Origin of the sequence: Pseudomonas lactucae, from assembly GCF_036688725.1 — a bacterium.
Classification (GTDB): Bacteria; Pseudomonadota; Gammaproteobacteria; order Pseudomonadales; family Pseudomonadaceae; genus Aquipseudomonas; species Aquipseudomonas lactucae.
On record NZ_JAQQPT010000015.1, the window covers coordinates 1 to 113,696 of the forward strand.

108 protein-coding genes and 1 pseudogene (1 of these 109 running past the window's edge) are annotated in these 113,696 nt (G+C 60.1%); 61 read left to right on the forward strand and 48 right to left on the reverse strand.

From position 1 onward, the window contains the following. Positions 1-60 precede the first annotated feature (60 nt). The 4 genes from V6M90_RS17920 to V6M90_RS17935 all read right to left on the reverse strand — a co-directional run bounded on the left by V6M90_RS17920 (position 61) and on the right by V6M90_RS17935 (position 4,814). Positions 61-1,143 (reverse strand): hypothetical protein, encoded by a 1,083-nt coding sequence (locus V6M90_RS17920; protein WP_332846886.1) that lies wholly within the window; start codon positions 1,141-1,143, stop codon positions 61-63. Further along, a complete protein-coding gene (locus tag V6M90_RS17925; protein WP_332846887.1) occupies positions 1,140-2,651 on the reverse strand; it encodes a site-specific integrase in 1,512 nt (503 codons plus the stop codon). The genes V6M90_RS17920 and V6M90_RS17925 overlap by 4 nt, the downstream gene beginning before the upstream one ends. Further along, a complete protein-coding gene (locus tag V6M90_RS17930) occupies positions 2,651-3,790 on the reverse strand; it encodes a tyrosine-type recombinase/integrase (protein ID WP_332846888.1) in 1,140 nt (379 codons plus the stop codon). Before V6M90_RS17930 ends, V6M90_RS17925 begins: the two co-directional genes overlap by 1 nt. Positions 3,791-4,064: 274 nt before the next feature. After that, a complete protein-coding gene (locus tag V6M90_RS17935) occupies positions 4,065-4,814 on the reverse strand; it encodes an SDR family NAD(P)-dependent oxidoreductase (RefSeq protein WP_332846889.1) in 750 nt (249 codons plus the stop codon). A 98-nt stretch (positions 4,815-4,912) separates the two neighbouring features. On the opposite strand from V6M90_RS17935, the gene V6M90_RS17940 reads away from it, so the two are divergent. Beyond that, entirely contained in the window at positions 4,913-5,272 is a 360-nt protein-coding gene (locus V6M90_RS17940) for a winged helix-turn-helix transcriptional regulator (protein WP_003173896.1), read from the forward strand. Between the two features lie 83 nt (positions 5,273-5,355). Here the strand turns inward: V6M90_RS17940 and deoC are convergent, their stop codons facing one another. Continuing rightward, positions 5,356-6,039, reverse strand: coding sequence for a deoxyribose-phosphate aldolase (gene deoC / locus V6M90_RS17945; RefSeq protein WP_332846890.1), 684 nt, complete (start codon positions 6,037-6,039; stop codon positions 5,356-5,358). 128 nt (positions 6,040-6,167) lie between these two features. Here deoC and deoR point away from each other — a divergent pair, with 128 nt between their 5' ends. Continuing rightward, complete coding sequence (gene deoR, locus V6M90_RS17950; RefSeq protein ID WP_003173894.1) at positions 6,168-6,926, forward strand: DNA-binding transcriptional repressor DeoR; 759 nt, start codon at positions 6,168-6,170, stop codon at positions 6,924-6,926. Here deoR and V6M90_RS17955 read toward each other — a convergent pair. The 5 genes and pseudogenes from V6M90_RS17955 to V6M90_RS30215 all read right to left on the reverse strand — a co-directional run. Continuing rightward, a complete protein-coding gene (locus V6M90_RS17955; protein ID WP_003173893.1) occupies positions 6,923-7,969 on the reverse strand; it encodes an aldose 1-epimerase family protein in 1,047 nt (348 codons plus the stop codon). The genes deoR and V6M90_RS17955 overlap by 4 nt on opposite strands. Next, on the reverse strand, positions 7,966-9,297 hold the full coding sequence (gene fucP / locus V6M90_RS17960) for an L-fucose:H+ symporter permease (RefSeq protein WP_003173892.1): 1,332 nt from the start codon (positions 9,295-9,297) through the stop codon (positions 7,966-7,968). The genes V6M90_RS17955 and fucP overlap by 4 nt, the downstream gene beginning before the upstream one ends. A gap of 27 nt (positions 9,298-9,324) precedes the next feature. Then, on the reverse strand, positions 9,325-10,245 hold the full coding sequence (rbsK, locus tag V6M90_RS17965) for a ribokinase (RefSeq protein WP_332846891.1): 921 nt from the start codon (positions 10,243-10,245) through the stop codon (positions 9,325-9,327). A 148-nt stretch (positions 10,246-10,393) separates the two neighbouring features. Further along, positions 10,394-11,257, reverse strand: a complete 864-nt coding sequence (locus V6M90_RS30210; RefSeq protein WP_408637323.1) for a methyl-accepting chemotaxis protein — start codon at positions 11,255-11,257, stop codon at positions 10,394-10,396. Next, positions 11,252-12,007 (reverse strand): annotated as a pseudogene (locus V6M90_RS30215) (HAMP domain-containing protein); the annotation flags it as partial. The gene V6M90_RS30210 and the pseudogene V6M90_RS30215, both read right to left, overlap by 6 nt. Before the next feature lie 157 nt (positions 12,008-12,164). Between V6M90_RS30215 and V6M90_RS17975 the strand changes: the two are divergent. After that, positions 12,165-13,373: a multidrug effflux MFS transporter gene (locus tag V6M90_RS17975; RefSeq protein WP_003173889.1), complete on the forward strand. Its 1,209-nt coding sequence runs from the start codon at positions 12,165-12,167 to the stop codon at positions 13,371-13,373. 103 nt (positions 13,374-13,476) lie between these two features. Beyond that, the gene (locus V6M90_RS17980; protein WP_305427112.1) at positions 13,477-14,334 is read left to right on the forward strand and encodes an SDR family oxidoreductase; all 858 of its coding nucleotides are present in this window, start codon (positions 13,477-13,479) and stop codon (positions 14,332-14,334) included. Between the two features lie 183 nt (positions 14,335-14,517). Here the strand turns inward: V6M90_RS17980 and V6M90_RS17985 are convergent, their stop codons facing one another. Further along, positions 14,518-15,432, reverse strand: a complete 915-nt coding sequence (locus V6M90_RS17985; protein ID WP_332846893.1) for a site-specific integrase — start codon at positions 15,430-15,432, stop codon at positions 14,518-14,520. Positions 15,433-15,540: 108 nt separating this feature from the next. Beyond that, a complete protein-coding gene (locus tag V6M90_RS17990) occupies positions 15,541-16,353 on the reverse strand; it encodes a M949_RS01915 family surface polysaccharide biosynthesis protein (RefSeq protein WP_003173886.1) in 813 nt (270 codons plus the stop codon). A 399-nt stretch (positions 16,354-16,752) separates the two neighbouring features. On the opposite strand from V6M90_RS17990, the gene arnC reads away from it, so the two are divergent. From arnC to V6M90_RS18050, 12 genes are all read left to right on the forward strand, one after another. Beyond that, on the forward strand, positions 16,753-17,784 hold the full coding sequence (gene arnC / locus V6M90_RS17995; RefSeq protein WP_332846894.1) for an undecaprenyl-phosphate 4-deoxy-4-formamido-L-arabinose transferase: 1,032 nt from the start codon (positions 16,753-16,755) through the stop codon (positions 17,782-17,784). Next, positions 17,781-19,772: a bifunctional UDP-4-amino-4-deoxy-L-arabinose formyltransferase/UDP-glucuronic acid oxidase ArnA gene (arnA, locus tag V6M90_RS18000; protein WP_332846895.1), complete on the forward strand. Its 1,992-nt coding sequence runs from the start codon at positions 17,781-17,783 to the stop codon at positions 19,770-19,772. The genes arnC and arnA overlap by 4 nt, the downstream gene beginning before the upstream one ends. Next, on the forward strand, positions 19,772-20,656 hold the full coding sequence (arnD, locus tag V6M90_RS18005; RefSeq protein ID WP_332846896.1) for a 4-deoxy-4-formamido-L-arabinose-phosphoundecaprenol deformylase: 885 nt from the start codon (positions 19,772-19,774) through the stop codon (positions 20,654-20,656). The genes arnA and arnD overlap by 1 nt, the downstream gene beginning before the upstream one ends. Further along, the gene (arnT, locus tag V6M90_RS18010; protein ID WP_332846897.1) at positions 20,653-22,308 is read left to right on the forward strand and encodes a lipid IV(A) 4-amino-4-deoxy-L-arabinosyltransferase; all 1,656 of its coding nucleotides are present in this window, start codon (positions 20,653-20,655) and stop codon (positions 22,306-22,308) included. Before arnD ends, arnT begins: the two co-directional genes overlap by 4 nt. Beyond that, positions 22,305-22,652 (forward strand): 4-amino-4-deoxy-L-arabinose-phosphoundecaprenol flippase subunit ArnE, encoded by a 348-nt coding sequence (gene arnE / locus V6M90_RS18015; RefSeq protein WP_332846898.1) that lies wholly within the window; start codon positions 22,305-22,307, stop codon positions 22,650-22,652. The genes arnT and arnE overlap by 4 nt, the downstream gene beginning before the upstream one ends. Continuing rightward, positions 22,649-23,050: a 4-amino-4-deoxy-L-arabinose-phosphoundecaprenol flippase subunit ArnF gene (gene arnF, locus V6M90_RS18020; protein WP_078733218.1), complete on the forward strand. Its 402-nt coding sequence runs from the start codon at positions 22,649-22,651 to the stop codon at positions 23,048-23,050. The genes arnE and arnF overlap by 4 nt, the downstream gene beginning before the upstream one ends. Further along, a complete protein-coding gene (locus V6M90_RS18025) occupies positions 23,047-24,426 on the forward strand; it encodes a UDP-glucose dehydrogenase family protein (RefSeq protein ID WP_003173879.1) in 1,380 nt (459 codons plus the stop codon). Before arnF ends, V6M90_RS18025 begins: the two co-directional genes overlap by 4 nt. Positions 24,427-24,429: 3 nt before the next feature. Further along, complete coding sequence (locus tag V6M90_RS18030; RefSeq protein ID WP_332846899.1) at positions 24,430-26,052, forward strand: ArnT family glycosyltransferase; 1,623 nt, start codon at positions 24,430-24,432, stop codon at positions 26,050-26,052. Positions 26,053-26,328: 276 nt separating this feature from the next. Further along, on the forward strand, positions 26,329-26,484 hold the full coding sequence (locus tag V6M90_RS18035; RefSeq protein WP_181408603.1) for a hypothetical protein: 156 nt from the start codon (positions 26,329-26,331) through the stop codon (positions 26,482-26,484). Between the two features lie 164 nt (positions 26,485-26,648). Then, entirely contained in the window at positions 26,649-27,359 is a 711-nt protein-coding gene (locus tag V6M90_RS18040; protein WP_042944665.1) for an HPP family protein, read from the forward strand. Positions 27,360-27,499: 140 nt separating this feature from the next. After that, positions 27,500-28,603: an enoyl-CoA hydratase/isomerase family protein gene (locus tag V6M90_RS18045; RefSeq protein WP_003173875.1), complete on the forward strand. Its 1,104-nt coding sequence runs from the start codon at positions 27,500-27,502 to the stop codon at positions 28,601-28,603. Positions 28,604-28,606: 3 nt separating this feature from the next. Next, on the forward strand, positions 28,607-29,758 hold the full coding sequence (locus tag V6M90_RS18050) for an acyl-CoA dehydrogenase family protein (RefSeq protein WP_003173874.1): 1,152 nt from the start codon (positions 28,607-28,609) through the stop codon (positions 29,756-29,758). An 82-nt stretch (positions 29,759-29,840) separates the two neighbouring features. On the opposite strand, the gene V6M90_RS18055 is transcribed toward V6M90_RS18050, so the two are convergent. The 4 genes from V6M90_RS18055 to V6M90_RS18070 are packed head-to-tail and all read right to left on the reverse strand — an operon-like array spanning position 29,841 to position 33,730. Continuing rightward, complete coding sequence (locus tag V6M90_RS18055) at positions 29,841-30,614, reverse strand: enoyl-CoA hydratase (RefSeq protein ID WP_003173873.1); 774 nt, start codon at positions 30,612-30,614, stop codon at positions 29,841-29,843. Between the two features lie 11 nt (positions 30,615-30,625). Beyond that, positions 30,626-31,753: an acyl-CoA dehydrogenase gene (locus V6M90_RS18060; RefSeq protein WP_003173872.1), complete on the reverse strand. Its 1,128-nt coding sequence runs from the start codon at positions 31,751-31,753 to the stop codon at positions 30,626-30,628. 12 nt (positions 31,754-31,765) lie between these two features. Then, positions 31,766-32,950, reverse strand: coding sequence for an acetyl-CoA C-acyltransferase (locus V6M90_RS18065; RefSeq protein WP_332846900.1), 1,185 nt, complete (start codon positions 32,948-32,950; stop codon positions 31,766-31,768). Positions 32,951-32,962: 12 nt separating this feature from the next. Next, positions 32,963-33,730 carry an SDR family NAD(P)-dependent oxidoreductase gene (locus V6M90_RS18070; protein WP_305427104.1) on the reverse strand — a complete coding sequence of 256 codons (768 nt, stop codon included), beginning with the start codon at positions 33,728-33,730 and terminating at the stop codon, positions 32,963-32,965. Between the two features lie 245 nt (positions 33,731-33,975). On the opposite strand from V6M90_RS18070, the gene V6M90_RS18075 reads away from it, so the two are divergent. The 4 genes from V6M90_RS18075 to V6M90_RS18090 all read left to right on the forward strand — a co-directional run bounded on the left by V6M90_RS18075 (position 33,976) and on the right by V6M90_RS18090 (position 43,145). After that, on the forward strand, positions 33,976-35,034 hold the full coding sequence (locus V6M90_RS18075) for a tetratricopeptide repeat protein (RefSeq protein WP_332846901.1): 1,059 nt from the start codon (positions 33,976-33,978) through the stop codon (positions 35,032-35,034). Between the two features lie 145 nt (positions 35,035-35,179). Next, positions 35,180-36,679: an ATPase domain-containing protein gene (locus tag V6M90_RS18080; RefSeq protein ID WP_042944663.1), complete on the forward strand. Its 1,500-nt coding sequence runs from the start codon at positions 35,180-35,182 to the stop codon at positions 36,677-36,679. A 74-nt stretch (positions 36,680-36,753) separates the two neighbouring features. Then, on the forward strand, positions 36,754-38,349 hold the full coding sequence (locus tag V6M90_RS18085) for an ATP-binding protein (RefSeq protein WP_370694853.1): 1,596 nt from the start codon (positions 36,754-36,756) through the stop codon (positions 38,347-38,349). Between the two features lie 413 nt (positions 38,350-38,762). Next, the gene (locus tag V6M90_RS18090; protein WP_332846902.1) at positions 38,763-43,145 is read left to right on the forward strand and encodes a hypothetical protein; all 4,383 of its coding nucleotides are present in this window, start codon (positions 38,763-38,765) and stop codon (positions 43,143-43,145) included. Between the two features lie 40 nt (positions 43,146-43,185). Here the strand turns inward: V6M90_RS18090 and V6M90_RS18095 are convergent, their stop codons facing one another. From V6M90_RS18095 to V6M90_RS18115, 5 genes are all read right to left on the reverse strand, one after another. Next, on the reverse strand, positions 43,186-43,563 hold the full coding sequence (locus tag V6M90_RS18095) for a response regulator (RefSeq protein WP_078824620.1): 378 nt from the start codon (positions 43,561-43,563) through the stop codon (positions 43,186-43,188). Between the two features lie 81 nt (positions 43,564-43,644). Beyond that, positions 43,645-44,838, reverse strand: a complete 1,194-nt coding sequence (locus V6M90_RS18100; RefSeq protein ID WP_332846903.1) for a hybrid sensor histidine kinase/response regulator — start codon at positions 44,836-44,838, stop codon at positions 43,645-43,647. After that, a complete protein-coding gene (locus tag V6M90_RS18105; protein WP_003173863.1) occupies positions 44,832-45,431 on the reverse strand; it encodes a chemotaxis protein CheB in 600 nt (199 codons plus the stop codon). The genes V6M90_RS18100 and V6M90_RS18105 overlap by 7 nt, the downstream gene beginning before the upstream one ends. Then, on the reverse strand, positions 45,428-46,258 hold the full coding sequence (locus tag V6M90_RS18110) for a CheR family methyltransferase (RefSeq protein ID WP_408637320.1): 831 nt from the start codon (positions 46,256-46,258) through the stop codon (positions 45,428-45,430). Before V6M90_RS18110 ends, V6M90_RS18105 begins: the two co-directional genes overlap by 4 nt. Continuing rightward, positions 46,259-49,756, reverse strand: coding sequence for a response regulator (locus V6M90_RS18115; protein ID WP_141063795.1), 3,498 nt, complete (start codon positions 49,754-49,756; stop codon positions 46,259-46,261). Positions 49,757-50,033: 277 nt separating this feature from the next. On the opposite strand from V6M90_RS18115, the gene V6M90_RS18120 reads away from it, so the two are divergent. The 5 genes from V6M90_RS18120 (at position 50,034) to V6M90_RS18140 (ending at position 58,616) form a co-directional block, all read left to right on the forward strand. After that, positions 50,034-53,891 (forward strand): hypothetical protein, encoded by a 3,858-nt coding sequence (locus V6M90_RS18120; RefSeq protein WP_332846905.1) that lies wholly within the window; start codon positions 50,034-50,036, stop codon positions 53,889-53,891. A gap of 234 nt (positions 53,892-54,125) precedes the next feature. Next, positions 54,126-54,488 (forward strand): response regulator, encoded by a 363-nt coding sequence (locus V6M90_RS18125; protein WP_141063797.1) that lies wholly within the window; start codon positions 54,126-54,128, stop codon positions 54,486-54,488. A gap of 154 nt (positions 54,489-54,642) precedes the next feature. After that, complete coding sequence (locus tag V6M90_RS18130; protein WP_003173858.1) at positions 54,643-56,043, forward strand: DUF1254 domain-containing protein; 1,401 nt, start codon at positions 54,643-54,645, stop codon at positions 56,041-56,043. Positions 56,044-56,082: 39 nt separating this feature from the next. Beyond that, the gene (locus tag V6M90_RS18135; protein WP_003173857.1) at positions 56,083-57,633 is read left to right on the forward strand and encodes a J domain-containing protein; all 1,551 of its coding nucleotides are present in this window, start codon (positions 56,083-56,085) and stop codon (positions 57,631-57,633) included. After that, on the forward strand, positions 57,630-58,616 hold the full coding sequence (locus V6M90_RS18140) for a DUF3829 domain-containing protein (RefSeq protein WP_305429559.1): 987 nt from the start codon (positions 57,630-57,632) through the stop codon (positions 58,614-58,616). Before V6M90_RS18135 ends, V6M90_RS18140 begins: the two co-directional genes overlap by 4 nt. Here V6M90_RS18140 and V6M90_RS18145 read toward each other — a convergent pair. Then, positions 58,613-59,284, reverse strand: a complete 672-nt coding sequence (locus V6M90_RS18145) for a DUF3313 domain-containing protein (RefSeq protein WP_003173855.1) — start codon at positions 59,282-59,284, stop codon at positions 58,613-58,615. The two genes, V6M90_RS18140 and V6M90_RS18145, sit on opposite strands and share 4 nt — an antisense overlap. Before the next feature lie 115 nt (positions 59,285-59,399). After that, the gene (locus tag V6M90_RS18150) at positions 59,400-59,894 is read right to left on the reverse strand and encodes a hypothetical protein (RefSeq protein ID WP_003173854.1); all 495 of its coding nucleotides are present in this window, start codon (positions 59,892-59,894) and stop codon (positions 59,400-59,402) included. 163 nt (positions 59,895-60,057) lie between these two features. Between V6M90_RS18150 and V6M90_RS18155 the strand changes: the two genes are divergently transcribed. Then, positions 60,058-60,750, forward strand: a complete 693-nt coding sequence (locus V6M90_RS18155) for an aspartate/glutamate racemase family protein (protein ID WP_003173853.1) — start codon at positions 60,058-60,060, stop codon at positions 60,748-60,750. On the opposite strand, the gene V6M90_RS18160 is transcribed toward V6M90_RS18155, so the two are convergent. From V6M90_RS18160 to V6M90_RS18175, 4 genes are all read right to left on the reverse strand, one after another. After that, positions 60,747-61,259, reverse strand: coding sequence for a GNAT family N-acetyltransferase (locus V6M90_RS18160; protein WP_003173852.1), 513 nt, complete (start codon positions 61,257-61,259; stop codon positions 60,747-60,749). The genes V6M90_RS18155 and V6M90_RS18160 overlap by 4 nt on opposite strands. A gap of 61 nt (positions 61,260-61,320) precedes the next feature. Then, on the reverse strand, positions 61,321-62,391 hold the full coding sequence (locus V6M90_RS18165; RefSeq protein ID WP_003173851.1) for a DUF1176 domain-containing protein: 1,071 nt from the start codon (positions 62,389-62,391) through the stop codon (positions 61,321-61,323). A 53-nt stretch (positions 62,392-62,444) separates the two neighbouring features. Next, a complete protein-coding gene (locus V6M90_RS18170; RefSeq protein WP_332846906.1) occupies positions 62,445-63,584 on the reverse strand; it encodes a glycerate kinase in 1,140 nt (379 codons plus the stop codon). Between the two features lie 91 nt (positions 63,585-63,675). Continuing rightward, positions 63,676-64,782, reverse strand: coding sequence for a sugar diacid recognition domain-containing protein (locus tag V6M90_RS18175; RefSeq protein ID WP_141063802.1), 1,107 nt, complete (start codon positions 64,780-64,782; stop codon positions 63,676-63,678). Between the two features lie 169 nt (positions 64,783-64,951). Here V6M90_RS18175 and V6M90_RS18180 point away from each other — a divergent pair, with 169 nt between their 5' ends. Beyond that, a complete protein-coding gene (locus tag V6M90_RS18180) occupies positions 64,952-66,262 on the forward strand; it encodes an MFS transporter (protein WP_332846907.1) in 1,311 nt (436 codons plus the stop codon). Between the two features lie 50 nt (positions 66,263-66,312). Here the strand turns inward: V6M90_RS18180 and V6M90_RS18185 are convergent, their stop codons facing one another. Continuing rightward, positions 66,313-67,017 carry an SDR family oxidoreductase gene (locus tag V6M90_RS18185; RefSeq protein ID WP_141063804.1) on the reverse strand — a complete coding sequence of 235 codons (705 nt, stop codon included), beginning with the start codon at positions 67,015-67,017 and terminating at the stop codon, positions 66,313-66,315. A gap of 101 nt (positions 67,018-67,118) precedes the next feature. On the opposite strand from V6M90_RS18185, the gene V6M90_RS18190 reads away from it, so the two are divergent. The 3 genes from V6M90_RS18190 (at position 67,119) to rarD (ending at position 70,183) form a co-directional block, all read left to right on the forward strand. After that, positions 67,119-68,021 (forward strand): LysR family transcriptional regulator, encoded by a 903-nt coding sequence (locus tag V6M90_RS18190; RefSeq protein ID WP_141063805.1) that lies wholly within the window; start codon positions 67,119-67,121, stop codon positions 68,019-68,021. Positions 68,022-68,103: 82 nt separating this feature from the next. After that, a complete protein-coding gene (locus V6M90_RS18195; RefSeq protein ID WP_003173845.1) occupies positions 68,104-69,114 on the forward strand; it encodes an aldo/keto reductase in 1,011 nt (336 codons plus the stop codon). 187 nt (positions 69,115-69,301) lie between these two features. Continuing rightward, positions 69,302-70,183 carry an EamA family transporter RarD gene (gene rarD / locus V6M90_RS18200; protein ID WP_042945735.1) on the forward strand — a complete coding sequence of 294 codons (882 nt, stop codon included), beginning with the start codon at positions 69,302-69,304 and terminating at the stop codon, positions 70,181-70,183. Positions 70,184-70,240: 57 nt separating this feature from the next. Here the strand turns inward: rarD and hppD are convergent, their stop codons facing one another. Both hppD and V6M90_RS18210 read right to left on the reverse strand, forming a co-directional pair. Continuing rightward, the gene (hppD, locus tag V6M90_RS18205; protein WP_003173843.1) at positions 70,241-71,317 is read right to left on the reverse strand and encodes a 4-hydroxyphenylpyruvate dioxygenase; all 1,077 of its coding nucleotides are present in this window, start codon (positions 71,315-71,317) and stop codon (positions 70,241-70,243) included. Positions 71,318-71,563: 246 nt separating this feature from the next. Beyond that, complete coding sequence (locus tag V6M90_RS18210; protein ID WP_141063806.1) at positions 71,564-72,484, reverse strand: DMT family transporter; 921 nt, start codon at positions 72,482-72,484, stop codon at positions 71,564-71,566. Between the two features lie 76 nt (positions 72,485-72,560). Here V6M90_RS18210 and V6M90_RS18215 point away from each other — a divergent pair, with 76 nt between their 5' ends. The 3 genes from V6M90_RS18215 to V6M90_RS18225 all read left to right on the forward strand — a co-directional run bounded on the left by V6M90_RS18215 (position 72,561) and on the right by V6M90_RS18225 (position 75,620). After that, the gene (locus tag V6M90_RS18215; protein WP_305429545.1) at positions 72,561-73,472 is read left to right on the forward strand and encodes a LysR family transcriptional regulator; all 912 of its coding nucleotides are present in this window, start codon (positions 72,561-72,563) and stop codon (positions 73,470-73,472) included. 44 nt (positions 73,473-73,516) lie between these two features. Continuing rightward, complete coding sequence (locus V6M90_RS18220) at positions 73,517-75,061, forward strand: EAL domain-containing protein (protein ID WP_305429544.1); 1,545 nt, start codon at positions 73,517-73,519, stop codon at positions 75,059-75,061. Between the two features lie 193 nt (positions 75,062-75,254). Continuing rightward, positions 75,255-75,620 (forward strand): histone-like nucleoid-structuring protein, MvaT/MvaU family, encoded by a 366-nt coding sequence (locus V6M90_RS18225; RefSeq protein WP_003173839.1) that lies wholly within the window; start codon positions 75,255-75,257, stop codon positions 75,618-75,620. Between the two features lie 110 nt (positions 75,621-75,730). On the opposite strand, the gene V6M90_RS18230 is transcribed toward V6M90_RS18225, so the two are convergent. After that, positions 75,731-76,264, reverse strand: coding sequence for a DUF4946 domain-containing protein (locus V6M90_RS18230; protein ID WP_042945731.1), 534 nt, complete (start codon positions 76,262-76,264; stop codon positions 75,731-75,733). Between the two features lie 198 nt (positions 76,265-76,462). Here V6M90_RS18230 and gloA point away from each other — a divergent pair, with 198 nt between their 5' ends. Next, positions 76,463-76,984, forward strand: coding sequence for a lactoylglutathione lyase (gene gloA / locus V6M90_RS18235; protein WP_078824595.1), 522 nt, complete (start codon positions 76,463-76,465; stop codon positions 76,982-76,984). 50 nt (positions 76,985-77,034) lie between these two features. Here the strand turns inward: gloA and ahpF are convergent, their stop codons facing one another. From ahpF to V6M90_RS18250, 3 genes are all read right to left on the reverse strand, one after another. Then, positions 77,035-78,600, reverse strand: a complete 1,566-nt coding sequence (ahpF, locus tag V6M90_RS18240; RefSeq protein WP_003173836.1) for an alkyl hydroperoxide reductase subunit F — start codon at positions 78,598-78,600, stop codon at positions 77,035-77,037. A 127-nt stretch (positions 78,601-78,727) separates the two neighbouring features. Continuing rightward, positions 78,728-79,291, reverse strand: coding sequence for an alkyl hydroperoxide reductase subunit C (gene ahpC, locus V6M90_RS18245; RefSeq protein ID WP_003173835.1), 564 nt, complete (start codon positions 79,289-79,291; stop codon positions 78,728-78,730). 133 nt (positions 79,292-79,424) lie between these two features. Beyond that, positions 79,425-80,357 (reverse strand): site-specific integrase, encoded by a 933-nt coding sequence (locus tag V6M90_RS18250; protein ID WP_042944658.1) that lies wholly within the window; start codon positions 80,355-80,357, stop codon positions 79,425-79,427. Between the two features lie 170 nt (positions 80,358-80,527). On the opposite strand from V6M90_RS18250, the gene V6M90_RS18255 reads away from it, so the two are divergent. Continuing rightward, entirely contained in the window at positions 80,528-81,535 is a 1,008-nt protein-coding gene (locus V6M90_RS18255; RefSeq protein WP_003173833.1) for a DNA-binding protein, read from the forward strand. Here V6M90_RS18255 and gorA read toward each other — a convergent pair whose 3' ends face one another. Both gorA and galU read right to left on the reverse strand, forming a co-directional pair. Beyond that, positions 81,536-82,894, reverse strand: coding sequence for a glutathione-disulfide reductase (gene gorA, locus V6M90_RS18260; RefSeq protein ID WP_141063809.1), 1,359 nt, complete (start codon positions 82,892-82,894; stop codon positions 81,536-81,538). A 106-nt stretch (positions 82,895-83,000) separates the two neighbouring features. Next, positions 83,001-83,840, reverse strand: a complete 840-nt coding sequence (gene galU, locus V6M90_RS18265) for a UTP--glucose-1-phosphate uridylyltransferase GalU (protein WP_003173830.1) — start codon at positions 83,838-83,840, stop codon at positions 83,001-83,003. A 312-nt stretch (positions 83,841-84,152) separates the two neighbouring features. Here galU and V6M90_RS18270 point away from each other — a divergent pair, with 312 nt between their 5' ends. Together V6M90_RS18270 and V6M90_RS18275 are read left to right on the forward strand one after the other, a co-directional pair. Further along, positions 84,153-84,338, forward strand: coding sequence for a hypothetical protein (locus V6M90_RS18270; RefSeq protein ID WP_003173828.1), 186 nt, complete (start codon positions 84,153-84,155; stop codon positions 84,336-84,338). 144 nt (positions 84,339-84,482) lie between these two features. Further along, on the forward strand, positions 84,483-84,764 hold the full coding sequence (locus V6M90_RS18275; RefSeq protein WP_003173827.1) for a hypothetical protein: 282 nt from the start codon (positions 84,483-84,485) through the stop codon (positions 84,762-84,764). A 7-nt stretch (positions 84,765-84,771) separates the two neighbouring features. Here V6M90_RS18275 and V6M90_RS18280 read toward each other — a convergent pair whose 3' ends face one another. Together V6M90_RS18280 and V6M90_RS18285 are read right to left on the reverse strand one after the other, a co-directional pair. Further along, positions 84,772-85,002 carry a hypothetical protein gene (locus V6M90_RS18280; protein WP_042944655.1) on the reverse strand — a complete coding sequence of 77 codons (231 nt, stop codon included), beginning with the start codon at positions 85,000-85,002 and terminating at the stop codon, positions 84,772-84,774. Between the two features lie 22 nt (positions 85,003-85,024). Then, the gene (locus V6M90_RS18285) at positions 85,025-85,375 is read right to left on the reverse strand and encodes a hypothetical protein (RefSeq protein WP_003173825.1); all 351 of its coding nucleotides are present in this window, start codon (positions 85,373-85,375) and stop codon (positions 85,025-85,027) included. 213 nt (positions 85,376-85,588) lie between these two features. Here V6M90_RS18285 and V6M90_RS18290 point away from each other — a divergent pair, with 213 nt between their 5' ends. From V6M90_RS18290 to V6M90_RS18335, 10 genes are all read left to right on the forward strand, one after another. After that, complete coding sequence (locus V6M90_RS18290; protein ID WP_003173824.1) at positions 85,589-85,891, forward strand: DUF1883 domain-containing protein; 303 nt, start codon at positions 85,589-85,591, stop codon at positions 85,889-85,891. Positions 85,892-85,916: 25 nt separating this feature from the next. Further along, complete coding sequence (locus V6M90_RS18295) at positions 85,917-86,084, forward strand: hypothetical protein (RefSeq protein ID WP_003173823.1); 168 nt, start codon at positions 85,917-85,919, stop codon at positions 86,082-86,084. Positions 86,085-86,087: 3 nt separating this feature from the next. Continuing rightward, positions 86,088-86,753: a DNA oxidative demethylase AlkB gene (alkB, locus tag V6M90_RS18300; RefSeq protein ID WP_332846908.1), complete on the forward strand. Its 666-nt coding sequence runs from the start codon at positions 86,088-86,090 to the stop codon at positions 86,751-86,753. Positions 86,754-86,828: 75 nt separating this feature from the next. Continuing rightward, positions 86,829-87,875, forward strand: a complete 1,047-nt coding sequence (ada, locus tag V6M90_RS18305) for a bifunctional DNA-binding transcriptional regulator/O6-methylguanine-DNA methyltransferase Ada (RefSeq protein ID WP_003173821.1) — start codon at positions 86,829-86,831, stop codon at positions 87,873-87,875. 105 nt (positions 87,876-87,980) lie between these two features. Then, on the forward strand, positions 87,981-89,039 hold the full coding sequence (locus V6M90_RS18310; protein ID WP_332846909.1) for an NAD(P)H-dependent flavin oxidoreductase: 1,059 nt from the start codon (positions 87,981-87,983) through the stop codon (positions 89,037-89,039). 114 nt (positions 89,040-89,153) lie between these two features. Beyond that, positions 89,154-89,906 carry a molybdate ABC transporter substrate-binding protein gene (modA, locus tag V6M90_RS18315; protein WP_003173819.1) on the forward strand — a complete coding sequence of 251 codons (753 nt, stop codon included), beginning with the start codon at positions 89,154-89,156 and terminating at the stop codon, positions 89,904-89,906. Then, entirely contained in the window at positions 89,907-90,587 is a 681-nt protein-coding gene (gene modB, locus V6M90_RS18320; RefSeq protein ID WP_003173818.1) for a molybdate ABC transporter permease subunit, read from the forward strand. It abuts the gene before it with no gap. Beyond that, positions 90,587-91,672, forward strand: a complete 1,086-nt coding sequence (gene modC / locus V6M90_RS18325; protein WP_408637321.1) for a molybdenum ABC transporter ATP-binding protein — start codon at positions 90,587-90,589, stop codon at positions 91,670-91,672. The genes modB and modC overlap by 1 nt, the downstream gene beginning before the upstream one ends. A gap of 73 nt (positions 91,673-91,745) precedes the next feature. Further along, complete coding sequence (locus V6M90_RS18330) at positions 91,746-92,774, forward strand: DNA topoisomerase IB (protein ID WP_141063814.1); 1,029 nt, start codon at positions 91,746-91,748, stop codon at positions 92,772-92,774. Between the two features lie 93 nt (positions 92,775-92,867). Then, positions 92,868-93,572, forward strand: coding sequence for a YoaK family protein (locus V6M90_RS18335; RefSeq protein ID WP_141063815.1), 705 nt, complete (start codon positions 92,868-92,870; stop codon positions 93,570-93,572). 143 nt (positions 93,573-93,715) lie between these two features. Here the strand turns inward: V6M90_RS18335 and V6M90_RS18340 are convergent, their stop codons facing one another. Further along, the gene (locus V6M90_RS18340) at positions 93,716-94,069 is read right to left on the reverse strand and encodes a hypothetical protein (RefSeq protein ID WP_042944652.1); all 354 of its coding nucleotides are present in this window, start codon (positions 94,067-94,069) and stop codon (positions 93,716-93,718) included. Between the two features lie 163 nt (positions 94,070-94,232). Between V6M90_RS18340 and V6M90_RS18345 the strand changes: the two genes are divergently transcribed. Further along, on the forward strand, positions 94,233-94,448 hold the full coding sequence (locus tag V6M90_RS18345; RefSeq protein WP_042944651.1) for a hypothetical protein: 216 nt from the start codon (positions 94,233-94,235) through the stop codon (positions 94,446-94,448). 153 nt (positions 94,449-94,601) lie between these two features. Here V6M90_RS18345 and V6M90_RS18350 read toward each other — a convergent pair whose 3' ends face one another. The 3 genes from V6M90_RS18350 to V6M90_RS18360 all read right to left on the reverse strand — a co-directional run bounded on the left by V6M90_RS18350 (position 94,602) and on the right by V6M90_RS18360 (position 95,891). After that, on the reverse strand, positions 94,602-94,913 hold the full coding sequence (locus V6M90_RS18350; RefSeq protein ID WP_003173813.1) for an AzlD domain-containing protein: 312 nt from the start codon (positions 94,911-94,913) through the stop codon (positions 94,602-94,604). Beyond that, entirely contained in the window at positions 94,910-95,605 is a 696-nt protein-coding gene (locus V6M90_RS18355) for an AzlC family ABC transporter permease (RefSeq protein ID WP_003173812.1), read from the reverse strand. The genes V6M90_RS18350 and V6M90_RS18355 overlap by 4 nt, the downstream gene beginning before the upstream one ends. 70 nt (positions 95,606-95,675) lie before the next feature. Further along, on the reverse strand, positions 95,676-95,891 hold the full coding sequence (locus tag V6M90_RS18360; protein WP_003173811.1) for a hypothetical protein: 216 nt from the start codon (positions 95,889-95,891) through the stop codon (positions 95,676-95,678). 176 nt (positions 95,892-96,067) lie between these two features. Here V6M90_RS18360 and V6M90_RS18365 point away from each other — a divergent pair, with 176 nt between their 5' ends. The 9 genes from V6M90_RS18365 to V6M90_RS18405 all read left to right on the forward strand — a co-directional run bounded on the left by V6M90_RS18365 (position 96,068) and on the right by V6M90_RS18405 (position 104,431). Continuing rightward, positions 96,068-96,424, forward strand: coding sequence for a metalloregulator ArsR/SmtB family transcription factor (locus V6M90_RS18365; RefSeq protein WP_003173810.1), 357 nt, complete (start codon positions 96,068-96,070; stop codon positions 96,422-96,424). A gap of 19 nt (positions 96,425-96,443) precedes the next feature. Further along, positions 96,444-97,727, forward strand: a complete 1,284-nt coding sequence (locus V6M90_RS18370) for an arsenic transporter (RefSeq protein ID WP_332846911.1) — start codon at positions 96,444-96,446, stop codon at positions 97,725-97,727. Position 97,728: 1 nt separating this feature from the next. Next, the gene (locus V6M90_RS18375) at positions 97,729-98,199 is read left to right on the forward strand and encodes an arsenate reductase ArsC (RefSeq protein WP_332846912.1); all 471 of its coding nucleotides are present in this window, start codon (positions 97,729-97,731) and stop codon (positions 98,197-98,199) included. 92 nt (positions 98,200-98,291) lie between these two features. Then, entirely contained in the window at positions 98,292-98,903 is a 612-nt protein-coding gene (locus V6M90_RS18380; RefSeq protein ID WP_003173807.1) for a LysE family transporter, read from the forward strand. Between the two features lie 305 nt (positions 98,904-99,208). Further along, the gene (locus tag V6M90_RS18385; protein ID WP_003173806.1) at positions 99,209-99,502 is read left to right on the forward strand and encodes a hypothetical protein; all 294 of its coding nucleotides are present in this window, start codon (positions 99,209-99,211) and stop codon (positions 99,500-99,502) included. A 221-nt stretch (positions 99,503-99,723) separates the two neighbouring features. Further along, on the forward strand, positions 99,724-102,429 hold the full coding sequence (gene mgtA / locus V6M90_RS18390) for a magnesium-translocating P-type ATPase (protein ID WP_003173804.1): 2,706 nt from the start codon (positions 99,724-99,726) through the stop codon (positions 102,427-102,429). A gap of 65 nt (positions 102,430-102,494) precedes the next feature. Then, positions 102,495-102,842 (forward strand): DUF2493 domain-containing protein, encoded by a 348-nt coding sequence (locus V6M90_RS18395; RefSeq protein ID WP_042944648.1) that lies wholly within the window; start codon positions 102,495-102,497, stop codon positions 102,840-102,842. A gap of 18 nt (positions 102,843-102,860) precedes the next feature. After that, on the forward strand, positions 102,861-103,670 hold the full coding sequence (locus tag V6M90_RS18400) for a hypothetical protein (RefSeq protein WP_332846913.1): 810 nt from the start codon (positions 102,861-102,863) through the stop codon (positions 103,668-103,670). Between the two features lie 233 nt (positions 103,671-103,903). Continuing rightward, positions 103,904-104,431, forward strand: a complete 528-nt coding sequence (locus V6M90_RS18405; protein ID WP_003173801.1) for a DinB family protein — start codon at positions 103,904-103,906, stop codon at positions 104,429-104,431. Between the two features lie 2 nt (positions 104,432-104,433). Here V6M90_RS18405 and V6M90_RS18410 read toward each other — a convergent pair whose 3' ends face one another. The 3 genes from V6M90_RS18410 to V6M90_RS18420 all read right to left on the reverse strand — a co-directional run bounded on the left by V6M90_RS18410 (position 104,434) and on the right by V6M90_RS18420 (position 106,968). Then, on the reverse strand, positions 104,434-104,892 hold the full coding sequence (locus V6M90_RS18410) for a GFA family protein (protein ID WP_003173800.1): 459 nt from the start codon (positions 104,890-104,892) through the stop codon (positions 104,434-104,436). An 89-nt stretch (positions 104,893-104,981) separates the two neighbouring features. Next, on the reverse strand, positions 104,982-105,173 hold the full coding sequence (locus V6M90_RS18415) for a hypothetical protein (RefSeq protein ID WP_042944646.1): 192 nt from the start codon (positions 105,171-105,173) through the stop codon (positions 104,982-104,984). 178 nt (positions 105,174-105,351) lie between these two features. Beyond that, a complete protein-coding gene (locus V6M90_RS18420; protein WP_003173798.1) occupies positions 105,352-106,968 on the reverse strand; it encodes an ATP-binding response regulator in 1,617 nt (538 codons plus the stop codon). A 96-nt stretch (positions 106,969-107,064) separates the two neighbouring features. On the opposite strand from V6M90_RS18420, the gene V6M90_RS18425 reads away from it, so the two are divergent. Both V6M90_RS18425 and V6M90_RS18430 read left to right on the forward strand, forming a co-directional pair. Then, a complete protein-coding gene (locus V6M90_RS18425; RefSeq protein ID WP_141063886.1) occupies positions 107,065-107,703 on the forward strand; it encodes a LuxR C-terminal-related transcriptional regulator in 639 nt (212 codons plus the stop codon). 381 nt (positions 107,704-108,084) lie between these two features. After that, positions 108,085-108,480 (forward strand): hypothetical protein, encoded by a 396-nt coding sequence (locus V6M90_RS18430; protein ID WP_042944641.1) that lies wholly within the window; start codon positions 108,085-108,087, stop codon positions 108,478-108,480. A gap of 158 nt (positions 108,481-108,638) precedes the next feature. Here the strand turns inward: V6M90_RS18430 and V6M90_RS18435 are convergent, their stop codons facing one another. The 3 genes from V6M90_RS18435 to V6M90_RS18445 form a co-directional block, all read right to left on the reverse strand. Further along, on the reverse strand, positions 108,639-109,259 hold the full coding sequence (locus V6M90_RS18435) for a response regulator transcription factor (RefSeq protein WP_332846936.1): 621 nt from the start codon (positions 109,257-109,259) through the stop codon (positions 108,639-108,641). A 116-nt stretch (positions 109,260-109,375) separates the two neighbouring features. Next, positions 109,376-110,086, reverse strand: coding sequence for a DUF3108 domain-containing protein (locus tag V6M90_RS18440; RefSeq protein WP_003173792.1), 711 nt, complete (start codon positions 110,084-110,086; stop codon positions 109,376-109,378). Positions 110,087-110,333: 247 nt separating this feature from the next. Then, a complete protein-coding gene (locus V6M90_RS18445) occupies positions 110,334-111,815 on the reverse strand; it encodes an APC family permease (RefSeq protein ID WP_141063821.1) in 1,482 nt (493 codons plus the stop codon). A gap of 328 nt (positions 111,816-112,143) precedes the next feature. On the opposite strand from V6M90_RS18445, the gene V6M90_RS18450 reads away from it, so the two are divergent. Together V6M90_RS18450 and V6M90_RS18455 are read left to right on the forward strand one after the other, a co-directional pair. Then, the gene (locus tag V6M90_RS18450; protein WP_003173790.1) at positions 112,144-112,584 is read left to right on the forward strand and encodes a hypothetical protein; all 441 of its coding nucleotides are present in this window, start codon (positions 112,144-112,146) and stop codon (positions 112,582-112,584) included. Between the two features lie 30 nt (positions 112,585-112,614). Then, on the forward strand, positions 112,615-113,696 hold the start of the coding sequence (locus V6M90_RS18455; RefSeq protein ID WP_332846914.1) for a DUF4132 domain-containing protein. The gene runs 1,807 nt beyond the window's last position; only the first 1,082 of its 2,889 coding nucleotides appear in the window; its start codon is at positions 112,615-112,617; its stop codon lies off the right edge, out of view.

Consider the following 113,696-nt stretch of genomic DNA (forward strand, 5'->3'; position numbering starts at 1 on the left):
TGATGCAAAAGTCAGCGATCCGCCCTGGGTCAATTTTCAATCGGCAGGGTGGGTCAGTTTTCAATCAGCGCCAACAGTGATCTGAAGCCGCAGACGTTCGCGGAGAGGCATTGTAAGCCTTTCTACTTCGCCAAGGGCTTCTGAAATCAGATCTTCGAAGATAGAAGGAGCGTGTTGAGTATTTTCGACAAGTACGATGCCCTCTGTGCCCACATCCTCATCCTGTTTTTCGGCAAAATTCCGAACTGACAGAGAACGAGAAATCCCCCCCTTAGCTCCCGCCGGGGAACCATCAGTAGCCAAATACTCATGCCAGCGTGCCCAATCTAGTGGAAGTAATGTGTTCTCACCAACGCGAAAACCGCACGCTATGGCGACTTTGATTTGGTTGAAACGAATAGCGTCGACGAAGGTCTTGGGTTGTTCGGTAAAGACAATACGAACAAGCTCCCAAAAAGCTTTGTCACTTGGTAGTTTCGCTGCTCCTTTTCGATCGGAAAGCTGCGCCCTCAGCTTGCTCGTTTGACGGTACGTATTATTGCCACGCTTGAGTTTTGCCACCTTATCCTCTGAGGAGGATCGATCGGGATAGGCGAAGCAGTGTTTGGAGAGTGGCGAGCGATCAGCGATGTGCAGACCATCGATTAAGGTTCGAACGACCATGGAGATATTAGCGGCTATTTTTCCTGAGGAGCCGATATGTAGGGCGACGTTATATGCGCGCTGTATCGTAGCCGGTGTTAAGTCCCATGGTGTTTCTGAAGCAGCGCATGTGGCGATGATCCGAAGAGGCCGCCCGACATTCAGCAGCGCATGTCCTGGCTTGTTACGCTTTACAAGCAGCTCATTCAACAAGGTAGCTTGATAAAAGTCGCGCCAGTGTTCCGGTAGGGCCTGAACAGGAAGGCCCGGCAGATTCTGTTGTTCGCGCAAGACATTGAGAGCGTCCAGCGCATTGACGTCGTAACCAAGCGCAGAGTGCCAGAAGTAGGGTGGTGTGACGAGGCCACAAAGCGTAGCTAGATCCCAGCGCGCTGCCTTTGACACTTTACCCACATCATCGACTGGCAGGTACCAAAGCAGCCCCCGCGATTCTGCCAATGATTTACCGTTCTCGATGAATTTGAAATAAAAATCATTCATGCTGGTTTGGTCCCATCATTGAGCTGTATTAGGCGAACTTCCTCGGCTACTTTTAATGCAGCTTGAAACATTCGGCGTAGCTGAGTGTAAGCAGGGCTCTCGTCGTTATAGCGGGAGGCAGTGGCAAAGGCAGTTACAACCGGTCGCAAGCTCTCAACTACGGACTCATGGATTTTGGGATCAGATAGCGGCAAAAATTTTCGGCAAGTGTAGCAACTCAAAATAGGATTCTTAGTACACAGAGATTGTCCTGTCGAACAGCCGCCAATGCCGGCAATGGGTATACCGTGAGGAACTCCTCCGATCTGCTGATCTGGATGAAGGCCGAGGAGGGCGGTCTTGTCTATCGTCCGAGTCTTCGCAACTTCCGCTACGTTGGAATAGATGTTGGAAAGGGCAAGCGCCTGGTTGACCCGCTGCGCTTGAGTAGGGGACGCATCAAAATAGACGTTGGCGGTCAACGTTGTTGCATGCCCCATAAACTCGGACAAGGAAATGTGGGATACACCCGAATCGACAAGTCGTTGGGCAGCACTGTGTCGCAAATCTGTTGCACTCCAACGTTGCCCAGTTATCTTTTCTGTCAGCCCTGCGATAGCTAAGGAGACATCCTTGGGAGGCATACGGAAAAATAAATGAGTAGGGTAGTCATTATTTACAAATAAATATGAGCTTGCATCAATGTAAGAGTTAAAAATTTGCACCCAGTCGGTTTTTATTCTGCGAGTGATAAGACGTTTTCTTTCTTTACCTCTTTGCTTTCCAAGAGGCACAGCGATATGGAGCGTCTTTGGATTATATGATCGCACGTCAGCAGTTTGAATACGGGCAATTTGACCAGGCCGAAGGCCAAACTGATGACTTAAAATTAGCAAGGATGCGTCCCTGAGAACTAGAGCGGTCTCTAACTTCAAGCTTTTACTCGCCAAAACTGCTACTTCATCTAGATACTCAATAATCAGAGATTGGTGATCCAGCGGAAGAAAACATTCTTGCATTCGAACGGCTTTATATGTATCCAACTTGGGGGCGGGAAGCAAACTCACGTAATTACTAAAATCTGTCGTCCAGGATCCTAGACCCAACCTGCACATTGAGTGAATAGCGGTTCTTGTTGCAAAGGCATTCATATACGCCCAATTGGACACATTCAGAATCCAGTAATCGCGAAATTTCTGCGGCGATTCGGAGATGGCTAGTATCGTGGAATCAGGTGAGCGAAGAATATTATCGAGAAACATGATTGCTGATTTAACATCTAGGCGCCCCAGCATATCGATTGCGATATGCTTGAATGCTCGTCTCACACCCTGAGGGACCTTGATGAATTTTACAGTGTATTTTTTTCCATCGAACTGAGTCTTCCACTCATCATCGTCCAGCTTTTTGATAATGTTATATTTATCCTCAAAGTCATCGTAATAGCGGACACTGCTTGGTAGTACAGGAAGCGAGTCATCCAATAACAGCTGATACTGGTGAGGGTGACCCTCGCTGTGGTTATCCATTAGCGACCTCCATCAATTTCGCGGAGGGCACTAACAAACGTATCGTAGCTATCTGTCCAAACATCCGCAGATTCCGATTCAAAATAGGCCCGGGCGTAGTGTCTTGGCATGGCTGATGTTGCAGACCAACCAAAAAACACGCGCAATTTATTTGTCGCTGTGTCGAGATCAATCCCCGACTCCATAAACTTTGTTAGCCGATAAACAGCGCATGTATGACGAAGATCATGCGCTGTAATACATTGGCCTCCTCGATTCAATAGAGCCTTTTTCGCTGTCGCGGATAGATGCTCCGAGGCAACCTCAAAAACACGTTGGATGGACCGCAAAGAAATGGGTTTTCCCTTTTGAGATCCAAATAGGTAACTGTGAGTCCGTGTACGTCTATGACCCATGCTCAAGTTATCATTGGCGATCAAGACATCCTGTGAAACAGGTAACTGTCGTCTGGATTGGGAGTTTTTAAGGCTGGGTGCATCAAATCGAGAGTCCTCTTGCTCATATGGGCTCTCGTCGACATTAAGCCAGTAGCGCTCCTTGCCTGTAGCCGCGTCGAAGTCCGACTTAATAGCATCCAACGGCAAAATTGCTATTTCAGATCTTCGTAGACCCATTGTTGCTGCTAGCAAGAAAATCAGGTAATTACGCCACCGTAATTGTTCTGTGCGAAAAGGGCTTTCATTGGATAGAGGGTTAAATACGCGATAAAGATCATCAATCACAATAGACGGTAGAGCCCTTACTGGAGCGGGCGGCCGTGGTTTGCACGGTGCTAATTGTGCATAGAGTCGCTCCAGCCTGAGAACTCTTACTTCTAAAGTTTTACGTAGCTCATCGGTCCATGCTCCGACATGCCGGATTACGTCCAGCATGAAATTAAAAGCAGACGCCCACGTTGAGGAATTGTCCACGCTATCAAAGGTTGCTTGGTTCCTGAGGGACGAAAAAAAACCCGTAAGACCCGACTCGATTTCGTCAAATTGACAATCAGTCAGTAGGACATCAAGCAGATCAGATCCGTACTGACGCTCGAAATGCAGGTACAAACGATCTATCGCGTAAAGATGGCGGCAACGCGTGCTGTCCTCAAGTCCTGCGCGAAGAACGTCAGCCCAAACGGTGGGCCAATATCTCGGCATTCCTAAGGCATCCACTAGAACCCAGCCGCCAAGGGCTTGGGGCGTATGAGGTGATCGTAGTCTGAGACAAGGCATCGTCTGATCGTAGTCAGTGATCTAAAAAATGCCAAGCAAGGAGCAATTATCAAAAACGTTGCTAGGGTTAGCCGGTGGGTGGAAATGCAACGCTTACGGAACGTCCTGTCTTTAACATAATATACATTATGCGTAATATCGCATTGCGTAATGAGAGGCAGTGCCCATCAGATTTCAACGGGCAAAACCCCTTTCAACATCAAACCTGAGCGAAGCCTCCATCCACGAACATTTCGCTGCCTGTCATGAAGCTGCTTTCATCCGATGCCAGGAACAACGCCGCAGCGGCAACTTCTTCCGGCTGACCGATTCGACTCAATGGCAACTGCGCCGTCATGCCTTCAATGATCGCGTCCTTTTGACCTGTACCGGACAGCGCCATGTCCAGCCCCGGTGTCGAAATCGGTCCAGGTGAAAGTACGTTGACGCGAATACCGGTGCCTTTCAGATCCAGCGCCCAGCTCCTGGCGAAGTTACGCAGCGCGGCCTTGGTTGCGCTGTACACACTGAATGCGGGTGTGCCCATGCTGCCGGTGGTCGAGCCAGTCAGGATCACCGAACTACCGGCGCGCATCAGTGGCAACGCTTTTTGCACGGTGAATAGCGTGCCTTTGACGTTGATGCCGAATGTACGATCAAACGACTCTTCGCTGATTGATCCGATGGGCTGGAAATCGCCAAGACCCGCATTGGCAAACAGCACATCTATCCGGCCTTTGGCAGCTTTGACTTGAGTAAAGACACGGTCCAGATCGTCAAGGTTTGAAATATCACCTTGGATGGCCATGGCCTCGTGGCCGATCTGGTGCAGCGCCTTGTCCAGTTCTTCCTGCCGACGTCCGACAATAACCACGTGCGCGCCTTCCGCTGCAAAACGGATGGCACTGGCCAGGCCGATGCCGCTGTTGCCGCCGGTAATCACTGCAATTTTTCCGTTGAGCCTGCTCATGGTGAACTCCCAAAAATGTTGAGGCCCAACTCTAGATCCAAGCTATTCTTTTGAATAGTATGCACCTTTTAGTAAGTACCCCCTTGGAGTTCCAAACCATGGCCAACAACAGCTTTAATTGCGGACTCGAAGCCGCCCTGGCGGTGATTGGCGGCAAATGGAAACCCTTGGTTTTGTATAACCTGGCGAAGAACGTGCACCGGTACGGCGAACTGAGACGTGCGATCGGCGGCGTGACCGACAAGGTGCTGATCCAACAGCTCAAGGAACTGGAACGCGATGAAATCATTACACGCATCGACTTCCAGGAAATCCCCCCCAAGGTCGAGTACTCCCTTACGCCATTCGGGCAATCCCTGGCGATTGCGCTGGGCGGGCTGTGCGCATGGGGCACGGAACATATGCAGACGGTCGAGCGCATCAGTGCACGGCGCACGTCTGCCCTCGCCCATTGCTGAGCCCTGCCCCTGAACCCAACTCAACTAAATGACTATTTAGTTGAGTTAAATGAATAACGGATTTACCGCAGCGACAAAACGCCTCAATAACCACTCGCCGCCGTCATCGCTCCGCCCACAATTGCAATCCCGGAACTGCTGCCCAGACGTGTCGCCCCGGCTTCAATCATCTTCACCGCCGTCGGATAATCACGCACGCCGCCGGACGCTTTCACCCCCACGCTACTACCCACTGTTCTGCGCATCAGCGCCACGTCTTCGACCGTCGCACCACCACGGCTGAACCCGGTGGACGTCTTGACGAACGCCACCGCCAATTCCCTGCAGATTTCACAGGCCTGGACCTTCTGTTCGTCATCAAGCAGGCAGGTTTCCAGGATGACCTTCAACGGTACGTCCCCACAGGCCTGGAGAACCCGGGCAATGTCTTCGCGCACGGCGTCCAGCAAGCCGTCATTGAGCCATCCGATATTGAGCACCATATCGATCTCCCCTGCCCCGGCGGCAATCGCCTGTTGCGCTTCGAAGGCCTTGGTGTCACTCAGGCCGGCGCCCAATGGAAAGCCGACCACGGCGCAAATCACCACCTTGTCGTCGGTCAGGCACGAAGCCGCGTAAGGCACCTGCCCGGAATTGACGCACACCGAATAAAAGCCATGCTCGCGGGCTTCTTCGCACAAGGTGCGGATCTGTTCACGGGAGGCGTCGGGCGCCAGCAAGGTGTGATCGATGTATTTGGCCAATGCGGTGGCTGGAAGACTGTTCATTTAACGGGCCCTTGCCTGTATGTTGCCAATGAATGTGAGGCGTTTGTCACAGTGCTCACGCCAATACGTTACAATACTAACAATTAATGTTACTTATTTAACACCAACAATCAAGCCCTGGAAGACTCGTGGACAGTAGAAAAGCCGAGCGATTGAAGCTTATCCAACAAGCCCTGCAGGACCAGAACGCGATTCACCTGAAGGAAATGGCCGCACTGCTGGACGTTTCCGAAATGACCCTGCGCCGCGATCTCAACCACTTCAGCGATCACCTGCGGCTGTTGGGCGGCTATATCACCCGGGTCGGCAATGACGTCGGCGATTACCGGGTGGCCGAACAGGACACGCGCCATGTGGAAGAAAAACGCCGCATCGGCAAACTCGCCGCGCAGTTGATCCAGGCCGGTGACACGGTATTTTTCGACTGCGGCACCACCTCGCCCTTTGTGGTTGATTTCATCCCTGATGCCTTGGAGTTCACTGCGGTGTGCAGCTCGTTGAACGTGCTGCTCAAGCTGCAGAACAAGCCCAATTGCCACATTGTGTTGTGTGGCGGCACCTTTCATCGCAAGAACCAGGTGTTTGAAAGCAGCGCCGAAAGCAGCATTCTCGACAGCGTGCGCCTGACCTGGGCCTTCGTGACCGCCGCCGGCGTCAGCCAGCAATTTGGTGTGACGTGCTTTAACTTCAATGAAGTCGAGGTCAAGCAAAAGGTCCTGCGCCAGGCTCAGCAACGCGTGTTGCTCGCCGACTTCAGCAAGTTCGACACGGTGCGCACCGCTCACTTCGCTACCCTGGAAGATTTTCAATACGTGGTCAGCGACAAGAAAATCCCCCGTGCTTATAAAGACATCATTCAGGCCAATGGCGCGCAATTGCTGGTTTAACCCAGCAATCGTTGGCGCTCCTGTGCGCTCAAATAGCCAGTGGTGACACTGAACGAAGCGCAGGCTCCGGCCGGCAGCAGACGCACATGACCTTTGGCTTTTTCCGCGTTATAGCCCTCGGGTTCGCAGGTGGACGGCAGCACGAACGCCGCCACTTGCTGGTCCGGCGTGTGCAGGATCCAGCGTGCGGCATGCTCGAATTGCTCGGGACGGTAGCGGGTGTAGAACGCCGCACCGCTGGGATGGTCCAGCAGAAAGTGCGCGTGGCCCGCGGCATCTGTGCCAACGCCGTCGAAGAAAAACACGATCTCGGGATCGTACAGTGACGGCTGTTCGAGGCAGTCCAGTTGATTGGGATGCTCGGCCAGTTGCGCCATATAGGTAGTCCAGGCCGGCGTCGGCTTGACGTGGTCCGGCACGCTGGTGCGCAGGCGCTGGCGCTGCATGCCCAAGGGCTCGATGAACCGCGCGTCCGCCACATACGCGTAGTTCATATGGGCCATGTACATCAGGTCCATGGGCTTGCCGGCCAGGTTCGTCACCTGCATATCGATATCGAACAGCGCCGAATCGGCGCGCAGTGTCACGCTGGGGCACGCCCGGTAGCGATCACCGAAGCCCTTGGCATATTCATACTCACCGCCCAGGCGCACGACGCCCTCGCCCACCTCCAACCAGGCCGTGTCCATGGGTGCGCAGGGCATTTCGCCGTGCAAGGCATGGCTGTCTTCCGGCGCCGGGCAGCCGTTGCGCAGCAGGCCACTGTGAAACATGAAGCAGCCGTAGGTGTCGATAATCGTCGGGCTGGGCCGGGGTTGCTCGAACAGGTTGTTCATGGTCAGGTCGCAACCGTCGAACACGGCCGACCAGATCATCTGCCCCTGATAAGGCAATATCACCAGCCGTCCACGGCTGTTCTCCAGGCCCACGGCCAACACGCCGGACGGATAGGTCCAGGCGCTGACCTTGAAGGCCGGCGATTGCAGGAGGATTTTCTCCCGCTCGCCAAACACCGCCGGGTACAACGGGATACGCGTATTCATGAGGCCACCGCTCCGGTCGCACCCACCGGCAAGGTGCCGGGTTGGCGCATGCACTTGAGCGCATACATCACGATCACAATGAAGCACAGCAACGGCACGCTGTAGGCCAGTTGCATGTTGCCGCCGCTGGCGTCGGACAACAGGCCCTGGAAGATCGGGATCACCCCGCCGCCGACGATGCTCATCACCAGCAATGAACCGCCGACGCCGGTGTCTTCACCCAGGCCATCGATGGTCAGGCCGTAAATGGTCGGCCAGCAAGGACCGAGGAAAATACTCACGCCGACCGCTGCATATACCGCTGAGATGTTCGGCACCAGAATGGTGTAGGCCAGCAGCACGATGCACAGCACGCCGTAGATCGCCAGGACCTTGGCGGGGTGCAGGCGGCGCATCAACAGGTTGGCGATCAGCTTGCCGACAAAGTAGGCGGCAAAGGTGGTGAGCAAAAACCACGACGCGCTGCGCTCGTTCATATTCCCCATTTGCATGGCCAGGCGAATGGTGAAACTCCACACACCCACCTGCGCGCCCACATACAGAAACTGCGCCAGGACGCCAAAGGTAAAACGCGGGTTACGCCACAGCCGTCCCAGGCTTTGACGCACGCTGACCGGTTTGCTGCCGGCGGTTTTGTTACCCTTGCAGGCGGGAAAACGGGTGATGGCGATGAGGATAAACATCAGCACCAGCACGGCAATCATCCACTTGTAGGGCAACAGCGTGGATTGGATCATTTGCAACTGCTGCACGGCCGCCTCGGTGGCGCTCATTTGCGTCAGTTGTTCGGTGGTCGCGTCGGTTTCCTTGAACATCACGAAGCTGCCCACGTAGACCCCGGTCATGGCGCCGAATGGGTGGAAGGTCTGCGAGATGTTCAAGCGCCGGGTCCCGGTTTCCCGTGGTCCCATCAGCGTCGAGTAGGTGTTGCAGGCGGTTTCCAGGAACGACAGGCCGGCGGCGATCACAAACAGCGCCAGCAGGAACATGCCGTACTTGGCCGTGGATGCGGCGGGAAAGAACAGCAGGCAACCCAGCATGTACAGCAACAGCCCGATCAGAATCGTGCTTTTGTAGCTGAAACGACGAACCACCATCGCGGCCGGAATCGCCACGAAAAAGTAGCCCAGGTAAAACGCCGACTGCACAAAGGCCGTCTGGAAATCACTCAGCAAAAACGCTTTCTTGAAGTGGGCGATCAGCACGTCGTTCATGCTCGCCGCCGCGGCCCACAGCGCAAAGATGCTGCACAGCAGGATAAAGGCGAACCAGGGCGTGCGGTTCAGGTAGAAACCATCGGGTGTCTGTTGCAGCGCAGGTTTGTTCATTATTGTTCTCCGGGCTGGGTTGAGGTGCTAGCGCTGTTGCTGGAAGCGATTGAACGTTTCGTTGTCGGGGTAGGAACTCTGCGTACCTAGCCCCATGACCGAGCAGGCGGAATACGCCACCGCCTGTTCCATGGCCTGACGAATATGGCGGTCGCGGTTCCAGTGGTGAATGAAACAACCGATAAAGGCATCACCGGCACCGGTGGTGTCACGGGCCTCGACCCGTATCCCCGGCACCTGGAACTCGCCCTCCTCCCCCACGTACAGCGCACCCTGTTCGCCGAGGGTGACGATCACATGGCGAATGCCGCTGGCCACCAGGCTGCGGGCGGCGGTTCGGGCCGATTCCGGCGAGTCGACGACATGGCCGCTGATCAACGCCAGTTCCGATTCGTTGGGGATCAGGAAGTCCAGTTGCGCCAGATGCTCACGGCTCAAACCGGCCAGGGCCGGCGCCGGGTTGAGCAGCACCGCGATAGCGTGACGGTGTGCGAATTCGATGGCGTGGTAGACGGTTTCCAGATTGATCTCCAACTGCAGCACGATCAGCGAGCACTCACGCAGGTCGGCGGCCGCCGCTTCAATGTCCGCCGGCGACAAATGCGCATTGGCGCCCTTGACGATCAAAATGCTGTTGTGGGAGTCGGCCCGGACAAAAATCGGCGCCACGCCGCTGGAAACCCCCGGCACGCGGTGCACGTAACGGGTGTCGATACCAAAGCGCTGGAAGTTGGCGACGGTGTTGTCGGCGAACATGTCGTCGCCGACCTTGCTCACCATCAGCACATCCGCCCCGAGCTTGGCGGCGGCCACCGCCTGGTTGGCCCCTTTGCCGCCGCAGCCCATGGCAAAACCCGGCGCTTCAAGGGTTTCGCCCTGGGCCGGCATGCGATCGATGTAGGTAATCAAATCCACCATGTTGCTGCCGATGACTGCGATCTTGCTCATTGCTATTCCACCTTGTTGCGGCACGGCCAGGCAGGTCGTGTCGCTCTTGTTTTGTTATTTAAATAACATTAGGTGTGAATATTCAATCTTTTTTTTGCGCACGCAAAAAAAACCGGCCCACTGGGGGCCGGCCGAAAAGGTGTCTGCGTTACAGACTGAACCGGTCCACCGACTGCGACAACTTGCTGGCCAGGCCGGCCAACTCATCGGTGGTCGAAGCGGTTTGACCAATAACGCGGCTGTTGTTTTCCGACATGCCGGCGATCATTTCCACCTGATGGGAGATTTCGTTGCTGGCCAGGCTCTGTTCACCGATGGTGCGCGAAATATCGTTGACCAACTCGGTGGTATTCAGGGTGGCCTGCAGAATGTCGCGGATCGCCTTCTCCACCTCAGCGGTCACGGCCATGCCTTTGTCCACCTGGGAGACGCCCTCCTCCATGCTGGTCACCGCCTCGCGGGTGTTTTGCTGGATACGCCCGACCATGCTGGCAATTTCCTGGGTCGAGGCGCTGGTGCGTCCCGCCAGGCTGCGCACCTCGTCGGCCACCACGGCAAACCCGCGTCCTTGCTCACCGGCGCGGGCGGCTTCAATCGCAGCGTTCAGGGCGAGCAGGTTGGTCTGGTCAGCGATACCCTTGATCACCTGGATAATGCTGTAGATCGCCTCGGACTCCTTATCCAGCGTGCGGATGACCTGGGCCGACTGCTGCGCTGAACGGGCAATGCCGTCCATGTCCTTGACCACCTGGTGGATCACACGGCCGCCATCCTTGGCCAGGGCTTCCGCCTGGTTGGCCATGTCCAGGGCGCGCCCGGCGTGGCGGGTGATTTCTTCAATACTGGCGGTCATTTCACTCGCGGCCGCCGCCATGGTGCTGGCGGCGCCGCTTTGTTGCTGGCTGCTGCCGGCCACTTCATGGCAGCCCTGGCTCAAGCGCTCGCTCATGCTATTGACGCCCTGGGCGTTGCTGCGCACCACCTCGATCATGCCGCGCAGGTCGCGCTGCATGGTAGAGAGGCTGCGGATCAACAGCCCGGCTTCATCGTTGCGACGCGGCTCGACAATCGGCTCGCTCAAGTTGCCCCGTGCGATACTGGCGGCAATGCGGCTGGCGGTTTGCAGCGGGCCCATGATGCTCAGGATGACCCAACGGCCCTGGGCCAGCAGCAGCAACAGGCTGGCAATCAATACCACGCCAAGGGTGAGGTTGGCGTTGTTCAGGGAGTGGTGCGTGCTGGCGCTGGTTTTCAGAGTATGGCTTTCGATCATTTCGCTCAGGGCAGCCATCTGGTCTTCCAGTTGGCTGAAGGCGGTATTGAAGGTATCCAATTCCCCGCGAGCGGCCTCGGGGTTGTCCAGGGCCAATGCGACGATGCGTTCGCCGGCGCCGATGTAGGTGTCCAGGCTGGGTTTGATTTTTTCCAGGCTGACCTTGATCGTTTCTTTCACGGGCAGCTTGAGATTATCCCCCAGCACCTGGCGAAAATGCTCGGCATGCTCCTTCAACGAGCTGTTGACCTCGTCCTTGGTGCTGGTGCTCTTACCCAGGCCCACCAACATGGCCGACAGCACATCGGCGCGCAGGGCATCGTGCATCATGTCGGCTTCCATGTGGTTACGCAGCACGGTCATGCCAACCTCGTTGTCCTGCACCGCATCGCCCATGTGCGTGTTCCCCAAGTAGGCGGCCAGGCTCATGATCAAGGCCGTGAGCAACCCGGTCGCAATCAACAACATCAAGCGTAATTTGATCGTCATGCTGGTTTCCCCATACTTGGACTGCCGGCTGGAAGCCCAACCGCTTGCACACCGCTTCTACTGTTATCGGCAACGGTTGTCTGTTATTGAAGCCTAAGTTTGCGCAATTGCGCGAATACCTTAAGCTGACCGACCTCTGCCCTGCCCGGAACCGCTCATGTCGCGCCGTATTGCCCACCTCGCCCTGCTCCTGGGCTTGATCACTGCCGTCGGCCCGTTCGCCATCGACATCTACTTGCCCGCCCTGCCCACCCTGGGCGCCAGCCTGCACGCCTCGCCGGCGGCGGTGCAGATGAGCCTCACGGTGTTCTTCGTGATCATTGGCGTGTGCCAGCTGTTCTACGGGCCGATCAGCGATGTATTCGGACGCAAGCCGCCGATCTATGCGGGCCTGGTGATCTTTGCCGTGGGCAGCATCGGCTGCGCGCTGGCACCGACCATCGACGTGCTCATCGGTTTTCGCGCCCTGCAGGCATTCGGCGCGTGCGCCGGGATGGTGATTCCCCGCGCGATTGTGCGCGACCTGTACACCGGCCATGAAGCCGCGCGGTTGATGGCGCTGCTGATGCTGGTAATGAGTGTTTCGCCGATCCTCGCGCCCCTGGCCGGCAGCCTGGTGATTTCGCTGTGGAGCTGGCGCGAAGTGTTTGCCGTGCTCGCCGTGGTCGCCGTGCTGTGCCTGGTGATGACCATCGTGCAACTGCCGGAAACCCACCCGGCCGAGCGCCGCCTGGGCAAGACCCTCGGCAGTGCGTTCAGCAGCTACGGGGCACTGCTGCGCGATCCGGTGTTTATCGGTTTGTCGGTGGTGTGTGGTTTTGGCCTGGCGACCTTCTTTGTGTATCTGGGCAGCGCGCCTTTTGTGTACATCGAACACTTCGGCCTGACACCCACGCAATTCAGCCTGTGCTTTGCACTGAATGCCGCCTCGTTTTTTGCCATGAGCCAACTGACCGCCCGCCTGAGCGCGCGCTTTGGCCTGGCACCGCTGATTCGCTGGTCGGTGACGGCCGTGGCCGCGGTCATGGCACTGCTGGCGATCACCACGCTGTGGGGCAGCCACCTGGCCCTGATGATGACCTTGCTGTTTATCGGTTTCGGTTTTCTCGGCTTGCTGCTGCCTGCGGCCGGCGTGCTGTCGCTGGAGGATCACGGCGCGGTGGCGGGTTCGGCCTCAGCCCTGCTCGGCGCGATCCAGATGATCATCGGCGCGGTGTCCATGACCCTGGTGGGGATTTTTGCCGACCACACGCCGGCGCCCATGTTGATCGGTATTGCGCTGTGTGCCGTGGCGGCGCTGCTCACGGTGCTGTGGACGCTGCGCCGCTTGCCCGCGCATCTGGCGAGCGCGCCGCCCTCCGCCTGAGGCGAAGCAACCACTCGTCGGGCCCGGCCGGGATTCATTACAACTATCACCGGCCGGGAAATCACTAACTCCATAGCCCCTCTGGAAACCTATGGAGACTGAAATGACTGATTATCCACGCCCGCCATTCGCCCCCCAGGCCCAGCCGGTACCGGGTACCCAGAAGAAAATGGACCCATACCCGGACTGTGGTGAACAGAGCTACACAGGCTCCGGTCGGTTGGCCAACAAGATCGCCCTGATCACCGGCGCCGACAGCGGTATCGGCCGCGCGGTGGCCATCGCCTTCGCCCGTGAAGGCGCCGATGTGGCCATCGCCTACCTGGATGAGCACGACGACGCCAAGGAAACCGCCCGCTGGGTGGAAGAAGCCGGCCGCCAGTGCCTGCTGCTGCCCGGCGACATCGCCGAGAAAGCCACCTGCCAGGCGTTGGTGGACAAGACGGTCGAACAGTTCGGCCGTATCGATGTGCTGGTCAATAACGCAGCGTTCCAGATGACCCATGAAACCCTCGAGGAAATCGAGGACGAGGAATGGGTCAGGACCTTCGATATCAACATCACCGCGATGTTTCGCATCTGCAAGGCCGCCCTGCCGCACATGCAGCCCGGCAGTTCGATCATCAACACCAGCTCGGTGAATTCGGACATGCCCAAGCCGACGCTGTTGCCCTACGCCACCACCAAGGGGGCGATCGCCAACTTCACCGGCGGCCTGGCGCAGATGCTCGGCAGCAAAGGCATTCGCGTCAACAGCGTGGCACCGGGCCCGATCTGGACACCATTGATCGTTGCGACCATGACCGACGAAGAGGTGCAGAACTTCGGCGGCCAAACCCCGCTGGGCCGTCCCGGCCAGCCTGTGGAGGTAGCGCCGATCTATGTGCTGCTGGCCTCGGATGAAGGCAGCTATATCTCCGGTTCGCGTTATGCGGTGACGGGTGGTAAACCCATCCTCTAAGCAATACAGGGCGAACGCTGTACCTGTGGCGAGGGAGCTTGCTCCCGTTGGACTGCGCAGCAGCCCCATTCTTTTAAAACAAAGAGCGGGGCCGCTTCGCGGCTCAACGGGAGCAAGCCTTCTCGCCACACGTCACTTCAACTTATTGACTGACTGGCATTGCGGCTTGCCCGCCAATCAGCGCTACAAATCAAACCGATCCACCGCCCTGCGTCGTTCATTGTCGTCACGCACGTCATAGCTGGCGGTGGTCTGGATATTGGTGTGGTGCGCCAGTTTCTGCGCAATCGACAGGTCATGCTCTTCGATTACCCGTGTGATGAACGAGCGCCGGAAGTCGTGGGGCATGATCTTTACACCGACCTGCTCACCGCGTTGGCGCGCAATGTAGTAAATCGCATGCTTGGTGATGCGCTCGCGGGTGATATGACTGCCCCGGCGGATACGGTTGAACAGAAAACTATCGTCCTGCTCGCCTTCCTTGAGCTGCTCCCGCCGAAACGCCAACCACGCCTGCAACTTGGCGAACGCCCAGTCGGGTGCGTACTTGACCAATTCCTTGTTGCCCTTGCCGATCACCCGCAGGCTGCGTTCCTCGAAATCGATCTGTGCCAGGTCCAGGTTCACCGACTCTGACTTGCGCATGCCCGAACCATACAGGATGCCGATTACCGCGGCATCGCGCAGGCCCTGGGGGCGCGGGTCGGCGGCGCAGGCTTCCATCATTTCGCGAATCAGCGTACGCCGCAGGTTGCGCCCCTGGCCCAGGCGCGTGCCGGAGGCTGCCTTGACCGTGCGCATTTTGAGCAGTTGCTCCTGGCTGATCAAGCTCATGCGCCAGGCTTCGTTCATCACCCCGCGTACGGCATTCACATACAGCGACGAGGTGTTCGGCGCATAGCCGTCCTCGCGCAAGGCGGCCACCAGCGCGATGACGTGCTCAGGCTGCAGCAGGTGCCAGTCGATGTCTTCCAGGTTGATGTCTTCGAAGCCCAGGCGGTCGGCGGCGTCCTGCAGCACATAGCGCATGGTCAGTTGGCTGGAGGGAGCCAGGCGGGTCAGATAAAGGGTCAGCGGGCTACGGATAGACTCAGTCACGGTAGATCAGCCTTTGGATTAAATACCTCGAACAAGCCATTGTTTAATCGAGGTATTTAGTGAATTGGCGAGGGCCGAGTCTAGCGCAGGACCGGCCCTGTTACCAAATCACGGGGCGGATTCTTCGTCCTCGGTGGGCTCCTGCGGCTGGGTCTGGGCCTGGCTCCAATCGGTGTCCTGCTTCTGCATCAGCGCGAACCAGTGTTGGCGCATGAAGGTGAGATAGGCCTCGGGGGCCTTGGCAAAATCCTTCTCATCGCCATAACAGCCGGGCAACGGCAACTCGGTGCCCTGCTCCTTGTACTGGCTGACCAGCGCCTGTTGGGCGGCGACGCTGCAATCCTTGGGCAACGGCATGCCGCGCAAGGCGCCGGCCTCTTCGTCCCACCAGGCAGCCCCGTAACGGTCGACGCCGCGCAGGCGGTACTTCTGCGACTTGCCCACATGCATGATCAGCTTGAATTCGTTGGGGCTCACATCGCTGGTGCAGGTACGCGAATAACCCACCGTGGCCTGGGTAATGCCGTCGCCAGTAAGGTCGGTGACCTTGGTTGCGCCCCGATCGAAGCGCAGCGACGCGTCGAATTCGCAATGCTGTACGTCGTCATAGAGCATCCAGACACGCTTGGGGTGGGCGCCGTCGATCAAGTACTGCGCCGCATACACAAACGCCGACTGGGTGCCGTCGTCGTCGCGCTCGCTGACTTGCTCGGCGAGCACCAGCAGGTTCTTGCCCTGGCGGTCATCCCAGGTGTAGGCCGCGATTTGCTTGCCACGCACTTCCACGCCTTCGGGCACCTGATCGAGGCTGGTGAGCGCCACGCCGTCGTCGGCGCGCACCGTGGTGACGCACGCTACGCTCATCAACAACCCCATCAACACTGGCCGCAACTGGCCACGCAAAAGTTGCACGCTGTTCATCCCCATACCCTGGCAAGAGAGCGCTTACTTTACCGGCACTTGGGGAGCATTGCAGAGAAGATTGTTGAATAAATTCGCCGGCCGCCCGTTCCCGCCGGAGTTGCAAGAGACGCCCCGCAGACCGTTCCCGGATCGCCCTGAGCCGGCCCTGGTTGATTAGCTGAACCCTAGCTGTCTGCCTGTCAAATAAACGAGTTTTTCATCTGCCTTTCATATCGGTACAACATTTTTGCGCTTAATCTTTAACCCAGCACTTCATGGCAATCCGCGTTTTACCGACTAACCTATTGAAAGCGCTGCAACTTTGGCCGGGACTTTAATCGGCCACCTAGCGTTTCGCCCCAATGTTTGCTGCTGTTTTCACGCTTCAAGTTGTCTCAGCCCCGAGGTTATGAATCTTTGAAACCCTACCCTATTCATTGCGTGTCGATCGTCATCCCGGTCTACAACGAACAAGAAAGCCTGCCTGAACTGCTGCGTCGTACCACCGCCGCCTGCAAGCAACTGGCTTACGAATACGAAATCATCCTGGTGGATGACGGTAGCCGCGACAACTCTGCGCAATTGCTCGAAGACGCCGCCGCCGAAGCAGGCAGCCACGTGGTCGCGGTGATCCTCAACCGCAACTACGGCCAGCACGCGGCGATCATGGCCGGTTTCGAGCAATGCCGTGGCGAAGTGGTGATTACCCTGGACGCCGACCTGCAGAACCCGCCGGAAGAAATCCCACGGCTGGTGGAACAGGCCGCCCTGGGTTACGACGTGGTTGCCACCGTGCGCAACAACCGCCAGGACTCAGCCTTTCGCCGCTGGCCGTCGCGCCTGATCAACCTGGCCGTGCAGCGCTCCACTGGCGTGGCCATGAGCGACTATGGCTGCATGCTGCGCGCTTACCGGCGCACCATCGTCGACGCCATGCTCGCCTGCCGCGAGCGCAGCACCTTCATCCCGATCCTGGCCAACGGCTTTGCCCGCCACACCACCGAGATCCTGGTGCACCACGCCGAGCGTGAGCACGGCGAGTCCAAATACAGCGCCATGCGCCTGATCAGCCTGATGTTCGACCTGCTCACCTGCATGACCACCACGCCGCTGCGCCTGCTGTCCATCGTCGGCTTCAGCCTGGCGGCTTTGGGCGTGGTGTTTGCATTTGCGCTGATCGTGATGCGCCTGGCCTTTGGCGCCCAATGGGCCGGGGACGGCGTGTTCGTGCTGTTCGCGGTGCTGTTCGTGTTCACCGGTGGCCAGTTCATCGGCATGGGCCTGCTGGGTGAATACCTGGGGCGCATGTACAGTGATGTGCGCGCCCGCCCACGGTTCTTTATTGAAAAAGTGCTGCGCAACACCCCCGCAGCACCGGCTCCAGTGGTCGTCGTCGACGGCCTGGCCTCTTCCCATTCCTCCACTTCTTCCGATCAGGTTCAGTCATGAGTTCAAAAGCTGTTGTATTCGCGTACCACGATATTGGTTGTGCAGGCATTGAAGCGCTGCTCGGTTCGGGTTACGAAATTGCTGCCGTATTCACCCATGCCGATGACCCCAAAGAAAACAACTTCTACGGCTCCGTCGCCCAGCTGTGCGCGCGCAATGGCATCCCGGTGCACGCCCCGGAAGACGCCAACCACCCGCTGTGGGTCGAGCGCGTCGCCAAGCTCAACCCGGACTTCATTTTCTCGTTCTACTACCGCAATCTGCTGAGCGAGCCACTGTTGGCCACCGCAGGCAAAGGTGCGTTCAACCTGCACGGCTCGTTGCTGCCTAAATACCGTGGTCGTGCCCCGGCCAACTGGGTGCTGGTCAACGGCGAAACCGAAACCGGCGTGACCCTGCACCGCATGGTCAAGCGTGCCGATGCCGGCGCGATCCTGGCCCAACAGAAAGTCGCCATCGAACTCAGCGACACCGGCCTGACGCTGCACGCCAAGCTGCGTGAAGCCGCCGCAAACCTGTTGCGTGATGCGTTGCCGCAGCTGAGCCAGGGCAAGCTGACCGAAACCGCCCAGGACGAAACCCAGGCGACCTACTTCGGCCGCCGCACCGCGGCTGACGGCAAGCTGGACTGGAAACAACCGGCTCACACGTTGTTCAACCTGGTCCGTGCCGTGACTCAACCCTACCCGGGCGCCTTCTGCGCCGTGGGCGAGCACAAGCTGATCGTATGGCAAGCCGAGGTCGTACAGGGCAACGAAGGCCTGGCGCCGGGCCGTGTGGTCAGCGTCAACCCGCTGCGCATCGCCTGCGGTGAAGACTCCCTGGTGATCAAGTTCGGCCAGCGCAACGACAACGGCCTGTACCTGGCCGGTCCGTCGCTGGCTGACGAACTGGGCCTGGTGGACGGCTCCGTGCTGCGCGGTGCCGAGTCCGGGCGCAAGCCCCGCCGTACCCGCGTGCTGATCCTGGGCGTGAACGGTTTTATCGGCAACCACCTGTCCGAGCGCCTGCTGCGTGACGACCGTTACGAAGTCTACGGCCTGGACATCGGCTCCGACGCCATCGAGCGCCTGCGCAGCCACCCCAACTTCCATTACGTGGAAGGCGACATCAGCATCCACACCGAGTGGATCGAATACCACATCAAGAAGTGCGACGTGGTGCTGCCGCTGGTGGCCATCGCCACGCCGATCGAATACACCCGCAACCCGCTGCGTGTGTTCGAACTGGACTTCGAAGAAAACCTCAAGCTGGTGCGCTACTGCGTCAAGTACAACAAGCGCGTGATCTTCCCGTCGACTTCCGAAGTCTATGGCATGTGCCAGGACCAGTACTTCGACGAAGACACCTCCAACCTGGTGGTCGGCCCGGTCAACAAACAACGCTGGATCTATTCGGTCTCCAAGCAACTGCTGGACCGCGTGATCTGGGCCTACGGTGCCAAGGGCTTGAACTTCACCCTGTTCCGTCCCTTCAACTGGATGGGCCCGCGCCTGGACCGCCTGGACTCCGCGCGTATCGGCAGCTCCCGCGCGATCACCCAGTTGATCCTCAACCTGGTGGAAGGCACACCGATCCGCCTGTTCGACGGTGGCGAGCAAAAACGCTGCTTCACCGACATCGCCGACGGCATCGAAGCCCTGGCGCGCATCATCGATAACGACAACGATGCCTGCAACGGCCAGATCATCAACATCGGCAACCCGGAAAACGAAGCCAGCATCCGCCAGTTGGGCGAAGAGCTGCTGCGTCAGTTCGAAGCCCACCCGCTGCGCGGCAACTTCCCGCCGTTCGCCGGTTTCCGCGACGTGGAGAGCAAGGCGTTCTACGGCACCGGTTACCAGGACGTGGCGCACCGCAAGCCCAGCATCGAAAACGCCAAGCGCCTGCTGAACTGGGCGCCGACCGTGGAGATGAGCGAAACCATCGGCAACACGCTGGACTTCTTCTTGCGCGAAGCGATGTTAGAAATCGCGGATAAACGCTGATGAAGGCAGGCTTGCGCATCGACGTCGACACCTACCGAGGCACCCGTGAAGGGGTGCCCCGGCTGCTCGACACCCTGGATGAAGCGGGCGTGAAGGCGACGTTTTTCTTCAGCGTCGGGCCGGACAACATGGGGCGCCACTTGTGGCGCCTGATTCGCCCGCAGTTCCTGTGGAAGATGCTGCGCTCCAACGCCGCCGGTCTGTACGGTTGGGACATCCTGCTGGCCGGCACTGCCTGGCCAGGCAAGCCGATCGGCCGCGACCTGGGGCATTTGATGCGCCAGGCCAAGGCGGCCGGGCACGAAGTCGGCCTGCATGCCTGGGATCACCACGGCTGGCAGGCCAACACCGGGCGCTGGAGCGAGGCGCAACTGGTCGAGCAGATCCGCCGTGGCGTCGACACCCTGAGCGACATCCTCGGTGAACGCGTCGACTGTTCAGCCGCCGCCGGTTGGCGTGCCGATGAGCGCGTGGTGCAAGCCAAGCAAGGGTTCAATTTTCGCTACAACAGCGATTGCCGGGGCACCAACCTGTTTCGACCGACCCTGGCCGATGGCAGCGCGGGCACCCCACAAATTCCGGTGGACCTGCCGACCTTCGACGAAGTCGTCGGGCCGGTGGTGGCCGCCAAAGACTTCAATGGCTTCATCCTCGACCGCTTTGCCGAGTCGAAGCTCAACGTCTATACGATCCACGCAGAAGTAGAAGGGATTCTGATGGCCCATGATTTTCGCCAGTTGCTCGCCCAGGCAGGGCAGCGCGGCATCGACTTCCAACCGCTGGGCGACTTGTTGCCGGCGGACCTCGCCACCCTGCCTCGGCAACAGCTGGTACGCGGCGCCTTGAGCGGCCGCGAAGGCTGGCTCGGCGTACAACAGGCATGATCCGGCGTTGGGCATTGCCCCTGCTCCTGTTGGCATTCGGCGTGTTTTATCTGCTGCCGCTGGCCACCCACGGCTTGTGGATTCCGGATGAAACCCGTTACGCGCAAATCAGCCAGGAAATGCTGCTGAGCGGCAAGTGGGCCTCGCCGCACTTCATGGGTATCCGCTATTTCGAAAAACCGGCGGCCGGTTACTGGATGATCGCGCTGGGCCAGGCGATCTTCGGGCAGAACCTGTTTGGCGTGCGTTTCGCCTCGGCCTTGAGCACCGGCTTGAGCATCCTGCTGGTGGCCCTGGTGTCGCGCCGGTTGTGGAACGACCCGCAGAAAACCCTGATCAGCAGCCTGCTGTACATGAGTTTCGTCAGCGTCGCGGCGTTGGGCGGCTATGCCAACCTCGACCCGCAGTTCACCTTCTGGGTCAACCTGACGGGCGTGGCCTTGTGGTTCTGCTTCGACAGCACCACGCGCAATGGCCGCCTGGGCGCCTGGGCGTTGCTCGGTTTTGCCTGTGGCATGGGCTTTATGACCAAGGGTTTCCTGGCGTGGTTACTGCCGGTGCTGATCGCCCTGCCCTATGCGATCTGGCAGAAGCGCTTTCGTGAGCTTGTGCTGTATGGCGTGGTGGCCGTGGTGGTAGCAATCGTCGTCAGCCTGCCATGGGCACTGGCGGTGCACCTGCAAGAACCGGATTATTGGCACTTCTTCTTCTGGCACGAGCATATCCAACGCTTTGCCGGTGACGACGCCCAGCATGCCGAGCCGTTCTGGTACTACCTGCCGTTGCTGGTCGCGTTTTGCCTGCCGTGGGTGGCGCTGCTGCCGTCCACGCTCAAGCAGGCATGGCTGGACAAGCGCAGCGCGAACATTGGCTTTGTACTGCTGTGGCTGTTGATGCCGCTGGCGTTCTTCAGCCTGGCCAAAGGCAAATTGCCGTCCTACATCATGCCGTGCCTGCTGCCCCTGGCCTTGCTCATGGGCAACACGCTGGCGGGCAAATTGGCGGCCGGGCGTGGCCGCGTATTGCGCATCAATGGCTGGCTCAATCTGGTGATCGGCGTCGTGCTGTTGCTGGCGCTGAGCTGGTTTCAACTGAAAAAACCGGTGTATGAGCCCGGCCAGGAAACCCTCAGCCTGGTGCTGGTGTTCGTCTTTCTGTTTGGCTGGATCATCGTCAACCTGCTGCAGGCCGCTCGACCTTTGCATCTGTGGGCCGCGCCGGTGCTGGGCAGTTGGCTGATGGTTGCGCTGCTGCCGGCCGCATTGCCGCACTCGGTGGTCTACAACAAGACCCCGGATCAATTCATCATCGATCACTTGCAGGAACTGCAACCGGCCACTGCATTGCTCAGCAATGACCTCGGCGCGGCGTCGGCGCTGTCATGGCGCCTGCAACGCCCGGATGTGACGCTGTACAACACGATTGGCGAAGTGAAATACGGCCTCGCCTACCCGGATGCCGGCCATCACCAGGTGGACCTTACCCAGGTCCAGCAATGGATGAGCGACGCACGCAAAAAAGGCCCGGTCGGCGTGGTGATGCGGGTCAAGGGTGACGATGAAATCGCCGAAGTGAACCTGCTGCCGCCGGACGGCAAGCGTTATGAGCAGGGCAACATCGTGATCCTGATCTTCCCGCAGGTCGCGCCATGATCACCCTGCTGCTGTTACTCGCCGCGTGCCTGCTGACGTGCATGGGCCAGGTGTCGCAGAAGTTCGCCGTGGAAAGCTGGCGCGACCGGCCCGAGGGCTGGGCGCTGAAACTGCGTTCGCCGTGGCTGTGGATCGCGCTGATCTGCCTGGGCCTGGGCCTGCTGGTGTGGCTGCTGGTGTTACAGCGCCTGGAGGTGGGCATTGCCTACCCGATGCTCAGCCTGAATTTCGTATTGGTCACCTTGGTGGCGAGGTTTGTCTTTCATGAGCCCGTCGACGCTCGGCACTGGCTGGGCGTGGCGCTGGTGATCGGCGGTGTCGTGCTGCTGGGGCGTCAGTTATGAGCCGGGTGCAAGGCTTTGCCCTGGCCCTGGGCAGTGTCGCCCTGGTGAGCGCAGCCCAACTGGGCATGCGCTGGAGCATGACGCGCCTGCCGCTGCCCAACGAATGGCTGACCGCCCGGATCGACCTCGGCGCCCTGGGCGTGGTGGCCCTGGCGATCTTCGCCTATGCGCTGTCGATGCTCTGCTGGCTCGGCGCGCTCAAGCACTTGCCCCTGGGCCGTGCGTATTCACTGCTGAGCATCAGCTATGCGCTGGTGTACCTGCTGGCCGCCAGCCTGCCGGTGTTCAACGAACATTTTTCGCTGTCGAAAACCCTCGGGGTGGCGCTTGTCATCCTGGGTGTGCTGATCATCAACTCTCGTCGTGCTAGCGCTGCAAGCCCCAGGAATGCCCCATGAAAATCAGTGTATTTGGTAGTGGTTACGTCGGTCTGGTCCAGGCCACCGTCTTAGCCGAAGTCGGTCACGATGTCATCTGCATGGACGTGGATCAGAACAAGGTCAGGCTGCTGCAGCAGGGCCAGGTCAGTATCTTCGAGCCCGGACTGGCCGCCATGGTCAAGGAGAACCTGGAAAGCGGACGGCTGCATTTCACCTTTGATGAGAAACTTGCGGTCGAGCACGGCGAAGTGTTGTTCATTGCCGTGGGTACGCCTTCGGATGAAGACGGCTCGGCAGACCTCAAGTACGTGCTGTCGGTGGGCGATGCGGTGGCCCGGCATCGGATCGACCCGGTGATCCTGGTGGAAAAATCCACCGTGCCCGTCGGCACCGGCGACACCCTGCGTGCGCATATCGAAAAAGCCCTGCGCGTGGCTGGCCGGCATCTGGATTTCGATATCGTCTCCAACCCGGAATTCCTCAAGGAAGGCTCGGCGGTGGCCGACTGCCGCCGCCCGGACCGCATCATCATCGGTTGCGAGCGCGAAGAAGTGCGCGAGGTCATGCGCGACCTGTACGCGCCGTTCAACCGCAACCATGACCGCATCATCTTCATGGACCTGCGCAGCGCCGAGCTGACCAAGTACGCCGCCAACTGCATGCTGGCCACCAAGATCAGCTTCATCAACCAGATCGCCGAACTGGCCGAGCACCTGGGCGCCGACATCGAAGCCGTGCGCCTGGGGATCGGCGCCGACTCGCGCATCGGCTACCACTTCATTTACCCCGGTTGCGGTTATGGCGGCTCATGCTTCCCCAAGGACATGCGCGCCCTGATCCACAGCGCCAAGCAGGCCAACTGCTCCAGCGACCTGCTCGAAGCCGTGGAAGCCATCAACCAGCGTCAGAAGAGCAAGCTGTTCGATCGCATCAATGCCTTCTTCAAGGGCAACCTGCGCGGCAAGACCTTCGCCCTGTGGGGCCTGGCGTTCAAGCCCAACACCGATGACATGCGCGATGCGCCCAGCCGTGTGCTGATGGAAGCACTGTGGGCCGCCGGGGCCAATGTGCGTGCCTTCGACCCCGAAGCCATGCAGGAAACCCAGCGCATCTATGGCGACGAAGAACGCCTGATGCTGATGGGCACGCCGGAGTCCACCTTGACCGGCGCCGACGCGCTGATCGTCTGCACCGAGTGGCAGCAGTTCAAGGCTCCCGACTTCGACCTGATCCACCAGCGCCTCAAAACCCCGGTGATCTTCGATGGTCGCAACCTGTACGACGGTGAACGCCTGTCACGCAAAGGCTTCCAGTATTACCCGATTGGGCGTGGCGATTCCTGCCAGTTGCCGATTCCCCAGCAGCAGTGGCTGCCACAGGTCGTGGAAGCCTGATACGTGAACAAAACGCAACCGTCACCGCTCACGGCCACCCTGCGCCGCCAGTCCCTTGGGTTGGGGGTGCTGGCGCTGTTGCTGTTTATCGCGGGCAGCTGGCACCAGGCAATCATTGGCTTCGACGCTCGCTTCGTGTTGTTTGCCCAAGAGATGCTGCGCCACGGGCCGGGATTTTTCCCGACCACCTATGGCCAGCCGTACGCTGATTACCTGGCGACCTCGACGCTGATGACCTGGCTGCTGTCGGTGCCGCTGGGCGAGGTCACCAGCCTCACGGCCTGGCTGCCTACCGCCGTGGCATCGGCGACAATCGTGGTGCTGGTGTATCGCCTCACGGCGCCCTACTCCCAGCGCTGGGGCCTGTTGAGCATCGCGATATTGCTGCTCAGCAGCACCTTTATCAGCGAAACCCGTGCCGTGTCCCTGGACCAGATGCTCGCCGCCATCAGCCTGGCGGTGTTTTACCTGGGGTATGCCCATGATCACTTCGGCAAGGGCAAGCGCCTGCATTGGCTGTGCCTGCTGGTGCTCTTCGGGTTTGCGATCCGTGGGCCGATTGGCCTGGTCATTCCCACGGGCATGTTGTGCAGCTATTACCTGATCAACCGGCAGTGGCGCCAACTGTTCAGTTTCGGGCTATTGGCCCTGGCGCTGCTGGCGGCCTGTGTAGGCCTGCTGTTGCTGATGGCCAAGCTCAGCGGCGGTGAAAGCTTCATGCAGGACGTGATCCGCATGCAGTTCCTGGGGCGCATGGATGGCAGCGAAGGCTCCAGCGGCGTGCTGTATTACTTCACCAGCTCCGTGGGCAATTACGCCCTGGCGTACCCCTTGGCGGTGCTGGTGCTGGTGGCCATGGTGGTGAGTGGGCGGCGCGTGCCGGGCCCGGCGCTGCAACTGGTGTGGTACTGCGCGGCCGCGGGGCTGCTGGTGATGGTCGGTCTGTCGATTCCACAGGCCAAGAAAGCGCGTTATGTGCTGCCCATGTTGCCCATGGCGGCCATGATTGCAGCGTATCCGTTCCAGGCCACCCACGGGCGGCTGTTTGCCTGGCTGCGCGGGTTGATGCTGGCGATCTGGACCTTGTTGCCGGCGCTGCTGGTCGTCGGTTTGCTGTTGGCACGCAAGCGCTATCCAGAGCCATTGAGCGACCTTGGCTGGGTGTTCGGCGTGCTCGGTGTCCTGCAGGCATTGACGCTGCTGGCGCTGTTCCTGCCGCGCGCGCGCCCCATGGTACCGGCGTTTGTCGCCGTGCTGGCGGTGTGGGGGACCTATATCGCGGTGGTCGAGCCGTTGGAGCGCGAGGTCTACGACACCCGCACATTCACCCTGCGCGTGCATGAACAGGTGATGCAGCAGCACGCGCCGCTGGTGCTGCATGGCCTGGGTAAAGACGCCAAGGCGATCAAATACATGGTTAACCTGGACTGCGACCGGGTGCCGTTATTCACCCAGCAAGCCACCGACCTCAAACAGCTTCCGGGCCCCGCCTGGCTGGTGATGAGCCAAGCGGACTACGAAGGCTTGCAAGATCCGCGCTTTCGTTCCATTACCCCGACCCTGAGCGGTGAATTCGACAAAAACCCTTATGTGCTGTTGCACTTGCCCGCAACCGTGCAGCCATGATCCACACACGCAGAAAACTCCTACGCATTCAAGCGTAAAGGCTGCTGTCTATTCCCTTTCATACGCGCGAAACGCAGTTGTAAACTCGACGTCCACATGCGGTAAGCATTTACCGCCACTGGCCATGCATGACAGCAAGGACGCCAGGGGCCGTGTCGGTCGTCGCGGTTTACTTCATGAGAGGACAATGCAGTGCCGGATCATGTTTCAGGCAGCCTCCCTGCCCCGTTGGCCCACGATGACCTGCATCAGTGCGCGCCTAAGCTGGACCGACTGATGGCGCTACGTGACGCCCTGGTGGCTTTGAACGGGCCGCTGGCCAGCGACCCCCAACGGCGGGAGAACCTGCGCAAGCGCTTGTTAAGTGCAGAGGTCGATGACCGCGTGCTGGGCAAGCGCTGGACTCGCCCCGACATCCTTCAACCCGTTTGAATCCACTTTTTTTGTATTTAACCTTCACTAATATGCATTGGCGCTGATCAGCGTCCGCACGGCACACTGCGCAGGTTCCTCCCCCAAATGCAGGAACTTTCAAGGACTTTTCCGGGCAACCAGATGAGTCTTTTTTTTGCCCGTCGTTTATGGACTCTTCCTCAATGCTTGCTCGCTGGTTTCCCGCTGCTATCAATACCCGCCCCTCTGAATGGAGCCGCGCCGCCATCGGCATGGCCCTGGGGACGCTGTTCAGTGTCTGGCTGTGTGGTCAGGTGTTTGGCATGGAGGTGGCGCTGCACCTGCTCGGCCCGCTCGGCGCCTCGGCGGTGCTGTTGTTCGCGGTGTCATCCGGTGCACTGGCCCAACCCTGGTCGATCATCGGCAGCTACCTGTGCGCAGGCGTGGTGGCGTTGCTGGTCGCCCGCGTGCTTGGCCGTACGTTGGGCGGTGCCTGCCTGGCGGCGGGCATGGCCGTGGTGCTGATGTGCTGGCTACGCTGCCTGCACCCACCGGCGGGTGGCCTGGCCATGACCCTGGTCCTGGCCGACCCGGCCTCCGCCGCCCTGGGCTGGCATGAGTTGGGCGCCGTATTGCTCGGTGCCGGGGCTTTGTTGACGTGCGCCCTGGCCTATAACAACGCCACGCGCACGCGCTACCCCAAGGGCGCAGCGCCGTCACCGGCAGTCATTCTGAATACCCCGAATGCCGCGCGCGATCCGGAGGTGACCGCCGCGGACCTGAAACTGGCCCTGGCCGAGATGGAACAGTTCTACGACGTGGCGCCCAATGAGCTGGAACAGTTGATCAACACCGCACAAATCCATGCGCGTCGACGCAGCATCGGTGAAGTCCTGGCCAGCCGAGTGCCTTGAGACAGCGCCGGCGCGCTGCATAAATGCAAAAACGACCTGCATGATTCCGGGTTGTACTGGGCAAATTTGCACTGGTACGATCATGAGAGAGTTCGCCCGCGAACATCTTGATAAAGAACAATAAAAGCAGGGAGTTAGAGATGACTGCTCAGGTTCCATCCGAAGCAAGCCGCGCCGATGCCCCTCAGGATGAGGTACTGGCCGACGTGCGAAACCATATCGGCCACCTCACCCTCAACCGCCCCGCTGGCCTGAACGCCATTACCCTTGAAATGGTCCGCCGCCTGACCGCGCAACTGCAGGCCTGGGCGGACGATCCACAGGTGTATGCAGTGGTGTTGCGCGGTGCCGGCGACAGAGCCTTCTGTGCCGGTGGCGACATTCGCTCGCTTTACGACAGTTTCAAAAACGGCGACACCCTGCACGAAGACTTCTTCGTCGAGGAGTACGCCCTGGACCTGGCCATCCACCATTACCGCAAGCCGGTCCTGGCGTTGATGGACGGGTTCGTCCTGGGCGGCGGCATGGGCCTGGCCCAGGGCGCGGATCTGCGCATCGTCACCGAACGCAGCCGCCTGGCGATGCCGGAGGTTGCCATCGGCTATTTTCCGGACGTGGGCGGCAGTTACTTCCTGCCGCGCATACCCGGCGAACTGGGGATTTACCTGGGCGTCACCGGGGTCCAGATACACGCCGCCGATGCCCTCTACTGCGGGCTGGCCGACTGGTTCCTGGACAGCGCCAGGCTTGCGGACCTGGACCAGAAACTCGATCGCCTGCAGTGGCACGACTCCCCGCTCAAAGACTTGCAAGGCGTACTGGCCAAACTGGCCGTGCAACAACTGCCCGACGCGCCTCTGGTGGCATTGCGTCCGGCCATCGATCATTTCTTTGCGCTGCCGGACATCCCGAGCATTGTCGAGCAATTGCAGGAAGTCACCGTTGCCGACAGCCATGAATGGGCCCTGACCACCGCCCACCTGATGCAAACCCGCTCGCCCCTGGCCATGGCCGTGACCCTGCAAATGCTGCGTCGCGGTCGCCGCCTGCCACTGGAGCAGTGCTTCGCGCTGGAATTGCACCTGGACCGCCAATGGTTCGAGCGCGGCGACCTGATCGAGGGTGTCCGAGCGCTGATCATCGATAAAGACAAGCGTCCGCGCTGGAACCCGCCAACGCTTCATGAACTGGCGGCTGCCCGTGTCGAAAGCTTCTTCCAACACTTCGAGCAGGTTGCGAGATAAGTCATGCAAGACATTGAATATACAGAAGAACAAGTAATGATCCGCGACATGGCCCGCGATTTTGCACGGGGTGAAATCGCCCCTCACGCTCAAGCCTGGGAAAAAGCCGGCTGGATCGACGACGCACTGGTGGCGAAGATGGGCGAACTGGGCCTGCTGGGCATGGTTGTGCCGGAAGAATGGGGCGGCACCTACGTCGACTACGTGGCCTATGCCCTGGCCGTGGAAGAAATCTCCGCCGGGGACGGTGCCACCGGTGCACTGATGAGTATCCATAATTCAGTCGGTTGCGGCCCGATCCTCAACTACGGCACACCCGAGCAGAAGCAAACCTGGCTGGCCGACCTTGCCAGCGGTCAGGCGATTGGCTGCTTTTGCCTGACCGAGCCTCAGGCCGGGTCCGAAGCGCATAACTTGCGCACCCGCGCCGAACTGCGTGATGGCCAATGGGTGATCAATGGCGCCAAGCAGTTTGTCAGCAATGGCAAGCGCGCCAAGTTGGCCATTGTCTTCGCGGTGACCGACCCGGCGTTGGGCAAGAAGGGGATTTCCGCGTTTTTGGTGCCCACTGACACCGCCGGGTTTGTCGTCGACCGCACCGAACACAAGATGGGCATTCGCGCCTCGGACACCTGCGCCGTCACCCTCAACCAATGCACGGTGCCCGAAGCCAACCTGCTCGGCGAACGCGGCAAGGGCCTGGCGATAGCGCTGTCCAACCTCGAAGGCGGTCGCATCGGCATCGCGGCCCAAGCCCTGGGTATCGCCCGCGCCGCGTTTGAAGCCGCGCTGGCCTACGCCCGTGACCGGGTGCAGTTCGACAAGGCGATCATCGAGCACCAAAGCGTGGCCAATCTGCTGGCCGACATGCAAACCCGCCTTAATGCCGCACGCCTGCTGATCCTGCACGCGGCGCGCCTGCGCAGTGCCGGCAAGCCTTGCCTTTCGGAAGCCTCCCAGGCCAAGCTGTTTGCCTCGGAAATGGCTGAAAAAGTCTGCTCGTCAGCGATGCAGATTCACGGCGGTTATGGGTACCTGGAGGACTACCCGGTGGAACGTTACTACCGGGATGCGCGGATCACGCAGATATACGAAGGCACCAGCGAGATTCAGCGGATGGTGATTGCCAGAGAGCTCAAGCACTACCAACTCTGACTGACACACCACAAAGCCAATGTGGGAGGGGCGGTGCAACGACGCCCCTCCCACATATGTATCTCAGTGCTTGAAAGGTCGCTTACTCGTCCTTGAACTCCGGCGCCCGCTTGGCCACGAACGCGGCCATGCCTTCCTTCTGATCCTGTGTCGCAAACGCCGCATGGAACACCCGGCGTTCAAAACGCACGCCTTCGGACAGGCTCACTTCAAACGCGCGGTTCACGCTTTCCTTGACCATCATGCTGATCGGCACCGATTTACCGGCAATCAACGTGGCGACCTTCAGCGCCTCGTCCAGCAACTCGTCGGCCGGCACGATGCGCGCCACAATTCCGCAGCGCTCCGCTTCCACCGCATCGATAAAGCGCCCGGTCAGGCACATTTCCATGGCCTTGGCCTTGCCCACCGCGCGGGTCAGGCGCTGAGTGCCGCCCATGCCCGGCAGAACGCCGAGGTTGATTTCCGGCTGGCCGAATTTGGCGCCGTCGCCGGCCAGAATAAAATCGCACATCAGCGCCAGCTCACAGCCGCCGCCCAGGGCAAAACCGTTGACGGCGGCAATGATCGGCTTGCGGCGGTTGGCCACGCGGTCGCTGTCGCTGAACAGGTCGTCGAGGTAGATCTGCGGGTAGGTCAGCTCGGCCATTTCCTTGATGTCGGCACCGGCGGCAAACGCTTTTTTCGAGCCGGTCAGCACGATGCAGCCGATTTGCGGATCAGCTTCCAGGCCGTCCAGCGCCTGGTTCAACTCGCTCACCAACTGCGCGTTCAGCGCGTTGAGGGCTTGCGGACGATTAAGGGTAATCAGCCCGACACGGCCCTGGACTTCGAGCAAGATCGTTTCGTAACTCATCTATCGGCTCCTTAAAGATTGCGTGAAATGACCATGCGTTGGATATCGCTGGTGCCTTCGTAAATCTGGCAGACCCGCACATCGCGGTAGATCCGCTCCAGCGGGAAGTCGCTCAGGTAACCGTAACCACCGAGGGTTTGCAAGGCGGCCGAGCAGACTTTCTCGGCCATTTCCGAGGCAAACAGCTTGGCCATGGAAGCCTCCACCAGCGCCGGCTTGCCGCTGTCGCGCAGGGCCGCGGCGTAATGCACCATCTGCCGGGCCACGGCAATTTGCGTGGCCATGTCGGCCAGGCGAAACGCCACGGCCTGATGTTCGATCAGCGCCTTGCCGAAACTTTCGCGCTCACGGGCATAATCCCGCGCCGCCTCGAAGGCTGCGCGCGCCATGCCCACCGCCTGCGAGGCGATGCCGACGCGCCCCCCTTCAAGGTTGGCCAGGGCAATCCTGTAACCCTCGCCCTCCTCGCCCAACCGGTTGGCCACCGGCACCTTCACGTCTTCAAACAGGATCTGGCAGGTATCCGACGCATGCTGGCCGAGTTTGTCCTCGACCCGCGCCACGCTGTAGCCCGGTGAATCGGTGGGCACGATAAACGCGCTGATCCCGCGCTTGCCGGCGGTCGGGTCGGTGACCGCGAACACAATCACCACGCCGGCGTTTTGCCCCGAGGTGATGAACTGTTTGCAACCGTTGAGCACATAGTGGTCGCCATCAAGGCGCGCACGGGTTTTCAGGCTGCTGGCGTCGGAGCCGGCCTGGGGTTCGGTCAGCGCGAAGGCGCCGAGCATGGCGCCGCTGGCCAGGGGCGTGAGGAATTGTGCTTTCTGTTGGGCGTTACCGAAGGTGAGGATCGGCACACACCCGACCGAGTTGTGCACGCTCATGATGGTCGAGCAGGCGCCGTCACCGGCGGCGATTTCTTCCAGGGCCATGGCGTAGGCCAAGTAACCGGTGTCGCAACCGCCCCACTGTTCCGGCACCAACATGCCGAAAAAGCCCAGCTCGGCCATCTCGCCGATGGCTTCTCTGGGAAAGCGGTGCTCGCGGTCCCACTCGGCGGCGAAGGGTTTCAGACGCTCCTGGGCAAATTGCCGGGCCGCGTCACTGATTTGCAGCTGTTCGTCATTGGGCAGCATGGGGGACAGTCCTTAATACAGGCATTCGACGGCCATGGCCGTGGCTTCACCACCGCCGATGCAGATAGCGGCAACACCGCGCTTGAGGCCTTGCTGGCGCAGGGCCGAGAGCAGGGTCACCAGGATCCGCGCGCCGGAGGCACCGATCGGATGGCCCAACGCACAGGCACCGCCGTGCACATTGACCTTGGCATGGGGGATGTCCAACTTGCTCATGGTCACCAGGCTGACCACGGCGAAGGCTTCGTTGATCTCGAACAGGTCGACGTCAGCCAGGTCCCAGCCGGTCTTGCTCATCAGCTTGCGAATCGCGCCCACCGGCGCCACCGGGAACAGCCCCGGCTCATCGGCAAACGCCGCATGACCGTGGATGACGGCCAACGGTTTGAGCCCACGCTTGCGCGCCTCGGATTCGCGCATCAGCAGCAAGGCCGCCGCACCGTCTGAAATCGAACTGGAGTTGGCCGCCGTCACCGTGCCGCCTTCGCGGAACGCCGGTTTCAGGCTGGCGATCTTGTCCAGCTTGGCCTTGGGCGGCTGCTCGTCATGCAGGATGGTCTTCTGCTCCTTGCCCACGGTGACCTGTACCGGAACGATCTCGGCGGCAAAACTGCCGTGGGTGATCGCTTCCTGGGCGCGGGTCAGGGAGGCGATGGCGAAGGCATCCTGGGCCTCACGCGTAAAACCGTTATGCAGGGCGCAGTCTTCGGCGAAGGTGCCCATCAGGCGGCCCTTGTCGTAGGCGTCTTCCAGGCCATCGAGGAACATGTGGTCGAGCACACGGCCGTGGCCCATGCGGTAGCCGCTGCGTGCGCGGTCCAGCAGGTAGGGCGCGTTGGACATGCTTTCCATGCCGCCGGCGACCACCACCTCGACGCTGCCGGCCAATAGCGAATCATGGGCCAGGATGGCCGCCTCCATGCCGGAACCGCACATTTTGTTGAGCGTGGTGCAGCGCGTGGACTTGTCCAACCCGGCGCCCAATGCCGCTTGGCGGGCCGGCGCCTGGCCGAGACCGGCGGGCAGCACGCAGCCGAACAGCACTTCATCCACCGCATCCGGGGCGATACCGGCACGCTCCACCGCCGCACGAATCGCGGCCGAACCCAACTGCGCGGCAGTCAGGCCCTTGAGGTCGCCCTGGAAGCCGCCCATGGGCGTGCGCACGGCACTGACGATAACGATAGGATCGTTCATGACTACTCCTCCTTACTTGGCTGCCATGCGCAAGGCACCGTCGAGACGGATCACCTCACCGTTGAGCATGCTGTTTTCAATAATGTGCCGCACCAGCGCGGCGTATTCGGCCGGTTTGCCCAGGCGTGGTGGGAATGGCACGCCGGCGGCCAGGGAGTCGCGCACTTCTGGCGTCATGCCGGCCATCATCGGGGTTTCGAAGATGCCGGGAGCGATGGTCATCACGCGTATGCCAAAGCGCGCCAACTCGCGGGCGGCTGGCAGTGTAAGGCTGGCGATCGCGCCTTTGGAGGCCGCATACGCCGCCTGGCCGATCTGGCCGTCGAACGCCGCCACCGAGGCGGTGTTGATGATCACACCGCGCTCGCCATCGGCATTGGCGTCGGTTTCAGCGATGGCCGCCGCCGCCAGGCGCAACAGGTTGAAACTGCCGATCAGGTTGACGTTGATCACCTGGGCAAAGCTCTCCAGCCCGTGGGGACCGTTCTTGCCGAGGATTTTCTCGCCGCGCACCACACCCGCGCAGTTGACCAGCCCGTGCAAGCCACCAAAGGCTTGCACGGTGGCTTGCACGGCGGCTTCGGCAGCGGCCTGCTGGCTGATATCGGCCACGGCGCTGCGGGCGTTATCCCCCAGTTGCTTGGCCTGGGCCGCCACCGCGTCGGCGTTCAGATCCACCAACATCACCTTGGCGCCCGCCGCGATGAGCATCTGGGCCGTGGCCGCCCCGAGGCCCGAAGCGCCGCCGCTGACCAGAAAAACCTTGTTTTCAATCTGCATCATTGTTTCCTTGTTCGATGGACCCGGTAACGAGCGTATGGGCCGAATAGTCGCTTCAGCGTTGCGCAGCGACAATGGTCAAAGCCTTCAACATGGCTGACCGTTTTGGCCAATCCCCATTGATCTTAGCCCGTACCGATCCTGCGGCCGGTTCAAGCAACTGAGCGGATGCGTGTTTGACACCTGCCTTGGTCTGACCGAAGCTGACGACTTTGCCTACGCTGCCCGAGCTTTTGGACACCCGCATGTCAAAGTCACGCCGTTCTGCCCTTGTCGGCCTCTGCGCCTTGTTGTCGATTGTGCTGATCACCTGGTACGTCACCCGCTCCACCCCGGTGGCTGTAACACCCGCCATTGCCCATGGTTACGCCAAAGCCCTGAAGCAGGCGCGTAACGGCGAGCCTGGCGCCGCACGTGTGCTGTATCAGCAACTGGGCCGGCCGGACTTGTCCGATGAACGCCGGGTCGCCTTGCATGCCGAACTGCCTAACTACCCCAGCCCGCAAGCCTTGAAACTGGCCGATAAGGACCTGTCCAACGCCTCCCCCCTGGTCCGAGAAGCGGCGATCCACAGCATTGTCGGCCTGGTGCCCACCGGCCAGCGCACACTGTTGCTCGGCCCGGTGCTGGATGATCCCGAACAACCTGTGCGGTTTGCGGCGGCCAACGCCTTGCTCGGCCTGTCGCCGGACACCCTGGGCCTTTATTTCGGACCGTTGCAGCAGGTGCTGGATGAATTTGTGAAAACACTCAAGGCCGAGCCCGAAACCGCCGAAAGCTGGATTCAACTGGCACGCCTCTACATCCACAGCGCCCTGCTGCCCGAGGCGCAACACGCGCTGGAACAAGCCATGCGCCTGCAACCGGAAAACCTGCGCGCGGTGGTCGCACAGATCGAGCTGCTGGATAAACAAGGCAAGAGCGACGAGTCGCGGCAACTGCTGGCCCGGCAACTGGCGGCGCACCCGGAATCGGCTTATCTGCAACACGCCCTGGGCCTGTGGTTGCTGCACCACGGCGAGCGGCCTTATGCCCTGCTGGGCCTGTCCAAGGCGGTGGAGCTGGAACCGGATAATCAGGATTACCGTTACGACCTGGCCACCACCCTGCATGACCAGCAGGAACTGGAAGCTGCCCAGCGTCAGCTGGAAGAAATCGTGCAGCGCCACCCGGCCAATCGCAAGGCGCGCGTGCTGCTGATCAACTACTGGAAAGAAGGCGGCCAGTTACAGAATGTGCAGGTGCTGCTGGCGCAGCTGGAACAACAGAACCCGGACGACCCGGCTCTGCAACAGGGGCTGTGAGGCGCGCTGCAACTTATTGAAAAAACTCCTGACGGTCCACAAATTGAAGCTTTTGGTTGAACGGCTGCAAAGTGCCATGGTCAAGTGAACATGGCATGTCGTCAGCGGCATGCACCTCTATTTGTCTGTGACTCGAGGGCACTACTTGTCTACATCCACAGAGCAACTCAGCGAAAAAGCGGCCATCGGTATCGAAGGCCTGGATGACATCCTCCGCGGAGGCCTGTCGCGCAGCCACCTGTTTCTGTTGGAAGGTGAGCCCGGCACAGGTAAGACCACCGTGGCACTGCACTTCCTGCAGGCCGGCGCAAAAGACGGCGAACGTAGCCTGTACATCACCCTGTCCGAGACCGAGCGGGAATTGCGCCAAGGTGCCGAGTCCCATGGCTGGAACCTGGACGACAACATCCACATCTTCGAACTGACACCGCCGGAAAGCCTGCTCAATGCCGAGCACCAGCAGAGCCTGTTGTACTCCTCCGACCTGGAACTGGGTGAAGCGACGCGGCAGATCTTCGAAGTGGTCGAGCGGGTCAAACCCACCCGCGTCGTCATCGACAGCCTTTCGGAAATCCGCCTGCTGGCGCAAAGCTCCCTGCGCTACCGAAGGCAGATCCTGGCGATCAAGCACTATTTTGTACGTTATGACGCCACGGTCTTGCTGTTGGACGACCTGACCACCGAGTCCCTCGACAAAACCGTGCACAGCGTGGCCCACGGGGTGATTCGCCTGGAAGAGTTGACCCCCAACTACGGCGCTGAACGCCGCCGGGTACGTATCGTGAAATACCGTGGCCAGAAATACCGTGGCGGCTTTCACGACTTCACCATCATGCAGGACGGTATCCATGTGTTCCCACGCCTGGTCGCGGCCGAACATCGCGGTGGCTATATACGCCAGACCCTGAGCAGCGGCATCGCCGAGATGGATGCCTTGATGGGCGGTGGCGTCGAGACCGGCTCCAGCAGCCTGATCCTCGGCCCCGCCGGTACCGGCAAATCGCTGATCTCGATGATCTTTGCCGCCGCCGCCGTGGCACGCGGCGAGAAGGCCGCACTGTTCATCTTCGACGAAGAGTTGGGCCTGCTGTTCGAACGCATGCGCAACATGGGCATCGACCTCGCGGCCCTGCAGGCCACCGGCAACCTGCTGATCGAACAGGTGGACGCCGCCGAGCTGTCCCCTGGCGAGTTTTCCCACCGCGTAAGGCGTTGCGTCGACGAGGGCGGGATCAAGACCGTGATCATCGACAGCATCAACGGTTACCAGGCGGCCATGCCGGAGGAAAACGCGCTGATCCTGCACATGCACGAGTTGCTGCTGTACCTCAACCGTCGTGGCGCGGCGACGTTCATGACCGTCGCCCAGCACGGGCTGGTCGGCGACATGCAGACCCCGGTCGACATTACCTACCTGGCCGACACGGTGATCCTGCTGCGCTACTTCGAGGCGCTGGGCAAAGTCCGTCGGGCCATTTCGATTATCAAGAAACGCACCGGCTCCCACGAATCGACGATTCGCGAATATCGCATCAGCGGCAATGGCTTGACCGTGGGCGAGCCGCTGGACAACTTCCAGGGCGTATTGCGCGGCATTCCTATCTACATGGGCGCCGGTTCGCCCCTGCTCAAGGATGAGGGATAGTGCCGCACCTGACTGCCTTCTCCGAGCGCGCGATCATCCTGGCCCCGCTGGGACGTGACGGCGCACTGGCGCTGATGATGCTCAAAGAGGCCGGCTACAGCGGCATGGTCGCCACCAGCCTGCCGATGCTGTGCGAGGCGCTCGAACAGGGCGCGGGCCTGTTGATCATCGCGGCCGAAGCCTTGCGCGGGGTCGACCTGGAACCGCTGCTGGAGTACTTGCACCAGCAACCGGCCTGGTCGGACATGCCGATCGTGCTGATGACCCATCACGGCGGCAACGAACAGAACGGCGCGTCGCACCTGAGTGGTTTGTTGGGCAACGTCACCTTCCTGGAGCGCCCCTTCCATCCCGTCACCCTGATCAGCCTGGTCAGCGCGGCCTTGCGCGGCCGGCGTCGCCAGTACGAAGCCCGTGACCGCCTGATCGACTTGAGCGAAAGCGAACTGCGTCTGCAACGCACCCTGGAAACCCTGGAGCAGCAGGTCGAGGAGCGCACGGCGCAACTGCGCAGCAATGAAGAAGCGCTGCGCCAGTCGCAGAAAATGGAAGCCGTGGGCCAATTGACCGGCGGTATTGCCCACGACTTCAACAACATGCTCACCGGCATCATCGGCAGCCTCGAGTTGCTGCGCAGGCGTGTGGCACGCGGCAAGCTGGACGACCTGGACAGCCTGATCGACCTGGGGGTCACCTCCGCCAACCGCGCGGCCGGGCTCACCCACCGCCTGCTCGCCTTTTCGCGTCGGCAATCGCTGGACTCCAAACCGGTCAATATCAATGAACTGGTGGTGTCCATGGGCGCCTTGCTGCAACGCAGCATTAACGAGAGCATCACCCTGCAGATGCGCTTCGACGATGACCTGTGGACCGCCGAAGCCGACCCCAACCAACTGGAAAGCGCTCTGCTCAACCTGGTACTCAATGCCCGGGACGCAATGCCCAACGGCGGCAAACTGGTGGTGGAAACCACCAACCGCCACTTGGACTCTGTGTTTACCGCCGCCTATGGCACCCTCGCGCCGGGCGATTACGTGGAGCTGAGCATCAGCGACAACGGCTGCGGCATCCCCGAGAGCGTGATCAATCGCGTGTTCGATCCGTTTTTCACCACCAAGCCGATCGGCCAGGGCACGGGCCTTGGGTTATCGATGATCTACGGGTTCGCCCGCCAGTCACACGGCCACGTCACCCTGCACAGTGAAGTCGGCAAAGGCACCACCGTCAGCCTGTTCCTGCCGCGGTATATCGGCGAAATGGCCAAGGTCGAGCCCACCAACGCGGCGTTGCTGCCATTTGCCAATGCCGGCGAAACCGTGTTGATCGTCGAAGACGACCCCGCCGTGCGCGTGCTGGTCTGCGCGGTGCTCAAGGAACTGGGCTACGCCTATGTCGAAGCCGGCGACGCCAACGCCGCCGTGCCGATCATCGAATCCGAACAACGCATCGACCTGCTGATCAGCGATGTCGGCCTGCCGGGCATGAACGGCCGGCAACTGGCGGAAATCGGCCGGCAAATTCGTCCCGAGCTGAGAGTGTTGTTCATTACCGGTTATGCCGAACATGCCGCCGTGCGTGGCGGGTTCCTGGAGCCTGGGATGCAGTTGATCACCAAGCCGTTTACGTTTGATCTGTTGACGGCGAAGGTGCGGGAGATGATCAAGCAGTAACGTGCTTAAAGAGCCGGAGAACTGATTTGAAACGATTGGAGATAGCCTGATCCGTAAGAGATAGGAACCGGGTGTTGTAATCCAGGCACATAGGGGCAAACCCTGCTGGATTCATATCGGTGGGACTGTCGCCCTCTCGCCTGGTTATTCCGATGCCGCCAATCTCCGACGTCAGTCATTTGCCTCAAACGCCTCGTTCGATCCCTCCCCTGTATCAAGCGCCCGCGTCGCGGCTGTCATCGGCGGCCGGCACGTCACCGCAGACACCGCGCGAAAAAGGTGACAGCGAACTCGCTCAACTGTATGAAAATCGCCTCCGGGAAAACGACAACAGCACACACACCTCACACATCGGTGGCTTACGCCTCGAGCGTATTCCAGCGTCGTCAACATTCGGGCAATGGCGCCAACACTTGCAGAAACTGCTGCAGATGCCTGATTTCGTCAATTGGGCAAACGAACACCACGTAGACCTTTCCAAGCCCCTGACGATTTTTCCGCCGCGTGGTGTGACGCCGGCCCGGATTGCCTGCGTATTGAAAAGCGATGGCAAGGCAGGGTCCAGTATGCCCTCGATTCGGCAATTCCCTGCCTTCCCACGTTCATGGCCCCTGATTACGCAGGCGGCCACGGTGCTGGCTAACGGGCAGTTAATGGTACAGCTGGAAAAGGATGGCTCGGCCAGGATGAGCGACGTGGCACGGTTTTATGGCGAACGCCTGCCACAGACCCAGAAGCAATTGCATAAGCGGGTCGAGGAATTGCAGATGAGTGGGGTACTGGGTACCGGGGTCCTTGATAACGAACAGATACGCATGCGCTCGGACGATGCCCTCGATTACGAACAACAGAAACTGGGCGATATCCAGAATCGCCACCGATTCAATGACGTGCTGAAAAACCAGTTTCTGACGCGCTATGTCCCGCAGCTCCTGGAGGTTGAGGAACTCGCTAAGCTGCCTTCCACCGACAAACGTTATCTGAGCCCGGACCGGCTAGAAGTTCGTCACAAAGAAATCATCGAGCAGTGTCTGGAGGCAACCTCCATGCCTGTTGCCGAGCAATCCGGATATGCGCGGACTCAGGGCCTGGCAACGGATGAGCGGGTCAGCCTGAAGCGCTATATCGAAGATAATGGTTGGTTGATGCCCACTAACAAGAACGAGCTTGGGTGTTTGTTTGACAGCAACATGGGGTCGGTTCCTGTGAGACCCGCCCACGGCGACTTCGGTGGTGCACTGTCCTGGCCAATGCCTGCGAGCGATCAAGACCTGCGCGGGGCTTATTACCACCCGATTCAGTCGATTGGCGCTGTTGCGGAGCATGGCCTGTTCAAGCTGCTCACACAACGATTCGACTGGAATGAAGCCACGCTGGCTCATCCTCGTGCGTTTATCGAGCAATTGCTTGAATCGCCCATCGCCAAGGAAGTGGGGACAGAGCTGAATGCCAAATACGGCGGCGCCTCCAGCGCATCCAGTGTTTCAGACTGGGCGCTCACGGCGCTTCAGGTTTCTCTGGATAAAGAGACGCTGCTTGATCAATCGCAAACATCCAAGCGAACCCGCGTGGCCGGTTTCGACTTGGCCGACTCCAGGCACGTCACACAACACCCGTCACAGGTGGTGCAAGCGCTGGCGGCACATCTTCACGCTCAGGGCAAAACCACCGCGCCGTTAGCGCCCATCGCCGCGCATCTGCTGTTATCGCGTTGTGCTCCGGCCTATCTCGTCAAGGACATTCCCCCCGGTGTCACCTATGGCTCCCACACTTGGCTCAGCCTTGAAGTCGCCGTAGCCCGCCTTGAGGCCAAGGCGCCAGGCTCAACCGGCCTGATGACTTATGCGCAAGTGATGAAGCAAACGCAGGTCGCCCCCATTTCCGCCGATGAGCAAGCCGTGGAGTTTACGGCTCAACACGCCGCACTGAAGGACTGGGCAGTCGCCAACGGCGTCATTGCGCGCAGGCCTGACGACGAGTACACGCAGGCCCAGATGCAGACGGTACGCAACGCCTTCAACGAGCAACTGGATGCGCTCAAGAACGCTTCCGCGGCCTATGCCAGCACTATGCCCACGCGCCGGGAAATAGCCCTTGATGAACTCGAGCGTGCCTACGGCAAGGGGATTGCCTTCGAGGAAAAATGCCTGACGTCCTCTTTGCCCAACCGTGATTATCCTGGCCCTTACTCCTTGCTCGACATTTATTTGTCCCAGGACCACGAGCACAAGATCGGGCATGAATGGCGCTCTTCCAACCCCGCCATTCAGATTGACATGACACGAGGTGTCTATAACTTACCGGACCCCACCGAGAAGTTTAACCAGGCATTTGCTGCTTATGTCGACGCGATGAAGAAAGCCATCGCCACCCAGACCAGGCACTTGATCGCGAGCTTACCGCTGGACGATCGTCGCCACATCGAGTTCGGCAAGCTGACCCTGGGCCCTAAGTTCTCGCCCTCCCAAACCCCGTTCGGTCCAGGCAAAAAGACGCGCGTTCCGAACGAACATACTGTGTTGCTTGAGACCGTGCATAAGGGCGAGACACGCTTCTACGAACTTAATCTGAAGGACAGCACCCTTCGGCGGACAGACACATCCCCGCCGACGTTGGGCGATATATCGGACAGCGCAGGCAAGCGAATTTTCCCGCACGCCGACCGCCTCCTTGAAAGCCCCGCCAAACCCGACACCCATGGTCTATTCCAAAGTTTTGGCAGTGAACGAACCACATTGATAGCCGATGCCATGGTGGCCGATGCCAATATCCAGCGTCACGAAGCCGACGCCCGCGGGCAGACGATCTTCGAGACCGAAGTGCCGTTTTACAAGAAGGGACGGGAGTTTTTATTGAACCTGATCCCATTGCGTTCGGCGATCAAGAGTTTTCGCGAGGGCGATGTGGCTGGCGGCATTATCGACTTATCGATGGACATTTTTGGGTTCATGGTCGGGGCCGGAGCAGCGGCCAAGGGTGCCCGGTTACTGCGCGGTGGCTCCAGGTTGAGTCAGGGCGTGAGTATTATCGGGCGTGCTGCGATAGGTGCGTTGAACCCATTGGATGGCGTTGGCAACCTGGTCTTGAACGGGGTAAAGGGGATTCACAAAGGAGGATTGAAAGCCGTCAGGACACTGCAGGGCAGCGCCGATGGTTACGATTTGATTGACGCGAGCCGGCGTTTTGATGCCAGTGCAATGGGCACGTTCAAACACCTGGATACCGTCGCTGAAGGCCCCGCAGTACTTAAAGACGGCAAGTGGTACGCCTTTGACACGCTGAGCAAACAGCCATACGGCAAGGCGCTGGATGAGTTTCAACCCTTGATCAGGGCCAACGGGCAGATGCTGGATGCGCACAAGTCTGCCGCTGCAATCCCCGCTGGCAGTAGTGAGAATTGGGTGAACTGGGTGGAAGCGAAGAAAAACGGTCCGCACGGTACACAGTTCGATCAGGGATATGCCGAGGGTGATCCGCTCAGCGTTGCCGGCTACCGAGCAGAAATGAAAGCCGACGAGGTCATGGGGCTTGCACGCTCCGGCGCTCTGACGCCGGCCGAGATCGGCATCTTGGTCCGGCAGCGGGAGCGGCTCGCGGTGCAGCACAGTTTCAGGGGGGTCAACAGGTTTTACGAACACATGAGCGCCGCCAATGGTACGTTCACTCCGATCCCCCAACTGTTCTATCTCAGCCAAACCAACCCCCTGAGTAAAGGGCAATGTGCGGCCCTGTCACGTGTGATGGCTAACGCCACAGCGCAAGGGAAGGAAACCCAATTCATTGCAAATCTCTTTACGGCGGCAGCCAACCCCGTGGAATCGAGACAGTTCGTTGAGCACTTGACCACCATTCAAAAGCAGTTGGAGACACCCACTCAATTTCATGCAGCCATGCCGGTACGCAAAATGGGCCATGCACAATTGGTGGACGAGCTGGTAGATGCCAAAGGTCCAAAAACCTTGATGATTGGCACGGCTGACCACGCAATGATGGCCGGAACCAACGGTGAAGGCCCTGCGAAGCGCTTCTTCTTCTACGATCCCAATTACGGTCTGAGTGAATTTCGCAGTGCTGACGCCATGAAAATGGGCCTAGAGAAACTGTTCACCGATAAGCGCCTGCCCGTACCTTATAAGACTGCGGGAACGGATCCGACCAAGCTGGAGTTCAATGTGAGTACTCACAACGACTCATGGAGCAAAATCAATCATATTTCTGATTCGTCAGTCCAGGCGCTGATTGACAAAACCATCGCCAAGCAAACTTCCAAGCTTGCACCTGACCATAGCGTTCCCGCAAAACCACAAACGGTCGAAGTGTTCGTTGCTGAGTCAAAAACCCTGCAAGACCAAACGAGTATTCTCAAAACCGATGGTCTGAGTGACTGTTCAGCACTTATCGTATTAACGGATCTGAAAGACGGCATCTACCAGAAACGCACCCTTATTCACTTGAACGGTAGCAACCTGGACGCGCCCGTAGACCGGTCGAGCAACGCCTTCGAGCTGATCCGGCAATTGGATGAGTCGTTGAAGAGTGGCGGCAAGGTGATTTTCGTCGGTGGTACGGCAACCCGTTCCGCAGTGGGCGTGGGCAGCGTATTGGGCCAAGCGAACAGCCAAGGCGGTAAACCACTGCTGGCGCTGATGCAGAAAAAGGATGTGTCTGTAACCTATGCCAGTTCCGTCGGGGTCGAGGTCTATCCCGACGGCCGCTTCAAACTGCGCGATGATGATGGAGCGGGCGTATTCGACAACAACAAGATCAAGGACATCCTTGACTGGGCGCGAGACTGACGCCTGGCGCCGCCAGGGAAGGCACATGCAACGCGGCTGATCACGCCAGCAGTCGCTGGATATGCTCCTGCAACGTATCCAGATCAAACGGCTTGCCCAGGATCGGCGCGTTGCGCGTGATCGGGCTGTTGCAGTCGAGGATTTCCTGTGGGTAACCACTGATGAAGATGACTTTGAGTTCCGGCCGCAACTTGAGTGCCGGCTCGGCGATCTGCACCCCGGAAATTCCGCCGGGCAGGCGATAGTCAGTGACCATCAGGTCCAGGTGCGGTTTGGTGGCGAGGATTTCGAACGCCTGCTCTCCATTGATGGCCTTCAACACGCGATATCCCAGGCCCGCCAGGTATTCACCCAACACAAACATAATGGATTCGTCGTCCTCGACGATCAGTACGACATCTTGTGCATCTTCACTCATGGGAAGCCTTTGTTATCCGGTCAATTGCTGCATGTACGACCATGGGGTCACACAGAGGTTGCGTCGGGGTGACGATTGAACTCATGCCGACGGTTCAAGCGGCAGGCATACCCGAAACAGGGCGCCCTCGCCTATTCGGCTTTCGACCTCGATGGTGCCGCCGTGGGCTGCAACGATCTGCTCGGAAATAAACAGCCCGAGGCCCAGGCCCGCTGCCACCTGGCTGGCGCAGACGCGCTCGAACTGCTGGAAAATGCGTTTCTGGTTTTCTTCACTGATACCGATCCCGCGGTCACGCACTTCGACCCTCGCCTCGCCGTGCTCGGCGTACACGCGCACGTCCACCGGGCTCTTGGCCCCGTAGCGCAGGGCGTTGGTCAGCAGGTTGGTGACCACCTGCTCGATGCGGAACTCGTCCCAATTGCCCTCCACCGGGCCGTCGACGGCCAGGTGCATGGACGACTCGGCGGCCGCTACCTGCGGCGCGAAATTCTCGACCAAGTGGCCGACCAGCTGCGCCAGGTCGAAACGTGCAGGGCGGATCGACAGCTTGCCGGTACGGATGCGTGACACATCCAGCATGTCTTCAATCAACCGAATCAGGCTCTGGATCTGGCGTTCATCGCGGTCGACCATGGCGCGCATCTTGTCCAGGCTGAACGCATCGGCGTTGTCCCGAGCCAGGTGCATCTTGCGCAGCTGGGTTTCCAGGATCAGCCCATTGAGGGGCGTACGCACCTCATGGGCGACGATCGACATGAAGTCGTCACGCATGCGCACGGCCTGTTCCAGCTCGGCCTGAGTGGCCTGCAGGCGCGTCAGCAGCAACTCCTGCTCACGGCGACTGCGCTCCAGGGCTTCGACTTGCTGCTTCATGGCCTTGCTCTGGCGGTACAGGTCGACGAACACGTTGACCTTGCTCTTGACCGCGTGGATATCCAGCGGTTTGTGCAAAAAGTCGACGGCGCCGCTTTCGTAGCCCTTGAACGCATAATTGAGTTCACGCCCGGCGGCGCTGACGAACACAATCGGGATGTTCTTGGTTTTTTCGGTGCCGCGCATCAGTTCGGCCAGCTCGAAACCGTTCATCCCGGGCATTTGCACGTCGAGGATCGCCATGGCGAATTCGTGCTCCAGCAACAGGGACAAGGCCTCGTCGGCGCTCAGAGCCTTGAATACCTGGCGGTCCTCGCGCTTGATCAGCGCTTCAAGGGCCAGCAGGTTTTCCGGCAGGTCGTCGACGATCAGTAATTTGGCCTGGACAGTACTTAACATGGGGAAGATTCCAGGGAAGCCAGCAATGAGGCAATGCGGCTCAAGGTCAGAATATGGTCAGGGGTGTGCAACGCCAGGGCCGCCAGCGGCATCACGGCAATCCGCGCTTCGGTGGGGTCCTGCACGACAGTGGTACCGCCCGACTGCTTGACATGGGCCATGCCGCGCGCGCCGTCCTGGTTGGCGCCGGTCAGCAGAACCGCCAGCAAACCCGGGCCATAGGCATCGGCGGCCGAGGCGAACAGATAATCGATGGCCGGCCGGGAGTGGTGCACACGTTCTTCCTGGCTCAGGGACAGGCTGCGGTCCTGCTCCACCGACAGGTGATAGCCGGGCCCGGCGAAATACAAGGTGCCGGCCTCGATCACTTCTTTGTCCTGCGCTTCCTTCACCGGGATCCGCAGGCGCCGGGCAAACACTTGCGCCAACTGGCTGCGGCGTTCGTCGGGCAGGTGCAGCACGGCGATGATCGGCAGGCCGAAGCCGTCGGGCAGTTCGCCAAAAATACTCAACAACGCCTCCACGCCGCCGGCGGAGGCGCCGACGACGATGGCTTCAATCCCGCGAATCGGGCTGACGGTGATGTCGTTCATGATTTTCGGTAGATCCGTTCCTGCTTGACCAAGGGTTCGAATTGTTTGCCGTAGGCAGAAAAATCCAGGGTTTCCTTACTGCCCAACACCAGGAAGCCGCGATGGCACAGCGACTCATGAAACAACCCAAACGCCCTATCCTGCAACTTTTTATTGAAATAAATCAGCACGTTACGACACGAAATCAATTGAGTTTCTGAAAATACGCTGTCGGTCGCCAGGCTATGGTCGGCAAAGGTGACGTTCTCACGCAGTGTCTTGTCGAAAATCGCGTAATCGTAGGCCGCGGTGTAGTAGTCGGCAAATGAACGTTGCCCGCCGGCCTGCTGGTAGTTGGCGGTGTAGGCCCGTACGTTCGCCAGAGGGAAAATCCCCTGCTTGGCTTTGTCCAGGGACGCCGGGTTGATGTCCGTGGCGTAGATGATCGTGCGCTCCAGCAACCCCTCTTCCCGCAGCATGATCGCCATGGAGTACACCTCCTCTCCCGTGCTGCAGCCGGCGATCCAGATCTTGATCGACGGGTATGTCTTGAGCAGCGGCACCACCTCCTGGCGGATCGCCAGAAAGTGTGATGGGTCGCGAAACATTTCGCTCACCGGGATCGTCAGAAATTGCAGCAGTTGCATGAACGCCGCCGGATCGTGCAGCACGCGCTCCTGCAACGCCGAAATGGTCGCGCAATCAAACTGGCGCAAGGCATGGGCCACGCGGCGTTTGACCGACGCACCGGAATAGTCGCGAAAGTCATAGCTGTACTTGAGGTAAATCGCCTCGATCAGCAGGCGCAGCTCAATATCGCTGCTTTTTTCCAAAAAACTTCGCTCCACTTAAATGCGTTCCATCTTCGGTAGCCATACGCGGATCAACGAGAACAGACGGTCCAGATCGATCGGCTTTGCCAGGTAATCATTGGAACCCGCCGCGAGGCAGCGCTCCTGGTCATCCTTCATGGCCTTGGCCGTCACCGCGATGATCGGCAGTTTTTTCCAGCGCGGGTCCTGGCGGATCAAGGCCGTGGCCTCGTAACCGTCCATCTCCGGCATCATCACGTCCATCAGCACCAGGTCGATATCGTCGATCTCATTGAGCCTCTCGATGGCTTCACGGCCGTTGCGCCCGATCGCCACCACGGCGCCCTTGTGCTCCAGGGCACTGGTCAGCGCGAAGATGTTACGCACATCGTCGTCCACCAGCAGGATCTTGCGCCCCTCGAAGACCTTGTCGCGGCTGCGGGCGGTCTTGAGCATCTTCTGGCGCTCATGGGACAGCGTGGATTCGACTTTGTGCAGAAAGAGTGTGACTTCGTCCAGCAGGCGTTCCGGCGAGCGGGCGCCCTTGATGATGATCGAGCGCGAATACTTGCGCAGCTCGGTCTCTTCGTCGCGGGTCAGGTTGCGGCCGGTGTAGACGATCACCGGCGGGAACGAACAGATGTCTTCGGTGGCCATGCGCTTGAGCAGCTCGTTGCCGAGCATGTCCGGCAGCTTGAGGTCGATGATCATGCAGTCATAAACGTTGTTGCGCAGCAGGTCGAGGGCTTCCTGGGCAAAGCCCACGGCGGTGATCTCGATGTCATCGTCGCCGATCAGGCGGGCAATGCTGTCGCGTTGCAAGTCATCGTCCTCCACCAGCAGCACGCGCTTGACCTTCTGGGTCAGCTTGGCCTCCAGGCGCGCAAATACGTCCTTGAGCTCTTCGCGGGTGGTGGGTTTGACCGCATAGCCGATGGCGCCCATGTGCATCGCGGCTTCGACGCGGTCTTCCACGGAAATCACATGCACGGGAATGTGGCGGGTATTGGCGTGTTCCTTGAGGCGTTGCAGCACGGTCAACCCGGAATGGTCCGGCAGGCGCATGTCGAGGAGGATGGCGTCGGGGATATATTCTTCGGCCAGGCTGTAGCCCTCGTCCGCACCGTGGGCAACCAGGCATTGGTAGCCCAGCTCGTGGGCCAGGTCGAACAGGATGCGCGCGAAGTTGGGCTCGTCTTCCACCACCAGGATGCAGCGGGTGGTGAACGGGGCCTTGTCACGGTCGTCGGCAAAGCGCGGGATCTGGCTGACCTCGACGACCGGCAACGGTGAAACCTTGACCGGCGCAGGCGCGGGGGCCGTCACCACCTGGCGCGGCGGCTCGATCGGCGCGGCGTCGTCTTCGCGCTCCACATACTGTTCCGGCAGCACCAGGGTAAAGGTACTGCCCTTGCCCGGCGCGCTGGTCACGCTGATGTACCCGCCGAGCAAGGCGGCCAGGTCACGGGAAATCGACAGGCCCAGCCCAGTGCCGCCATACCGCCGGTTGGTGGTACCGTCAGCCTGGCGGAAGGCTTCAAAGATGCTTTGCTGCTGGTCCGGCGCAATACCGATGCCCGAATCGCGCACGCTGAAGGCGATGCCCTCCCCCGGCGCGCGGGACACCGACAGGCTGACCTCGCCCTGCTCGGTAAACTTGATTGCGTTGGACAGCAGGTTCTTGAGGATCTGCTCCAGGCGCTGGCGGTCGGTAAACAGCATCGCGGGTGCGTCGGGCTGCACCTGCACCTGAAAGCCCAGCTTGCGGTCGGCCGCCAGGGGCTCGAACATCCCGCGCAAACCATCGACCAGACGGGCCACGCTGGAGTTGTCCGGGCGCACTTCCAGTTTGCCGGCCTCGACCTTGGAGATATCCAAGATGTCGTTGATCAGGTTGAGCAGGTCATTGCCGGCCGAATAGATCGACTCGGCGAACTTGACCTGTTCGGCGCTGAGGTTTTCCTGGGGGTTTTCGGCCAGCAACTTGGCCAGGATCAGCGAGCTGTTAAGCGGCGTGCGCAGCTCGTGGGACATGTTGGCGAGGAATTCGGACTTGTACTTGCTGGAGCGCTGCAACTCTTCGGCGCGGTCTTCCAGCTCCTGCTGGGCCTGGTTGAGTTCGCCGTTCTTGCGGTCCATGGCGTCGCGCTGCTCGGCCAGGGTCTGGGTCTGCTCGGCCAATTGCTCATTGGTCTGCTCAAGCTCGGCCTGTTGGGTTTCCAGGTGGGCCTGGGACTCCTTGAGAATGCGTGACTGCTCTTCGAGTTCTTCGTTGGCGGTCTTGAGCTCTTCCTGCTGCACTTGCAGCTCTTCGTTGAGCTGCTGGGTCTCGGCCAGCACTTCCTGCAGGCGCTGGCGATAACGCGCGGCCTCGATGGAGGTGCCGATATTGCCGGCGATCAGTTCCAGCAGTTCGACGTCACGCTCCTGCAGCGTTCGCAGGAAACCGAGCTCGATCACCCCGTTGACGCGATCGTCATCACTGGTCGGCACCACCAGCACGCTGCGGGGTGTGCCCTCGCCCAGGCCCGAGCTGACCTTGAAATAATCCACCGGCACATCGTCCAGGCGAATCAGACGATCAAGCTGCGCGGCTTGGCCGACGATGCCTTCGTCGCTGTAGATCGCCTGTTCCAGCTGTTCCTGATCGCGGGAGAAGCCGTAGGTGGCTACGCGCTTGAGGCCGCCGTGCTCTTCACGTACGTACAGCGCCGCCACCGCCGAGCCCATGTACTGGGCAAAGAACTGCAGGATGTTGCGCCCGAGCATGTTCAGGGTGAGCTGGCCCAGCACCTGTTCGGCCAGTTCGGTCTGGCCGTTGCGCAGCCAGGCTTGCTGCTCCAGGCGCCGCGCTATCTTCTGTTGTGACGCGAGGTTTGCGCTATAACTCTCTGAAAGCGCTACAAGATTTTTTCTGCCGATGTAGGCCAGGAAGCCGCTCAAGCCGAGCACGAACACCAGATACAGGGTGACGCTGATGACCGTCGTGCGGGTGACATCCTGGTTGCGCGCAATTCGAAACTGCTGCTCCATGGCGACCGCATCTTCATATTCCTTGCGAATTTCATCGGTCAGCCGCTTGCCCCGCCCGGCCTTGACCGCGCCCCGGTAATCGCCGCTCTGGCGCTGCAGATCAATCATCGACTGGGCGTAGTTGTTCCACTCCAGTTGCAGGGCCTCCAGGCGCTTGAGGCGATCGACCTGCTGCGGGTTATCCGCCACCAGGTCCTGCAAATTGCGCAGGTCGGCAATGATGCGCGGCTTGGCCACTTCATACGGGTCCAGGAAATGCTCATCGCCGGTAATCAGGAAGCCGCGCATGCCGGTTTCCTGGTCCACCGTCAGCTTTGACGTCTCATTGAGGTTATTGATGACCCGGTCGGTGTGCTCGACCCACTGGATACCCGCCAACAGATAGGTGATCAGGCAGACGAAAAACACGGCGCTGAGCACCCCCACACCCAGGGGCAATGCCACGTTTCGGCTCAGGAGGGTACGAAAGCTCTTTTCATCGACTGTCGACGCGGGAGTCATGGGCATGCCTTGGCCAAGTGTGGAAAAACCGGGAGTTTGCCCCAAACGTGCGCCTGAACGCTATTTTTTGACGTCGACCGGTACAAGAGCGGCCGCCATTGGACCCGCATGTACCCGGTAATTGTTTATTTGCAGGGTGTATCGACTTGGCTTCTTACATTGTCTGCAAGGCCGATCGGAACCTGGGCACGAGCGTTTTCCACCCAAAGGTGCGTCTGCAAACAGGGAGTTTCCAATCAGGAGGACGCGTATTTCCTTTCCGAAAAGGTACTTACTCATGCTCAATGTCATGTCACGCGCGGTAACCCTGCCTCCTCCCGCCCCAACCTACCTCACCCCGACTGCCACGGAGTCACGCTCGAACGAAACGCCGCCTACTCATGCCTCACAAACGCCGTCGTCAAGCAATCCGACCCGGCTCGCGCGCAAACTTGCCGCCAATGAAAACCTCAAGCAGTGTGCGCTGAAGCTCAAGGAAGTGGCCGCAAGGCTCGGCGAGAAGGCCTCACCGAGCGCAGTGTGGAACGCGTTGCGCACCACGCTCATGGACGTCCATCCCGACTCTTCCTACGCCACGAAAGCCGGCAGCAGTGTCAGCCTGGCGAAATTTCTCAGATCTCACACGCTGCCCTTGTCACACAGCCATGATCATCTCGTCAGAACCGCGGACTGGATAACCGACAAGGCCATGCAGCATCCGTTGGAAAACTTTGGCGGCGCCCTGTCCTGGCCAGCGCCCATGGGCGCTGACGAACTGCTGCGCTTGCAACGGACCACCGCGGACACCAGGCACCCGCTGGGCGACCGTCCAGATGTTAAAGGGACGCAGGGCGGCATCCTCGAATTCCTGCGCTATCAATCTCCCCTGCCACCGCAAACGCTGGGCGATCCGCTCAAGATGCTGGAAGCACTGCTCGACTCCCCGCCAGCGCGACAGATCGGTAAAGCGCTGCAGCAGACAATGCAAGGCGTTGCCAGTGATAGCAGCGCGAGCGATTACTTGCTCGCCGGGGTCTTGCTGCAACTGGACCCGGCGTCCCGGACCGACCCGCAACGCAATACCGTCGCCGGCTTCAAGCTGTCCAGCGACAAGCACTGGGGCAAACCGGCGTCCACCGTGGTGGATGCTTTGGCCGAACATTTGACGACCACGGGCAAAACCAGCCCGGACCTGGCCAAAGTCGGGGCTTACCTGCTATTGGCAAGCCGCGCCCCGGTCTTCCTGATCAAGGACATTCCCGCCAGTGTCACCTACGGTAGCCCGGCGTGGGTCAACCTGGCGATTGCCGCTGCCACCCTGGAAGCGCAAACGCCCGGAAAAGTCGCCAACCTGACATTTGCCCAGGTCATGCTCAAGGCCGAGAGTGCCGCCAAGGCTGACCCAGAGGTCACCCAGATCGCCCAGCGCGAGGCGTTGATCGATTGGGGCGTGGCCAATGGCGTGCTGCAAACAAAAGCCGACGCGCTGTATGGCGCCGATGAGCTGAGCGCGCTGGTAACGACCTACGATGCGCGTCAGACATTGATGAACAACGCCGCCGAGGCATTCGCGAAAGACATACCCTCGCGCAAAGAGATGGCGATGGCTGAGCTGCGTAAACGCTTTCCCGATCAGGAAGCTCTGTTTGACCAGAAAATGTTTCACGTTTCACGCAAAGCGTTCTACCTGGGACAAGACACCTACGAAACCGTGGAGATAGGCCCTCACTCGCTGCTCGATATCGCCATGATGGACCTGAAGGGGCCGAATCTGGTTTTTACGTCTGAATCCAAGGACAGTGAAATTTTCCTGAACGCACTTAACGCCAATCACGCATTTGGCGTGGCGGATGAATTCGAACAGCAGTTCAAGGACGTCGTCGAAGAAAAAAAGCGCGCGGTCAACACCTGCATAAAGCATCTGATCGCCCAACTGCCGCTGGAAGACCGCAAGCATTTTGAATATGGCAACGTCACGCTGTATCAGAAGCACTCGTACAAAATGGGAACGGGCTTCTTCGATAGAACCCCTCTTCCCAAAGACGAAGCCTTGCTGATAAAGATCGAGCGCGACGGGGTGACGATCGCCTACCAAATCAGCTTTAACGAAGGCAGGATCTACACGATCCCGACCTATCAGGCAGCGCCGGGTTCCACGACCCATGGGAACCTGGTACGCCAAACCAAAACATTCACGCCCACCGGCGGCGATATCGGTAGCGAACGAGCGCCCACGAACGACTCGCCTCCAGACAGTTTTACCCGCGAGCGCACTCAACGGATCGCCGACGCCTTTATCGAACATATCGGTCTGGACGATCCGGCCATCAAGCGCAGAGCCAGGGGGCTCACCACGGCGGATAAAAATCGTCAGAAAGCCGATGTGGTTGGCGAATTCATTTTGAACCTGATCCCCTTGCGTTCGGCCATCAACAACTTTCGCGCTGGCAATATTGGCGAAGGCCTGGTTGACCTGGGCCTGGATGTTTTCGGGTTCCTGACAGCCGGCGCGGCCACCGCGGGCAAAGTGATGAAAATTGCCGGCAGCGCAGCCTCCTCGGCAAGCAAAGCCGCCAGGATAGGCAAGGCTATCGGCGTGGCGAGCATTGGCTTGCTCAACCCGGTGGCGGGCACCGGTGATCTGGCGGCAGGGGGCGTGAAGCTGATGGGTAAGGGCCTTGCCAAGGCCCGCGAATGGACCAACACCCTCAGGGGCGCAAGCGGCAGTTATGATTTACTCAAGACGGCCAGCCGGCAGTACGACGCCGCGGCGATCGGTACCTTAAAAATTGCCGAGCAGACTGTTCAGACACCCGCGGTATTCAAGGACGGGCATTGGTACCACTACAACGTCGCCAAAGCCGAGGCGTACGGCCAGCCCCTGAAAGACTTCAAGCCCATCGTCGCAGCACACGAAGGCGAGATAAAAGCGATTATTGATAGCTGGCTTGGAAAGTTTCTGGGCTCGATAGTGGCGCCGCCGTCCACCAACCCTAACTATCGCCAGGACTACATCAGCGCGATCGCCAAGGCCAAAGTCGATGACCCGGCCGCGTACCAGCGTGGTTATTTATCTGGAACGCCAAGCAACATTTATGGTTATTCCTCAGCGCTGAAAGTCGAGGATCTAAAACGTTTGGCCGTCAACGAACGACGCGCGCCGGCGGAACTGGGTAGTTTGGTCAAACGCATCGAAGACCTTGAACGTCTTCCCGAACACTTCAAAATCGCTCGTCAAAATGCCCAGGTAGCCCACCCGGCTGCTTATAAAAAAGGCTATGACACGGGAACACCGGAACACATCAGCGGTTTCTCGGACTCGTTAACCCTCAATGAACTTGCAGAACTTGCCGTCGCGCCTGGACGCACGCCTGAAGAGTTAGGCCGTTTGACCCGGTATATGGAACGAAGGAGGACGTCCATCAGCCTGGAGAATTACAAGGAATTCAATAAGGAAATCACTGCCGCAGGTGGCACTCCCGTTGCGGTTCCGCAAAGCTTTTACCTCAGTCAGGCATCATTGCTGTCGGAGGGCGAGTGCGCCGCGCTGTCCAACGTCATGGCCGCCGCCATCAAAGAAGGAAAACAAGACACCTTTATCAAGAACCTATACACCGCAATGGTACCTACGCTCAGCCCCGCCGAGATTGCGGCGTTGAGGAAAGTCGATCCGGCCAAGGCCGCGATCGAACAGCGCAAGGCAACTTCCGTGAGCCACTTTCAGGAGCAATTGGAGGCGCTTCAGGAGGTACTGGGCAAAAACACTGGATTTCATCACAACATGCAGTTCAAGCAGGCGCCCTACACCGACATCATTGAGACGTTGGCCAATGCCCGCAGCTCCAAAACGCTGTTGATCAATGGCCCTTCCCATGGCATTACCGCCGGGGTGGTGGTGAACAACGGCAAGAAGGAATGGTTTTATTTCGACCCTAACTTCGGAAAAGCGACCTTTACCACGCAGGCGCAGATGCGAGACGCACTGGAAAGCACCTTGAAGCGTGGCCGCACCAAAAGTCTGTTGGAGCACTTTGGTAGCCCGGACATGCCCGAGTACCGTTTTTCAGTGTTCGACCGTATCAATCTCAACGCCATGACCAGCCCATTGCCACGCCATATGCGCAATGTGGACGATTTGTTCGATCTCCCTTTGTAAGCTCGTGCAGGCGTGACAGTCGGTTTATCGACGGCTGTCGCGCTCCCTGTGCGTCCGGATCGCCCCAACAATCGGGCCGGGAACAGTGATATCACGGTGCAACAAGACATCAGTCCCTATTGCCTGCACAATATCCGCCCTGCATCGGGAACTTGCCGAGTTTGACGCGACTCATTAGAGGATGGTCATTCAACTGCGAACGACCTGCTCCTTCATTTTTCGGGAATTTTTAATATGTCTGCGTCGTCCCCCATCATTCTTGTAGTCGAAGACGACGATATCGTGCGCATGCTGATCGTCGATGTCCTCGAAGAGTTGGAGTACACGGTGCTCGAGGCTGCAGACGCCGAGGAGGCGCTGAAAGTGGTGCAGAACGCTCAGTCGATTGATCTGATGATGACCGACGTGGGGTTGCCGGACATGGACGGCAAACAACTGGCAACGAAAGTGCGTGAACTGCGCCCTGCTCTGCCGATTCTGTTTGCCAGCGGCTATGCCGAAAACATCGACGTGCCGGACGGCATGCAGGTGATTGGCAAACCCTTTTCGATCGACAAGTTGCGTGACAAGGTCAAGTCCATGCTTTCACCGATTTGATGTTGGCGCGTCCAGTGCCGCCTCCCGGGGCGGCTTTTTTGTGTCCGGCACGCAGAGATTTACGTGACCTGCGGCGAATAAAACCGGAAACTCAGCGCTTTGCCACGCCACTCAACCTATTTCTTCAAAAAGCACTCACGAAGGATGCAACAACATGATTGCAAAACCCACGCGCCTGCTGCTGGCGAGTCTCTCGATCCTCATGAGCACCGGCGCCTGGGCCGACTTCACGGCAACTCCGAGCGAAGCCCGGGTCATTGCCAAGCAAGCCTACCTGTACGGCTATCCGGTGGTGGAGATGTACAAAACGCTCTACACCCAGGCCGTCGATAAAGGCGGCGCTCATTTCAAGGCGCCGTTCAACCACATTGGCCATTCGTCCCCGGTGTTGACGCCCAAGGACGTCGGCGTAGCGACGCCGAACCTCGATACGCCCTACTCCTTCGTGTGGATGGACCTGCGCAGCGAGCCGCTGGTGCTGACGCTGCCCAAGATCGAAGACGAGCGTTACTACTCGGTGCAGTTGGTCGACCTGTATACGCAGAACATCGCCTACCTGGGCACCCGCAGCACCGGTAACAATGGCGGGCACTACATGATCGCCGGCCCCGACTGGAAGGGCCAGCAGCCGGTCGACGTGGACCGCGTGGTCTACAGCGAGAGCAACATCGCCTATGCCCTGTACCGCACGCAGTTGTTTGACGAGAAAGACCTGAGCAAGGTCAATAAAATCCAGAACGGCTATAAGGTGCAGCCGCTGAGCAGCTACGTGAAGCAGGCCGCGCCGGCCAAGGCACCCAAGGTCGAATGGCCCAAGCCCATGGCGACCATGACCGAAGGCCCCCAGCTGTTTCGCTACCTGAATTTCATGCTGGCGTTCGCCGCCCCCCAGGACAGTGAAAAAGCGCTGCTGGCAGACTTTGCCAAGATCGGCATCGCCCCTGGCGCTCCGTTCAAGCTCAACCAGTTGACGGCCGAGCAACGCAAAGCGCTGGAGGACGGTATTTCCGATGCGCGAGCCGAATTCGCCGCATTCAAGAAGGACAAGATCGACACCCGTCAGGTCGCCCGCAGCGACCTGTACGGCAGCCGTGACCGTCTGCAAAACAATTACCTGTACCGCTACGCCGGCGCCGACCTGGGGATTTTCGGCAATTCGCCCGACGAAGCCGTCTCGTTCACCTACCGTGACGACAGTGAAGGCAAACCGGCCAACGGTGCCCGTCATAGCTATACCGTGCACTTTGACAAGGACCAACTGCCGCCCGCCGATGCGTTCTGGTCATTGACCCTGTACGACGCCAAGACCAAGCAACTGGTGCCCAACCATAAAAAGCGCTACACGATCAATTCGCGCATGCTGGCGGGCTTGAAGCGCGATGCCGATGGCGGCCTGACCCTGGCCCTGCAACACCATGAGCCGCCCAAGGCGGAACAGGCCAACTGGCTGCCCGCCCCGCCCGCCCCGTTTTACGCGGTACTGCGCATCTACCTGCCCAAGCCTGAAGCCGGCAACGGGCAGTGGAAACTGCCACCGTTGACCCCCCTTAAATAACGCGACACGCCAGGCCGTTGTCAGGGAGCTGCATCGCATATGAATTGCTGGAATATCCTCGGCCTGGCGCCGGATGCCGATAGCCGCACGATCAAGCGCCAGTACGCGGCCTTGTTGAAAAAGACGCGCCCGGACGAAGACCCGGAGGGCTTCCAGCGCCTGCGCGAAGCTTATGAGGCAGCGTTGGCGTGGAGCCAGAACCCGCAGGAACCCGAGGATGACGTGCTCGTCGAGGATCTCGGCGAAACCCTGGCGCAGCAATACGACGCGGCAATGGTCAACGGCACCGCGCTGTTTCTGGAAATCCACCTGTTGCAGCGCTGCATCGACGGCGACCTGAGTGCCGAGGACACGCGCTGGGCCTTTGAGACGTTCAACTGGCTGACCGCCTGGCAACGGCTCGAATTGCCCAGCGCGCTGATCGACACCCTGGAGCGCCAGCACCGCGCCGAATTACAGCGACCGCTGTATGAGGCCCTTGGGCGGAAAGACGACGCCGCGTTCCTGACGGCCTATGCCGCCCGGCATGAGCATCCCTGGGTGAATAATCATCCCCATGCCGAGTGGTTCAATGAATGGTTGGCCAGGTTGCTTGCCAATCATCATTACTGGTCGAGCCGCGTGTTCGAAGCGGTGTGTGCCGGGCAGCACTGGCACGGCGGCGCCGACCATGGCTGCCCGGCCGGCGATTGGGCGCTCTTGTTGAAACGCCAGCAAGGGCCGGCCTTTCTCGCACGCCAACGGGCATTGGCAGCCGAACCGCCCTACAGCCCGGAGCAACGCGCCGCGCGTTTACTGTTTGCACCAATGAGCCTGGGCCAGCGCCGTGCCTTCGCCCAGCGCTTCGACGAACAGGACTGGAAGGCCTGCCAGCAACTCAGCGCCGAGATCTATGCCGACCACGTCAGCGTCGCCGAAGCGATGCCCGGCGGCACGGTGTATTTCTGGCAGGGCTGGGATTCGGCTCTGGACACCTGGCCGTGGATCGTCGCGCTGGTGCTCAGTTGTCTGGTGGGCGTGCTGGTGCAGGTTGAACCCCTGGCCGGCATGGTCATTCCGACCCTGGGCCAGGGCATTCTCTGGTCGATAGGTGCCGTGATCTGCGCCGGCTTAGCCTGGCAGGGCTGGCGGCCGTTGGCTCATCATTATCGTGTGCTCGACGAACAACTCAGCCAGCGGTTACCGCGCTGGATCAGCCCGACCCACTTACCGTTGCTACCGATACGCGATCTGGCACCGGGTGTCGTTCTGGCGGGTGCGCTGGGTTATGTGTTCGGTCCGTTTGCCAGCTTGACCCTGGTGGTGGTGCTGGCGCTCGCGGGCTGGATCAAGCGGCCGTTTATGAACAGCCATACGCCCTGGACTGCCCGGCACCCACGCTGGGCCGTACTGGGCACCGCACTGTGCTTGATCAGCGCAGTCGTGCTGTACGCCGGTTTGAAGATACTCGACGATAGCCACCGGGTCACCCGCAACCAAGGCCTGCAACAGTGGACCGAGCGCCTGTGCAGCCGCATGCCACGCAGTGCAACCGAATGCCAGGCGCCCGCCACCCAGGCCCAGTGGTACGGCCAGGAGGACAAGCGATGAATCCGAAATGGCTCTTACCCATCGGCCTGGTGCTGGGCCTTGGGCTGCTCGGTGCCGCCGGCGCGACCAAACCCTTGCAATACGCGCAATTGTGGCTGGACCAACGTGACAGTCCAGCCACCGCCACGGCCAGCGCGCTGGCGCCCATCATTGATTGCGTGAACCGTATTGATCGGGACACCCGTTTGGCGTACTACCGCCTGCACGCCTCATCGCCGCCTGCGCCCGACCACGATAACTTTGGCGACAGAAACGAGCCGGAACCGCGCATTATCCAAGCGTCGGTGTGTTCGTCCTTGTACACCCTGAAACTGGAGCGCCAGCAACCCGGCAGCCGCTTGATCGGCCTGGCCAGCGTCTATGCCTACAAGCTGCAGAAATTCACCTCGCTGGCGGACATGATCACGCCAACGCCGCCGCCAGCAGGCCTGCCTCAGGGCGCTCAGCAAATGGTGGCCGAGGCCATGAATAAACAACTCCTCGCACAACTGGCCGACAAAGGTGAAGCCTACCTGGCGGTGTCCACCGAACTGCGCAGCCAGCTGGAACGTGAAGACCTGAGCGTGCGTCCCGCGCAGTTGGCGCGTATCGAGGCACGTTTTGGCCGTGACCTTCATTGGCACGTGCTCAATTACATGATCGCGGCGCGTCAGGCCATTGACAGGATTGAACACGATATGCACGACGCCAGCCTGACACCGCAGACCGTCGCCGTACTGACCGAAGCCGTGCAGAAGGCGGCGGACGACGGCAATGCCTACAAACGCCTGCATCCCAGCAGCAATCGTGATGAGGAAGCCTGGAACCTCTGGTATACGATTACTCCGGCGGCAGAGGCTTACCTCGCGGCGTTGACCACCCTTCGACAAGACTGGCTCGAACGCGCCACGCCGCAGCAACTGAGTGAGGATTACTACCTCGTCACCCGTCGCTACGACGCCCTTCTAAGCTACTACAACCGCCCTGCGCGCAATGCGTTCTAGTGTTTCTTGAGCTTCAGATAGGACTGATGCAGGTCGGACGCCCAGCCATCGATCACGCTTTTCATGTCGTCGGCCTTCATCACCTGCGAGTCGTTGGCCAGCGGCTTGCCGGTGCCTTTGCGTACCACCTGCGCAAGGACCTTGCCGTTGGCGCCATCAAGGAACTGTGCCTCGGTGCCCAAGGTGGTTTCCTGGTCCCGAATACCCGCGCCGGTACTCACCGCTGCCGCGACTAACGCCACTGGAACGAACTCATATGGCTTGAGGCCCTCGGTCTTGCTGCTGACCGCAGTGATTGCCGCACGGACCACGATCACGCCAGGGCCCGGACCGTTGGCCAAGGGCAATGACTTGGCCAGTTCACGCTGGAGCGCCTGGTTGAAATAGCGGTTGATGCCGTTGAGGGTGCTGTCCGGAATTTTCGCCGTGGCCTGGGGCTTCGGATAGAACTGAGTGGGTTCGATATACGCCGCGGTGTAACGGCTCAGGTCCAGTTTCGGATCGACCCAACGCATCACTGCAGCGCCCGACGGCGACTTGGCTTCCTTCAATTGGCTGTAGTTGGACAGAAATCCCGAATATTCATCCGGTGGCGTGATCTTGCTGGCGCAGCCCGCCATGCCGATTGAAGCGATGCACAGCGTGCTGATCATTAGCCTTGGCTTCATCATTGAACTCCCTGGCGGTCATCATCGTTAGAATGAGTTCTAGGTATAGACAATCCTGGGAGTTACACCTTACCTGACGCAGGACTTTTGACAGGCCTGCGCTTGAATAAACGCTTCAGCCGCGTTCGCGGGGGATCAGGCTCTGCAACTGCGACGCCAGGAAGTTCGCATCGAAGCCAAACGTGTCCGGGTCTTTCAGGCCATTGGTTTTTTTCCACTGCCAGTCGTTTTTATCTGCCGGCAACACCAGCGACACGCTGCCGTGCCGAGCCGCCGTCAGCCCCATCACGGCCACGCAAATCAGCCCGCCCGCCCCCATCACATCGGGCACAAATTCCACGGTTTTGCCGGTAATGTGCACGGTCAGTTTCTCGGTCTTGAACGTCGATGTTTCCACCGGCACACTCGGGCCGCTGGCCACGTAGGCTTCACGCTCGACGTCCAGCAACCCAACGGTTTTTACCGGCGCCAACCACTGCTCGATCTGCGCGAACAACTCATTGAGTTTCTGTGCCCAGCGGGCCGACTGCACGTCCAATTGCTGCTTTTTATGCGCTTCGCTGTCGGCGTAATGGCGAAGCATCTCACCCAGTTGCTGTACATCGTCCATTGCGGCATTCCTTGGTCAGCCAGGTTGGCGAGCCTTGATCATGGCAGATGCTGCGCTGCACCGTATGGCTTAAAACTGCACCGGTCATTTGGCCGCCAACTGCGTATGACTAATGCCCGACCAGTGGGTAAGGTGAAACCACATCCTCTGTAAGGAACATCACATGCGTACCATCGGCCTTATCGGCGGCATGAGCTGGGAGTCCAGCGCCGAGTATTACCGCATCATCAACCAGTGCGTGCGCGACCAGCTCGGCCCGCTGCGCTCGGCGCAACTGTTGATGTACAGCGTGGACTTCGGCCCGGTGGAACAGGCCCAACACGCCGGACGCTGGGATGATACGGCGCTGATCCTTGAAGATGCCGCGCGCCGCCTGCAGGCCGGCGGTGCCGAGTGCGTGGTGCTGTGTACCAACACCATGCATAAGCTGGCGCCCCATATCGAAGCGGCAGTGTCGATTCCGTTCCTGCATATCGCCGATGCAGCCGCATTGGCCGCCGTGGAGGCCGGGACGTTGACGGTTGGTTTGCTCGGCACTGCCTTCACCATGGAGCAGGACTTTCTCAAGTCCCGACTGGCCGGCCACGGCCTGACAGTGCTGGTACCGGACGCGGATGAACGCAAGGAGGTGCACCGCGTCATCTATGAGGAACTGTGCGTCGGCGTGATCAGCGACACTTCACGCCGGACTTACCAACGCGTCATAAAGTCCCTGGCCGCGCGCGGCGCTCAGGCGATCATCCTCGGTTGCACGGAAATCGGCCTGTTGATCAAGCCCGAACACAGCGAGTTGCCACTGCTGGACACCACCGAGCTGCATGCGCAGGCTGCGGTGGCGTTTGCCTTGCAGGACTAAGCGCGCGCGCGCAGGCGCGCCATGCTGACGGTGTCGACAAACACCCCGTCACGCAGGGCGCTGTCACGCAGCACACCTTCCACTTCGAAGCCGAATTTACGGTACAGGCGTTGCGCCGCTTCGTTGTCGACGTACACCGTCAACTCCACGCGGTGCAGGTTCATCCAGTTGTCGGCCACGTCCAGCGCGGCCGTCAACAGGCGCGAGCCTACCCCCTTGCCTTGCCAGGCCGTGGCCACGCCCATGCCGAACGAACCGACATGGGCCTGGCGCACGCGCAGGTACTGTTGCAGGCCGAGTTGGCCAATGACCTCGCCGCCATGCACGGCCACCAATTGCAGGCGCCGCTCATCGTCCATCACCAGTTTCTTACGCCACGCCTCCACCGACTGGAAAGGCATCTGCAGCACCTGACGGCATACGGCCGGTTCGTTATAAAGCGCCGCGACGCCTTCAAGATGGGCCTCGGTAAAGCGCTGGATGACGATATGGGGTTCAGGCGTGTGCATGGTGCTTCATCCTTTGAATAACACATGGCCGGCCAGTGTAGAGGCCCTCCCCGCTTGATGGCTAGGGCGCGGGAGCGGTCGACCATAAAGACGGCCAATCCCCGTAGGCCACTCCGGTGCAACGCGGCATCCTCTTGAATTCGCTGAGCTGGAACGCCTTGCCGTCAAATACCCACACGCCACCGCCGCCACAATCGCCGATCCCGCGTTGTTTGTAGAAGTAGCTCAAGGTGCCCGTGGCCGGGTCATACCCGACCGAGCCTTGCAGCGCCGCGTCCTCCAGTGGCAAGGGCTCAAGCTGCAGGGTTGTTTCGGCATACGGCGCCTGGCGCTGGCGGCTGACCACATCGTACTCACAGTTGTACGCCGCACAGTCATAACGCACCACGGTCATTGCTTGCTGCGCCGTCAGCGCCCCGGCGCTGGCCTCGGGTTCGCTTCCGGTGCCGTTGACCTCGGGAGTGATGGTGCGCAGCGCCGTCGCTACCAGGCCGGCCTGTTCCTGTGCGGTCAACGTGGGTGCCCGCGGGAATTTGCGCAGTACGGGCGTCGGCAAACGCGCCGGCACGGCACTGGCCTCGCCTTTACCCGGCCGGACCAGGGCGGTGACGTTATCCACCCGCCCCTGCACGGCATCCATCAACAGCAGCGAAGCGCTCAGCCCGCTCAACGACACATGGGCGTCCTTGTCACCCGGTAGCTCCAGACGCTTGCCATCACGCAAGGCCTGCAACCAACGGCGGGCCGCGGCCTCCTCGATCACACCGTAGGACCGCAGCTCGGGATCACCGCCCTCATCGTCCAGTTCGACGTGCAGGTCCCGAGTCAACTCCAGGCCCAGCGGCTGACCGTCCAATCGCAAGGTGGCCAGGTCCAGCGCTTCGCCACGATGGTCGAAGCGCAAGCGCAGGTAGCCCTCGGCCCCGGCCTGATGCCAGATGTGCAACGTGAGGGAACTGTAGTCCTCTTCGTCGACCCCACTGGGCGCGCTGAGGGCATGGCAATTGCGCAGGTTGTCGCAACCGATCACCCATTCCTTGATTTCCCGCAGCAGCGGTACGGTTTCGGGCTTGGCTTGAACGAGGGTGGCGGTGCCGCTCAGCAGCAGGGCCAGGAGTACGGGGCGCAGCATGGGGACTCTCCGTGTCGAAAAGGTGCGGATTGTCCCATGTTCTGACGGGTGCGTCAGCGCTTGGCAGCCACCCGCCACACCCGCGCAATATCCGCCGCCCGCTCACTGAGCAAGCGCGGCGCTTCAGCACATGCCTGTTCCAGGCTGGTCGGCCCGGAGGGCAACGCGAATGCGGCATCGACGCCATGGGCGTACATCTGCTCATAACCATCGCCCAGGGTGCCTGCGATCACGATCACCGGCACGCCATGTTGCCGGGCGATGCGCGCCACACCGAAGGGCGTTTTGCCGCGCAGGGTCTGGGCGTCGAAGCGGCCTTCGCCGGTAATCACAAGGTCGGCGCCGCGCACGGCTTGATCAAGGCCGACCAACTCAGCCACGACCTCCACACCCGCACGGAACTGCGCCCCCAGGAAGGCTTTGGCGGCGAAGCCCAGGCCGCCCGCCGCGCCGCTGCCGGGTTCGTCGCGTACATCGCTGGGCATCACACGAGCGCAGTGGTCGGCGAAGTGGCCGAGTGCAGCGTCAAGTTGGCCGACCTGCTCAGGGGCGGCGCCTTTTTGCGGGCCGAAAATCGCCGATGCGCCCTGGGGACCGCACAGTGGGTTATTCACGTCGGCGGCAATTTCAAAGCGCACCTCGGCCAAGCGCGGATCCAAGTCTTCGAGGCTAAGACGAGCCAGGCGCGACAAGGCCAGGCCTCCAAGGGCCAGCGCTCGCTCCTGGGCGTCGAACAATTGCACCCCCAACGCCTGCATCGCCCCGGCCCCGCCGTCGTTGGTGGCGCTGCCGCCAATCGCCAGGATGATGCGTCGGGCACCGGCATCCAGCGCCGCGCGGATCAGCTCGCCGGTACCAAAGGTGCTGGTAATGCAGGCGTTGCGCTGACCGGGCGGGACCAATTGCAGGCCGCTGGCTTCGGCCATTTCGATGATGGCCGTGTGGCTGTGCGCCAGCCAGCCCCAGCGCGCATCAACCTTGGCCCCCAGCGGTCCGTGCACCGTTTGGCGGCGCAGTTCGCCGTGGCAGGCGGCGAGCACCGAATCTACCGTCCCTTCACCGCCGTCCGCCATCGGACACTGGATCAACTGCGCATCCGGCCAGACCTGGGCCAACCCGTGGGCGATGGCCCGGGCGACGCCTTCGGCACTCAGGCTGTCCTTGAACGAGTCGGGGGCGATGATGACTTTCATGGGCTTTCTCCGGTTTTTATGACGCCCATGCTGCCAGTTGGCACCGGAATTGACGCCGGTCCGATGCACAAGTGCGGCTGAGGTTTGTTGTTCAATCCGACAAAGACTGGGGCAGCAGCTGCACGCCGAGATACAACGCGAGCATGCCGTCCAGGGTCAACGGATCGACGCCGCTGAGTTCGGCGATGCGTTCCATGCGGTAGCGCAGGCTGTTGCGGTGAATACCCAAGGCATCGGCGCAGGCCTGGCTTTGGCCGTCGTGCTCGCACCAACTGCGCAGGGTGGCCAGCAGTTGACCGTTGCTGTCCTTGGCCAACACTTTACGCAACGGGCCGAGCAGCTCATCGAGAGCATCGTCGTTGCGATGGCGCCAGAGCATCACCGGCAGGCGGTAACGGTTGAGCGTGAGCAGCCGTGAATGCGGCAGCACGTCGCGCCCGTAGGCGAGCAAATCGCCGACACGTCGATAGCAGCGGCGCAGCCCGGCCAGCCCGTCGGCCTGGCCACCGACTGCCACGCGAAGGATGTTCCAGCCCTGGCCTTCGAGCTTTTCCAGCAGCCGGGGATTGTCCACCTGAACGGCCGCAGGCCGGCACCACAACAGCGAAAATTGCGCCGAACTCACGCACCAACTGTCCGGGTAACGCGCGGTCAGCCAGGCGCTCAATGCTTGCGCCGATTGGCCGGCGCCCAGTTCGAACAGGTACGGCGTGCGCGCCAATTGCGGCTTGAGTCCCATCTGCCGGGCCTCATCGACCAGGCGCGGTGAATCGCCGGTTTCGGCCAGCAATAATGCCAGCAGGTCGTCACAACGCTGGCGTCGCCATTGCTGTTCGGCTTGTTGATGACGATGACTGACCAGCATTTCGGCGGTCATGCGCACCAGTTCGGCGTACGTGCGCAACTGCTCCGGTTCGCCGGTGAGGCCAAGTACGCCAATCAGGCGCTGGTCGTGCATCAGCGGCAGGTTGATGCCCGGTTGCACCCCCTTGAGATGCCTGGCGGTATGGCCGTCGATTTCCACCACGCGGCCATTGGCGAGCACCAGTTGCGCGCCTTCATGGCGGGTATTGATCCGCTCGGCTTCACCGCTGCCCAGGATCAGCCCTTGACTGTCCATGACGTTGACGTTGTAGGGCAAAATCGCCATGGTCCGATCGACGATATCCTGCGCCAGGTCATGATCCAGCTCGAACATGGGGGCACTTCCTCAAAAAATCCTGAAAACAGGGTTGTTCATCGGCACAGCGCAAACCCGGCTTGCCTGTGCGCGAGCACAAAGACAGCCCAGCGTTGCGTGGCCGAGACTCATAGGGCGATCAACGTTACCCGCGCATCGCGAAAAATCATAATAAAGAGAGAGTCCCATGTCCCAGAGCGCCGCTGCCACACTGGCCACCGATGACGATAAAAACGCCATCTACAAGCGCATTACCCTGCGCCTGATCCCGTTCATTTTCATCTGCTATCTGTTCAACTACCTCGACCGGGTCAACGTTGGCTTTGCCAAGTTGCAGATGCTCGATGCACTGAAATTCAGCGAAACCGTGTACGGCCTGGGTGCCGGGATTTTCTTTATCGGCTACGTGCTGTGTGGCGTGCCAAGCAACCTGGCACTGACCAGGTTCGGTCCACGGCGTTGGATTGCGTTGATGATGATTGTGTGGGGCACCCTGTCCACCTGCCTGCTGTTCGTGACCACCCCGACGCATTTCTACGCCTTGCGCCTGCTGACCGGCGCCGCCGAGGCCGGCTTCTTCCCCGGTGTGGTGCTGTACCTGTCGCAGTGGTTCCCAACGTTCCGCCGTGGGCGGATCATGGCGCTGTTCATGTCGGCGATCCCGGTGTCGGGTTTGCTCGGCAGCCCGTTTTCCGGCTGGATCCTCAACCACTTCGCCGCAGGCCAAGGTGGCCTGGCGGGCTGGCAGTGGATGTTCTTGCTGCAAGGCATCCCAACCGTGATCCTCGGCGCCCTCGCCTACTTCCTGCTCAGTGACAGCTTCGCCAACGCCAAGTGGCTCACGCCCCACGAGCGCGCGGTGCTGGAAGCCGACCAGGCTACCGACCTGGCCAACAAACCCAAGACCACCACCGACTCCCTGGCTGAGGTGTTCAAGAACCCGGCCATCTGGGCCTTTGGCCTGATCTACTTCTGTATCCAGAGCGGTGTGTACGCGATCAATTTCTGGTTGCCGTCGATTATCAAGAACCTGGGCTTCAGCGACAACCTGGTGATCGGCTGGCTTAGTGCGATCCCTTACTTGTTGGCGGCGGTGTTCATGTTGCTGGTGGGGCGTTCCGCCGATTTGCGCAAGGAGCGCCGCTGGCACTTGGTGGTGCCAATGTTGATGGGGGCCATCGGCCTGATGATTGCGGTGAATTTCGCTACCACTCCGGCCCTGGCAATCCTCGGCCTGACCATCGCCACCATGGGCGCCCTCACCGGCCTGCCGATGTTCTGGCCCGTGCCCACCGCGATGCTCAGCGCAGGTGCGGCGGCCGGTGGCCTGGCGCTGATCAATTCCATGGGCCAGATGGCCGGTTTCCTCAGCCCGTATATCGTCGGCTTCGTCAAGGATGCCACTGGGTCCACGGATCTGGCGCTTTACCTGCTGGCAGCGGTGATTGTGGCGGGTAGTGTGTTGGCGTTGCGGATGACGCGGACCCTCAAGGCCTGACGTGGTGCCTGTGGGAGGGGCGCAGAACCCTCCCACATTTTGGTCCGTGCTTACAGCAGGCCGCCGCCGTCGATATCGATGACCGCGCCAGTCATATACCCATTCTCCATGGCCAGCACATACCCCGCCGCCACTTCCTCTGCCTGCCCTACCCGGCCAACCGGCAATGCACCACCGGCCTTGGCGAACATTGCCAGGCGCTGCTCCTCGGCCAACCCCGCATACGCCGGTGTATCGATCACCCCCGGGCTGATCACGTTGACGCGACGCGGCGCCAGCTCTTTGGCCAATTGCTTGCCCAGCGCTTCGGTCGCGGCATTGATGCCGACCTTGATGAACTGGCCCGGCAGGAATTTACGCCCCAGTTGCCCGGAGGTCAGGCTGATGCTGCCGCGCTCATCCAGAAATGGCAGGGCCAGTTGAATCGCCCGCAATGCGCCCCAGAGTTTCACATTGAAATTGCCCTGAGCTTCCTCAAGGTCGGTCTCGCTCAAGTGTTTGGCGCGTACCGAAGGGCCAGACGTGTACACCAGATGGTCAAAGCGCCCGACTGTTTCGAACAGACGTTGCAAGGACAGCGCGTCGGTGACATCCACCGGTTCGCTGCGCACGCCGTTGTCGGTACTGGAAGACAAGCGCCGCCCGGCCAGCACCACCTGAGCGCCGCGCGCAGCCGCCGCCTTGGCCACCGCTGCGCCAATACCGCTACTGCCGCCGATCACAATCACGGTTTTGCCATTGAGGGGAGATGTCATGGGAAATGTCCTGGGGAGAGAAAGTGAGCGTTCATCTTCCCAGCTTGGCAATTGACGAAAAATCCCGGTAAAACGACAAGATCTTTAAAGGAATTTTACAAATGAGTTCCATCCTCGACCTTGAAGTCTTTGTGCGCACCGCCGACACGGGCAGCCTGTCCGCCGCTGCCCGCGGCCTGGGCTTGACCCCCGCAGCCGCCAGCATCGCCCTCAAGCGCCTGGAAACTCGGCTGGGCACTCGCCTGCTGGCGCGCTCCACTCGCAGCATGCGCCTGACCGAAGAAGGCAAGCACTACCTCGACAGCGTGCGCGAGGCCCTGGCGGCGCTGGCCGAGGGTGAGCAGGCGCTCAAGCAGCAAGGCCAGGGGTTGACCGGCCTGCTGCAACTGGCCGCGCCCTCGGATTTCGGGCGCAATGTGGTGCTTGGCTGGCTGGATGAATTCAAGCGGGAACACCCGAATATTCGCTTGCAATTGCTGCTTAACGACAGCAATGCCGACCTGTTCCGCGACACCGTCGACATCGCCCTGCGCTTCGGCATACCCCGGGATTCGAGCCTGGTGGCACTGCCGGTGGTGCCGGGCCACCAGCGCATTGCCTGCGCCAGCCCCGATTACCTCTTGCGCCATGGCACCCCCACCACGCCGGCGCAGTTGGCACAGCACACTACGCTGCGCTACATGCGCCAGGGCCGGGCCAACAGCACCTGGTTTTTTCGCCAGGGCAACGACCTGCAGGAGGTCGAAGTGACCGGCGACTACTTGAGCGACGACGGTGAAATCGTGCGGCGCTGGGCCTTGGCCGGCCACGGTATTGCGTACAAGGCCAACCTGGATATCGCGCGGGATCTCAAGGCCGGCCGCCTGGTGCAACTGCTGCCCGACTGGCAAGGCGAACCCACACCGTTCAATCTGATGTGCCCACACCGCCTGCAAGTGTCGGAGCGGGTGAAAGTGTTGCATCGATTTCTGCAGGAGCGTTGCCAGGCCTTGCTGAATCCATGAAGAAATGCCCCAAGGGCTTGTTGCAGAGCCTCTGAGTCTGGTATTGCATCGGGTCACGTTTCCCAGACTTGAGGAGCTTTGCATGATTTACCGCACATTGGGCCAGTCCGGCTTGAAAGTCAGCGCCTTGACCCTGGGCAGCATGATGTTTGGCGAACAGACCAACACCGAGGACTCGCTGCGCATCATCGACAAGGCCTGGGACCAGGGCATCAATTTTATCGACACGGCGGACGTGTACACCGGCGGCCGCTCCGAAGAACTGGTCGGCGAAGCCATTGCCCGCCAGCGCCAGGATTGGGTGGTGGCGTCCAAGGTCGGTTTCGGCCCGCCGGACGGGTTACCCAACCGCAGCGGCCTGAGCCGCAAGCGGATCTTCAATGCGCTGGAAGCCAGCCTGACCCGTCTCGACACCGACTATCTGGACATCTACTACCTGCACCGCGAAGACCACGCCACGCCGCTGGAAGTGACTGTATCGGCGATTGGCGACCTGATTCGCCAGGGCAAGATCCGCTACTGGGGCCTGTCCAACTATCGCGGCTGGCGCATTGCCGAAGTGATTCGCGTGGCCGAGCGCCTGGGCGTGGACAGACCGGTGATCAGCCAGCCGCTGTACAACATCGTCAACCGCCAGGCCGAGGTGGAACAGATCACCGCCGCGGCGGCCTATGGCTTGGGCGTGGTGCCCTACAGCCCGTTGGCCAGGGGCGTGCTGAGCGGCAAATATGCGCCGGATGTCACCCCCGAACCTGGCAGCCGCGCCGCGCGCCAGGATAAACGCATCCTGGAAACCGAATGGCGCGTGGAGTCACTGCGCATCGCCCAGCAGATCCAGCAATACACCCAGGGCCGTGGCGTAGGCATCGTGGAGTTTGCGATTGCCTGGGTGCTGAACAACGCAGCAGTGAGTTCGGCGATTGTCGGGCCGCGCACCGAAGCGCAGTGGGACGCCTACACCGGTGCGCTGGATGTGAAGATCACGGCAGAGGATGAAGCGTTTATCGATTCGTTGGTCACGCCAGGGCATTCGTCCACACCGGGGTTCAATGATGTGAGCCACTTTGTTTCGGGCCGCGCGGTGCGCGCGTAAGCAGCCTCTCGGGCGGATCTGGAAGCCTGTGGGGGTCGACAGCTCCCACATTCGAGCTGCGTAAACCGACCATTTTGAGTCATTTTCCGTCTTCCGCCCCAAAACGGCGCACCCTCCGCCGTTAAAAGCACCATAATCCGCTTCTCGATTCTCTTTGTTTATTCAAATCGGCTTTCGCGAGGACAGCGTGTCTAAAGGTGTTGTGTTATCGGTATCGGCCTCGGTGTTGTTTGCCGTCATGTATTACTTCACGTCGCTTCTCACGCCGTTGAGCGGCCTGGAGATTTTCGGCTGGCGCATGCTGCTGACCGTGCCTTGCATGACGGTGTTCATGATCGTCAGCGGCGAATGGCGGCGAGTGCGCGACTTGCTGCGCGTGCTGGCGGCCAAGCCTCGATGGATTGCCGGTGTGATGCTGTCGTCGACGCTGCTTGGCCTGCAATTGTGGCTGTTCATGTGGGCGCCGCTGAACGGGCGCAGCCTGGATGTGTCGGTGGGTTACTTCCTGCTGCCGCTGACCATGGTGCTGACCGGTCGCCTGGTGTGGGGCGAACAGCTTTCCTACCTGCAAAAAATCGCGGTGTTTTTCGCTGGCCTCGGCGTGCTTAACGAGTTGTACCAGGCCGGCGGATTTTCCTGGGCGACGCTGGTGGTGATCATCGGTTACCCGCTGTATTTCATCCTGCGCAAATACCTCAAGACCGATCACCTGGGCGGGCTGTGGCTGGATATGGCGCTGATGCTGCCGGTGGCCTGGTGGTTTGTGCAAAGCGGTGAACAAGGTTTTGCGGTGATGGATACGCACCCCAAGCTGTATGCGTTGATCCCCTTGCTGGGCCTGATCAGTGCCTCGGCCTTGGTGAGCTATATCATCGCCAGCCGTTTGCTGGCGTTCAGCCTGTTCGGGCTGCTCAGTTATGTCGAACCGGTGTTGCTGCTGGTGGTTGCCCTGCTGCTGGGTGAAGGGGTCAAACCGGGGCAATGGCTGACCTACATTCCGATCTGGATCGCCGTGATGGTGCTGGTGTTCGAAGGGTTCAAGCACTTGGTGCGCCAGCAGCGAGCCTGATGCCCAGACAATAAAAAGCCCGGCCGGGGTTGTCCTCGGCCGGGCTTTTTTTCAGCCTTAGTCGGTGGTCAGCACACCACGACGTACCTGGTCCCGCTCGATGGACTCGAACAACGCCTTGAAGTTGCCCTCGCCAAAGCCATCATCGCCTTTGCGCTGGATGAACTCGAAGAATACCGGGCCCATCAGGGTTTCCGAGAAGATCTGCAGCAGCAGACGCTTGTCGCCTTCAATGGACGAACCGTCCAGCAGGATGCCGCGCGCCTGCAACTGATCCACCGGCTCGCCGTGGTTCGGCAGGCGGCCTTCGAGCATTTCGTAGTAGGTGTCCGGCGGCGCGGTCATGAAGCGCATGCCGATCTTCTTCAGCGCATCCCAGGTCTTGATCAGGTCGTCGGTGAGGAAGGCCACGTGCTGGATGCCTTCACCGTTGAACTGCATCAGGAACTCTTCGATCTGCCCGGCGCCCTTGGACGATTCCTCGTTGAGCGGGATACGGATCATGCCGTCCGGCGCGCTCATGGCCTTGGAGGTCAGGCCGGTGTATTCGCCCTTGATATCGAAGTAGCGCGCTTCCCGGAAGTTAAACAGCTTCTCGTAGAAGTTGGCCCAGTAGACCATGCGCCCGCGATACACGTTGTGAGTCAGGTGATCGATCACCTTGAGGCCTGCGCCTTGCGGGTTACGGTCCACGCCGTCGAGGAAGACGAAGTCGATGTCATAGATCGAGCTGCCTTCGCCGAAACGGTCGATCAGGTACAGCGGCGCGCCGCCGATACCTTTGATCGCCGGCAGGTTCAATTCCATCGGGCCGGTCTCGATATGGATCGGTTGCGCGCCCAGTTCCAGCGCACGGTTGTAGGCTTGCTGCGAGTCCTTGACGCGAAACGCCATGCCGCACACCGATGGGCCATGCTCGGCCGCGAAATAGGAGGCGATGCTGTTGGGCTCGTTGTTGAGGATCAGGTTGATCTCGCCCTGGCGGTACAGGTGCACGTTCTTGGAACGGTGGGTCGCAACCTTGCTGAACCCCATGATCTCGAAGATCGGTTCCAGGGTGCCCGGGGTCGGCGATGCGAACTCGATGAATTCAAAGCCCATCAGGCCCATTGGATTTTCGTATTGGTCGGTCATGGCCGGTACCTCATCATTCTTGTGGATAGCAATTGATTATTTGCAAGCAAGGATGAGAGGTAAGGGAGGCGCGCAGGACAAGCCTCGCACGCTGCGGGCGAGGAAGTCACCAAAGATGAGGGGGGAGCCGTGTCGCTTCATGGTGTCATCAGTCTCTGACGGCTTAGGCTTGCGTGAGCGCAAGTCCATATTCTTGTATGCGTAAATCGATTCTACACAGCGTAACCATGTTTGTCCGTACTCTTATCAAATCCCCATTGCCCTGGCCCGTGCAAGGGGTTTGTTGCACAGGAAAATCCCCAGCAGAATGATCGCGCCGCCGAGCAACATCGGCGCGGTCAACTGTTCGCCCAGCAGCAAGGCGCCGCAGATCACCGCCGTCAGTGGGTTAAGGGCGATAAACACGCCGGAGCGCGTCGCGCCGATACGACGGATCCCGTCGTAGTAGCCGATATAGGCCAATGCCGAGCCCAGCACCCCAAGGTACAACAGGCTCAGCACTTGCGGCAGGCCGATGCCGGCAAGCGCTTGCAGCGTGACGCTACCGGTGAGCGTCGTAGTGGCCGTCAACATCAGGGTGCCCAGCAACACCGACCAGGTCACGGTCTGCAATGGGCCCAGGCTTGCGTTCAACCCTCGCGAACACAACGAATAAATGCCCCACGCCACTACGCAGCCAACAATCAACAGATCGCCCAATCCGCTGCCTGGGGTGGCCAGCAATTGCGGGTTGCGACTGATGATCACCGTGGCGGCGCCTGCCAGGCACAGCGCAATCCCGAACACCTTGGCGCGGCTCAGGCGTTCCTTGAACAGCCACCAGGAGGCCAGGCCAATCACCGCCGGGTTCAGCGCCACGATCAACGAGGCCCGTGACGCGTTGATGTACTGCAACCCGTAGAAGAAGCACAGGTTGTAGAAAAAAATCCCGAAAAAGCCCAGCACCGTCAGTTGCAACAGCTGGGGCACGCTCGGACGTACCAGACGGATGCGGGCCACCGCCATGAACAGCAACAGCGCCAGGCTGGCCAGGATAAACCGCAGGCTGGCGGCCAGCAGCGGGCTGATCTGATCGGCCAGGTAGCGCCCGGCGACAAAGGTGCCGCCCCAGATCATGGTGACGGCGGCGAGTTTGCAGTAAGTCAGGCGATCTGAAGTGACAAGCATGGGATTTGCTCAAGGAACAGGAGAATGGGCGTATTCTTCAGCTAATACCTCATCATCGTAAAATGAGTCTTTACTCATGACCCTGACGCAACTGGAAATCTTCTCCCTGGTAGCCGAGCTGCAAGGCTTCACCAGCGCGGCGCACCGATTGGGTGTCAGCCAATCGGCGGTGTCGCATGCCATCAAGGCCCTGGAGCAGGAGCTGGGGGTGGAGTTGTTCCGACGCCATCAGAGCCTGGTAGTACCGAGCGACATCGGCCAGCAACTGCTCGGCCGCGCCCGCGCCATGCTGGGCCTGGCCAATACACTGCAACAGGAGGCCGCCGATGCCCGAGGCATGAAACGCGGCACGTTGCGGATCGGCTCGTTTGGGCCAACCGCGTCGATTCGCCTGCTGCCAGGCATACTCGAGCACTTTCGCGCTGCGCATCCGGGCATTGAAGTGCATGTGGACGAAGGACCGGACCGGCAGGTGCTGGAGTGGCTGGACGAGCGCCGCATCGATGTGGGCTTCGTGGTACTGGAACAGGACCGTTTCGACACCTTCACCTTGTTCGAAGACCAGATGGTCGCGCTGTTGCCTGCTGATCATCCTTTGGCCGTGCGCGCCACCCTGACATTGCAGGACCTGTGTGACGACCCGTTCATTTTGACCCAGGCCGGTTCGTCGGAACTGGTATCGCGATTGTTCGGCGCCGCCCAATTGCGGCCCAAGGTCCGCTACCGCTGCGCCCAATTGCTGAGCACCCTGGACGCGGTCAGCCGTGGAGACGGGGTGAGCATCGTCGCCGAGGCATCGCTGCCGCTGGTGCCCGATACGCGCTATGTGCGGCGGCCGCTGTCACCGCGCGAACCGCGGCAGATAGGCCTGGCGGTACTGGACCGTCGGCAGTCTTCACCGGCGGCCCTGGCGTTCATCGAGATTGCACAGCGCCTTGCCGAAACGAGCATATTTGCGTCGGCCCATCTATCATCCAAATATTCCTGACCGGTCCGCCGGTACAGCTCCCTTCGCCACAGGCCGCTGCCTTCATGCCGCTCACCGTCAAAGGTCCTCGCAAGCCCTCCGCCCGCTACGCGATCAGCGCCCTGTGCGGGGTGCTGCCGATCTTTCTGGGCGTGGCCATCCTCTATTGGCAAGCCGAACGCACACTGCAACAAAGCACCGCCCGTACCGCAGTGGAAGCCGTGCGCCAGTTCGACCTGATGCTCGACAACACCGCCCTCGCCGCCCAGGCCCTGCTGCCGCTGGCCGGACAGCCTTGCGACAATGCTGCTCAATTGGCATTGCGCGAGCAGGTCACGCGGCGCCCCTTCGTGCGCGCAACCACCTTGTCCTGGCAGAAAAACATCTATTGCAGCTCATTGTTCGGCAGCGATTATGAGTCGTCGGTCAATCCGCGAGACTACGTCGACGGCACGCTTTGGTTGATGAACGGCAATCCTGTGACACCCGACACCGCCCTGCTGGTGTATCGATTGGTCGACGGCGATAAAGCCGCGTTTGCCTCGATTGACGGCTACCACCTGACCAACGCCCTGCGCCTGATCAGTCGCTACGCGGGCCTGACCCTTCAGGTCGGGCCTCATTGGCTCGGCCCTGACGGTAAAGTACAGGACGTGCCGGCACCCGCGTTTGCCGTGGCCGCTCAGCATTTGGCCTCCACGCATTATCCCTACAGCGTCGACGCCGGCATGCCCGCCGGTGAAGTGTGGCGATTCATGCGCGACCGCTACCCTGCCCTGTTCAGCCTGGTGCTGTTCTTTGGTGTATTGGCGGGCATGTTCGCGCATTGGCTGCAAAAACGCGTTTCTGCGCCGAGCCACGAACTGCAACGCGCACTCGGTGCCCACGAGTTCATCCCGTACTTCCAACCAGTGGTGCGCGGTGACACACGTGAATGGGCCGGCTGCGAAGTGCTGATGCGCTGGCAGCACCCCAAGGAAGGCTTGGTGCGACCGGACCTGTTCATTCCGCTCGCCGAGGATTGCGGCCTGATCGTACCGATGACCCGCGCCCTGTTGCGCCAGACCGCCGCGCAACTGGCGCCGCATGTGTCGCGCTTGCGCCCGGGGTTTCATATCGGTGTGAATATCACCGCCCGCCACTGCCAGGACCTGGCCCTGGTGGCGGACTGCCAAGCGTTTCTCGCGGCTTTCCCACCGGGCCGGGTGACGTTGGTGCTGGAACTGACCGAGCGCGAGCTGATCGAACCCACCGACATCACCCGACGCCTGTTCGATGCCCTGCATCAACTGGGTGTGATGATTGCCATCGATGACTTCGGCACCGGCCACTCCAGCCTGGGTTATTTGCGTCACTTCAATGTCGACTACTTGAAGATCGACCAGAGTTTTGTCGCGATGATCGGTGCCGACGCACTGTCCAGCCATATTCTGGACAGCATCATAGAACTGTCCGGCAAGCTCGACCTGGGTATCGTGGCCGAAGGCGTGGAAACAGTGCAGCAATGTGAATACCTGGCGGCCAAAGGCGTGGACTTCCTGCAAGGGTATCTGTTTGGACGGCCATTACCCGCTGACGAGTTCATTAAATCGCTGGTCGACGTTGAATAGCCACGCACTAGCGATATTGAAATAATGTTAGTGAGATGAAAGACGTGATTTACTCTTAGCAAATTAACTACTACAATTTTCCTGCCTGTGCGGCCCTCGCAGGAAGGCTTCTTTGTTGAGTCGCCTTAAAGCTCTTGATTCACAGCTTTGTCTGCAGTTGATATCAGCCAAATACACGATTGGAGTAACTATTTTGTCCAGACTTGCCGAATTTCGCGCAGCAGAAAAAGCCCTTCAAGAGCAGCTTGCCCAGCTGGAATCTCTGAAGAACGATGCTGGCCTGAAGAAAGAAATCGAGTTCGAAGAAAAGCTTCAAGCCCTGATGAAGAGCTATGGCAAAGGCCTGCGCGACATCATTTCCATCCTCGATCCAAACCCGGGCAAGGCCAGCGCAGCCGCTGCGACCGCACCCAAACAGCGCCGTGCACGCGTGGTCAAGGTCTACCACAACCCGCATACCGGCGAGCTGATCGAAACCAAAGGCGGTAACCACCGCGGCCTCAAGGCCTGGAAAGAACAGTATGGCGCCGCCACTGTAGATTCGTGGCTTCGCGGCTGATCGCCGACACTAACAAAGAGCCCCGCTTACGCGGGGCTTTTTTTATTCAAGGGTTCGAAAGCGAACTTAAATAACATTTCATCTGTTCAAAATCGATCAGGCTGACACACTTAAAGTTTCAGACTGTCGCGCACCGAACTGACTTCACCCTTGCTCGAATCGTAGGCTTGGGCTTGCCCTGCGTAAGAAAAAACATAGGCCTTTTGGCTATCAACCGCCGCCACCAATGTTTGCGACAATACGTGACGGCCATTCTCGGTAATCACACAGGTAGTTTCCAGCGCCTCAAGACGGCTCAATGTTGCACTGTGCATTTTGGTGCACACGCTTTGATAACCGCCTTGGGCAAAATCTTTCTGAATGGATTTACGCATCTCCAACAACACACCTTGAAGATTAACGTTATGCCCTGCTTCGATTGGCGTACCGGTTAACTCCATGACCATCACCGTGTTGCCATTATCGTCTTGCTTGACGGCACGCTGGCGGGACACCGGTCGAGGGTTCGTCGAGGGTTCGCCGTCGGGCACATTCTCCACTTGCCAGCCTTCAGGCCATTGAATCTCGGGGCCCTCCGCCTGCACGAACGGGCTGGCCAACAGCAAAAACACAGCACTCAACAGCGGTTTACGAAGTTCGATCATTGCCAGAAATACCAGAGGTCCAAGGCGCAAAGTGTGAGCCCCACCAGCCGCCTGTCGCAAGGGCTGCGTGGCCTTTTTCATTTGGCGCCGCAGGCGGGCCTTGCGTATCATGACTGCGCTGCATGGATGCCGGCCGCAAGCCAAGGGAACGCTCCTCTCACCTGGAGCCGCGTTTGCCCCATTTTTTCTGGAGGGCCCATGAGCCTGCACGAACTGAACACTTTCCCGGGCGTCACCGCCCAACCTGACACCGCCACCACGAACTTCGTGTTCAACCACACCATGCTGCGGGTCAAGGACATCACTCAGTCACTGGACTTCTACACCCGCGTCCTGGGTTTCTCGCTGGTTGAAAAACGCGACTTCCCGGAAGCCGAATTCAGCCTCTATTTCCTCGCCCTGGTCGACAAGGCGCAGATCCCGGCCGACGCCGCCGCCCGCACCCAATGGATGAAATCGATCCCGGGCATCCTGGAGCTGACGCACAACCACGGCACCGAAAACGACCCCGACTTTGCCTACCACAACGGCAACACCGACCCACGTGGTTTTGGCCATATCTGCATCTCGGTGCCGGACATCGTTGCGGCGTGCGAACGTTTCGAAGCACTGGGCTGCGACTTCCAGAAGCGCCTGAACGATGGCCGCATGAAAAGCCTGGCGTTCATCAAGGACCCGGATGGGTACTGGGTTGAGATTATTCAGCCGGCGCCGCTGTAACGAAAAAACCCCATGATCGCTCATGGGGTTTTTCGTATTCAGGCCCTGCTTTACGCCGGCGCAGATGTACGGATCAGGTGATCGAACGCGCTCAGGGAAGCCTTGGCGCCCTCGCCGACCGCAATCACGATCTGCTTGTACGGTACGGTCGTCACGTCACCGGCCGCGAACACGCCGGGCAGTGATGTCTCGCCACGTGCATCGACAATGATCTCGCCACGTGGCGTCAGCTCCACCGTGCCTTTGAGCCAATCGGTATTGGGCAGCAAACCGATCTGCACGAAGATGCCTTCCAGGTCGATGGTCTTGAATTCCCCACTGTCGCGATCCTTGTACGCAAGGCCAGTGACTTTCTGGCCATCACCTTTGACTTCACTGGTCAGTGCGCTGGTGATCACGTCAACGTTCGGCAGGCTGTGCAGCTTGCGTTGCAACACCGCATCGGCGCGCAGCTTATTGTCGAACTCAAGCAGGGTCACGTGGCTGACGATGCCGGCCAGGTCAATGGCCGCTTCTACGCCGGAGTTACCGCCGCCGATCACCGCTACGCGCTTGCCTTTGAACAACGGGCCGTCGCAGTGCGGGCAGAAACACACGCCCTTGGCCTTGTACTCCTGCTCACCCGGCACGCCCATTTCACGCCAGCGGGCGCCGGTGGCCAGGATTACGGTCTTGGACTTGAGCGTCGCACCGCTTTCGAAGCGAATCTCGTGCAAGTCGCCGGCATTTTTCGCCGGGATCAAGGCACTCGCACGCTGCAGGTTCATGATGTCCACGTCGTACTGACGCACATGGGCTTCCAGGGCACTGGCCAACTTCGGCCCTTCGGTTTCCTGTACCGAGATAAAGTTCTCGATGGACATGGTGTCCAGCACCTGGCCGCCAAAACGCTCGGCGGCAACGCCAGTGCGGATGCCTTTACGCGCAGCGTAGATAGCGGCCGAAGAACCGGCCGGGCCGCCGCCGACAACCAGTACATCAAAGGCCTCTTTGGCACTGATTTTTTCAGCAGCCTTTTCAATGCCGCTGGTGTCGAGCTTGGCGAGGATTTCTTCCAGACCCATGCGGCCCTGGCCGAAGTTCACGCCGTTGAGGTACACACTCGGTACCGCCATGATCTGGCGCTCATCGACTTCAGCCTGGAACAACGCGCCGTCGATGGCGACATGGCGGATATTCGGGTTGAGCACGGCCATCAGGTTCAGCGCCTGGACCACGTCCGGGCAGTTCTGGCACGACAGCGAGAAGTACGTCTCGAAGCTGAACTCGCCTTTGAGGGCGCGGATCTGTTCAATCACTTCGACACTGGCCTTCGACGGGTGGCCACCGACTTGCAGCAGGGCCAGCACCAGCGAAGTGAATTCATGGCCCATGGGGATGCCGGCGAAACGCAGGCTGATATCGGCACCCGGGCGGTTGATAGAGAACGATGGCTTGCGCGCATCATTGCCATCGGTTTTCAGGGTAATCAGCGTGGTGAGGCTGGTTACGTCTTGCAAAAGGGCGAGCATTTCCTGGGATTTCGCGCCGTCATCGAGGGAGGCGACGATCTCGATCGGCTGGGTGACCCGTTCCAGGTATGACTTCAACTGAGCTTTAAGATTGGCGTCCAACATACGGGCGATTTCCTGTTAATTCGATTTATTGCAGACAAAAAAACGCCCGAGCGAATCTCGCCCGGGCGTTTCAGGGGCGGATGCAGCTTACTTAAGTGCGGAATACCGCCCTTGAGACTTCACAGACTTAGATCTTGCCGACCAGATCCAGGGACGGAGCCAGAGTGGCCTCGCCTTCTTTCCACTTGGCTGGGCAGACTTCGCCCGGGTGGGCAGCCACGTACTGAGCGGCTTTGATTTTGCGCAGCAGCTCGGAAGCGTCACGGCCAACACCACCGTCGTTCAGTTCAACGATCTTGATCTGACCTTCCGGGTTGATCACGAAAGTACCGCGGTCTGCCAGGCCAGCTTCTTCGATCAGTACGTCGAAGTTGCGCGAGATGGTCAGGGTCGGGTCGCCGATCATGGTGTACTGGATTTTGCCGATGGCTGGCGAAGTGTTGTGCCAGGCAGCGTGGGCAAAGTGAGTGTCGGTGGAAACGCTGTAGATTTCGACGCCCAGTTTCTGGAATTCGGCGTAGTTGTCAGCCAGGTCTTCCAGCTCGGTTGGGCAGACGAAGGTGAAGTCGGCTGGGTAGAAGAAGACTACGGACCATTTGCCTTTCAGGTCAGCGTCGGTCACATCTACGAAGTTGCCGTTTTTGTAGGCGGTGGCTTTGAACGGTTTAACTTGGCTGTTGATGATAGGCATCGTTGACTCTCCGTCAGGGGTTAAGAAGTTGATGAAGTGAATCCTACCCACTCTCTTGACTGATGGCTCATTGGCAAAGCTGATGCTGACGATTGGTTTTCCCTATCAGGTGACTGTATTAATAGAAGAAAACTCAAAGCAGCGGTTGTGTGGCCAGGGTCATGCCGAGAAAAGGTGTCGCTTCAACATAGCGCATGGCGGATTTCATGTCGCTCCAGCCGACGTAACTCATCAATGACTTCAAGTCCCAGCCACTGCGATGGGCCCAGGTGGCAAAACCCCGGCGCAGGGAGTGGCTGGTGTACTGCTCGGCGGCGATGCCCGCGCGCTCAAGCGCCTGGCGCAATAACGGGATCACACTGTTGGGATGCAGGCCCTCCTCGCCCAGGTTGCCCCAGCGATCAATGCCGCGAAACACCGGGCCGCGCACCAACGCAGACGCACTGAGCCACTCGGTGTAGGCCTGTACCGGGCACAGCCGCAGCAGCGCCGGGGTGTGATAAGTCTTGCCGAGGTTGTCGCGGTCGCTTTTGCTGCGCGGCAGGTACAGGCTGATCCCGGCGCCTGGCGTGGCCTGCACATGCTCGATACTCAATCGACACAACTCATCGCTGCGAAAGCCGCGCCAGAAGCCCAGCAGGATCAACGCGGTGTCGCGCTTGGCCCGCAGCAGCCTGGGCTGATCCTGCGCCTCGCCGGCCTTGCGCGCTTCGACTTCAAGGGATGCCACCACCTGCTCCAGGTGTTTGAGCTGCAACGGTTCGGCTTGCTTTTCCTGCGCCGGGTGCACGGCCCGAATCCCTTTGAGCACTTTGCGCACCACGGGGGCTTTCGTCGGGTCGGGAAAACCCTGACTGGTGTGCCATTGCGCTAACGCCGAGAGCCGCAATTTCAAGGTGTTGACCGCCAATACACCCGCATGCGCCACCAGATAGCGCGCCACGCTGTCGCTGGTGGCCGGCAGGAAACCACCCCAACTCACTTCAAAGTGCTCGATGGCGGCGCGGTAGCTACGCCGCGTGTTATCGCGGGTGGCGGCGTTGAGGTAACGATCCAGATCGCTCATGGGAGGCCTATTCGTACTGCGGGTGGACGTAGCGGCGTCAAAACCGACTATGACACGGGATAATACGCCAATATCCCATCTGTTAAAGGATGAATTCAAACGACGTTTTATTCGTGTTATAGTACGTATATACATACTATGTACCACAGTACTAAATCGACGGAGACCCCATGGCGCGCGGCGGCATAAACAAAGCAGTGGTTCAAACGGCACGCCTGGCGATCCTCGCCCGCGGCGAAAACCCCAGCATCGATGCCGTACGCATCGAGATGGGCAATACCGGCTCGAAAACCACGATTCACCGTTATCTGAAGGAGCTGGACGACAGCGAGACCCGGCTGACCATCACCGAAGCCCCTATCGACGACGAGTTGGGCGAACTGGTAGCGCGGCTGGCCCAACGCCTGAAAGAAAAAGCCCAGGAGCCCATCGACCTGGCGCTGGGGCAATTCGAGCAACAAAAAGCCGCCCTGCTCGCCCAACTGCAGACGCTGGAAGCGGCCCACAGCCAGCTCAAGCAGCAATTCGATATCCAGGCCGCCGCGCTGGCGGAAGAAAGCGCCGCCCTGCAAACCGCCTGCACCAGCCTGCAAACCGAGCAAACCCGCAACGCCGGACTCAGCCAGGCGTGCAGCGATTACGAACTAAGGATCAGTGACAAGGACGAACAGATTCGTTCGCTGGAAGACAAGCACCTGCACGCCCGCGAAGCGCTCGAGCACTATCGCAACGCAATCCAGGAGCAGCGCGAGCAGGAACAGCGGCGCCACGAAGGCCAGTTGCAGCAGGTACAGGCAGAACTGCGCCAGGCCCAGCAAAGCGCGATGGTGCGTCAGGATGAGATCACCCAGCTGCATCGCGACAATGAACGTTTGCTGATCGAGCACCGGGTAGCGGCCAAAGAGCTGGCGGCGCTGCAGGATCAGGTGCGCAAGGACCAGGCCCAGCAAGGCAAGCTGAACGAACAGCTGAGCCAGATCGATAGCGAGCGCACCCTGCTGCAGGAGCGCCTGCGGGTGGCAGCCTTGCAAAGCGAGTCACGCCAGCAAGCGCTGAGCGAGCTTCAGCAGGTCAACAAGACGCTGGAACTGGACCTTGTCAAAGCCCACGCCAGTATCGAGGCATTGCGCCTGGCGGCCGTCGTTGCAACGGCGCCAGAGGCAACACCCGACACCTGATCAGTGCGTCACAGGCGTGCGCATGGTGACGAACTCTTCCGCCGCCGTCGGATGCACCCCGATGGTCTCATCGAAATGCCGCTTGGTCGCGCCCGCCTTGAGCGCGATCGCCAGGCCCTGGACGATCTCACCGGCGTCCGGGCCAACCATATGGCAGCCCAACACCTTGTCGGTGTCGGCATCGACCACCAGTTTCATCAAGGTCTTTTCCTGGCAGTCCGTGAGCGTCAGCTTCATCGGCCGGAAGCGGCTTTCGAAGACCTGCACGTTATGCCCATTCTTCTTCGCGTCCTCCTCCGTCAGGCCGACCGTACCGATATTTGGCAGGCTGAACACGGCCGTCGGGATCATGGCGTAATCCACCGGGCGATACTGCTCGGGCTTGAACAAACGACGCGCCACGGCCATGCCTTCGGCGAGCGCCACCGGTGTCAGCTGCACGCGACCGATTACATCGCCAATCGCCAGGATGGATGCCTCAGCGGTTTCGTACTGCTCATTGACTTGAATAAACCCACGCTCATCGAGTTTGACCCCGGTGTTTTCCAGGCCGAGGTTATCCAGCATCGGACGGCGGCCGGTGGCGTAGAACACGCAATCGGTTTCCAATACACGACCATCCTTGAGGGTGGCCTTGAGGCTACCGTCGGCTTGCTTGTCGATGCGCTCGATGTCGGCATTGAATTGCAGGTCCAGGCCGCGTTTGGTCAGCTCTTCCTGCAGGTGCTTGCGCACCGCGCCGTCAAAACCACGCAAGAACAGGTCACCGCGATACAGCAGCGAAGTCTTGGCGCCCAGGCCATGGAAAATACCGGCGAATTCGACCGCAATATAACCGCCGCCGACCACCAGCACGCGCTTAGGCAACTCTTTGAGGAAGAACGCTTCGTTGGAGCCGATGGCGTGTTCGCGCCCTGGAATCTCCGGAATCTGCGGCCAGCCGCCGGTGGCGACCAGAATATGCTTGGCGGTGAAGCGCTCGCCATTGATTTCCACCTGATGCGCACCCACCAGGCGCGCATGCCCTTCATGCAGCGTTACGCCGCTGTTGACCAGCAGGTTGCGGTAGATGCCATTGAGACGATTGATCTCACGGTCTTTGTTGGCGATCAGGGTTGCCCAATCAAAGTTCGCCTCGCCCAGGGACCAGCCGAAACCACTGGCCTGCTCGAAGTCTTCGGCAAAATGCGCGCCGTACACGAGCAATTTCTTGGGCACGCAGCCCACGTTCACGCAGGTACCGCCCAGGTAGCGGCTTTCCGCCACGGCCACCTTGGCACCAAAGCCGGCGGCGAAGCGCGCCGCACGAACACCGCCGGAACCGGCGCCAATTACATACAGGTCAAAATCGTAGGCCATTTCACTCTCCTCGGCAGGCCATCAGCATACCGACTTACATGGGGCTGAAAAACGAAAAAGCCACCCGAAGGTGGCTTTCTCTTACAAGCGTGCAGGCAAGCGTGAATCAGTAAGCCTTGCCGGTCTTGTAGAAGTGCTCGTAGCAGAAGTTGGTGGCTTCGATGTAGCCTTCGGCGCCGCCGCAGTCGAAACGCTGGCCCTTGAACTTGTAGGCAATCACGCAGCCGTCTTTGGCTTGCTTCAACAGAGCGTCAGTGATCTGGATCTCGCCGCCTTTGCCTGGCTCGGTTTCTTCGATCAGCTTGAAGATGTCCGGAGTCAGGATGTAACGACCGATAATCGCCAGGTTCGACGGCGCATCTTCCGGTGCCGGTTTTTCAACCATGTCACGCACGCGGATCAGGCCATCACCAATGTCGTCACCGGCGATAACCCCGTACTTGTTGGTTTCGGTCGGGTTCACTTCCATGACCGCGACGATGGTGCAACGGTATTTCTGATACAACTTGACCATCTGAGTCAGTACGCCGTCGCCTTCCAGGTTGACGCACAGGTCATCCGCCAGGACCACGGCGAACGGCTCGTCACCGATCAGCGGGCGGCCGGTGAGGATCGCGTGGCCAAGGCCTTTCATCTGGGTCTGACGGGTGTAAGAGAAGGAGCACTCGTCCAGCAGCTTACGGATACCAACCAGGTATTTTTCCTTGTCGGTGCCCTTGATCTGGTTTTCCAGCTCGTAGCTGATGTCGAAGTGGTCTTCCAGCGCGCGCTTACCGCGGCCGGTGACGATGGAAATTTCGTTCAGACCGGCATCCAGTGCCTCTTCCACGCCGTACTGAATCAGTGGCTTGTTCACCACCGGCAGCATTTCTTTGGGCATGGCCTTGGTCGCTGGCAAGAAGCGAGTGCCGTAACCGGCTGCTGGGAACAAGCATTTCTTGATCATATGGGTCCTTACAAAGGGCTGTGCGTACGAAATTCGGCGCAGTCTAATCAGGCCGCAGCCACCTTACAATGGGAGCTGCTGGCGTTGCGATGTCATCATAGAGAAAAAATGTCAGCGTAAGTTCCGCTTATCTTACAAAGAGGTTCTCCATTGGCACGGCAAAATCTACCGGCCGCTCATCATTTCAACGGGCTGTGGTCTTTTTAGCATGCTTTTCAGGCAGGAACACTGACTTGGAATAACTTACGCGGCCCTGCGACATTTGGCGCTATCATTGCACCCTTGAACCAGACCAGACGAGATTGTTAATAGATGTCAGAACCAAAAGGCGTGAACGGCTACCTGATCACCCAGCGAGCCGACGGCTGGCACCTGATCAACTTCCACGGAGACAGCGTCGCTGGCGTTTTCGAAACAGAAAGCATGGCGATCGCGGTAGCCGAAGTGTTCGTGGATGAAGCGGGCCACGCGTCGAGCAAACGACCGAAGGGCAAGTAAGTCTTCAGCCCCTACGCAAAAAGCCCCGATTGACGGGGCTTTTTTTGTGTTTGTCTGTACCTAGATGGCAGTTAGCTATAATCTGCCGAAAATGCGCCACGACCGTGTCAGCACCCCCTCCCACACCCTCGACGACGAACACACATGAACAAACTTCTGGCACTGACTGCGGTACTGGCACTCGCCGGCTGCACCACCACGTCCGACGTCTACCTGAAAAACGGTGAACAAGGCCTGACCATCGATTGCTCGGGAGAAGCCAACGCCTGGGCGAGCTGCTACGAAAAAGCCGATGCCTCCTGCGCCGGTACCGGTTACCGCATTGTCGGCACCGAAGGTACACCGTCGCTCAAGGAGAGCGACAAGACCCTGGGCCAGGACGTGGGCAACTACAAGACCCGCAGTGTGGTCGTGGTCTGCAAGTAGCCTGAGGCTACAGGTGGATCTCGGCGAACTTGATGCCCAGCTCCCGAAGGATTTCGGTCAATTCATCCAGGCTTGCGAAGGATTCGACCTCATCCTGATCGTCCACCAGGAAAAAACTGCGCCCGCCGCTCTTTTTGAAAAATACGATCCACTCGCCGAGGTCGGCAGGGTTCTGGATCACATGGGTGGCCGAGAGTTGCCCCTCGGCATTGTGGGTTCTGACGTGTTCACGCTTCATATCTGATTTTTCCACCATGGCATCAGCCGGAAATGCAGGCTTCCCCGGCGCTCTTCACGTCACCTGGACGGATCGGCACATTGGACATGCTTTCATAGAGCTTGATGCTGCTGCCGCTGGAGCGCTCTTCGATTTCAAAAATCGCCGAAGGGTCGGCGGAGAATTTCTGCGGCACGATCACGCGCACCCCTTCTTTATGCGGTTCGATTTGCGGCGGACGGCGGGTCGTAGACAATTTCTGTACCACACATGCGGCGTATTCCTGGGGCTTTTTCCCGGAAATGACGGCCAGCGTCGGCGGGGTCTGCTTGATATCTGCCACCGAAGCACAGCCACCTATCGCCAAGGCCAGAACCAACACACTCCACTTCATACGAAAACCTCCGATAAAGACGCTACGACAGCGGGGGTGAGAATTTTCTCCCGCAGACATAGGATTTATCCCTGATAACTCGGTAAATAACTGTTTTAAATTGTCGACGCCGTTGAAGACGAGCCGATAATAAACGCGCTAGGGCTGATAAACTCTATCTTAACCTACGTATCGTTCTGATTTTTCAGAAAAAGCCCTTCTGGAGACACCCTCATGAAATTCATCCACCAGCGCGAACACCTCAACGAGGGAGACATTGTCGTCATAGAATGCTCACAGACTTGTAATATCCGTCTGATGAGCGATGCGAATTTTCGCAGTTTCAAAAATGGCGGCCGCCACACCTACCACGGCGGCGCGTTCGACAAATTCCCCGCCAAAATCACCGCACCGAGCACCGGGTTCTGGAACATCACCCTGGACGTGGTCACGCGCCGGGCGATCAGCGTCACCCGCAAACCCGCGTTGTCCCACAAGATTCGTATCGTTCGTCGTACCAGCACCAAGCTGAGCTGATCCGACCGCACTACAGGAAATAGCCGTGACTCCTACTACCAAATACGTCATCAAGTACAAGCTCAACGGCGAACGCCGCTTTGAGTTCGCCCAACTGACGACCAATAGCGTGGAAGAAGCCAAGCAAGCCTTGGCGAAAATCCATGATGCCAGCGATGAAATCACTGACATCAACGTGAGCAAGGCGCTGTAAGCCATGTCTGGCCCTACTGCCGACCTGTTCGCCGACGACGCCCTGCAACAACCCGTCGGGCGCGAGCAAATTGGCGAACAGTCCTACGTGCTAAAGGGCTATGCCCTGCCCTGGATCGAGCGCCTTCTGCCCGAACTACGCCGCGTACTGGCACAATCCCCGTTTCGGCACATGGTCACCCCTGGCGGGTTTACCATGTCGGCGGCGTTGAGCAGTTGTGGCGAACTGGGCTGGACCACCGATGCCCGCGGCTACCGCTACAGCCCGCTGGACCCACATAGCCAGCAACCCTGGCCGGCCCTGCCCGACGCGGTGCGAGAACTGGCCGTACTGGCGGCAGCCGAGGCCGGGTTCAGCGACTTCGCCCCGGATGCCTGCCTGATCAACCGCTATGTACCGGGTGCGAAAATGTCCCTGCACCAGGACAAAAACGAACGTGACTACCGTGCGCCCGTGGTGTCGGTGTCCCTCGGGCTGCCGGCGATTTTCTTGTTTGGAGGCCGCGAGCGCAGCGACAAGCCAAAAAAAATCCCGTTGTTTCATGGCGACGTCGTGATCTGGGGCGGGATTGATCGCCTGCGCTTTCACGGTGTGATGCCGATCAAGGACGGCGTACACCCCATCATGGGCGCGCAACGCATCAACCTCACCCTGCGCACCGCCGGCTGATTTGAGCGCAAGCTTCGGGGTGTCAGGTAGTCACGGCACGGCTAATCTGCCGAGAGTCCGTCAAGAGTGCCGATTATGACTACCGAACAAGACCCGCGCTGGGCAGCGATCCTGGCCCGCGACCCCAAGGCCGACTCGTTGTTCGTCTATGGCGTGAAAACCACCGGTGTGTATTGCCGCCCCAGCAGCGTGTCGCGCTTGCCGCGCCCGGAAAATGTCGAGTTCTTCGACACACCGGCGCAAGCCGAAGCGGCGGGATATCGGCCCAGTAAGCGTGCCGTCGGAGATCAGACCCAACGTGCGGCACAGCATGCGCAACGGGTGGCCGACGCCTGCCGTCATATTGAGCAAGCCGACACCCCGCCCAGCCTCGATATCCTTGCCGCACGGGCGGGCCTGAGCCCGTTTCACTTCCATCGTGTGTTCAAGTCCGTCACCGGCCTGACTCCCAAGGCCTACGCCAGTGCCCATCGCTCGCGTAAGTTGCGCGCTGGGCTCAAAGGCCAGCACCGGGTGACGGACGCGCTGTATGACGCCGGTTTTAATTCCAACAGTCGCTTTTATGCGTCAGCCGATCAATTGCTCGGCATGAAACCCAGCGATTACAAAGCTGGCGGCAGCCACAACGAAATCCTGTTCGCCGTCGGCCAATGCTCCCTGGGGGCGATTCTCGTGGCCCAGAGCACGCGCGGCGTGTGCGCGATCCTGCTGGGCGATGACCCCGACACGCTGGTGCGGGATCTGCAGGATCAATTCCCCAAGGCCGACCTGGTCGGCGCCGACCGCCGTTTCGAACAGTTGATCGCACAGGTGGTGGGGTTTATCGAAGCCCCCGCCCTGGGCCTGGACCTGCCACTGGATGTGCGCGGCACCGCGTTCCAGGAACGGGTTTGGCAAGCCTTGCGCGAGATTCCGGTAGGCAGCACGGCCAGCTACGCGCGGATCGCCGAGCAGATCGGCGCGCCCCAGTCGTTTCGCGCGGTGGCCCAGGCCTGCGGCGCCAACCGCCTGGCAGTGGCAATCCCTTGTCATCGCGTGGTGCGCAGCAATGGTGACCTGTCGGGTTACCGCTGGGGGGTTGAGCGCAAGCGCCAATTGCTCGACCGCGAACGCGGCGACTGAACCGCACGAAAAGCCAGCGTCGTCCAGTGAATAAAACAGACTGGCCGGGCAACGGATGCCCTGCTAAAACAGCGAAAAGACCGACTGACACTGGAGACGCATCCCATGAGCAACTGGCCAGACACGCGCATTCTCGACCTGTTGGGCATAGAGGTGCCCATTATCCAGGCGCCCATGGCCGTCGGTACCACCCCCGCCATGGTGATCGCCGCCAACCGGGCGGGCGCGCTGGGCTCGATGCCGGCCGCCGCGCTGAGCATCGAACAGTTGCGCGACGCACTGACCCGCATCCGCCAGGCCAGCGATCGACCGATCAACGTCAATTTTTTCTGCCATCAGCCGCCGGCGCCTGACGAAGCGCGGGACCGCCGCTGGAAAGCGCTGCTGGAGCCCTACTACCGCGAACTGGGCGCCGATTTTGATGCGCCGACGCCGGTGTCCAACCGTGCGCCATTCAACGATGCCGCCTGCCAGGTCGTTGAAGCGTTTCGCCCGCAGGTCGTCAGTTTTCACTTCGGCCTGCCGGAAAAATCCCTGCTGGCGCGGGTAAAAGCCACAGGCGCCAAGGTGTTGTCCTCCGCCACCACCGTGGAAGAGGCGATCTGGCTGGAGCGTCATGGCTGCGATGCAATTATCGCCATGGGCCTTGAAGCCGGCGGGCATCGTGGCTTGTTTCTCAGCGACGATCTCAATACCCAGATCGGCCTGTTCGCGCTGTTGCCGCAGATCGTCGACGCCGTGAACGTGCCGGTGATTGCCGCCGGCGGCATCGGCGATGCACGCGGCATTGTCGCGGCCTTCGCCCTCGGCGCCTCGGCCGTGCAGATCGGCACAGCGTACCTGTTCACCCCCGAAGCGAATGTGACCACCGCCCATCACTACGCATTGCGCCACGCCCAGGCCAGCGAAACAGCACTGACCAACCTGTTCACCGGCCGTCCCGCGCGCGGCATCGTCAATCGGGTGATGCGCGAATTGGGCGCGATCAATCCGGCGGCGCCTGCCTTTCCCACGGCCGGTGGCGCGTTAATGCCGCTCAAGGCCAAGGATGAAGCCGGCTTCAGCAACCTCTGGTCGGGCCAGGCACTGCGCCTGTGCAAGGACGTGACCACCTATGAGCTGACCCGCGAGCTGGCGGCACAAGCCCTGGCCAGACTCAAGTAACCCTGCCACCTGCGGCAACGTTGCGCTGTACCGGCAATGGCCAACCGCTATATATTCGCATACATAGCGGTTAGCCCTTTTACCCCCGTGCCGTACATCCCCAGGAGCTGCTCCATGATGATTCACGCCTCACGCCTGGCCGTGCTGATCGCCGCGTTAGCGGTCGGCTCGGCCAACGCCGATGAAGTCCAGGTAGCCGTCGCAGCCAACTTCACCGCGCCGATCCAGGCAATTGCCGCCGACTTCCAAAAAGACACCGGCCATACGCTGGTCGCGTCCTACGGTGCTACCGGGCAGTTTTACACGCAGATCAAAAACGGCGCGCCATTCGAGGTATTCCTCAGCGCCGACGACACCACCCCGCAAAAACTCGAAAACGAAGGCGACACCGTCAAGGGCTCACGCTTCACCTATGCCGTGGGCACGTTGGCGCTGTGGTCGGCCAAAGAAGGCTATGTGGACGCCAAGGGCGACGTGTTGAAGAAAAACGCCTTCCAGCACCTGTCCATCGCCAACCCGAAAGCCGCCCCCTACGGCCTGGCCGCCGTTCAAGTGCTGGCCAAAGAGGGCCTGACCGAGCAGGTCAAGGCCAAGCTGGTTGAAGGCCAGAACATCACCCAGGCCTATCAATTCGTGTCCACCGGTAATGCCGAGCTGGGTTTCGTGGCCTTGTCGCAGATCTATAAAGACGGCAAAGTCACCCAAGGTTCGGCCTGGATCGTCCCCGCCTCCCTGCATGACCCGATCAAACAGGACGCGGTGATCCTCAACAAAGGCAAAGACAGCGCCGCTGCCAAGGCGTTGGTTGAGTACCTGAAAGGCCCCAAAGCCGCTGCCGTCATCAAGTCCTACGGTTACGAGCTCTAAATGCCGCTATCGAGTGCCGATTTTTCCGCCATCTGGTTGACCATCAAACTGGCGTCACTGACTACCGTGATCCTGCTGGTCATCGGCACGCCGATTGCCCTGTGGCTGTCGCGTACCCGCTCGTGGTGGCGTGGTCCCATTGGCGCAATCGTCGCCCTGCCGTTGGTGCTGCCACCCACGGTGATCGGCTTCTATCTGCTGTTGACCATGGGGCCCAACGGTTACGTCGGCCAGTTCACGCAATGGCTGGGCCTGGGCACTCTCACCTTCAGTTTTACCGGGCTGGTGATCGGCTCGGTGATCTACTCCATGCCGTTTGTGGTGCAGCCGTTGCAAAACGCTTTCTCCGCGATCGGCACGCGCCCGCTGGAAGTGGCCGCGACCCTGCGCGCCAATCCCTGGGACACCTTCTTCAGCGTGACGCTGCCGTTGGCACGCCCGGGATTCATCACCGCGGCGATCCTCGGGTTTGCCCATACGGTGGGTGAATTCGGCGTGGTCCTGATGATCGGCGGCAATATCCCGGACAAGACCCGCGTGGTCTCGGTGCAGATCTACGACCATGTCGAAGCCATGGAATACGCCCAGGCCCATTGGCTGGCCGGGTCCATGGTGGTCTTCGCGTTCCTCGTATTGCTGGCACTGTACTCCAGCCGTAAAACCCGGATGGGCTGGAGCTGATGTCGATGATTGATGTACGCCTGCAACTCAAGTACTCGGACTTCGCCCTGGAGGTGGACCTGCATCTGCCTGGGCGCGGCGTGACGGCGCTGTACGGGCAATCCGGCTCCGGCAAAACCACCTGCCTGCGCTGCATCGCCGGGCTTGAGCGTGCGCACGACGGGTTTATCCAGGTCAACGATGAAGTCTGGCAAGACAGCCGCGCGGGGGTGTTCGTCGCGCCGCATAAGCGCGCGTTGGGCTATGTGTTCCAGGAGGCCAGCCTGTTCGCGCATTTGTCGGTGCGCGCCAACCTGGAATTCGGCCTCAAGCGCATCCCCCGCCAGCAACGTCGCGTGGACATGGCTCAGGCCACCGAGTTGCTGGGCATCGGCCACTTGCTCGAGCGCAACCCGCTGCACCTCTCCGGCGGCGAACGCCAGCGCATCGGTATTGCCCGCGCCTTGCTCACCAGCCCTCGATTACTGTTGATGGATGAGCCTCTGGCGGCCCTCGACAGCCAGCGCAAGGGCGAGATCCTGCCGTATCTGGAGCGCCTGCACGACGAACTGGATATTCCCGTGCTGTATGTCAGCCATGCCCAGGATGAAGTGGCGCGCCTGGCCGACCATATCGTGCTGCTGAGCGCCGGCAGCGCCCTGGCCAGCGGCCCCATCGGCGAAACCCTGGCGCGGCTCGACCTGCCGCTGGCACGCGGCGACGACGCCGGTGTGGTCATCAACGGCACCGTCAGTGCCTACGATGCGCACTATCAGTTGCTGACGCTGCAACTGCCGGGCAGCGCGCTGCCGATGCGCGTGGCCCATGCGCCGCTGGCCGTGGGAAAAGCGTTGCGGGTCAAGGTGCAGGCGCGGGACGTGAGCCTGAGCCTGCAAGCCGAAGAACACAGCAGTATCCTCAACCGCCTGCCGGTGACGGTGACCGAGGAAATTCCCGCCGACAACAGCGCCCACGTGCTGGTGCGCCTGGACGCCGATGGCACACCGTTGCTGGCGCGCATCACGCGCTTCTCCCGCGATCAGTTGCAACTGCATCCCGGCCAGGTGCTATGGGCGCAAATCAAGGCAGTCGCGGTGCTGGCGTAACTATTTGGCACGACCACACAGGGCTGCGGTCAATCAGACATACCGGCCTGATGTGTTGCCAAGGAAACCGCCCATGCCTGACTCTGCGCTGCCCGCCGATCTACCCCGCGATTTGCATTACGTTGACGACACCCAACCCGGCATCCGCCGCAAGAAAGTGCGCGGCAAATTCCAGTATTTCGATGCCAATGGCCAGCGCATCACCGACGCTGACGAGATCAAGCGTCTCAATGCCCTGGCCGTGCCACCCGCCTACACTGACGTGTGGATCTGCGCCGATCCGCGCGGCCATCTGCAGGCCACCGGACGCGATGCCCGTGGCCGCAAGCAATACCGTTATCACGCACGCTGGCGTGAAGTGCGCGACAGCGATAAATACGCGCGCCTGCAGGCGTTCGGCAAGGCGCTTCCCACATTGCGCAAGCAATTGGAAGCGCAACTGGCGGAACCCGGTTTTACCCGCGAGAAAGTCCTGGCCACCGTGGTGATGCTGTTGGATGCCACCTTGATCCGCGTCGGCAATACCCAGTATGCCCGCGACAATAAATCCTACGGACTGACCACCCTGCGCAACCGCCACGTGGGCATCAAGGGCAGCGAAATCAAGTTTCAGTTCCGGGGCAAAAGCGGCGTGGAGCATCAGGTCAGCGTCAAGGACCGGCGCCTGGCCACGGTGGTCAGACGCTGCATGGAACTACCGGGGCAGAACCTGTTCCAGTACCTGGATGAGGACGGTGAGCGTCACACCGTCAGCTCCCAGGATGTGAATGCCTACCTGCACAGCCTGACCGGCGCCGACTTCACCGCCAAGGACTACCGCACCTGGGCCGGCACCGCCATGGCGCTGGCGGTGCTGCGCGAACTGCAATGGCAGCCCGAGTCCGATGCCAAGCGGCACGTGGTGGCGATGGTCAAGGACGTCGCCAGGCAACTGGGCAATACGCCGGCGGTGTGCCGCAAGTGTTATATCCACCCCGCCGTGCTGGAGCATTTCAGCCTGGGCGAGCTGTCAAAACTGCCCAAGCCGCGCATGCGCAAGGGGCTCAAGGCCGAGGAAGTCGCCCTGGCTATGTTCCTTGAACAGCTCGCCAAGGAACGTTAGGTCGTGCAGCTGAAAGCTGTCTGAGATCATTGCGCACGTCAGCAAAGCGTCCTACCGTAGTGGCCGGTTAATCTCATTGAGGAGCCCGGCCCCATGCTGCCTTCGTCCCACAAGCCGTTTGCCAACGTCGCGCTTGCTCACCAACAGCGTTGGCGCGGTCGGATCGGCTTGATGCTGGTGGCCAGCCTTTCGGTGCTGGCAGGCATGACCGACGCCATTGGCTTTATGGCCAGCGGTGACTTCGTGTCGTTCATGAGCGGTAACACCACGCGCCTGGCGGTGGCGATCAGCGCCGGTGATCTTGGCTTGACAGGGCGCCTGCTGCTGCTGGTCGCCACCTTCGTTATCGGCAACGCGTTGGGCGTGATGGTCAGCCGCTACGGGCGGCGACATGCACTGCCCTTGCTGCTGTGCATTGCCATGCTGTTGTGTGCGGGCGCGCTGTGGCCGTTCGAGGATGCCTTGCCCGCATTGCTGGCGGCGATCACGGCGATGGGCATGCTCAATGCGGCGGTAGAAGAAGTGAATGGTTTACCGGTGGGGCTGACCTACGTCACCGGGGCGCTGTCACGCTTCGGTCGTGGCCTGGGCCGCTGGATGCTGGGGGAGCGCCGCAACGGTTGGCGAGTGCAGTTGATCCCGTGGTGCGGCATGTTTGTCGGCGCGGTGATCGGTGCGCTGCTGGAGCAGCAGATGGGCCTGAAGGCGTTGCTGGTCAGCGGCGTATTGGCGGGGCTGCTGGGGTTGTTGACACTGAAGATCCCTCGACGCTGGCACTTGGGGTTTATGCCACGGTAAAGGAAAGGATGCTCGCCCGAGGTACTGGCCTCGACATCCGTGTACTGGTAAAGAGCCATTACCTCGGGCGAGCGACGTGAATAATAAGCGAATGTCCGACGGCTGTCCCGCCGGGCGTTTCCGAATATGACTAAGGCAACGGATTACAGACAAGTCGCCAGTGCGGCCAAACGACGCTTGGCGGGCATATTGTCGTCGGCGGCGTAGTACTTGACGCTGGAACCGCCACCCGCGCTTTGCACGTCCACAAAATAGTCGCCGCCCGTTGTGTAAACGGTGAAACCGCCCGCGCCGATCGGCTCCTTGAAGCCGCCGGCGTCAACGCCAAACACGCTTTCATCCTGCCAACCGAACTGGATGCATTCGGCGACCACCAGGGTTGCCTTGTCCGACGCCAGGGTCTTGTAAGGGCTGCCGGTACGCGCTTCTTTCATTTTCGAACCCGCGCAACCGGCCAGTGCTGCCAGTACCAATGCGCCCATGACCACCTTTCGCATGCCATCGCTTCCTTGAAAAAAACGCGACTGTACCACTCGCCGCCACCTCGCACGACGCCATACGCCTTAACGCCCAAGCTGGCGTCAGTCACAATCATGGCATTATGATGTCGCCGTTGGCCTCACTGAGGAGGCCACGGGATACTCTCTACAAGGAAGCGTCATGAAAGATTTCGTCATCAGCGTCAATAACTATGTTCTCTACATTGCACTGGCCTTCGTATGGCTCATCGGGCTGGTATCGATGTTCAGCGCAAGTTTTCTGTCGGGCCTGGCGGTCCTGGTCGGTGGCACGCTGACCTGGTGCATCGTCTCCGGCTTCTGGTTTGTGCAGTCGGCTACCTACGAAGAACTGCGCAAGCTCAACGCCAAAAACTGACGCGACACGGCGGTCCTTCTGGGGTCGCTTTACCGCCAGCCGCATGAATTTAGTTTCACTGTGAAGGGAGATTCGCACATTTATAGTGGCCAGGCTCATTTTTAGAAGTCTTCCTTCTGCCCGCCCTCCCGCGGGCTTTTTTACGCCTGCGCGTCAGACCCACCAGCGAAACAGATAGAACAACGCCATGCTCAGCAGCACGGTAGTCAACACATTGCGCGTCCAGTACATCAGGCCTATCGCGCAGATACCGGCCAGGAAATACGGATTGGCCGGGCTCAGGTTGAGCTGGTGATCGGGCAAAAAAATGATCGGCCCGCAAATCGCCGTCAGCATGCCCGGTACCGCAAATCCCAGAAACTCCCGCGCGCCGCGGTTGAGGCGCACCGGCAGGCGCGGTTCGATAAACAGGTAACGGTTGAAAAACACCACCAGGCCCATGCCCACGATCATCAGATAAATCATGGCTGCCCTACTCCCAGTCGTTTGCAGGCAAACCCCGCGCTCATGCCCAGCACGCCGGACACCACCACCGCCGACTCCCAGTGCAGATAACTCAGCCACACCGAACTCAGCAAGGCCACCGCCACGCAGACCACCGTCGGCGCATCGCGCACCACTGGCGTGATCAAGGCGATAAAGGTCGCGGCAATCGAAAACTCCAGGCCCAATTGATCAAGGCCCGGAATGCTTTTACCCAGCACGATGCCAGCGAGGGTGAACAGGTTCCAGATGATATAAAACGTCAGGCCCACGCCCAACGCATACCAGCGGTTGAAGGTCTGGCGGTCATAATGGCTGACCAGCGCGAAGAACTCATCGGTGAGCAGAAACCCCAGGCTCATGCGCCAGCGCGCCGTGAGCGGCGAAAGCACCGGACGCAGGTGCATGCCGTAGAGCAGATGCTGGGAGGTCAGCAGCAAGGTGGTCAGCACAATGGAAATCAGGCTGGCGCCGCCCTTGACCATGCCGATGGCAACCAACTGCGCGGCACCGGCAAACACAATGACGGACAAGCCTTGGGCCTGCAGCGGGGTAAATTGCGCGTCGATGGCCATGGAGCCGGCGAGCAGCCCCCAGGGCGCACAGGCCAGGGATAACGGAATGACGGCAATGGCGCCGCGAGCGAAGGCGTAATGAGGCAAGGCAGCAGACATGGAAACGGCTCATCGACAGACAGTCGACAAGCATGCCAGGGCGAAAAAAGGTTGTCTTGAACGATCTTGCTCAGGCGAGCTTTACCGACACCTGCCCCACCGAATCACGCGCTTCTCGCAGTTCATGGGCGTCCTGATTGAGCCGGTGAATGGTATTGAGCAGGCGTTGACGTAGCACTTCATCAGAGAGTTTTTCCACGGCACGCATCAAGTCGAACGCCGCGGTTTCGTTATTTTCCGCGACGCAATCCAGGGTCTTGCGCAGGTTACGAGTGGCTCGGGTCACGCGGGTCTTCCTTCATCGGCAATGGGCAGGCACTTTAGGACATGCGTGTTTCATTTTAATTTCAAACACTTGTGTGTCGATTCGCGGATTATTGATCCCTATCAATCGAAACAGCATTTGACCGAAACATATGGAAATACGTATATTCGAATATCCCTATCTACAAGGGCCCCGCCATGCCGGACCTCTTCTCTGCGCCCACCCTGTTCAAATGCCTGGCCGATGCCACCCGCGCCCGGATCACACTATTGATTCTGCGCGAAGGCGAACTTTGCGTATGTGAATTGATCCATGCTCTGGGCGACAGTCAGCCGAAAATTTCCCGCCATCTGGCGCAACTGCGCAACGGCGGATTAGTGCTCGATCGTCGCCAGGGGCAATGGATCTACTACCGCATCAACCCGGCCCTGCCTGAGTGGGTAAAGCAGGTGCTGGACACCACCCTGCAAGCCAACCAGCCATGGTTGCAACACGACGCACTGCGTCTGGATGCAATGGGCGACCGACCACAACGGGCCAGCACCTGCTGCTGAGCCATCGGAGCGTTTATACATGCTTGTCGCAATTGCGATTTTTATCGTCACCATCATCCTGGTCATCTGGCAGCCCAAGGGGCTGGGCGTCGGCTGGAGCGCCACGCTGGGCGCGATCCTCGCCCTCGCCTGCGGCGTGATCAGCCTGGCGGATATCCCGGTGGTGTGGCACATCATCTGGAACGCCACCGGCACCTTTGTCGCGCTGATCATCATCAGCCTGCTGCTGGATGAGGCCGGCTTCTTTGCCTGGACTGCCCTGCATGTGGCGCGTTGGGGCCGAGGGCGCGGGCGTCGACTGTTCGCCTACATGGTGCTGCTCGGGGCACTGGTGTCGGCGCTGTTCGCCAATGATGGCGCGGCGTTGATCCTGACCCCCATCGTCATGTCGATGCTGCTGGCGCTGCGCTTTTCTCCAGCGGCGACCCTGGCGTTCGTAATGGGCGCAGGCTTTATCGCCGACACGGCGAGCCTGCCGCTGGTGGTGTCGAACCTGGTGAATATCGTCTCGGCGGACTACTTCAAGATCGGCTTCAACGAATACGCGGCCGTGATGGTGCCGGTCAACTTCGTGAGTGTCGCCGCCACCCTGGCGGTGCTGCTGTGGTTCTTCCGTCGCGATATCCCACAGACCTACGACCCGGCCGACCTGGCCGACCCTGCCAGTGCCGTCCACGACCGTGCCACGTTCCGCGCCGGCTGGTGGGTGCTGGGCATCCTGTTGGTCGGCTGCTTTGCCCTGGAGCCGCTGGGCATTCCCATCAGTGCGATTTCCGCGGTGTGCGCCGTTCTGCTGCTGGTGATTGCCGCCAAGGGTCACAGGATCTCCACGCGCAAAGTGCTGAAGGAAGCGCCGTGGCAGATCGTGGTGTTTTCCTTGGGGATGTACCTGGTGGTCTATGGCCTGCGAAACGCCGGCCTCACCACGTACCTGGCGACCTGGCTGGATACCTTTGCCACCTACGGCGTCTGGGGCGCGGCCATGGGCACCGGCGTGCTGACCGCGTTGCTGTCCTCGGCGATGAACAACCTGCCGACCGTATTGATCGGCGCGCTGTCCATCGAGTCCAGCCATGCCGTGGGCGTGGTCAAGGACGCGATGATCTACGCCAATGTAATCGGCAGCGACCTCGGCCCCAAGATCACCCCTATCGGCAGCCTCGCCACATTGCTGTGGCTGCATATCCTGGCGCGCAAGGGCATCACCATTACCTGGGGCTATTACTTCAAGGTCGGCATTGTGCTGACCCTGCCGGTACTGCTGATCACCCTTGCCGCCCTCGCCCTGCGCCTGAGTATTTAAGATGAAAGTTCTGTTCATGTGTACGGCCAACAGCTGCCGCAGCATTTTGTCCGAGGCGGTGTTCAACCACCTCGCACCCGAGGGTTTCGAGGCCGTCAGCTCCGGCAGCTTCCCCAAGGGCCAGGTGCTGCCCCGCAGCCTGAGTACGCTGCAAGTTGCGGGCATCAGCACCGAGGGTTTGTACAGCAAGGGCAACGACGCCTTTGAAGGCAGCCCGCCGGACATCGTGATCACAGTGTGCGACAAGGCCGCCGGTGAAGCCTGCCCGGTGTATTTCGGGCCGGCCGTGAAGGCGCATTGGGGCTTGGAGGATCCTTCCGATGTGCAGGGCGATGAAGCCCGTGTGGACGCTGCGTTCAACGCCACGCTCGAGACAATCGAAACCCGCTGCCGGGCGTTCTTCGCCCTGCCCTTTGCCAACCTCGCGCCGGTTGAGTTGAAGGCAGAACTCGCGCGCATCGCAGCACTGTAGCCGCAGAAAAGCAGTCACAACGGGTCAATCAACAGTCGATTTGAGCGCGCCTGCTGACGTATGCTTTGCGACTTTCTCGAAAGGAAGCGGGCATGTTGGCGATCTTTTTTTACGCACTGGTGTTTGGTTTTGTGTTTTGCCTCTCCCCCGGCGCCGTGCTGGCGGAGACCTTGCGTCGCGGCTTGCTCCAGGGGTTCACGCCTGCGCTGTTGGTACAGATCGGCTCACTGGTGGGCGATGCCGTGTGGGCGGTGATCGGCCTGACCGGCATCGCCCTGCTGATCCAGCATGACGCCGTGCGTGTGCCGCTGACGGTGATCTGCGCGCTGTACCTGGCCTGGCTCGGCGTACGCAGCCTGATTGACGCCTGGCACCTGCCCGAGGCGGACGACGCACCGGCCAGCTCCGGGAAAAACGCACTGGCGGTGGGTGCTGCGATTTCCCTGGCCAACCCGAAGAACATCGTTTATTGGGGCGCGTTGGGCAGCGCGTTGTCCGGTATCGTCGGCGCCACGCCCAGCCATGGGCAGACGCTGATGTTTTTTGCCGGGTTTATGCTGGCCTCGGTGCTGTCGTGTTTTCTGATCGCCGCGCTGGTGAACCTGTTGCGCAAGAACGCATCCCCGTTGTGGCAGCGCATCAGTTATGGCACCTGCGGTGTGGTATTGATTTATCTGGCGGTTCTCGCGGCCCACGGTATATGAAGTTCTCCAGGCTGCAACTTATCTGAATGAACTCTGAACACTGCTCACTTTAATTAAACGTGCGTTGACATTTATCAACCGGCTAAGTAGATTGCCCCTGCCCGCTACTGGGGCCTTTTTTAAACCTCACAAAAGAAGCCAATGGACACAGTATCCAGTTGTTGTCCGAATCCCGCATTTGCGGACGTCGGACGCCAAACCCAGAATATGACAGGACTCTCCTCCCCGGTCCGGTAAGCTGCGCTGGAGCTTGATGCTCCCCCGTAACTGCCTCGCCGGATGCGTGTCCGGTCCCGAGGTGTGTTATGACCTTTCAAACCCTTGTCTTCCCTGATGTACGGACGCTGGCTGCAGCCCAGCGCGCCAAGCTGTGCCGTGCGCCCGCGGGTTTTACGCCCGCCCGCTCGGCCTTTGTCACCCCCTCCCCTCAAGTGCGTCCGGCTCAACCGCTGGCGCACTGGCGTGCCTGCCCCGCCACCGGCCAATGGGTGCAGCAATGGGAACACGCCGACCCTCAAGACCCACAGAGACGCCAGGTTTTCAGCCTGGCGCAGGCCGGCCTGATGCTCGGGTTTTACCTGGACAATCGCGCCGCCTGATCCGCTGAAAACAGCAACTAATCCATGAATACACTGGCGTTCTTCATGAACACTTCCAGAGGTATTACGCTGTGCGCCTGTTAACTAAGACGGCAGCAAAAGTTACTCGAAACTTTATTTAAACCGATCGCGAAGTCTGCGACTCGGCATGCTTTCGCTCGCCTGTATCCAGGCAAGTAACGGGTATGTTTTGTCGAGCATTGGCGACAGGAGCACACACCATGAGCGCCGTAAAAAACCCGCCATTGAGCAAAACCAGCACCGACACCAAGCTGTCGATGCGTGCCGCCCGCGAGGCCCACAACGGCCTGCAGGCCACCTTGGCCAATGTCCGCGCGACCCGGGAGGGCCTGACCGAACTGGACGCCGCTGCCCGCCTGCAACGCGAAGGCCACAACGCAGTCGCCCACGACAAGCCGCCGCACGCCATCGTGCAGTTCCTGCACGCACTGCATAACCCGTTCATCTATGTGCTGTTGACCCTGGGCGCGATCAGCTTCTTCACCGACTGCTGGTTGCCGATGCGGCAAGGCGAAGAGGCCGATCCGACCAAGGTCATCATTATCATGACCATGGTGCTGCTCAGCAGCTTGCTGCGCTTCTGGCAGGAGCATCGCTCGGCCAAGTCCGCAGAGACCCTCAAAGCCATGGTGCGCACTACCGCAACGGTACTGCGCCGTGAGCAGGTTGGCAGCCCGCCGACCCTGCGCGAAGTGCCGATGCGCGACCTGGTGGCCGGCGATATCGTGCAACTGTCGGCAGGCGACATGATCCCGGCGGACATCCGCCTGATCGAGTCCCGCGACCTCTTCATCAGCCAGGCCGTACTCACCGGCGAGGCCTTGCCGGTAGAGAAGTACGACACCCTCGGCGATGTCACGCAAAAATCCGCCGGCCCGGTGAGCGCGGACCAAGGCAACCTGCTGGACCTGCCGAACATCTGCTTCATGGGCACCAACGTGGTCAGCGGCCGGGCCACCGCCGTGGTGGTGGCGACCGGACCGCGCACGTACTTCGGCTCCCTGGCCAAGGCGATCGTCGGTTCGCGCACGCAAACCGCCTTTGATCGCGGGGTCAACAGCGTCAGCTGGCTGTTGATCCGCTTCATGCTGGTGATGGTCCCGATCGTGTTCTTCCTCAACGGCTTCTCCAAGGGTGACTGGGGCGATGCCTTCCTGTTTGCCCTGGCGGTGGCCGTGGGCCTCACCCCGGAAATGCTGCCGATGATCGTCAGCGCCAACCTGGCCAAGGGCGCCACAGCCATGGCCAAACGAAAAGTGGTGGTCAAGCGCCTCAATGCGATCCAGAACTTCGGCTCGATGGATGTGCTGTGCACCGACAAGACTGGCACCCTGACCCAGGACAAGATCATCCTGGAACATCACGTCAATGCCTTCGGCCAGCGCGACGATGCGGTGTTAAGCCTGGCCTGGCTGAACAGCCACCACCAAAGCGGCATGAAAAACCTGATGGACCAGGCCGTGGTGCAGTTCTCCGAACAGAACCCCAAGTTCCAAGCGCCGTTTGCCTACAGCAAGGTGGATGAATTGCCGTTCGATTTTGTCCGCCGTCGCCTGTCGATCGTGGTCAAGAACGCCGACGACGACCATCTGCTGGTGTGCAAGGGTGCCGTGGAAGAGATGCTGAGCATTGCCACACACGTGATGGAGAACGGCGCCGCCGTGGCGCTGGATGAGCGTCGCCGCGAGGCATTGCTGGCGATTGCCAACGACTACAACGAAGACGGCTTCCGTGTGCTGGTGGTGGCCACCCGCAACATTCCCAAGGCGTTGGCACGCCAGCAGTACACCACCGCCGATGAACGCAACCTGGTGATCCAGGGTTTCCTGACCTTCCTTGATCCACCGAAGGAAACCGCCGGTCCAGCCATTGCCGCCCTGCAGGAAATCGGTGTGGCGGTCAAAGTGCTCACCGGTGACAACGCAGTGGTCACCCGCAAGATCTGTCGCCAGGTCGGCCTTGAACCCGGCCAGCCGTTGCTGGGCGTGGAAATCGAATTGATGGACGACGCCACCCTGGCGCGCCACGTGGAAGAACGCACGGTGTTCGCCAAACTGACACCGCTGCAGAAATCACGCGTGCTCAAAGCCCTGCAAGCCAATGGGCACACGGTGGGTTTCCTCGGCGACGGCATCAACGATGCGCCGGCGCTGCGCGATGCCGACGTGGGCATCTCGGTGGACAGCGGCACCGACATTGCCAAGGAGTCGGCCGACATCATCCTGCTGGAAAAGAGCCTGATGGTGCTGGAAGAAGGTGTGCTCAAGGGCCGCGAAACCTTCGGCAATATCATGAAATACCTGAACATGACCGCCAGCTCCAACTTCGGCAACGTGTTCTCGGTGCTGGTGGCCAGTGCGTTTATCCCGTTCATGCCGATGCTGGCGATCCACTTGCTCCTGCAAAACCTGATGTACGACATCTCCCAGCTGGCCCTGCCGTGGGACAAGATGGACAAGGAATACCTGGCGCAGCCACGCAAGTGGGACGCAAAAAATATCGGCCGTTTCATGCTGTGGATCGGGCCGACCTCGTCGATCTTCGACATCACCACCTTCGCCCTGATGTGGTACGTGTTCGCCGCCAACAGTGTCGAGATGCAGACCCTGTTCCAGTCCGGCTGGTTTATCGAAGGCCTGCTTTCGCAAACCCTGGTGGTGCATATGCTGCGCACCCGCAAGATCCCGTTCTTCCAGAGCACCGCCGCCTGGCCGGTGTTGATGATGACCTGCGTGGTCATCGCGCTGGGTATCTACGTGCCGTTCTCACCGCTGGGCACCCTGGTGGGCCTGCAACCGCTGCCGCTGGCGTACTTCCCATGGCTGGTGGGCACCTTGCTCAGCTACTGCTGCGTGGCCCAACTGATGAAAACGATCTACATCCGCCGCTTCAAGCAGTGGTACTGATCACCCTCTCCCTCCGAACGATGGCGGTCGCCCGACCGCCATCGCGCAACACAAGGACACTGACTATGCGCATCTTGATCTGTGCAGGTCGTCATTACGCCGACAGCAAAAAGTCCCGCCACGTGCTGGATGCTTACCACCGCCTGCGCCCGGTGCGGGTTTTGATTCACGGCGGCAACTCGTTCCTGGGCAGCGACATTGAAGAGTGGGCGCGGGAACTGGGCATCGACGTGGTGCGCTATCCGCCTAACTGGCAGCGCCACGGCAAACAGGCCGAACGCCAGCGCAACCATTTCATGCTGACCGACAGCCGCCCCGACGTGGTCATCGCCCTGCCGGGCGGTGAAGACACCTGCGAGCTGGTCTGCCAGGCCAACGCCAGCGGCATTTCGGTGCTGACCGTAGAAAGCTGAACTCATGCGAGGTGCATCATGCACAAACAACACACCCCGAAGCGCCCGGACGGGTTTGCCAAATACCGCGCACGCCACTATCGCGCCGCGCGCCCCACGTTGTTGCTGCTGCCACCGGCCAAACGCCGCGCGCTGCGGCGCAACCTGATCTTCATCGGCCTGAGCCTGGGCACTCTTGCTCTGATCGCGCTGATATCCAGGGCACATGCCGCCGGCGGCGCCTATATGGTCGACGATGGCGCCATCAATGCACCAGGCGAATGCAATGTCGACGCTTGGTACACCGCGAATCGTCACGATGGCGCCAGCCACAGCGAAACGCTCTCGCCGGCCTGCACCTTCAGCGCAATGCCATCCGTGCAGTGGGGCGCGGCGCTGTCACGCGGCGACGGTGAAACCCAACTCAGCCCGCAGCTCAAGGCACCCATCGGGTCGTGGGATGAGCTGGGACTGGAGATGGCTGTTTCGGCCGCTGCGCACATGGCCCAGGCCCGCAGGCACGCCTACGACGGCGCGGATCTTAATGTGCCCCTTACCTGGCAACCGGTGGCGCCGCTGCGACTGAACCTGAATGCCGGCTGGACGCACGCCTACAATGATGGCGATGAAAAACACCGTATGACCTGGGGCACCGGTATTGAATACCAGCCAGCACAGGCGCTGACGCTGGTTGCCGAGCGCTATGGCCAGGCAGGCGGCGACCAGGCGTGGCAGGCCGGACCCAGGTTTCATCTGGGCGAGTCTGTCGATGTTGATGTGGTGGTCGGCCGTAGCCTGATCGGCGAGCGCACGCAGTGGCTGACTACCGGTGCCACGCTACGCTTCTAGGCCCGCCCGTTGTTATCGCAATCGGCATCCGCCGCCTCGTAGCAGCTGTGGAGCGTTAGCGAGGCTGCGACAGCGGTGGGTCAGGCGATGAAGATACCCGCAATGCCGTCGGCATCGCGGGTATGCAGGGGCTGACCCGGCGGGCATAGTATTGTCGTTCAACCACCACAAGCTGCCACCGCCGCAACATGCTGACCACCGAGCGGGCATGCAGCCGATGAGAGATAAGCGACGTGAACCGTATCGAACAGATCGCGCTGATGGCCACCTACAACCAGTGGATGAACCGCAAGGTCTATGACGCTGCCGCTCAGCTGTCAGAGGCGCAAGTGCGCCTGGATCGCCAGGCATTTTTCGGCTCGATTCTCGGCACACTCAATCACCTGGCGCTGGGTGACACGGTCTGGCTCAAGCGCTTTGCCCAGCACCCGACAGGCTTCACGGCGTTGGTCCCCCTGGAGACCATCGCCCAGCCCGGTGACCTCAAGCAATTAGCCTTCGTCGACCTGGATGCGCTGGCGGCCCGTCGCGTCTGGCTGGACCAATTGATCCTCGACTGGGCCAGCACCTTGCGTGAGCCCGATCTCGACCAGCAACTGCACTATCGCAACATGCGCGGCGTGGCGGCCAGCAAGCCGTTTTTCAGCCTGCTGACGCATTTCTTCAACCACCAGACCCACCACCGAGGGCAAGTGACGACCTTGCTGACCCAGGCGGGGGTGGATGTTGGCGACACCGACCTGCTGGCGCTGATCGACTGAGTTCAGCGTGCCTGAAATTGGGCATAGGCCTGCATCAGGCGCGCAAAGTCATGGGGTTCAGGCAGTTGCGCAAAGTGCTCGACAGCCGGAGTGACCGCCCAGGGCAGCTTTTCACAGGTCCATGTTTCCATGAACGGCACGTAATCGTGGGCGTTATCCAGCAAGGTCGCGCGTACATTGACGAACTCATCGATGCCATGAGGACGCGTAAACAGCCAGCTCATGCAATGGGAACAGCAGTAGTGGCGATCCAGGCCATGCAGCCCGCCGACCACGGGGCAGCCTTGCGTCACGGTGAAAGCGTCGGCAGCGAACAGTGCGCTGAGGGAGAACGCGCTGGAGGTCATCTTCTGACAGCCGGTGCAGTGACAGGCCATGGTGATCACAGGCGCCTGGCTCACGCTGAAGCGCACGCGGTTACAACGGCAACTGCCCGCTTGCGGCAGGGTTTCGACACTCATCATTCAGTCCTTTTTATGATCAGGGGAAGCAGTTTTTCGTAGACGCTCTATGCAGAAGCCCCGGTCGAACCAGGGCTTCTTCTTAACACTCAATCATCATTAGACACCGGCCTGTGGCGCACCTTGTACCCCGGAAGAGCCGCGGCATACGCCAGCGCCTGTTCACGGGAGTCGAAGGACGCCAACCGGTCGTTGTGCGTACACACGCGCCAGGGTCCGTAGTTGACCTGCACGATGTGGTACCCATTCAGATGCAGCTTTTTCAACATTGGAACGCTCATAGTCACCTCGCTTTCCTGAGATTTCCACGGGTTGCGCAGACTACCTTACACCCTCATCCAGCGTTGTGGCAGGTGTTGCGTTGTTCCAAAAACGAGCGTCGTGAAGGTGTTCTGACAACTCCATCCTTGTTCAAAAGTAAAGGCACCGGCCGCGCCACTGGACGCAGACAGCCGCCTGCTAACCGACCGGTCTGGCGAAATGCTTGGTCAGTTCGAGCAACGTCGCTCGCAATTCGGGCGGACGCACCGGCTTGGACAGGATCGAGATATTCATGTGGGTCAATGTGCTGCGGATACGCTCGATTTCGTGCCCCGTCATGATCATCGCCGGGACTTCCCAGCCACGCTGCTCGCGAATCGCGGCAATACACTCGGCGCCTGAAATTTTCGGACCCAGGTCGAAGTCGGCAATGACGATGTCGCAGTCGGTCGTCACGTTCAGTCCATCGCTATGGGTCTCCACCTCGCATCCCCATTTTTCCAACAAGGCCGAGGTCGCCATCAGCACATTGGCATCATCTTCCACCAGGCACACCCGCAGGCCCTGCAGGCGGCTGTGCGTGGCCGGCGGCCGTTGCGCCTCGGCACGTGGCAGGATGCGCTCCAGCCCCAGGATGGTGGCGCATGTGCCCTGGCCGAGTCGGGAGTCCAACCGAATATCCAGATTGATCAGTTGGCTGATACGCTTGACGATGGACAGGCCCAACCCAAGGCCCTCGACGTCCTTGTCACGTGCATGACGCACCCGATAGAACTCTTTGAATACATTCGGCAAATGCTCGGCGGCGATACCGCGTCCCTTGTCGTAGATGACAATAGCCAACCCCCGACCTCTGGGACGCACACTGATCAATACCGGCTGGCCGGATGCGTATTTGAGCGTGTTGGACACCAGGTTCTGCACCATGGTGGTCAACAACCCGGCATTGACGTTCACCCAATGCTGACAAGGGCGCAGGCGCAGTTCAACCCCGGCCCAGCGGGCCGCTTCGGTGTTCTGTTTGACCACATCCTGCAACAGAGCCCCCAGGTTCACGGGCTCCGATTGCGGTTCAAGCTTGCCGTTGTCGAGGGTGTAGATATCCAGAATCGAGCGGAACAGCTGGGAAACAGTGTGCAGCGAGCGGTCAATGTTGTCCACCAGGCGCAGTTCTTCGCTGCCCAGCTTCGCGTCGCGCAGGCATGCGGTGAACAGGCCGATGGAATGAATCGGCTGGCGCAGGTCATGACTGGCCTGGGCCAGGAAGCGTGACTTCTCCTGGTTGGCGGCGATCGCTTCTTCCGATGCGATACGTGTACGTTTGAGCAGGATATGGGCGTAGGCAGGCACCACAATGGTGGTCACGATCAGCATGAGGAACATGTAGGGCTGACCACGCCAGAAAGGCGTCAGCACGAAGATCATGATCAGCATGCCCAGAGCGATGAGTGTCGCGGCGGCCAGGTAACGTGAGCCGAAGCGCATGCCATTGCCCAGCGTGACCCATAGCAAGGCCGCGTAGACCGGCAACGCCCCTTCCCCGCCAACAACCATGGCGAAAGAGATGCCCGTATAGTCATGGGCCATGGCGAACAATCGACGCCAGAAGAAGTGTCCTGGCCAACGCTTGATCGCCATGCGCAGAGGCACCGCCACGCTGATGAAAAACGCCATGTACCACATGATCGGCACGTAGGTGGCGAAGTCACTGGAAGGCAGGCAGGCCACCACAAAAATGTACAACGAGGCACAGGTGCTGACCGTCAAACGCAACGTGGCCTGATCCAACTCGCTGTTCTTTTCCGTCATGTTCATTGCAATTCTCCAACGTGAAACCCGCTTCAAATTTGAAACACAGAGTTACAGTTTGCGTTACGATGCGCCGATCAGGAGGTGAGATGGACCTTGAGCATGACGCACAGAATCATAGTGGCAGATGACCACCCTCTGTTTCGCGAAGGTATGCTGAGAACCCTTGAGCGGCTTATGCCCGCGGCGGTAATAGAGCAGGCGGGTAATCTGGATGAAGTGCTGGCATTGGCGCGATCCGGCGCGGAAGTCGATTCGTTGATCCTCGATCTGCGCTTCCCCGGTATCACGTCGACGCACGCCATCGGCCAATTGCGCAACGAGTTCAAACGTACCTCGATCATTGTGGTGTCGATGATCGACGACCTGGAGATTATTTCCCAGGTCATCGCGCAAGGCGCCGATGGTTTTATCGGCAAGAATGTTGACCCAGCAGGCATTGCCGACGCCATCATGGCGATTCGTGAAGGCGAAGTGGTGATCAAATACAACCCTGAAAACCCCGTCTTAGATCCCAGCCTTTCCTCGCTCACCGCCCGCCAAAAGCAAGTGCTCGGCCTGATCGCCGCCGGCAAGACCAACAAGGAGATCGCCAAGCAACTGGGTATCTCTCCGTTCACCGTACGCATCCATGTTTCCACGCTGCTTAAATCCCTGGGGGTGCCCACGCGTGCGGCAGCTGCGGCTCAATTCAGCAACTTTCCCGGCATTAGCGGGTGGGCGGGCAAACTCGATACATAAGTCACAACACGGCGCAAACAATGAGGGTGATACAGACGCTTTTCGCCTATAGCACATCTGCACTATAGCGTCAGCTCACACTCCCCCCTAAGCTGTGCACGCTCGACAACGTCTTAAAACAGCAAACCGGAACGCATGCCGGAACCCACTTCAGCCGTCAGGCTGTCGCGTTCTCGCGTGTTTATTCGCACTGCAATCAACGGGGCGATTAGTTGCACTCCGCGGGTCAACTTTTTCGTAAATCCGGTCGAAATGGAATAGTTCATAACACAACTCAAGGTACGTCTTATGTGCTTAAAATATGGAAAAAGACTGAGAATCGGATTCACACTTTGCTTGCTCACCGGCGTCCTCGGAGGCTGTGCAAACACTGGCGACTTGATGAGTTCCTTGAACCCGGGAGCGCAAAAATACGATGTTGTTTACCTGAAAAAGACCCTTATTCCCGGCAAGACCACCAAGACTCAAGTGACGCAATTGTTTGGCACGCCAGCCGAGGAACATCTTGATTCAAGCAGCAAAAGCAACGAATCAAGCTGGACCTACAGTAAGAGCGAAGAGGGTCTCGACAAGTACATGGCCCTGGCTCATAAATATGTCTCGACCGAGACCAGCCTGAAGATGTACGACGCCTCCGCACAAGTATCCAAAGCCCAGGGCGTCGCCAATGACGTCAGCAGTGCTACCAACACTAAAAAGATCCAGAACCAGAACCAAGGGTCGAGGCTGATCATTTACTTCGTCGACGACGTGGTGGATTACTACAGGCTTTACTGACCCGTTCCTGACAAGACCGCCGAACGGTTCGCTCACCGATCTCAGGGGCGGCATCCAGTGATGCCGCCACCTGGATGCCCCTCGCCGATATCCCGACATTGATCATTGCGTCGATATTCCTGCGCATCGCCATCGAGCGCGGACGAGGACCCCACGGACTAGCAGGTGTAGCGTCCAGCGAAACGCGCCGCGGCGACCGCTCTGTTAGGCACATTCAACACACGGATCAGCGAAGACACATGAATACGTACGGTATAGGGAGAGATTTCCAGTTCAGCGGCAATTTCTTTGTTGGTTTTACCTTGCGCGATCAAGCGCCAGACTTCCCTCTGCCTTGACGTCAGCTTGCCCATAACGTCTTTACCTTCGAACAAAGGTGCGTCGGCAGGCTCGTATTTGACTATGACTTGGCCATTACGAATAGCGCTGATAGCGTCGCGCACTTCTTCGGCTGAAACATTCTTACCAATAAATCCATTGACGCCCGCCTCCATCACACGCGCAATGACCACGTCGTCATCAATTGCCGAAACAACGATGATTGCAGTAGAGACTCTTTCCTTACACAGCTTTGCAAGTGCTTGCAGGGAGCACAATCCCGGCAACCGCACTTCGATAAACAGCATGGCAACCGGTTGCCAGCGCTCTAGAAGAACACCGACCTCTTCCAAGTTTCCCGCCTGCTTTATGATTGCCTCAGGCATTAAACATTGCAGTAGCCCTCTCATCCCTTCTCGATAAAGCGGGTGCCCGTCCGCCACGACAATTCGGCAACTCATATCAGCAAGCACAACCCGTTCAGATCATTGAAAACACGCACCGATCATGTCCGAGTCATACAACTTATGATATAGAACACCTGAACTAGTACACCTGTACTACCCCTCAAGGCGAGTTAGTTGGCCCCCGTCTCATAGTGCATCTTGAGCACTTCAACGATTCGCTCCTGCCCCTCCGCGCCAGAGGGACTGGCTGATTTGATTGATTGCCCACGGTAGGGCCCCTCTGCAGCAAGCCAATTCTGCACCCTGACCGTCTGTTTCGGTTGCTTACCGGACGTGGGACCCGACGAAATTTCATTGGTGAACCGACAGGTCTCGAACGTCCCGAGTGGCGTCTTGATCGTCTCACGGCCATTGTAGGTCAGCTTTTCCGTCACCTCGAAATCAAGTGTGGCGCCGCTGCTGACCACCTGGTTCTTGTAGCTGACGGTGACTGTCTGCCCCGGCTGTAAATCCAGCGGTGTCGCGGGAGGAGGATTGTAAACAGTGGTGGTCAATGAAGCGCCGGCGCCATGCCGATCACCGTAGCGAATCAACTGACCGTCCTTGATTTGCGCATAGGTAGTCGTGAAAAACACCGGTGAGTTGTTCATGAACGTCGTGTGTAATGAGGCCACTGGATTGGCGCCGGCGAAATCTTCACGGCCCAACGCTTGCGTCTTATTGCGACTGGTTACCGAGGACAGGTTATCGCGGCTTTCATAATCCACCACAGTGCCCGCCTGGAAATCCGCCTCATTGGTGCACGGCGCCGAGGACTCCGCTGCGCCAACCGCTGCCACGGTCCAGGTAGCGCCAGCAAGCATCAGCGAGGTCAAGACCATTTTTCTGGTGGTTGAATTTTTCAAAAAACAGATCCTTGTTCACGTTCTATAGGGCGGATTGAACAGCGGAGCAACTGTGATCCAACGCTAAAGCGCGTGGCAATAGGACGGCTGTGCTATTGCGCTGTGTTGAGCACGACAGTTTTGTAAGGCGCAGGCAAGGCACTCAATCGTAGAGTCGAACTGATCAGGCAGGACTGAGTGCGCATTCGGATAAACAAACGGATCGGTGCCCGGTCGCTGGCCGTTACCGGCTGGCGTTCCAGGCATCGCCGGCGGGCGCGGTGCCACGGTCATAGGGCTTGCCCAACCACATGTAGAGCAGGCCCAGGCCAATGACGATGGCCGTGCTCAGCAACATCGCATAGTTGATGTACCACGCCGCGTCCGGCGTGCGCGGCCAGGCCATGTTGACGATGGCGCCCACGCCATAGACCAGCGCCCCGATATTCACCGGCAGGCCCCAGCCGCCCAGGGCAAACTTGCCGCTGGGTTTCCAGCCTCGAGCGCGCGCGTACAGGGCGGCGAGCACGATCATCTGGAAGGCCAGGTAAATCCCGATCGCCGCGAAGCTGACGATGGTCGCCACGGCGTCCTGGAGGAAGAAACCGAGGGCGATGATCAGCGTCGGCAGCACGCCGGAGACGAACAGCGCGGCCACCGGCACCTGGGTGGTCGGCGAAATACGCTTCAGCAGGCCGCTGCCGATTACCATTTCATCGCGGGCGTAGGCATACAGCAGTCGGCTGGCGGCGGCCTGCAGACTGATCACGCAGGAGATGAAAGAAACCATCACCACGCCCATCACCACCTTCGAACCGACGCTGCCGAAGGCATTGTTGAGGATGGTGGTGACCGGGTCCTTATCGGTGCCGTTGATCACCGCTTGCATGTCCGGCACGGCGAGGATCAGCGCCAGGCAGGCAAACATCGCGGCGATACCACCGATGTAGATGGTCATGCGCATGGCCACCGGGATTTGCTTGCTCGGGTTCGGGGTTTCCTCGGCCACGTCGCCGCACGCTTCGAAGCCGTAATAGAGGAACATGCCCGCCAGCGATGCGGTGAGGAACGCCGGCAAGTAAGAGCCGTCGACACGGATATCGAACGTGTTGAACAGCACGCTGATCGGCTGGTGGCGTTCAAACACCAGCAGATACACGCCAACGATCACCGCGCCGACCAGTTCACACAGAAACCCGAACATGGCGATGCGGGCCAGGACCTGGGTGCCGCTGAGGTTGACCAGGGTCGCAAACAGCGTCAGCAGCACGGCAATGACAATATTGGTGTTGTTGCTCGGCTCGAAACCGAGCATCGCCGCGAGGTAGGGACCGGCGCCGACCGCGACGGCGGCGATGGTGACGCACAGGGCGATGGAGTAAATCCAACCGACCATCCACGCCCAGCGTTTACCCACCAGACGTCGAGCCCAGGGGTAGACGCCGCCGGAAATCGGGAACTGCGAAACCACCTCGCCGAAGATCAGGCACACCAGCAGCTGCCCGCAACCCACCAGCAGGTAGGCCCAGAACATCGGCGGGCCGCCGGCCGCCAGGCAGAGGCCGAACAGGGTGTAAACGCCCACCACCGGCGACAGGTAGGTAAAGCCCAGGGCGAAGTTTTCCCATAGGCTCATGCTGCGATTGAAGTTCGAGGTGTAGCCCAGTTTGCGCAGTTGTTCGGCATCGCTGTCGGCGTCTGCGCCGAGGTCAGGTCGTGCACTCATGGCGGTGTGGCTCCAGAAAATCGGCAGATTTTGGATGTCCGAAGCCGTGGCCAACGCCTGACGGCGCGTCCCGGATCGGTATTCTTGTAGTGGTTGTTGCGTGTTGCCTGGACGCCGCCTGTGACGAGCGGCTTGCCAGCGTTCGGTGTGGATGGACCGAGACTAATAGCCGACCCGGAGGTCGGCAAATACTAAATACCGAAAGCGGCGTTCGATTAAATAGATGGCTGGCCGTCAGCGTGACGGCGACGGTCGATGACGTTTATTGCAGGCCGGGCTATGCTAAAGCGCCATCCGCCCGGCTGGCCTGGTTTGCAAGGAATGCGTCATGGAGTTCGTGGTCCATAGCTATTGCCTCAAAGGTGCGCGCCAGGAGCCTTTGCTGCCCCCTGTGACCCTCACGCCGCAGTCGTTGACCTTGACGGTCGCCGAGCTCATTCGCCTGACCGTTGCCGAACAGATCGCCGCGCTGTCGGTCCAGCATTGGCTGGAACACCTGTCGCTGCGTGAAGTGCTCGACCGTCAATACCTGAGCGAGCGCGATATTCGGCGGCAAGCCCGTGAAGGCGCGGTGACCATGCCTCAGGCCAGCGCAGCTGCGGAGCTGGATGTCGACGTTGAGGTCGCTCGCGCCTTGAAGGGTTTTCAAGCCCGTGCGTTCCGCGTTCTGCACAACGGCGTCTTGCTGCAAACACTCGATGACCCCATCGACTTGAGTCCCCCTTCCACGCTTGCGTTTATCCGCCTGGTGCCGCTGATTGGCGGTTGATCCTCGTCGCTCACTTCCCTGGATGCCCTCATGCAATCACGCCGCCCCGTGCCCGAACAAGCCACACGCCTCGCTGCGCTGCGCGCATTCTGTGACAGCGCGCTGGATGGCTATCCCGCGCTCAGCCGATATGACGCGTTCGAGCTCGATTTCTGGGACGGCATCGACTTCCTGCGCATCGCCGATGACTGGGTCAGGCAGCAGCCCAAGGAGGGACCCAAGGCGCTGGCTGATGGGTTTGTGTTCCCGACCGTCTGGGACGACCTGGAGGATCGCCGCGATCAACAGCGCTACGGCCTGCAATATCGACTCTGCGACGCGTGGATCACCGCGCACCCGGATACCTATGCGCTGGAGCAGATCGGTGCGCGACTGCGGCACATGCTGCAATTTGCCTTCGAGGACAGTGACTATCCCTTGCCCACTGACGAAGATGGCCCTGCCTATTACCGCAGAAGTCTGGACCAGGCCTGGGCTTTTCCTGACGTTCAGGCCTGCCTCAATCGCCTGAGCAATTACCCGCCTGCCCCGGCCTGGCTGACGCTCGCCGAATGGTTGCTGGACGGCAGCTGGAACCGCGAGCAGCCGCCTTCGCCGCCGGATGAAGACACGCGAAAAATCGCCGATGCCTATGTCTACGTGCACCAGGAAATCGAGCGTTTCGCACTGGGCCTGCTGGCCGCGGGCCGCCTCGATTACCCGCGCTTCGTCCGGGCGGCCAATACCTGGGGCCGCGCCATGATGTTCTACGCAGACGACGCCGGGCTGGACAGCGATGATGTGGACATGGATCGGTACGCCGAGGACGCATTCGACGATGATGAGTCAACCGAAAGCGCAGCCCCTGCCGCTGAAGAGTCCGCAGCCGTGCCCCCTGAACTGGCGCGCTTCACCGTGCGTTATGTCGAGGACGCCCTGGCTGGGCTGCCCGAAAACGCCGAGAAGCTGGCGGACACCTTTCGTTCGGTAGAGGTGTATCAGACCCGCTGGTTGCTGCAGTCCCTGGCGGTGATCGAAAGGCTGGGCATGACACCGGATAATTTTGTCGACGGCTTCGGCTATACGGCCGCCGTGCTCGAGCGCTTCCTGGCGCTTCAGACATTGCCCAAGCC

What these genes read in the sequence shown, in the direction of transcription:
- V6M90_RS18270 (WP_003173828.1), top strand. Translation starts at nt 84,153, where the DNA reads ATGTCAGAACCAAAAGGCGTGAACGGCTACCTGATCACCCAGCGAGCC.
- V6M90_RS18095 (WP_078824620.1), bottom strand. Translation starts at nt 43,563, where the DNA reads ATGAGTGAAGATGCACAAGATGTCGTACTGATCGTCGAGGACGACGAA.
- alkB (WP_332846908.1), top strand. Translation starts at nt 86,088, where the DNA reads ATGTCTGGCCCTACTGCCGACCTGTTCGCCGACGACGCCCTGCAACAA.
- V6M90_RS18250 (WP_042944658.1), bottom strand. Translation starts at nt 80,357, where the DNA reads ATGAGCGATCTGGATCGTTACCTCAACGCCGCCACCCGCGATAACACG.
- gloA (WP_078824595.1), top strand. Translation starts at nt 76,463, where the DNA reads ATGAGCCTGCACGAACTGAACACTTTCCCGGGCGTCACCGCCCAACCT.
- V6M90_RS18370 (WP_332846911.1), top strand. Translation starts at nt 96,444, where the DNA reads ATGCTTGTCGCAATTGCGATTTTTATCGTCACCATCATCCTGGTCATC.
- V6M90_RS30210 (WP_408637323.1), bottom strand. Translation starts at nt 11,257, where the DNA reads ATGCAGCGCGACCTGCGCGGCATGATCGAGGTGGTGCGCAGCAACGCC.
- V6M90_RS18230 (WP_042945731.1), bottom strand. Translation starts at nt 76,264, where the DNA reads ATGATCGAACTTCGTAAACCGCTGTTGAGTGCTGTGTTTTTGCTGTTG.
- arnT (WP_332846897.1), top strand. Translation starts at nt 20,653, where the DNA reads ATGATCCGGCGTTGGGCATTGCCCCTGCTCCTGTTGGCATTCGGCGTG.
- V6M90_RS18290 (WP_003173824.1), top strand. Translation starts at nt 85,589, where the DNA reads ATGAAATTCATCCACCAGCGCGAACACCTCAACGAGGGAGACATTGTC.
- V6M90_RS17930 (WP_332846888.1), bottom strand. Translation starts at nt 3,790, where the DNA reads ATGCCGAGATATTGGCCCACCGTTTGGGCTGACGTTCTTCGCGCAGGA.
- V6M90_RS18185 (WP_141063804.1), bottom strand. Translation starts at nt 67,017, where the DNA reads ATGACATCTCCCCTCAATGGCAAAACCGTGATTGTGATCGGCGGCAGT.
- V6M90_RS18120 (WP_332846905.1), top strand. Translation starts at nt 50,034, where the DNA reads ATGCTCAATGTCATGTCACGCGCGGTAACCCTGCCTCCTCCCGCCCCA.
- V6M90_RS18050 (WP_003173874.1), top strand. Translation starts at nt 28,607, where the DNA reads ATGCAAGACATTGAATATACAGAAGAACAAGTAATGATCCGCGACATG.
- V6M90_RS18210 (WP_141063806.1), bottom strand. Translation starts at nt 72,484, where the DNA reads ATGCTTGTCACTTCAGATCGCCTGACTTACTGCAAACTCGCCGCCGTC.
- V6M90_RS18115 (WP_141063795.1), bottom strand. Translation starts at nt 49,756, where the DNA reads ATGACTCCCGCGTCGACAGTCGATGAAAAGAGCTTTCGTACCCTCCTG.
- V6M90_RS18170 (WP_332846906.1), bottom strand. Translation starts at nt 63,584, where the DNA reads ATGAAAGTCATCATCGCCCCCGACTCGTTCAAGGACAGCCTGAGTGCC.
- ahpF (WP_003173836.1), bottom strand. Translation starts at nt 78,600, where the DNA reads ATGTTGGACGCCAATCTTAAAGCTCAGTTGAAGTCATACCTGGAACGG.
- V6M90_RS18445 (WP_141063821.1), bottom strand. Translation starts at nt 111,815, where the DNA reads ATGAGTGCACGACCTGACCTCGGCGCAGACGCCGACAGCGATGCCGAA.
- V6M90_RS18085 (WP_370694853.1), top strand. Translation starts at nt 36,754, where the DNA reads ATGATGCTCAAAGAGGCCGGCTACAGCGGCATGGTCGCCACCAGCCTG.
- V6M90_RS18155 (WP_003173853.1), top strand. Translation starts at nt 60,058, where the DNA reads ATGCGTACCATCGGCCTTATCGGCGGCATGAGCTGGGAGTCCAGCGCC.
- V6M90_RS18420 (WP_003173798.1), bottom strand. Translation starts at nt 106,968, where the DNA reads ATGAACATGACGGAAAAGAACAGCGAGTTGGATCAGGCCACGTTGCGT.
- V6M90_RS18070 (WP_305427104.1), bottom strand. Translation starts at nt 33,730, where the DNA reads ATGCAGATTGAAAACAAGGTTTTTCTGGTCAGCGGCGGCGCTTCGGGC.
- V6M90_RS18310 (WP_332846909.1), top strand. Translation starts at nt 87,981, where the DNA reads ATGAGCAACTGGCCAGACACGCGCATTCTCGACCTGTTGGGCATAGAG.
- V6M90_RS18060 (WP_003173872.1), bottom strand. Translation starts at nt 31,753, where the DNA reads ATGCTGCCCAATGACGAACAGCTGCAAATCAGTGACGCGGCCCGGCAA.
- rbsK (WP_332846891.1), bottom strand. Translation starts at nt 10,245, where the DNA reads ATGAGCAAGATCGCAGTCATCGGCAGCAACATGGTGGATTTGATTACC.
- V6M90_RS18280 (WP_042944655.1), bottom strand. Translation starts at nt 85,002, where the DNA reads ATGAAGCGTGAACACGTCAGAACCCACAATGCCGAGGGGCAACTCTCG.
- mgtA (WP_003173804.1), top strand. Translation starts at nt 99,724, where the DNA reads ATGAGCGCCGTAAAAAACCCGCCATTGAGCAAAACCAGCACCGACACC.
- V6M90_RS18350 (WP_003173813.1), bottom strand. Translation starts at nt 94,913, where the DNA reads ATGATTTATCTGATGATCGTGGGCATGGGCCTGGTGGTGTTTTTCAAC.
- V6M90_RS18345 (WP_042944651.1), top strand. Translation starts at nt 94,233, where the DNA reads ATGAAAGATTTCGTCATCAGCGTCAATAACTATGTTCTCTACATTGCA.
- hppD (WP_003173843.1), bottom strand. Translation starts at nt 71,317, where the DNA reads ATGACCGACCAATACGAAAATCCAATGGGCCTGATGGGCTTTGAATTC.
- V6M90_RS18415 (WP_042944646.1), bottom strand. Translation starts at nt 105,173, where the DNA reads ATGAGCGTTCCAATGTTGAAAAAGCTGCATCTGAATGGGTACCACATC.
- fucP (WP_003173892.1), bottom strand. Translation starts at nt 9,297, where the DNA reads ATGAACAAACCTGCGCTGCAACAGACACCCGATGGTTTCTACCTGAAC.
- V6M90_RS18330 (WP_141063814.1), top strand. Translation starts at nt 91,746, where the DNA reads ATGCCTGACTCTGCGCTGCCCGCCGATCTACCCCGCGATTTGCATTAC.
- V6M90_RS18395 (WP_042944648.1), top strand. Translation starts at nt 102,495, where the DNA reads ATGCGCATCTTGATCTGTGCAGGTCGTCATTACGCCGACAGCAAAAAG.
- V6M90_RS18190 (WP_141063805.1), top strand. Translation starts at nt 67,119, where the DNA reads ATGAGTTCCATCCTCGACCTTGAAGTCTTTGTGCGCACCGCCGACACG.
- V6M90_RS18340 (WP_042944652.1), bottom strand. Translation starts at nt 94,069, where the DNA reads ATGCGAAAGGTGGTCATGGGCGCATTGGTACTGGCAGCACTGGCCGGT.
- modC (WP_408637321.1), top strand. Translation starts at nt 90,587, where the DNA reads ATGTCGATGATTGATGTACGCCTGCAACTCAAGTACTCGGACTTCGCC.
- V6M90_RS18285 (WP_003173825.1), bottom strand. Translation starts at nt 85,375, where the DNA reads ATGAAGTGGAGTGTGTTGGTTCTGGCCTTGGCGATAGGTGGCTGTGCT.
- V6M90_RS18035 (WP_181408603.1), top strand. Translation starts at nt 26,329, where the DNA reads ATGGCGCTACGTGACGCCCTGGTGGCTTTGAACGGGCCGCTGGCCAGC.
- V6M90_RS18365 (WP_003173810.1), top strand. Translation starts at nt 96,068, where the DNA reads ATGCCGGACCTCTTCTCTGCGCCCACCCTGTTCAAATGCCTGGCCGAT.
- V6M90_RS18065 (WP_332846900.1), bottom strand. Translation starts at nt 32,950, where the DNA reads ATGAACGATCCTATCGTTATCGTCAGTGCCGTGCGCACGCCCATGGGC.
- V6M90_RS18450 (WP_003173790.1), top strand. Translation starts at nt 112,144, where the DNA reads ATGGAGTTCGTGGTCCATAGCTATTGCCTCAAAGGTGCGCGCCAGGAG.
- deoC (WP_332846890.1), bottom strand. Translation starts at nt 6,039, where the DNA reads ATGAACAGTCTTCCAGCCACCGCATTGGCCAAATACATCGATCACACC.
- V6M90_RS18385 (WP_003173806.1), top strand. Translation starts at nt 99,209, where the DNA reads ATGACCTTTCAAACCCTTGTCTTCCCTGATGTACGGACGCTGGCTGCA.
- V6M90_RS18025 (WP_003173879.1), top strand. Translation starts at nt 23,047, where the DNA reads ATGAAAATCAGTGTATTTGGTAGTGGTTACGTCGGTCTGGTCCAGGCC.
- V6M90_RS18075 (WP_332846901.1), top strand. Translation starts at nt 33,976, where the DNA reads ATGTCAAAGTCACGCCGTTCTGCCCTTGTCGGCCTCTGCGCCTTGTTG.
- V6M90_RS17975 (WP_003173889.1), top strand. Translation starts at nt 12,165, where the DNA reads ATGTCGCGCCGTATTGCCCACCTCGCCCTGCTCCTGGGCTTGATCACT.
- galU (WP_003173830.1), bottom strand. Translation starts at nt 83,840, where the DNA reads ATGATCAAGAAATGCTTGTTCCCAGCAGCCGGTTACGGCACTCGCTTC.
- arnD (WP_332846896.1), top strand. Translation starts at nt 19,772, where the DNA reads ATGAAGGCAGGCTTGCGCATCGACGTCGACACCTACCGAGGCACCCGT.
- V6M90_RS17935 (WP_332846889.1), bottom strand. Translation starts at nt 4,814, where the DNA reads ATGAGCAGGCTCAACGGAAAAATTGCAGTGATTACCGGCGGCAACAGC.
- V6M90_RS18275 (WP_003173827.1), top strand. Translation starts at nt 84,483, where the DNA reads ATGAACAAACTTCTGGCACTGACTGCGGTACTGGCACTCGCCGGCTGC.
- V6M90_RS18255 (WP_003173833.1), top strand. Translation starts at nt 80,528, where the DNA reads ATGGCGCGCGGCGGCATAAACAAAGCAGTGGTTCAAACGGCACGCCTG.
- modB (WP_003173818.1), top strand. Translation starts at nt 89,907, where the DNA reads ATGCCGCTATCGAGTGCCGATTTTTCCGCCATCTGGTTGACCATCAAA.
- arnE (WP_332846898.1), top strand. Translation starts at nt 22,305, where the DNA reads ATGATCACCCTGCTGCTGTTACTCGCCGCGTGCCTGCTGACGTGCATG.
- V6M90_RS18145 (WP_003173855.1), bottom strand. Translation starts at nt 59,284, where the DNA reads ATGAAGCCAAGGCTAATGATCAGCACGCTGTGCATCGCTTCAATCGGC.
- V6M90_RS17920 (WP_332846886.1), bottom strand. Translation starts at nt 1,143, where the DNA reads ATGAATGATTTTTATTTCAAATTCATCGAGAACGGTAAATCATTGGCA.
- V6M90_RS18220 (WP_305429544.1), top strand. Translation starts at nt 73,517, where the DNA reads ATGCCGCTCACCGTCAAAGGTCCTCGCAAGCCCTCCGCCCGCTACGCG.
- V6M90_RS18140 (WP_305429559.1), top strand. Translation starts at nt 57,630, where the DNA reads ATGAATCCGAAATGGCTCTTACCCATCGGCCTGGTGCTGGGCCTTGGG.
- V6M90_RS18375 (WP_332846912.1), top strand. Translation starts at nt 97,729, where the DNA reads ATGAAAGTTCTGTTCATGTGTACGGCCAACAGCTGCCGCAGCATTTTG.
- V6M90_RS17955 (WP_003173893.1), bottom strand. Translation starts at nt 7,969, where the DNA reads ATGAATACGCGTATCCCGTTGTACCCGGCGGTGTTTGGCGAGCGGGAG.
- V6M90_RS17925 (WP_332846887.1), bottom strand. Translation starts at nt 2,651, where the DNA reads ATGGATAACCACAGCGAGGGTCACCCTCACCAGTATCAGCTGTTATTG.
- V6M90_RS18440 (WP_003173792.1), bottom strand. Translation starts at nt 110,086, where the DNA reads ATGGTCTTGACCTCGCTGATGCTTGCTGGCGCTACCTGGACCGTGGCA.
- V6M90_RS18180 (WP_332846907.1), top strand. Translation starts at nt 64,952, where the DNA reads ATGTCCCAGAGCGCCGCTGCCACACTGGCCACCGATGACGATAAAAAC.
- V6M90_RS18160 (WP_003173852.1), bottom strand. Translation starts at nt 61,259, where the DNA reads ATGCACACGCCTGAACCCCATATCGTCATCCAGCGCTTTACCGAGGCC.
- V6M90_RS18430 (WP_042944641.1), top strand. Translation starts at nt 108,085, where the DNA reads ATGAGTTCCTTGAACCCGGGAGCGCAAAAATACGATGTTGTTTACCTG.
- V6M90_RS18400 (WP_332846913.1), top strand. Translation starts at nt 102,861, where the DNA reads ATGCACAAACAACACACCCCGAAGCGCCCGGACGGGTTTGCCAAATAC.
- gorA (WP_141063809.1), bottom strand. Translation starts at nt 82,894, where the DNA reads ATGGCCTACGATTTTGACCTGTATGTAATTGGCGCCGGTTCCGGCGGT.
- V6M90_RS17980 (WP_305427112.1), top strand. Translation starts at nt 13,477, where the DNA reads ATGACTGATTATCCACGCCCGCCATTCGCCCCCCAGGCCCAGCCGGTA.
- V6M90_RS18105 (WP_003173863.1), bottom strand. Translation starts at nt 45,431, where the DNA reads ATGAACGACATCACCGTCAGCCCGATTCGCGGGATTGAAGCCATCGTC.
- V6M90_RS18175 (WP_141063802.1), bottom strand. Translation starts at nt 64,782, where the DNA reads ATGTTCGAGCTGGATCATGACCTGGCGCAGGATATCGTCGATCGGACC.
- V6M90_RS18410 (WP_003173800.1), bottom strand. Translation starts at nt 104,892, where the DNA reads ATGAGTGTCGAAACCCTGCCGCAAGCGGGCAGTTGCCGTTGTAACCGC.
- V6M90_RS18130 (WP_003173858.1), top strand. Translation starts at nt 54,643, where the DNA reads ATGATTGCAAAACCCACGCGCCTGCTGCTGGCGAGTCTCTCGATCCTC.
- V6M90_RS18040 (WP_042944665.1), top strand. Translation starts at nt 26,649, where the DNA reads ATGCTTGCTCGCTGGTTTCCCGCTGCTATCAATACCCGCCCCTCTGAA.
- modA (WP_003173819.1), top strand. Translation starts at nt 89,154, where the DNA reads ATGATGATTCACGCCTCACGCCTGGCCGTGCTGATCGCCGCGTTAGCG.
- V6M90_RS18195 (WP_003173845.1), top strand. Translation starts at nt 68,104, where the DNA reads ATGATTTACCGCACATTGGGCCAGTCCGGCTTGAAAGTCAGCGCCTTG.
- V6M90_RS18045 (WP_003173875.1), top strand. Translation starts at nt 27,500, where the DNA reads ATGACTGCTCAGGTTCCATCCGAAGCAAGCCGCGCCGATGCCCCTCAG.
- V6M90_RS18165 (WP_003173851.1), bottom strand. Translation starts at nt 62,391, where the DNA reads ATGCTGCGCCCCGTACTCCTGGCCCTGCTGCTGAGCGGCACCGCCACC.
- V6M90_RS18355 (WP_003173812.1), bottom strand. Translation starts at nt 95,605, where the DNA reads ATGTCTGCTGCCTTGCCTCATTACGCCTTCGCTCGCGGCGCCATTGCC.
- V6M90_RS18055 (WP_003173873.1), bottom strand. Translation starts at nt 30,614, where the DNA reads ATGAGTTACGAAACGATCTTGCTCGAAGTCCAGGGCCGTGTCGGGCTG.
- V6M90_RS18435 (WP_332846936.1), bottom strand. Translation starts at nt 109,259, where the DNA reads ATGAGTTGCCGAATTGTCGTGGCGGACGGGCACCCGCTTTATCGAGAA.
- V6M90_RS18215 (WP_305429545.1), top strand. Translation starts at nt 72,561, where the DNA reads ATGACCCTGACGCAACTGGAAATCTTCTCCCTGGTAGCCGAGCTGCAA.
- V6M90_RS18125 (WP_141063797.1), top strand. Translation starts at nt 54,126, where the DNA reads ATGTCTGCGTCGTCCCCCATCATTCTTGTAGTCGAAGACGACGATATC.
- arnA (WP_332846895.1), top strand. Translation starts at nt 17,781, where the DNA reads ATGAGTTCAAAAGCTGTTGTATTCGCGTACCACGATATTGGTTGTGCA.
- V6M90_RS18100 (WP_332846903.1), bottom strand. Translation starts at nt 44,838, where the DNA reads ATGTTAAGTACTGTCCAGGCCAAATTACTGATCGTCGACGACCTGCCG.
- V6M90_RS18335 (WP_141063815.1), top strand. Translation starts at nt 92,868, where the DNA reads ATGCTGCCTTCGTCCCACAAGCCGTTTGCCAACGTCGCGCTTGCTCAC.
- V6M90_RS18425 (WP_141063886.1), top strand. Translation starts at nt 107,065, where the DNA reads ATGACGCACAGAATCATAGTGGCAGATGACCACCCTCTGTTTCGCGAA.
- ahpC (WP_003173835.1), bottom strand. Translation starts at nt 79,291, where the DNA reads ATGCCTATCATCAACAGCCAAGTTAAACCGTTCAAAGCCACCGCCTAC.
- V6M90_RS17940 (WP_003173896.1), top strand. Translation starts at nt 4,913, where the DNA reads ATGGCCAACAACAGCTTTAATTGCGGACTCGAAGCCGCCCTGGCGGTG.
- V6M90_RS18380 (WP_003173807.1), top strand. Translation starts at nt 98,292, where the DNA reads ATGTTGGCGATCTTTTTTTACGCACTGGTGTTTGGTTTTGTGTTTTGC.
- V6M90_RS18135 (WP_003173857.1), top strand. Translation starts at nt 56,083, where the DNA reads ATGAATTGCTGGAATATCCTCGGCCTGGCGCCGGATGCCGATAGCCGC.
- arnF (WP_078733218.1), top strand. Translation starts at nt 22,649, where the DNA reads ATGAGCCGGGTGCAAGGCTTTGCCCTGGCCCTGGGCAGTGTCGCCCTG.
- V6M90_RS18150 (WP_003173854.1), bottom strand. Translation starts at nt 59,894, where the DNA reads ATGGACGATGTACAGCAACTGGGTGAGATGCTTCGCCATTACGCCGAC.
- V6M90_RS17990 (WP_003173886.1), bottom strand. Translation starts at nt 16,353, where the DNA reads ATGAACAGCGTGCAACTTTTGCGTGGCCAGTTGCGGCCAGTGTTGATG.
- ada (WP_003173821.1), top strand. Translation starts at nt 86,829, where the DNA reads ATGACTACCGAACAAGACCCGCGCTGGGCAGCGATCCTGGCCCGCGAC.